The 115,343-nt window shown below is 42.5% G+C and carries 97 protein-coding genes and 1 tRNA gene (2 of these 98 cut by a window edge); 45 read left to right on the top strand and 53 right to left on the bottom strand.

Annotation, left to right across the window (positions count from 1 at the left end; translation table 11 throughout):
* From ACFS6H_RS11935 to ACFS6H_RS11920, 4 genes are all read right to left on the bottom strand, one after another.
* Nucleotides 1-1,400, bottom strand: partial view of a M14 family metallopeptidase gene (locus ACFS6H_RS11935; RefSeq protein ID WP_386098751.1) — the 5' portion only. 331 nt of this gene lie to the left of the window's left edge; 1,400 of the gene's 1,731 nt are visible here — the first part of the coding sequence; the start codon lies at nt 1,398-1,400; its stop codon lies beyond the left edge, outside the window.
* A 41-nt stretch (nt 1,401-1,441) separates the two neighbouring features.
* A complete protein-coding gene (locus ACFS6H_RS11930) occupies nt 1,442-2,074 on the bottom strand; it encodes a hypothetical protein (RefSeq protein WP_386098748.1) in 633 nt (210 codons plus the stop codon).
* A gap of 35 nt (nt 2,075-2,109) precedes the next feature.
* The gene (locus ACFS6H_RS11925; protein ID WP_386098745.1) at nt 2,110-2,610 is read right to left on the bottom strand and encodes a DUF5004 domain-containing protein; all 501 of its coding nucleotides are present in this window, start codon (nt 2,608-2,610) and stop codon (nt 2,110-2,112) included.
* A gap of 397 nt (nt 2,611-3,007) precedes the next feature.
* Nucleotides 3,008-4,186: an acetyl-CoA C-acyltransferase gene (locus tag ACFS6H_RS11920; RefSeq protein ID WP_386098742.1), complete on the bottom strand. Its 1,179-nt coding sequence runs from the start codon at nt 4,184-4,186 to the stop codon at nt 3,008-3,010.
* Nucleotides 4,187-4,551: 365 nt separating this feature from the next.
* On the opposite strand from ACFS6H_RS11920, the gene ACFS6H_RS11915 reads away from it, so the two are divergent.
* Entirely contained in the window at nt 4,552-5,601 is a 1,050-nt protein-coding gene (locus ACFS6H_RS11915) for a quinone-dependent dihydroorotate dehydrogenase (RefSeq protein WP_386098739.1), read from the top strand.
* Nucleotides 5,602-5,758: 157 nt separating this feature from the next.
* On the opposite strand, the gene ACFS6H_RS11910 is transcribed toward ACFS6H_RS11915, so the two are convergent.
* Nucleotides 5,759-6,751: a hypothetical protein gene (locus tag ACFS6H_RS11910; RefSeq protein ID WP_386098736.1), complete on the bottom strand. Its 993-nt coding sequence runs from the start codon at nt 6,749-6,751 to the stop codon at nt 5,759-5,761.
* Between the two features lie 306 nt (nt 6,752-7,057).
* Between ACFS6H_RS11910 and holA the strand changes: the two genes are divergently transcribed.
* The 4 genes from holA (at nt 7,058) to ACFS6H_RS11890 (ending at nt 11,514) form a co-directional block, all read left to right on the top strand.
* A complete protein-coding gene (gene holA, locus ACFS6H_RS11905) occupies nt 7,058-8,056 on the top strand; it encodes a DNA polymerase III subunit delta (protein ID WP_386098733.1) in 999 nt (332 codons plus the stop codon).
* Between the two features lie 68 nt (nt 8,057-8,124).
* Entirely contained in the window at nt 8,125-9,381 is a 1,257-nt protein-coding gene (locus ACFS6H_RS11900) for an ABC transporter permease (RefSeq protein WP_386098730.1), read from the top strand.
* A 276-nt stretch (nt 9,382-9,657) separates the two neighbouring features.
* Nucleotides 9,658-10,707 (top strand): tRNA (adenosine(37)-N6)-threonylcarbamoyltransferase complex transferase subunit TsaD, encoded by a 1,050-nt coding sequence (gene tsaD, locus ACFS6H_RS11895; protein ID WP_386098727.1) that lies wholly within the window; start codon nt 9,658-9,660, stop codon nt 10,705-10,707.
* Between the two features lie 72 nt (nt 10,708-10,779).
* Nucleotides 10,780-11,514 (top strand): tRNA1(Val) (adenine(37)-N6)-methyltransferase, encoded by a 735-nt coding sequence (locus ACFS6H_RS11890; protein ID WP_386098724.1) that lies wholly within the window; start codon nt 10,780-10,782, stop codon nt 11,512-11,514.
* Nucleotides 11,515-11,637: 123 nt separating this feature from the next.
* On the opposite strand, the gene ACFS6H_RS11885 is transcribed toward ACFS6H_RS11890, so the two are convergent.
* Nucleotides 11,638-12,846, bottom strand: a complete 1,209-nt coding sequence (locus tag ACFS6H_RS11885; protein ID WP_386098721.1) for an NAD(P)-dependent oxidoreductase — start codon at nt 12,844-12,846, stop codon at nt 11,638-11,640.
* 299 nt (nt 12,847-13,145) lie between these two features.
* Between ACFS6H_RS11885 and ACFS6H_RS11880 the strand changes: the two genes are divergently transcribed.
* A tRNA-Leu gene (locus ACFS6H_RS11880) sits at nt 13,146-13,227 on the top strand.
* Nucleotides 13,228-13,376: 149 nt separating this feature from the next.
* On the opposite strand, the gene ACFS6H_RS11875 is transcribed toward ACFS6H_RS11880, so the two are convergent.
* Nucleotides 13,377-14,468 carry a ligand-binding sensor domain-containing protein gene (locus ACFS6H_RS11875; protein WP_386098718.1) on the bottom strand — a complete coding sequence of 364 codons (1,092 nt, stop codon included), beginning with the start codon at nt 14,466-14,468 and terminating at the stop codon, nt 13,377-13,379.
* A 306-nt stretch (nt 14,469-14,774) separates the two neighbouring features.
* On the opposite strand from ACFS6H_RS11875, the gene ACFS6H_RS11870 reads away from it, so the two are divergent.
* Nucleotides 14,775-15,320, top strand: a complete 546-nt coding sequence (locus ACFS6H_RS11870) for a hypothetical protein (RefSeq protein WP_386098715.1) — start codon at nt 14,775-14,777, stop codon at nt 15,318-15,320.
* A gap of 45 nt (nt 15,321-15,365) precedes the next feature.
* Here ACFS6H_RS11870 and ACFS6H_RS11865 read toward each other — a convergent pair whose 3' ends face one another.
* Nucleotides 15,366-16,217 (bottom strand): SH3 domain-containing protein, encoded by an 852-nt coding sequence (locus ACFS6H_RS11865; RefSeq protein WP_386098712.1) that lies wholly within the window; start codon nt 16,215-16,217, stop codon nt 15,366-15,368.
* Between the two features lie 328 nt (nt 16,218-16,545).
* On the opposite strand from ACFS6H_RS11865, the gene ACFS6H_RS11860 reads away from it, so the two are divergent.
* A complete protein-coding gene (locus ACFS6H_RS11860; protein WP_386098709.1) occupies nt 16,546-18,738 on the top strand; it encodes an ATP-binding protein in 2,193 nt (730 codons plus the stop codon).
* Between the two features lie 22 nt (nt 18,739-18,760).
* A complete protein-coding gene (locus tag ACFS6H_RS11855; protein ID WP_386098707.1) occupies nt 18,761-19,321 on the top strand; it encodes a biliverdin-producing heme oxygenase in 561 nt (186 codons plus the stop codon).
* A gap of 132 nt (nt 19,322-19,453) precedes the next feature.
* Here the strand turns inward: ACFS6H_RS11855 and ACFS6H_RS11850 are convergent, their stop codons facing one another.
* From ACFS6H_RS11850 to ACFS6H_RS11805, 10 genes are all read right to left on the bottom strand, one after another.
* Nucleotides 19,454-20,725 (bottom strand): efflux RND transporter periplasmic adaptor subunit, encoded by a 1,272-nt coding sequence (locus ACFS6H_RS11850; protein WP_386098704.1) that lies wholly within the window; start codon nt 20,723-20,725, stop codon nt 19,454-19,456.
* A 5-nt stretch (nt 20,726-20,730) separates the two neighbouring features.
* Nucleotides 20,731-25,188, bottom strand: coding sequence for a CusA/CzcA family heavy metal efflux RND transporter (locus tag ACFS6H_RS11845; protein ID WP_386098701.1), 4,458 nt, complete (start codon nt 25,186-25,188; stop codon nt 20,731-20,733).
* A 229-nt stretch (nt 25,189-25,417) separates the two neighbouring features.
* Nucleotides 25,418-25,744: a DUF6660 family protein gene (locus tag ACFS6H_RS11840; protein WP_386098698.1), complete on the bottom strand. Its 327-nt coding sequence runs from the start codon at nt 25,742-25,744 to the stop codon at nt 25,418-25,420.
* Between the two features lie 353 nt (nt 25,745-26,097).
* Nucleotides 26,098-26,394, bottom strand: coding sequence for a hypothetical protein (locus ACFS6H_RS11835; protein ID WP_386098695.1), 297 nt, complete (start codon nt 26,392-26,394; stop codon nt 26,098-26,100).
* A 161-nt stretch (nt 26,395-26,555) separates the two neighbouring features.
* Entirely contained in the window at nt 26,556-27,110 is a 555-nt protein-coding gene (locus ACFS6H_RS11830; protein WP_386098692.1) for an REP-associated tyrosine transposase, read from the bottom strand.
* 600 nt (nt 27,111-27,710) lie between these two features.
* Nucleotides 27,711-27,986: a YrhB domain-containing protein gene (locus tag ACFS6H_RS11825; RefSeq protein WP_386098689.1), complete on the bottom strand. Its 276-nt coding sequence runs from the start codon at nt 27,984-27,986 to the stop codon at nt 27,711-27,713.
* A 6-nt stretch (nt 27,987-27,992) separates the two neighbouring features.
* The gene (locus ACFS6H_RS11820; protein WP_386098686.1) at nt 27,993-32,591 is read right to left on the bottom strand and encodes a LamG-like jellyroll fold domain-containing protein; all 4,599 of its coding nucleotides are present in this window, start codon (nt 32,589-32,591) and stop codon (nt 27,993-27,995) included.
* Nucleotides 32,588-33,211: a hypothetical protein gene (locus tag ACFS6H_RS11815; protein ID WP_386098683.1), complete on the bottom strand. Its 624-nt coding sequence runs from the start codon at nt 33,209-33,211 to the stop codon at nt 32,588-32,590. Before ACFS6H_RS11815 ends, ACFS6H_RS11820 begins: the two co-directional genes overlap by 4 nt.
* A gap of 211 nt (nt 33,212-33,422) precedes the next feature.
* Nucleotides 33,423-33,914 carry a CinA family protein gene (locus ACFS6H_RS11810; RefSeq protein ID WP_386098680.1) on the bottom strand — a complete coding sequence of 164 codons (492 nt, stop codon included), beginning with the start codon at nt 33,912-33,914 and terminating at the stop codon, nt 33,423-33,425.
* An 18-nt stretch (nt 33,915-33,932) separates the two neighbouring features.
* Nucleotides 33,933-34,643, bottom strand: coding sequence for a DUF421 domain-containing protein (locus tag ACFS6H_RS11805; protein ID WP_386098677.1), 711 nt, complete (start codon nt 34,641-34,643; stop codon nt 33,933-33,935).
* A 131-nt stretch (nt 34,644-34,774) separates the two neighbouring features.
* On the opposite strand from ACFS6H_RS11805, the gene ACFS6H_RS11800 reads away from it, so the two are divergent.
* A complete protein-coding gene (locus tag ACFS6H_RS11800) occupies nt 34,775-36,679 on the top strand; it encodes a glycoside hydrolase family 2 protein (RefSeq protein ID WP_386098674.1) in 1,905 nt (634 codons plus the stop codon).
* A gap of 6 nt (nt 36,680-36,685) precedes the next feature.
* Here the strand turns inward: ACFS6H_RS11800 and ACFS6H_RS11795 are convergent, their stop codons facing one another.
* The 3 genes from ACFS6H_RS11795 to ACFS6H_RS11785 form a co-directional block, all read right to left on the bottom strand.
* A complete protein-coding gene (locus ACFS6H_RS11795) occupies nt 36,686-37,012 on the bottom strand; it encodes a DMT family transporter (protein ID WP_386098671.1) in 327 nt (108 codons plus the stop codon).
* Between the two features lie 68 nt (nt 37,013-37,080).
* Complete coding sequence (locus ACFS6H_RS11790; RefSeq protein ID WP_386098668.1) at nt 37,081-37,644, bottom strand: Crp/Fnr family transcriptional regulator; 564 nt, start codon at nt 37,642-37,644, stop codon at nt 37,081-37,083.
* 104 nt (nt 37,645-37,748) lie between these two features.
* Nucleotides 37,749-38,180, bottom strand: coding sequence for an SWIB/MDM2 domain-containing protein (locus tag ACFS6H_RS11785; protein ID WP_386098665.1), 432 nt, complete (start codon nt 38,178-38,180; stop codon nt 37,749-37,751).
* 682 nt (nt 38,181-38,862) lie between these two features.
* Between ACFS6H_RS11785 and ACFS6H_RS11780 the strand changes: the two genes are divergently transcribed.
* Nucleotides 38,863-39,966: a peptidoglycan DD-metalloendopeptidase family protein gene (locus tag ACFS6H_RS11780; RefSeq protein WP_386098662.1), complete on the top strand. Its 1,104-nt coding sequence runs from the start codon at nt 38,863-38,865 to the stop codon at nt 39,964-39,966.
* A 98-nt stretch (nt 39,967-40,064) separates the two neighbouring features.
* Here the strand turns inward: ACFS6H_RS11780 and ACFS6H_RS11775 are convergent, their stop codons facing one another.
* Entirely contained in the window at nt 40,065-40,550 is a 486-nt protein-coding gene (locus ACFS6H_RS11775) for a hypothetical protein (protein WP_386098659.1), read from the bottom strand.
* Between the two features lie 357 nt (nt 40,551-40,907).
* Between ACFS6H_RS11775 and ACFS6H_RS11770 the strand changes: the two genes are divergently transcribed.
* Together ACFS6H_RS11770 and ACFS6H_RS11765 are read left to right on the top strand one after the other, a co-directional pair.
* Nucleotides 40,908-41,594, top strand: coding sequence for a response regulator (locus ACFS6H_RS11770; RefSeq protein ID WP_386098656.1), 687 nt, complete (start codon nt 40,908-40,910; stop codon nt 41,592-41,594).
* Between the two features lie 152 nt (nt 41,595-41,746).
* Entirely contained in the window at nt 41,747-42,055 is a 309-nt protein-coding gene (locus ACFS6H_RS11765; RefSeq protein WP_386098653.1) for a hypothetical protein, read from the top strand.
* Between the two features lie 38 nt (nt 42,056-42,093).
* Here ACFS6H_RS11765 and ACFS6H_RS11760 read toward each other — a convergent pair whose 3' ends face one another.
* From ACFS6H_RS11760 to ACFS6H_RS11750, 3 genes are read right to left on the bottom strand one after another with little or no spacing between them, the layout of a single operon-like run.
* Nucleotides 42,094-43,395 (bottom strand): TlpA family protein disulfide reductase, encoded by a 1,302-nt coding sequence (locus ACFS6H_RS11760; RefSeq protein ID WP_386098650.1) that lies wholly within the window; start codon nt 43,393-43,395, stop codon nt 42,094-42,096.
* A 1-nt stretch (nt 43,396) separates the two neighbouring features.
* On the bottom strand, nt 43,397-44,776 hold the full coding sequence (locus tag ACFS6H_RS11755; protein WP_386098647.1) for a RagB/SusD family nutrient uptake outer membrane protein: 1,380 nt from the start codon (nt 44,774-44,776) through the stop codon (nt 43,397-43,399).
* An 11-nt stretch (nt 44,777-44,787) separates the two neighbouring features.
* Nucleotides 44,788-47,778, bottom strand: a complete 2,991-nt coding sequence (locus ACFS6H_RS11750; protein WP_386098644.1) for a SusC/RagA family TonB-linked outer membrane protein — start codon at nt 47,776-47,778, stop codon at nt 44,788-44,790.
* A 636-nt stretch (nt 47,779-48,414) separates the two neighbouring features.
* Here ACFS6H_RS11750 and ACFS6H_RS11745 point away from each other — a divergent pair.
* Nucleotides 48,415-48,774: a hypothetical protein gene (locus ACFS6H_RS11745; RefSeq protein WP_386098641.1), complete on the top strand. Its 360-nt coding sequence runs from the start codon at nt 48,415-48,417 to the stop codon at nt 48,772-48,774.
* 108 nt (nt 48,775-48,882) lie between these two features.
* Here ACFS6H_RS11745 and ACFS6H_RS11740 read toward each other — a convergent pair whose 3' ends face one another.
* The 3 genes from ACFS6H_RS11740 to ACFS6H_RS11730 form a co-directional block, all read right to left on the bottom strand.
* Complete coding sequence (locus ACFS6H_RS11740) at nt 48,883-50,091, bottom strand: hypothetical protein (protein WP_386098638.1); 1,209 nt, start codon at nt 50,089-50,091, stop codon at nt 48,883-48,885.
* Between the two features lie 74 nt (nt 50,092-50,165).
* Nucleotides 50,166-50,426, bottom strand: a complete 261-nt coding sequence (locus ACFS6H_RS11735; RefSeq protein ID WP_386098635.1) for a hypothetical protein — start codon at nt 50,424-50,426, stop codon at nt 50,166-50,168.
* 389 nt (nt 50,427-50,815) lie between these two features.
* A complete protein-coding gene (locus ACFS6H_RS11730; protein ID WP_386098632.1) occupies nt 50,816-51,460 on the bottom strand; it encodes a TetR/AcrR family transcriptional regulator in 645 nt (214 codons plus the stop codon).
* A 112-nt stretch (nt 51,461-51,572) separates the two neighbouring features.
* Between ACFS6H_RS11730 and ACFS6H_RS11725 the strand changes: the two genes are divergently transcribed.
* Nucleotides 51,573-52,892 (top strand): serine hydrolase domain-containing protein, encoded by a 1,320-nt coding sequence (locus tag ACFS6H_RS11725; protein WP_386098629.1) that lies wholly within the window; start codon nt 51,573-51,575, stop codon nt 52,890-52,892.
* A gap of 39 nt (nt 52,893-52,931) precedes the next feature.
* On the opposite strand, the gene dgt is transcribed toward ACFS6H_RS11725, so the two are convergent.
* The 8 genes from dgt to ACFS6H_RS11685 all read right to left on the bottom strand — a co-directional run bounded on the left by dgt (nt 52,932) and on the right by ACFS6H_RS11685 (nt 59,597).
* Nucleotides 52,932-54,290 carry a dGTP triphosphohydrolase gene (dgt, locus tag ACFS6H_RS11720; protein WP_386098626.1) on the bottom strand — a complete coding sequence of 453 codons (1,359 nt, stop codon included), beginning with the start codon at nt 54,288-54,290 and terminating at the stop codon, nt 52,932-52,934.
* Between the two features lie 114 nt (nt 54,291-54,404).
* Nucleotides 54,405-54,959 (bottom strand): hypothetical protein, encoded by a 555-nt coding sequence (locus ACFS6H_RS11715; protein ID WP_386098623.1) that lies wholly within the window; start codon nt 54,957-54,959, stop codon nt 54,405-54,407.
* A 66-nt stretch (nt 54,960-55,025) separates the two neighbouring features.
* Complete coding sequence (locus tag ACFS6H_RS11710; protein ID WP_386098620.1) at nt 55,026-56,099, bottom strand: type I restriction endonuclease; 1,074 nt, start codon at nt 56,097-56,099, stop codon at nt 55,026-55,028.
* A gap of 92 nt (nt 56,100-56,191) precedes the next feature.
* The gene (locus ACFS6H_RS11705; protein WP_386098617.1) at nt 56,192-56,404 is read right to left on the bottom strand and encodes a hypothetical protein; all 213 of its coding nucleotides are present in this window, start codon (nt 56,402-56,404) and stop codon (nt 56,192-56,194) included.
* Nucleotides 56,405-56,466: 62 nt separating this feature from the next.
* Nucleotides 56,467-56,709, bottom strand: coding sequence for a hypothetical protein (locus ACFS6H_RS11700; RefSeq protein ID WP_386098614.1), 243 nt, complete (start codon nt 56,707-56,709; stop codon nt 56,467-56,469).
* Between the two features lie 312 nt (nt 56,710-57,021).
* Complete coding sequence (locus tag ACFS6H_RS11695) at nt 57,022-57,687, bottom strand: response regulator (RefSeq protein WP_386098611.1); 666 nt, start codon at nt 57,685-57,687, stop codon at nt 57,022-57,024.
* Nucleotides 57,688-57,691: 4 nt separating this feature from the next.
* Nucleotides 57,692-59,335 (bottom strand): tetratricopeptide repeat-containing sensor histidine kinase, encoded by a 1,644-nt coding sequence (locus tag ACFS6H_RS11690; RefSeq protein ID WP_386098608.1) that lies wholly within the window; start codon nt 59,333-59,335, stop codon nt 57,692-57,694.
* 97 nt (nt 59,336-59,432) lie between these two features.
* Nucleotides 59,433-59,597, bottom strand: coding sequence for a hypothetical protein (locus ACFS6H_RS11685; RefSeq protein WP_386098605.1), 165 nt, complete (start codon nt 59,595-59,597; stop codon nt 59,433-59,435).
* Between the two features lie 359 nt (nt 59,598-59,956).
* Between ACFS6H_RS11685 and ACFS6H_RS11680 the strand changes: the two genes are divergently transcribed.
* From ACFS6H_RS11680 to ACFS6H_RS11650, 7 genes are all read left to right on the top strand, one after another.
* Nucleotides 59,957-60,874 carry a hypothetical protein gene (locus ACFS6H_RS11680; RefSeq protein ID WP_386098602.1) on the top strand — a complete coding sequence of 306 codons (918 nt, stop codon included), beginning with the start codon at nt 59,957-59,959 and terminating at the stop codon, nt 60,872-60,874.
* Nucleotides 60,875-60,943: 69 nt separating this feature from the next.
* A complete protein-coding gene (locus ACFS6H_RS11675) occupies nt 60,944-61,471 on the top strand; it encodes a thermonuclease family protein (protein ID WP_386098599.1) in 528 nt (175 codons plus the stop codon).
* 89 nt (nt 61,472-61,560) lie between these two features.
* Nucleotides 61,561-61,833: an HNH endonuclease gene (locus tag ACFS6H_RS11670; RefSeq protein ID WP_386098596.1), complete on the top strand. Its 273-nt coding sequence runs from the start codon at nt 61,561-61,563 to the stop codon at nt 61,831-61,833.
* A gap of 21 nt (nt 61,834-61,854) precedes the next feature.
* The gene (locus ACFS6H_RS11665; protein WP_386098593.1) at nt 61,855-62,421 is read left to right on the top strand and encodes a hypothetical protein; all 567 of its coding nucleotides are present in this window, start codon (nt 61,855-61,857) and stop codon (nt 62,419-62,421) included.
* Nucleotides 62,418-63,404, top strand: coding sequence for a DUF4407 domain-containing protein (locus ACFS6H_RS11660; protein WP_386098590.1), 987 nt, complete (start codon nt 62,418-62,420; stop codon nt 63,402-63,404). The genes ACFS6H_RS11665 and ACFS6H_RS11660 overlap by 4 nt, the downstream gene beginning before the upstream one ends.
* A 20-nt stretch (nt 63,405-63,424) precedes the next feature.
* On the top strand, nt 63,425-64,504 hold the full coding sequence (locus ACFS6H_RS11655; RefSeq protein ID WP_386098587.1) for a hypothetical protein: 1,080 nt from the start codon (nt 63,425-63,427) through the stop codon (nt 64,502-64,504).
* A 37-nt stretch (nt 64,505-64,541) separates the two neighbouring features.
* Complete coding sequence (locus ACFS6H_RS11650; RefSeq protein WP_386098584.1) at nt 64,542-64,883, top strand: DUF3157 family protein; 342 nt, start codon at nt 64,542-64,544, stop codon at nt 64,881-64,883.
* A 104-nt stretch (nt 64,884-64,987) separates the two neighbouring features.
* On the opposite strand, the gene ACFS6H_RS11645 is transcribed toward ACFS6H_RS11650, so the two are convergent.
* The 3 genes from ACFS6H_RS11645 to ACFS6H_RS11635 all read right to left on the bottom strand — a co-directional run bounded on the left by ACFS6H_RS11645 (nt 64,988) and on the right by ACFS6H_RS11635 (nt 68,208).
* Nucleotides 64,988-65,461, bottom strand: a complete 474-nt coding sequence (locus tag ACFS6H_RS11645; protein ID WP_386098581.1) for a GAF domain-containing protein — start codon at nt 65,459-65,461, stop codon at nt 64,988-64,990.
* Between the two features lie 498 nt (nt 65,462-65,959).
* Nucleotides 65,960-67,216, bottom strand: a complete 1,257-nt coding sequence (locus tag ACFS6H_RS11640; RefSeq protein ID WP_386098578.1) for a hypothetical protein — start codon at nt 67,214-67,216, stop codon at nt 65,960-65,962.
* Nucleotides 67,217-67,350: 134 nt separating this feature from the next.
* Nucleotides 67,351-68,208 carry a helix-turn-helix transcriptional regulator gene (locus ACFS6H_RS11635; protein ID WP_386098575.1) on the bottom strand — a complete coding sequence of 286 codons (858 nt, stop codon included), beginning with the start codon at nt 68,206-68,208 and terminating at the stop codon, nt 67,351-67,353.
* 160 nt (nt 68,209-68,368) lie between these two features.
* On the opposite strand from ACFS6H_RS11635, the gene ACFS6H_RS11630 reads away from it, so the two are divergent.
* Nucleotides 68,369-68,878 carry a hypothetical protein gene (locus tag ACFS6H_RS11630; RefSeq protein WP_386098572.1) on the top strand — a complete coding sequence of 170 codons (510 nt, stop codon included), beginning with the start codon at nt 68,369-68,371 and terminating at the stop codon, nt 68,876-68,878.
* A 22-nt stretch (nt 68,879-68,900) separates the two neighbouring features.
* On the opposite strand, the gene ACFS6H_RS11625 is transcribed toward ACFS6H_RS11630, so the two are convergent.
* Entirely contained in the window at nt 68,901-69,272 is a 372-nt protein-coding gene (locus tag ACFS6H_RS11625) for a winged helix-turn-helix transcriptional regulator (protein ID WP_386098569.1), read from the bottom strand.
* A gap of 160 nt (nt 69,273-69,432) precedes the next feature.
* Here ACFS6H_RS11625 and ACFS6H_RS11620 point away from each other — a divergent pair, with 160 nt between their 5' ends.
* From ACFS6H_RS11620 to ACFS6H_RS11610, 3 genes are all read left to right on the top strand, one after another.
* Nucleotides 69,433-70,416, top strand: coding sequence for a DsbA family protein (locus ACFS6H_RS11620; RefSeq protein ID WP_386098566.1), 984 nt, complete (start codon nt 69,433-69,435; stop codon nt 70,414-70,416).
* Nucleotides 70,417-70,668: 252 nt separating this feature from the next.
* Nucleotides 70,669-70,950: an RNA recognition motif domain-containing protein gene (locus tag ACFS6H_RS11615; RefSeq protein WP_386098563.1), complete on the top strand. Its 282-nt coding sequence runs from the start codon at nt 70,669-70,671 to the stop codon at nt 70,948-70,950.
* Nucleotides 70,951-70,963: 13 nt separating this feature from the next.
* Entirely contained in the window at nt 70,964-71,260 is a 297-nt protein-coding gene (locus tag ACFS6H_RS11610; RefSeq protein WP_386098560.1) for a hypothetical protein, read from the top strand.
* A 19-nt stretch (nt 71,261-71,279) separates the two neighbouring features.
* On the opposite strand, the gene ACFS6H_RS11605 is transcribed toward ACFS6H_RS11610, so the two are convergent.
* Complete coding sequence (locus ACFS6H_RS11605) at nt 71,280-71,552, bottom strand: hypothetical protein (RefSeq protein WP_386098557.1); 273 nt, start codon at nt 71,550-71,552, stop codon at nt 71,280-71,282.
* Between the two features lie 319 nt (nt 71,553-71,871).
* Between ACFS6H_RS11605 and ACFS6H_RS11600 the strand changes: the two genes are divergently transcribed.
* From ACFS6H_RS11600 to tpx, 3 genes are all read left to right on the top strand, one after another.
* Nucleotides 71,872-72,063, top strand: coding sequence for a CsbD family protein (locus tag ACFS6H_RS11600; RefSeq protein WP_386098554.1), 192 nt, complete (start codon nt 71,872-71,874; stop codon nt 72,061-72,063).
* Nucleotides 72,064-72,283: 220 nt separating this feature from the next.
* Nucleotides 72,284-72,868 (top strand): YceI family protein, encoded by a 585-nt coding sequence (locus ACFS6H_RS11595; RefSeq protein WP_386098550.1) that lies wholly within the window; start codon nt 72,284-72,286, stop codon nt 72,866-72,868.
* A 155-nt stretch (nt 72,869-73,023) separates the two neighbouring features.
* Nucleotides 73,024-73,521 (top strand): thiol peroxidase, encoded by a 498-nt coding sequence (tpx, locus tag ACFS6H_RS11590; protein ID WP_386098547.1) that lies wholly within the window; start codon nt 73,024-73,026, stop codon nt 73,519-73,521.
* Between the two features lie 132 nt (nt 73,522-73,653).
* On the opposite strand, the gene ACFS6H_RS11585 is transcribed toward tpx, so the two are convergent.
* The 3 genes from ACFS6H_RS11585 to ACFS6H_RS11575 form a co-directional block, all read right to left on the bottom strand.
* Nucleotides 73,654-74,790 (bottom strand): hypothetical protein, encoded by a 1,137-nt coding sequence (locus tag ACFS6H_RS11585; protein ID WP_386098544.1) that lies wholly within the window; start codon nt 74,788-74,790, stop codon nt 73,654-73,656.
* Nucleotides 74,791-75,023: 233 nt separating this feature from the next.
* On the bottom strand, nt 75,024-75,815 hold the full coding sequence (locus ACFS6H_RS11580) for an alpha/beta hydrolase (RefSeq protein ID WP_386098541.1): 792 nt from the start codon (nt 75,813-75,815) through the stop codon (nt 75,024-75,026).
* A gap of 114 nt (nt 75,816-75,929) precedes the next feature.
* The gene (locus ACFS6H_RS11575) at nt 75,930-76,337 is read right to left on the bottom strand and encodes a hypothetical protein (protein WP_386098538.1); all 408 of its coding nucleotides are present in this window, start codon (nt 76,335-76,337) and stop codon (nt 75,930-75,932) included.
* 540 nt (nt 76,338-76,877) lie between these two features.
* Between ACFS6H_RS11575 and ACFS6H_RS11570 the strand changes: the two genes are divergently transcribed.
* From ACFS6H_RS11570 to ACFS6H_RS11560, 3 genes are all read left to right on the top strand, one after another.
* Entirely contained in the window at nt 76,878-77,447 is a 570-nt protein-coding gene (locus ACFS6H_RS11570; protein WP_386098535.1) for a DsbA family protein, read from the top strand.
* Between the two features lie 233 nt (nt 77,448-77,680).
* Entirely contained in the window at nt 77,681-78,481 is an 801-nt protein-coding gene (locus ACFS6H_RS11565) for an alpha/beta hydrolase (protein ID WP_386098532.1), read from the top strand.
* 40 nt (nt 78,482-78,521) lie between these two features.
* Complete coding sequence (locus ACFS6H_RS11560) at nt 78,522-80,480, top strand: hypothetical protein (protein WP_386098530.1); 1,959 nt, start codon at nt 78,522-78,524, stop codon at nt 80,478-80,480.
* Here the strand turns inward: ACFS6H_RS11560 and ACFS6H_RS11555 are convergent.
* A complete protein-coding gene (locus ACFS6H_RS11555; protein WP_386098528.1) occupies nt 80,475-81,422 on the bottom strand; it encodes a hydrogen peroxide-inducible genes activator in 948 nt (315 codons plus the stop codon). The genes ACFS6H_RS11560 and ACFS6H_RS11555 overlap by 6 nt on opposite strands.
* A 216-nt stretch (nt 81,423-81,638) precedes the next feature.
* Between ACFS6H_RS11555 and katG the strand changes: the two genes are divergently transcribed.
* Entirely contained in the window at nt 81,639-83,927 is a 2,289-nt protein-coding gene (gene katG, locus ACFS6H_RS11550) for a catalase/peroxidase HPI (RefSeq protein WP_386098526.1), read from the top strand.
* A 210-nt stretch (nt 83,928-84,137) separates the two neighbouring features.
* Here katG and ACFS6H_RS11545 read toward each other — a convergent pair whose 3' ends face one another.
* Nucleotides 84,138-85,049, bottom strand: coding sequence for a S66 peptidase family protein (locus ACFS6H_RS11545; RefSeq protein WP_386098523.1), 912 nt, complete (start codon nt 85,047-85,049; stop codon nt 84,138-84,140).
* Between the two features lie 342 nt (nt 85,050-85,391).
* Between ACFS6H_RS11545 and ACFS6H_RS11540 the strand changes: the two genes are divergently transcribed.
* Both ACFS6H_RS11540 and ACFS6H_RS11535 read left to right on the top strand, forming a co-directional pair.
* Nucleotides 85,392-85,607: a hypothetical protein gene (locus ACFS6H_RS11540; protein ID WP_386098520.1), complete on the top strand. Its 216-nt coding sequence runs from the start codon at nt 85,392-85,394 to the stop codon at nt 85,605-85,607.
* Nucleotides 85,608-85,627: 20 nt separating this feature from the next.
* A complete protein-coding gene (locus ACFS6H_RS11535) occupies nt 85,628-87,085 on the top strand; it encodes a DUF692 domain-containing protein (RefSeq protein ID WP_386098517.1) in 1,458 nt (485 codons plus the stop codon).
* Nucleotides 87,086-87,093: 8 nt separating this feature from the next.
* Here ACFS6H_RS11535 and ACFS6H_RS11530 read toward each other — a convergent pair whose 3' ends face one another.
* Entirely contained in the window at nt 87,094-88,122 is a 1,029-nt protein-coding gene (locus ACFS6H_RS11530) for a S66 peptidase family protein (protein WP_386098514.1), read from the bottom strand.
* A gap of 266 nt (nt 88,123-88,388) precedes the next feature.
* Between ACFS6H_RS11530 and metG the strand changes: the two genes are divergently transcribed.
* The 9 genes from metG to ACFS6H_RS11485 all read left to right on the top strand — a co-directional run bounded on the left by metG (nt 88,389) and on the right by ACFS6H_RS11485 (nt 106,963).
* Nucleotides 88,389-90,506: a methionine--tRNA ligase gene (gene metG, locus ACFS6H_RS11525; protein WP_386098511.1), complete on the top strand. Its 2,118-nt coding sequence runs from the start codon at nt 88,389-88,391 to the stop codon at nt 90,504-90,506.
* A gap of 255 nt (nt 90,507-90,761) precedes the next feature.
* Nucleotides 90,762-94,547 (top strand): hypothetical protein, encoded by a 3,786-nt coding sequence (locus ACFS6H_RS11520; RefSeq protein WP_386098508.1) that lies wholly within the window; start codon nt 90,762-90,764, stop codon nt 94,545-94,547.
* Between the two features lie 216 nt (nt 94,548-94,763).
* A complete protein-coding gene (locus tag ACFS6H_RS11515; protein WP_386098505.1) occupies nt 94,764-95,513 on the top strand; it encodes a DeoR/GlpR family DNA-binding transcription regulator in 750 nt (249 codons plus the stop codon).
* Nucleotides 95,514-95,662: 149 nt separating this feature from the next.
* On the top strand, nt 95,663-98,809 hold the full coding sequence (locus ACFS6H_RS11510; RefSeq protein WP_386098502.1) for a SusC/RagA family TonB-linked outer membrane protein: 3,147 nt from the start codon (nt 95,663-95,665) through the stop codon (nt 98,807-98,809).
* An 18-nt stretch (nt 98,810-98,827) separates the two neighbouring features.
* Nucleotides 98,828-100,480, top strand: coding sequence for a SusD/RagB family nutrient-binding outer membrane lipoprotein (locus ACFS6H_RS11505; protein ID WP_386098499.1), 1,653 nt, complete (start codon nt 98,828-98,830; stop codon nt 100,478-100,480).
* Nucleotides 100,481-100,498: 18 nt separating this feature from the next.
* A complete protein-coding gene (locus tag ACFS6H_RS11500; protein ID WP_386098496.1) occupies nt 100,499-101,284 on the top strand; it encodes a hypothetical protein in 786 nt (261 codons plus the stop codon).
* Between the two features lie 187 nt (nt 101,285-101,471).
* On the top strand, nt 101,472-103,889 hold the full coding sequence (locus ACFS6H_RS11495; RefSeq protein WP_386098493.1) for a S9 family peptidase: 2,418 nt from the start codon (nt 101,472-101,474) through the stop codon (nt 103,887-103,889).
* Between the two features lie 217 nt (nt 103,890-104,106).
* Nucleotides 104,107-106,035 (top strand): TlpA family protein disulfide reductase, encoded by a 1,929-nt coding sequence (locus tag ACFS6H_RS11490; protein ID WP_386098490.1) that lies wholly within the window; start codon nt 104,107-104,109, stop codon nt 106,033-106,035.
* 157 nt (nt 106,036-106,192) lie between these two features.
* A complete protein-coding gene (locus tag ACFS6H_RS11485) occupies nt 106,193-106,963 on the top strand; it encodes a hypothetical protein (protein WP_386098487.1) in 771 nt (256 codons plus the stop codon).
* 5 nt (nt 106,964-106,968) lie between these two features.
* Here the strand turns inward: ACFS6H_RS11485 and ACFS6H_RS11480 are convergent, their stop codons facing one another.
* The 3 genes from ACFS6H_RS11480 to ACFS6H_RS11470 form a co-directional block, all read right to left on the bottom strand.
* Nucleotides 106,969-107,931, bottom strand: coding sequence for a bifunctional riboflavin kinase/FAD synthetase (locus ACFS6H_RS11480; protein WP_386098484.1), 963 nt, complete (start codon nt 107,929-107,931; stop codon nt 106,969-106,971).
* 243 nt (nt 107,932-108,174) lie between these two features.
* Complete coding sequence (locus ACFS6H_RS11475) at nt 108,175-108,825, bottom strand: LolA family protein (RefSeq protein WP_386098481.1); 651 nt, start codon at nt 108,823-108,825, stop codon at nt 108,175-108,177.
* A gap of 113 nt (nt 108,826-108,938) precedes the next feature.
* Complete coding sequence (locus ACFS6H_RS11470) at nt 108,939-111,629, bottom strand: DNA translocase FtsK (RefSeq protein WP_386098478.1); 2,691 nt, start codon at nt 111,627-111,629, stop codon at nt 108,939-108,941.
* Between the two features lie 212 nt (nt 111,630-111,841).
* On the opposite strand from ACFS6H_RS11470, the gene ACFS6H_RS11465 reads away from it, so the two are divergent.
* Nucleotides 111,842-113,794: a sensor histidine kinase gene (locus tag ACFS6H_RS11465; protein ID WP_386098475.1), complete on the top strand. Its 1,953-nt coding sequence runs from the start codon at nt 111,842-111,844 to the stop codon at nt 113,792-113,794.
* Here ACFS6H_RS11465 and ACFS6H_RS11460 read toward each other — a convergent pair.
* From ACFS6H_RS11460 to ACFS6H_RS11450, 3 genes are all read right to left on the bottom strand, one after another.
* A complete protein-coding gene (locus ACFS6H_RS11460; RefSeq protein WP_386098472.1) occupies nt 113,771-114,178 on the bottom strand; it encodes a DUF423 domain-containing protein in 408 nt (135 codons plus the stop codon). The two genes, ACFS6H_RS11465 and ACFS6H_RS11460, sit on opposite strands and share 24 nt — an antisense overlap.
* On the bottom strand, nt 114,171-114,680 hold the full coding sequence (locus tag ACFS6H_RS11455; protein WP_386098469.1) for a shikimate kinase: 510 nt from the start codon (nt 114,678-114,680) through the stop codon (nt 114,171-114,173). The genes ACFS6H_RS11460 and ACFS6H_RS11455 overlap by 8 nt, the downstream gene beginning before the upstream one ends.
* A gap of 121 nt (nt 114,681-114,801) precedes the next feature.
* A protein-coding gene (locus ACFS6H_RS11450; RefSeq protein WP_386098466.1) for an acyl-CoA dehydrogenase family protein crosses the window boundary here: on the bottom strand, nt 114,802-115,343 show its final stretch. 643 nt of this gene lie beyond the right edge of the window; 542 of the gene's 1,185 nt are visible here — the last part of the coding sequence; its start codon lies off the right edge, out of view; the stop codon is at nt 114,802-114,804.

Here is a 115,343-nt window from a genome sequence, read left to right as displayed (position 1 = left end):
AATTGCATTGCTTTTGTATTTATACTCACTTCTACATTAGTGTTCACATGATGTGCTTCATAAGCTGTGGCAGACCCGGTATATTTCTCCACGCGGTACACCTGTACATTGATCAATGTATCTTTTGTCAACCGGCGCATCTGCACTTTATTTACCTGTAACAATTCCACCACCTTCCACCAGCCCTGGGGGATAATATAGGCGGTTGGCTTTTCTACTTCTTTTACCACTTTAAACTCATTATAATGCGGTATTTGTTTGGTAAAGGGTTTTGTACGGTCATAGTACAAACGCGGCAGCCCCGAAACACCGCTGGGCTTATACCCGCTTTCAAACCCTTTAAAGGTAATGGTCTGCACCATGGTGGTATCATGCTGAAAAGCGATAGGGAACTGTGCCTGTTTTTTTACGGCTTCTTTTGCTTCTGCACGCAAGGTTTTAATTTTCTCGCTGTTTGTAGCGGTAAAAGCTATAAAGCTTTGCATTAAAGCATAGGTAGCGGCCACACGCTGTTTATATGGCTTTAACATATGGGTTTCCGGCATAAAGGAGAAGGTTTGCCATAGTGCCGCATAACCGGTGCTGTAACGGGGACTATCCCAGAATCCCTTCCAGCCTTCCTCAACTTTACGGTTACTCCAATGATTGACATAAGGTACCAGGTCAAAACCTTTTTCCTGCATCATCGTATATAAAGCCGGTTGAAATGTTGTTTGCAGAAAGGTTCCCATGGCCCCGCCCAGTTTATTATGTTGCGTAGGTAATAGGGTTATAATATGCTGGTAATCGGCACCATTGCTTACATGGTTATCTACAAATACATCCGCATCCAGCTCATGGAATATCTGAGCAAAACTGCGGGCTTCCTTACTGTCGTTTTTAATAAAATCGCGGTTCAGGTCCAGGTTTTGTGAGTTGCCCCTGCTGCCAAAAGCATCGGGCCCTTCCTGGTCCACACGGTAATTTTCACCCCGGTTTAAACAGCCGCCTATATTGTATACAGGAATAATGGCCAGCACAATATTAGCGGGTAGTTTATACTTGTTGGTTACAATATCTCTTACCAGTAACATGCTGGCATCAATACCATCGGGTTCGCCGGGGTGGATGCCATTGTTTACAAAGACAATACGTTTGTTGGCCTGTTTTATTTTTTTAATATCGGTAATACCGTCATTACTTACCAGCACCAGGTGCAGGGGTAAACCAGCATCGGTATCACCTTTTTGTATCACGGTTACTTTAGTAGATTGTTTATCCAGTTTTTTCCACCAGTCAATTATCTCAAAATAAGTAGGCGTACTATTACCATTTGATTGTTCAAAAACAGTAGTGATGGTTTGCGCGGTAATAACACCATAAAAGCATAGTGTTATAAGCAGGAGGAGGGACTTTTTCATGTGACGCAAGTTCACAAATACAATTAACTAAACAAAATATTTTACCGTTGTGCTTCCTGTCGTTTTAATAGTTCGAGTCGTGCCAAATTCAGAATAAAATAAACACAGTAATCTGTTCCGGTTTTATACCATTGTCCATAACCCGAGTAAAATGGATATTCCGATCCTACACTATACAAATGCCGTAAATATAACTTCCCTTTTGCCTTGGTTTTTTGTATACTGGTAGATTTCACTACTTTCCCTGTCTCTTTATAAATTCTTTTTGCCTCCTCTTCTACCAGCTTAAAATCCTCAGGACTGCTTCCTACAATTCCCAGGATCATATAGGTTAAGGTTTTTCTGTCAGTTTTCTTTTTATTCAACATTACATTCGATTCCAAAATATAAACTTCAACCCTATCCGTTTTAATCAAAAAAGGGTTAAAATTTTTGTAATATCCCCGCATATAAAAATTCACGGTATCGCGATGAGGATACAATGTATCTAATACAAAATCGTCATCATTAAATATTTTGACAAAAAAACTGTCCGGATTATTACTAAATGGAGAAAAACGGGAATACTTCTCTACTGTTGAACGGTATTCATTAACAGGGGTATTAAAGTTTAACACCTGTGCAATTGATAACTGTACCAATAAGCAGTGTAAAGCCAGCAAAATGTATTTCATATTACCAGGTTAATCCCTCAACAATAATTATACATTTATTGCTTTGTAAACGTGGTGGTGAAAGTATATTCTACCCCATCACCGTAACCTGAAAATTTTATTTTCATCACCAGTTTGGTAGCGGAAATAGAAACAATCTCCCGGGTACCGTCTCCTTCCAGCGATAGAATTTTATTATCCACCGATAAGGACCAGTTGCGGGTTACCGATTGAGGATCATCGGCATCACATTTAGCGGGTCCTTCATCCTCTGTCACTTTCATATCGGTGTTAAACATTAAGGTATTATCTTTTTCACAGGCGCTCATTACAGGGAAAACATCGGTTTCTTTTGTGCCGTCACCATTATAATCTATCTGCGGGCTTACCGTATTAGCCGACATTTTCCAGGTACCGATCAACAGCTCAGCTGTATTGGCAGGATTGGAAGGGGTAATGGGTTCTTCCTCATTTGCCTCTTCCGAAAAACCGGCTTCTTTCTGGCAGGAAGTAAATAGTACCGCAGCGAATAAGATCAACAGGAAATATTTGTTCATGGTTATTTTTTTATAATCAGCAACAGGTATGAAAGTACAAAAATTATGCTAAGTGTTGAGCTAAAGGTTAATTGTTAATCGTTAAAGGGTATTCGTTAATAGTTATACGCCGTTTTCTATCGCAGAAGTACGCATAGCAATAAAGAGAAGTTCATGCTAATCTATCATTGCTAATTGTCAACTGTCCATTGTCAATTCTTCCCTGCTCAACAGCGAACCGAACCCTGAGGAGTGCGACGCAACTACAGCCGATAAGCGTGGTACAGCCGGCTACAAAAAATAATACCGCCAACTTCTTCCTGTTAACAATGAACCATTAACTATTAACCCTTTTACAAGCAAAAAGCCCCGTCAGGTATATTACTCAACGGGGCTTTTGCATGTTATAATTAATAAATTACGCCAGGTTCTCAATAATGCCTGCAATACCTTGTCCGCCACCAACACAGGCTGTTACCATACCGTATTTTTTATTCAGCCTTTTCATATCCTGTAATACCTGTATGGTAAGTTTGGCGCCGGTACACCCCAGCGGATGGCCCAGGGCAATAGCGCCGCCGTTAATATTCACCCTTTCTTTGTCCAGGCCTACTTCGCGTATCACCGCAAGGGCCTGCGAAGCAAAGGCTTCGTTCAGTTCTATCAGGTCAATATCTGCCAGGTTCATGTTTACCTGTTTCAGTACTTTAGGAATAGCCGCTACAGGACCAATACCCATGATGCGTGGCGGCACGCCGGCCGATGCACAGGCTACCAGGCGGCCAATTGGTTTTACCCCTAACTCTTTCACCATTCTTTCGCCCATCACAATTACAAATGCGGCACCATCCGATGTTTGAGAGGAGTTACCGGCAGTTACTACCCCACCCGCAGCAAAAGCTGGCTTTAGTTTAGCCAGGGCTTCCAGCGAGGTATCGGCACGCGGACCTTCGTCGGTATCCACTACATAGGTTTTTGTTTGCTTTTTGCCTTTTTCATTTACATATACCTGCTCTACATGAATGGGCAAAATACCATCTTTAAAATAACCGTTCTGTATGGCGTTAATGGCTTTCTGGTGCGACTGGTACGAAAACTCATCCTGGTCCTCACGGCTTACATTATACTCTTTAGCCACCGCCTCTGCGGTAAGGCCCATGCTCAGGTAATAATCAGGATCGTCCTTGGCTATTTCATAAGAGGGTACGGTTTTCCAACCCGCAGTGGGAACTAAACTCATGCTTTCAGTACCACCGGCAATAATACAATCGGCCATACCCATACGGATTTTTGCCGTAGCCATAGCAATGGTCTCCAGTCCCGAAGCGCAATAGCGGTTCACCGTTACACCCGGCACATCAAAATTTAATGCCCTGGCCGAAATAATACGGCCAAACTGTAAGCCCTGTTCGGCCTCCGGTACGGCATTGCCCACAATCACATCATCCACCTGCGATGCCTGTAACTGTGGCACGGTAGCCATCAGGCCTTTGATCACTTCCACGGCCAGGTCATCGGGCCGGTAAAACCTGAAACCACCACGTTTTGATTTTGCTACTGCCGTTCTGTAACCGGCAACTATATAAGCTTCCTGCATATGAATAAGTTTTAAGTTCTGAGTTATAAGTTACAGGTTGTTCACACCTGTAACATTTTTATGGGCCCGGCTGCATTACTACTATCATCACCTGTTGCGTCGCACCCTTGTACTGCATCAATGCTATTGGCCAAAATGCAGTACTCCGTATTTTAATCGGGGTGCATCAATGCTATTGGGCATTGTGCTGAGCCTGTCTCCGTAATAATAACAACCGCAACAGTAAATAGTTGTTTATGCAACCTTCTATACCAAAAGTACAATTTTTATGATGTAGAAAAAAACTTTTTGTGTTGCCATTGTGTTGCGGTTCCTTTGCGCAATATTTAACTCACCGGCAGCAAAAAACCGGTCATTATACGAGCATGTACAACTTTTTCCGCAATATTTTATTCAATCTTCCTGCCGAAACAGCACACTATTTTTCTATGAACAGCCTGCGCCTGGCCTGTCATGTACCGCCTGTACGTAAGCTGTTAAAAAACAAATTTACTGTTACTGACAAACGCCTGGAAGTAAAGGAATGGGGCCTTACTTTCAGCAACCCGGTAGGCCTGGCCGCAGGTTTTGATAAAAATGCCCGCTATTTACGGGAGCTGGAATGCCTGGGTTTTGGCTTTGTGGAAATAGGTACGGTTACCCCGCTGGCACAGGCCGGTAATCCCAAACCCCGTTTGTTCCGGTTGCCCAAATCAAAAGCCCTTATTAACCGTATGGGTTTTAATAACGATGGGGTTGCTGTAGTAAAACAAAGACTGCAACAATGGCGTAACAGCAATAAGAACACTTCTCTGATCATTGGTGGTAATATTGGTAAAAACAAGGTAACCCCTAATGAAGATGCCTGGAAGGACTACGAGATCTGTTTTAAAGAACTGCACCCCTATGTAGACTATTTCGTGGTAAATGTAAGCAGCCCCAATACCCCGGGACTGCGGGAGTTACAGGAAAAAGAATCTTTAGGCAAAATATTACGCCACCTGCAAATGATCAATAATGGTAAGGCTTATGCCAAACCCATTTTATTAAAAATTGCACCTGACCTTACGATGAGCCAGGTAGACGATGTGCTGGACCTTGCCCGTGAAATACAACTGGACGGACTGGTAGTATCCAACACCACCATTGCCCGTGAACCTTTGGATGACAGCGAACAAACACAACAAACAGCCAAAGAGGGCGGTGGCCTGAGCGGCCTGCCGGTAAAAGAAAAGAATACCGCTTTATTACAATACATTCATTCAAAAACCGGCGGCAGCATTCCCGTTATAGGCTCCGGGGGTATTTACACCGCCGAAGATGCCCTGGAAAAACAGAAAGCAGGGGCCGGCCTGGTACAGGTTTGGACCGGCTTTATTTACGAAGGACCCGGTATTGCAAAGAACATCTGCCAGGGGATTTTAGCAAAATCATAGTTAATCGTTAATCGTTTTCAGTTAATGGTCAACAGGCCATTATTTATGAATGATTATCCGGCTATTAACTATGAACTATTAACCATTAACTAAATAAAAAAAAAGCCGCTCTGAAAAATTCAGAACGGCCTTGTTGCAGGAGTAGTATGCAACAGTTTTAACCGAATAAACCACCTTTTTTCAATGTTTTGATGCTTTCGCCTATTTTAAATCCGTTGTGATATACTTCAATTTTATAGTCTCCTCTCTGGAATGATTCCTGACGGATAGGGAAGGTAACAGGTTTACGTGTACCCTGCTCATACTCGATAGGTACTTTAGTAGTAAACGGACGGTCACCATCCATACGGGTTTGTAAAGAACCAGAGTTTAATTCGCTGTTAGATACTACTTTACCATCAGGTGCAGTAACAATTACGTACAGATCAGCAGGGCCTGAAGTAGCGATCCTGTTCTCTACATTAAATGATACATTTAACTTGTCTACCCTTTTTGCAGTAGAAGTAGTTTTCTCTTTACCATTTCTTTTTTCATTGATTGGCGTAATGGCCATGCCCGAAGCGCTGAAAGTAGAACCTACGTCCACTGTTGATGCCAGGGCATCTTTTTCAGTAACGGTTGTCTGCAGGTTTTGCTCTAACACTTGTTTTTCGCCGGTAAGCTGGGTGTTATTAGCAGTTAACACCTGGTTTTCGCCGGTAAGTTTAGCTACCTGCGACTCTAAAGCGGCAATCTGTCCGTTCAATTCGCTTACAAGAGCCCTTGCTTTTTTAAGGTCGGCAGCGGTAATATTATTACTGTTACGCAGCCTGTTTAACTCAGCAAGATTTGCTTCAATTTTCTTTTTCATTTCGGCATTCTCGCCCTGTAACTGGTTGTTGGAACCGGTTATCTGATCCAGTCTTGCCTCAGCGTCTTTATACAGCGAGTCTAAAGCTTCTTTCTGTGACAAGTAGTTGGCTGATTCCGTTTGTGCGATCTCCACCTTATTATTTTCGTTGTTTTTGTCGTACAAGAAATAACCCCAGGTACCTAAAAGGCCGGCAGCCAAAACGCCAATTAAAATGTTCTTGTTTTTGTTGCCCGCTGGTCTGTTATTCGGGTTTTGCTCATACTGTGGAGTAGCTGAAGGATAGTTCGTGTTTGCCATATAAAAAGTTTTAATTTAAAAAATTTTTGCAGCTGTTACGCTACATAAAAAATTGATTAAGAGGTGACATTCTTTTTGCTTTACAACATACTACTATTTATTTTTTGCGTAGTATTTAATTGAAAATAAAGCTTTTATTTATGTTTTTGTTAACCTTCACAAATACTGCTTTACTTAAAACTTGCTCACCAAAAGAACTTCGCTGCACCCAGTTCCGAAAACCGTGCCAATCTCAGCAAAAAATAGTTGACAATTTTTAATATTCTTTTACCCGGTAAAAGCTCAATGCCTGTATCTTAGCAAATTATGTCGGTAGAAAATATTATTGCTGCGTGGAAAAAGAAGGAATTTAAGCCGCTTTACTGGCTGGAAGGGGAAGAGGAATACTATATTGACAAGGCCATACAATATGCCGAACACGAGATTTTACCCGAAAGCGAGGCTTCTTTCAATTTAACTATTTTTTATGGCCGTGATGCCAGCTGGACCGATGTGGTAAATGCCTGCCGCCGCTATCCCATGTTTGCCGAAAGACAGGTAGTGCTGCTAAAGGAAGCCCAGTTTATGAAAGATATTGAAAAACTGGAGCCTTATTTTGAAACGCCCCTGACTTCTACCATACTGGTAATTGCCTATAAGGACAAGAAAGTAGACAGCCGCACCAAGTTTGCCAAAATGCTTAAGTCAAAAGCCGTGATGGTGACCACTAAAAAAATGTACGATAACCAGTTACCTGACTGGGTGCAACAAATGGTTACCTCGAAAGGCCTCACTATTGCTGCCAAGGCCAATGCCTTACTGGTAGATCATATAGGGAATGACCTGAGCCGGCTGGAAAAGGAAATTGATAAGATAACAGTTAACCTGCAGGGACGTAAAAGCATTTCGGAGGATGATATTGAGAACTATGTAGGCGTTAATAAGGAGTTCAACACTTTTGAGCTGCAGGCAGCCATTGGCAGCCGCAATATGGCTAAGGCCATCCGTATTATTCAATACTTTGAGGCCAACCCCAAAGCAGCGCCTATACAACTCATACTCCCCTCCCTGTACAGTTTTTTCAGCAAGGTATTTATGATATTCGGCGCACCGGGCAATGACGAAAAAGCCATTGCTTCGGCCATTGGTGTTAATCCCTTTTTTATGAAGGATTATATGCAGGCCTCCAAACTATACCAGTACCAGGGTGTGGAAAGAGCTTTGTTATTGTTACACCAGTACAATTTAAAAAGTGTAGGCGTTAACAGTTCGGGAGCCACCGATGCCGCCCTGTTAAAGGAAATGGTATACAAAATGCTTGGATAGGCCCCTTAACGGCCGGCTTTAATTACAGGCGGCAAAATTTACTCACTGGTATTAATTAACTTTGGTGCATGCTCAGACGTACGTTTGAAATAGTTGCCGGCAGTTTCCGGATGGCCATTTTAGAACTTTGGAAAAATAAGTTGCGTACTTTTTTATCCCTGTTCGGCATTACCATTGGCATCTTCTGTATCATTGGTGTACTGGCCGTGGTAAACAGCCTGCAGCGTAATATTGAGAACGAGATACAATCCCTGGGCAGCAATACCATTTATGTGGATAAATGGGATTATAGCGCCGGTGGCGATGGCCAATACCCCTGGTGGAAATTCGTGAACCGCCCTGTTCCTAAATTTGAAGAAGTTAAACTGATACAGGAACGTACCAGCTCGGCCAAGTACACCGCTTTTTGCCTGCAGACCACGGGTACGGTTGACTACAAAGGCAGTTCCCTTAATAATGTAAAACAATATGGCATTTCGGAGGAGTTTGAAAAAATACAACCCCTGGAAATTGCCCATGGCCGTTTTATTTCCGATGCCGAGTTTAACAGTGGCAGCCAGGCCGTTGTGGTGGGTAACGAGATAGCCGAAAAATTATTTGGCGATGCGGAACTGGCCGTTAACAAACAGGTGGTGGTACGCGGTAAAAAAGCCAGCATTTGCGGCGTTATAAAAAAAAGAGGCAAACAGATGATCGGTGGCTGGGATTTTGACCAGAGTATACTGATCACTTATAAATATGCCCGTACCATGATGAACGAGCTAAAGGCCGATCCGGTTATCATGGTACAGGGTAAGGACAACCTGAGCAGTAAAGCTTTAAAGGATGATCTGTTTGGTACCATGCGGGCCATCCGTAAAATAAACCCCACACAGGAACCTGATTTTGCCCTGAACGATGTAAACGATTTCACCGACGCCATCGGTGGTCTATTTGTAGGCTTAAATATTGGCGGTGCGGTTATCGGCGGCATTAGTTTAATAGTAGGCTTGTTTGGCGTGGCCAATATCATGTTTGTAACGGTAAGGGAACGTACTGCACAAATAGGGCTAAAAAAAGCCATTGGCGCAAAGAAAAATATGATCCTTACCGAATTCCTGCTTGAGTCGGCATTCCTGTGCATTATCGGCGGGCTGATCGGCTTATCCCTCGTATACGTTTTATCACTGATACTCTCCGGCGCACTCGATTTCCCCGTGTTCATTTCTGTAAGTAATATGATCTGGACCTTTATTATTTGCGTAGCCGTTGGCGTTATTGCCGGCATTGTTCCTGCCTCCCAGGCCGCCCGTATGGACCCTGTTGTGGCCATCCGCAGTAAATAAATTGTTGTAAATTTGCCGCTTCCATTCAGTTGACAGTTGACAGTTGACAGTTGACAGTTGACAGTTGACAGTTGACAGTTGACAGTTGACAGTTGACAATGGACAATGGACAATGGACAATCGACAATCGACAATCGACAATCGACAATCGACAATCGACAATGGACAATGGACAATCGACAATCGACAATGGACAATGGACAATCGACAATCGACAATGGACAATGAACTATGAACCATGAACTATGATCTATTATCTATGAACCATCAACTACAATGAATAAAACAACAACCATATTAGCGATAGAATCGAGTTGTGATGAAACCTCGGCGGGTGTTTGCCGAGATGGGAAAATTTTATCCAACCGCATTGCCACACAAAAAGTGCATGAGCAATATGGTGGTGTAGTGCCCGAACTGGCAAGCCGTGCCCATATACAAAATATTGTGCCGGTGGTAGAACTGGCCTTACAGGAAGCTGGTGTTACCCTTGCTGAAATTGATGCCGTGGCTTTTACCAAGGCGCCGGGTTTAATAGGTTCGTTATTAGTGGGCAGCCAGTTTGCCAAATCACTGGCCCTGGCTTTAAACAAACCTTTACTGGCCGTACACCATATGCAGGCCCATGTGCTGGCCAACCTGATCGACGATCCTAAACCCACCTTTCCCTTTTTATGTTTAACGGTGAGTGGCGGACATACACAGATCGTATTGTGCGAAAGCACTTCACAAATGAAAGTGATAGGTGAAACCATTGATGATGCCGCAGGTGAAGCCTTTGATAAGGCAGCCAAATTACTGGGACTACCCTACCCCGGTGGACCATTGATTGATAAATATGCCAAAGAAGGCGATCCTTTAAAGTTCAATTTTGCCGAGCCCCGCATACAGGGACTTGATTTCAGTTTTAGCGGTGTGAAGACCTCTATCCTGTATTTTTTGCAGAACGCCGGAAAAAGTCATATGTATAAACCGGAGTTCTTGGCTACCGAAGAAGAAAAAAATAAATTTATACAGGATAACCTGGCCGACCTCTGTGCATCCATACAGCACCGGATAGTGAGTATATTGATGAGCAAATTAAAAAAAGCGGCCGTTGAAACCGGCATCCGCCATATTTGTATTGCCGGTGGTGTATCGGCCAACAGTGGCTTGCGTACGGCCTTACAGGAAGCCGGCAAAAAACATGGCTGGAAAACCTATATCCCCGATTTCCAGTATTGTACCGATAATGCCGGCATGATCGCTATTACGGCTTATTATAAATACCTGGCCGGTGATTTTGATACACTGTCGGTAGAAACTACAGCAAGAGCAGAATGGTAGAGAACAATGTGCTGATGTGCTGATGTGATAATAAGGCATTCATAATTCATAACTCATAATTCATCACTCCGTTTGCCTAACAATTATTTCCAGTTCAAACAATTTAAGGTACAGCAGGACCAATGTGCCATGAAAGTGACCACGGATGGTTGTTTATTCGGCGCATGGGTGGCAAAACTGGTTACGCAACATTTTTCCGATGCGGAATCAATTGTGGATATAGGTGCAGGCACCGGGCTTTTAAGTTTAATGCTGGCGCAGGAAACAAATGCGGCTATACAGGCCATTGAAGTTGATCCCGCGGCGGCAGGACAGGCCGTTGATAATTTTCGTAATTCTCCCTGGAACGAAAGATTAACGGTGATTGCCACGGATATAAAACAATTGCCGGTTACCGGCTTTGATATTATTATCAGCAACCCGCCTTTTTACGAAAACGATTTACGGTCAGGAGCCGGCAATAAGAACCTGGCGCATCATGATGCAGGTTTATTACTACACGAGTTGGTGGCTATTATCAGACAACAACTGAATACCGGTGGATCATTCTTTTTACTGCTACCTTATAAAAGGGAGGAAGAAGTATTGAAACTAATACAACAGCAACACCTGTACACCACGCAAATAACCAGGGTTAAACAGTCCGACTCCCATTCTTTTTTCCGAACCATGATCATGGGCACACATGCTGCAAACAACCTGTTACTTACACAAAATGAAATGAGCATCCGCGACAGTAATAATAACTATACGGATACTTTTATGGCCTTATTGCAGCCTTATTATTTGTATTATAAGGGAAGCTGAATGCTGAAAGCGGAAAGCATAAAGCTATATACTCATTTACAAACGATGCATAAAGTTACTGCAGTACAAGAGTGCGACGCAACAGAAGCTGAATAGTGATACTATAGCCGGCTAACAAAAAAATTAAGTTATTATACCTTTCGCATAATCGGACAGGTAGTCGTACGGCAATGTCAATTGCCCGGCATGTGTAATAGTGGCCCTGTCCAGTAAAGGAGAAGAGCCTTTTAACACATCTTCCAGTACAAACTTGATCAGTTGTTCGCCAAAATAACGGGAAGCATCACGGGGCAGCTCATTAGGCAGGTTGCCTACAGCCATTATATCAATGGTATCGGCAGTATAAGGCGCTACCTTCTCCAGTGTTTTTTTATCAATACCATATACGGGATCTTCAATGGTCTGGTCGCCTACATTAATAGGTACTGAACCATCGGCATCGTCGGTTATATCGGCAATGGTTTGTATGATAAAATCTTCAGCTGCTACATCCGTTTTTTCGAACAGGCGAGGGATGGTTTTATCCCAGTACACGCCGTTCATGAGAATATCGGTTTGCGCGGCATAGGGTAAGAATTTACAGGTGAATTGTTCCGGGTTTTCGTGAAACTGCTCACGGCTATAGGTTCCGGTTTCCTTGTGTTTATACAGGTCGGCTCCTTTTAACTGGGTATACACGGGATAAGCAAAACGACGTCTTAAATAATCATCCGGCTCTACTTCATGAATGCCCATCAGGTTCATTACTTCAATAATACCATGTGCCACACGTCCTGATCCGGTTACGGCAATCTTTACATTGGGTAAACGCAGGCCGAAATAAGTATGTATCAGTTCCCTGAAGCTGCGTTGTTTGTACACTCTCTCCAACTGGTATAACCCGGTTCGGTTGCCATAGGCCATAATACCATTATGCGCCCCTACCACCCCGGCAAAAAAGCCAAAGCCAATGATACGCTGGCCATCCTCATGCTCCAGGCATTCGTAATCAATCAGTGTAATATTTTTTTCCAGGATAGCCTGTAACAGTTTCTGGTTATAAGGTTGCTTTTTACGTGTATGGGAGAAAAAAAGGTAGGTTTTATTGGGGATCAGTTGCTGTACCGGTACTTCTTTTATACCCAGTAAGATATCGGCTTCTGCTACCGAATCTTTCACTTCCACACCAGCAGCGGTATATTCTTTATCACTAAAACACCGTGTGGGCGAACTTTCGGCTATTACTTTTACCTGGGGCAGATTTTTATGTATCCATTTACATTGAGCCGGTGTTAAAGCTACCCTGTTATCGGCCGGTGATTTTCCCTCCCTGATGAGTCCTATGATCTTCATATTTGTAAATTTGCAAGCGTAAATAAACTATCATTCAACAACTATCCCGGTAAATTGTTATGGTTACCAGGATAATCCTACAAATTTACGATAACCCGGCCGGTTAACAGGTATAAAACCACCGGTTGATCATAAAATAATACAGCTCATGCAGGCATTGAAAAAAATATGGAGAACGATCCGCAACATACTGTTCCCGCCCAGGAAATGCTGTAAATAGGCCGGCGGAGATATTTTTTACGGCGCTTGCTGATAATTAACCGGAAATATGTAATATTGCAGCCCAATTCGCAGGTGCTGCCCAGGTGGCGGAATTGGTAGACGCAGCAGACTCAAAATCTGCCGCCGCAAGGTGTGCTGGTTCGATTCCAGTCCTGGGCACAGAGAGTCCTTGTAAACGAAAGTTTACAAGGATTTTTTAGTTTAAGCCAGTTGCTTTTGGGTGAACTATTGGCGAACACAAATTTTTTATTACAGGAATCACCATCTCCATGGCTAGCTGTTAACAGGCCGCTGTTGTGCTGTCGTCTTTATTTTTCAAACATCTTTTCAAATGATTCTCCATTAAATTTATAAACGCCAGCATTATGACTTCCAAGCCAGAGAACTCCTTTGTTGTCTTTGAAGATTGTAAAAAGCAGTACATCAGTTGCTCCATCTCTGACAGGGTAATGAATAAGCTCTTTCCCATTGTATTTCCACACTCCGTTATCATAAGTCGCCATCCACAAGTTGCCTTCCTTATCTTCGGTTATGGATAGAAAAAATGGAAATTCTTTTTTATTTCGTTCATCCAGATAACCAATTCCGTCTTCTTTTTGGAAATTTATATTAATACTACTATCCGGTTTTAAGTTGTACCGAAAACGAGTGTTATTTATCCAAAACTCCCCTTCTTTATCCTCAAAAATGGCCCGCGTACCAAAATCGCCACCTTCCGGAGTTGTTTGTAATTGTTCTTCATAATGCCAACTCAGTGTTTTGCCATCAAATCGGCATATACCAAGACTTGCTGTTCCAAACCACATAATACCTTTACGATCTTTGTAGATGGTATAAAGCCCATAGGGTCTTACACTCGTATTCTTGTTCTTGCTTTTAAATTCAGCCTCTTGCGGTGATTGTGGAAGTTTTAGAAAATGCAAATATTTTCCATCAAACCGATAGGGCCCATTACTACCAGCGCCCATTCTGAACCACAAATCATCCGGGTTTAAAACCCACTCATTCGTAAAGTATCCGGGGGGTGCAACCTGCAAAGTTTTGAAAGTTCGACCATCAAATTTACTGACACCCCGCTCGGTTTCAATAAAAATATTGCCCGCTGCATCCTCTTGAAAACCGCGTATGGCATTACTTACCAATCCATCTTTTACGGTCATTTGTTTTATTTGCTGACCGTTATAAAAGAATATACCATTCTCTTTACTTCCGAACCAGTAATTGCTGCTTTTGTCTTGATAAATAGCCCAGATCGTTTTGTCAAGATCCGGAACCATTATGCCAATTTCAACAGTCTCGCCTTGTCGTGTTTGTGAATTATTTTGTCCCTCGCATGAATTAAAGGTTAAGAAAAAAATGGTGAGTAAGATGTTGTATAGTGTCATTTGTACGCTATTCATTTTTTTAAAAGTTGCCAGTTTACTGTTGCTGCGCTACAATGACGCAAAACTCGTGTAGAGGTGCAATAAAATTACGCAAATATCTCAAGTGCAGGTTGTACCGGCTTGAATGTTTACCATTTTACTACTTTATTGAAATGGCCAGGTGTAAGGATGTAAAATGAAAGATAATTACCAGACCCTGCCCGGGTTAGTAACCAATATTTAAAGCGTAAGCAATACTACCTATACAAATGAATGCCAGTGCTCATTCAGCTAGCTTATTCGCCATTTTAATTTTGTTACAACTAAACCAATCATTGTGTTATGAACAAATATTTAGCAGTAATCATTGTATTCATCATCTTAACATCCTGCAGCAGCAAGGACAAAAAGGATATGTTGGGAGGTGGTCATAAAGACAATACTTATTTTAAGCTTACGGTAAACGGAGTACAAAGAGAACTTGAAAATATTCATTACGCCCGTACCGGTACGAATATTCACCTGGCTACCTGGGGCAAAAACGGTTTCCCTAATTTAAATGTCACGTTAACTGCTAATGCAGAAAATGATTTTCGGGGCAGTTATCCTTATTACTGGGACCTTTCTGCCGGCACTTCCATCATCCTGTATGGGCTGGGGCCTTCTGACGGATATGAAAGTCATTGGTGGGATTGTCCTATTGACGCCCCCTTACTGATCTTATCGCCGGGGGATATAAAAATTGAAAATATTGAACATACAGGCGCTGATGAATTTATTACCGGCTCTTTTGCAACAGAACAATACCAGCCACAGGGCAACTGCCCCTATGCAGAAGTGAAGACCATAAAAATATCAGCACAATTCAGGTTGAAACGGGCACAATAACCAGCCAGGTCTTTCTTTTGAAAGACCTGTTTTATTATAGCCGAACTACCTGCAATAACTACGATCTACATATTGTTTATTGCCGTTTGAATTAATGAAATAACATCCGCCCCGGGGGCCCGTGTAGTATTTTCTGCGGGGCGCCGCATTCGCCGCTCTCATGGCACGCTCTTCTTCTGCCGCCGCCTTTTTTAATTGTGCGGTATAGGCAGCAGTAGGCGTAAAGTCATAATACCGGCCTCTTTGCAGTGTCATGCTGTCTTCCTTCGAAGGCTCCAGCTCTTCCCAATCAATGGCAATATCGTCTCTCAATACATAACCGCTGTGGCCGCCAAAATCTATTTGCACCCAGTCTTCCTTATCCTCCACCTCATAGGCTCTTATATAACTAAGCCTGTGTATTTTACCTATACCAGGAGATTTTGCCTCAGGCCTGCTACGCACCATTAATGTATCACCGCTGACCCATGCGAAATCAGCTTTTAATTTGGCAAAAAATTCTTTTTCTTCAGCCGCTTTTTTCCGGGCCAGTTCTTTCTGGTCCATCTCTTCCTTAAGGGCTTTAAATGCTTTCATTTCGTCGCGGTAATAGTGCACCGGGAAGCTGGCATTTTCCATTTCTATTTTTTGACAATATCCTTCGATTTCTTTATAGGAATCACCACTCATATGGTTAAATGAAAGTCTGTACAGATCCGGCAATCTGTTTAGTTCGTGTTGGGCCAAGGAAATAAATCCCAATAATTTGGGACCAAACTCCGTTTCCGGTACTCTTAACATAGTGATCTCTTTACCATCAACGGTTTTCTTTTTGAGCCATTTTGTAAAATCGGTTGTTTGTGTCCGGGCCGCAACGGTAAGCAGCAGCGGCAAAAGAACGGTGATGAAGGTTTTCATATGATATATTGAAGCGCCCAAAATAAACATTTACTATGGATTTTGCAAGTGAAGGCGGCGCTGCTTAAAGCATTTCCACAACCCATATTAGCCCTGCCTTATCCTGTTAACATTTAATTATTTCCTCTTAGCTGTCGCGGGAAATTGCGGCATTTAGTGGAAAACTATAATCAGCTAGTATCCCTTCTTTTCGTAAGTTGCACTGGTAATATTATTTGGATTATGTTATTATAATTACCATTCCCTATTGGCATTTGTTTTTCGTTGTCACTAAGCCCTTTCGTTATTTACAATAACGTTATAATCCTTAACCAGACTAACAATTTATATGAATTTCCAAGATTGTCATGAAGAACAAATCCATATACCTGCCCATATCCAAAGTTACGGCTACCTGATAGGCCTGGATGTATCGGACAGGACCATACGTTTTTTTAGCGAGAACATTCCGCAGCTTTTCAACGTAGAGAAGGATTTACTCGGAAAAAGTTTCGAGGATGAATTAACAGGCTTTCAGCTGATAACGGCATCTTTTATCTATCAGAACCTGGCATCGAACCTGAAGGAAGCCAATAAAAATCTTGATAAGATCACTATCGGGCAAACAGATTACCACCTCACCATTTACCTGTACCGTGGGACTATCTATATTGAACTGGAAGAGTATATAAAAAAACAAATTCCCCGCAACCTCTTATACCAGGGAGCCAAGGAAGTACAATCGGCAAAAACCGAAGAAGAAATATGGTCGGCGCTGGTAAAGAATATTTATGAAATCACTTACTACGACCGGGTGATGATCTATAAATTCCTGAATGATGGCTCAGGGAAAGTGATAGCAGAAAGAAAGAAACCGGAAATGGAATCCTACCTCAACCTCTATTACCCGGAGAGTGATATACCACAGCAGGCCAGGGCCCTATACCAGGTAAACTATAAACGTATTTTCAGCAATATACATGCAAAGCCTGTTCCGGTTATCAGTAAAATGTCGGCAGTAGACCTTACCCATTCAACCGTAAGAGCTATGTCGCCTATCCACGGTGTTTACATTAAAAATTCCGGGGCCTCTTCCAGTTTCAGCACCTCCATCATTGTTGATAACAAACTCTGGGGATTGGTAACCTGCCATAGCGTTGCCCCCAAACATATTGACCTGTTTAACCGTATCCAGGCTGAAATATGTACCATTATTGCAGCCAATGCTTATTTTTCTTTAAAATCACGCATGATCATAGCGAATGAGACCTTGTATATGCATAAGGCCACCGCTTTAAAAGCTAATCTTTCTGCGCATGATAATTTAAAAGATTCATTATTTAATAACCTGGATAATATCCTGGATATTTCGCAGGCAGATGGATTTGCCGTAGTAACCGAAGGAGAAATAAAAGCAACCGGGAATACTCCTGCTATTCCTGCTATTCGTCACATTGCAGATTGGACAAAAACAAATTTACACGGTTCACTCTGGGCTTCCAATACTTTTTATATAGACCATCATGCATCCCTTCCCGGCATTGACGGATCCTGCTGCGGACTGGCGGCCTGTTATGTGGGCAAACAAAAAAACACCCTTTTATTATGGTTCCGGCAGGAGTTCAAAGAACATATTACCTGGGCCGGAAATCCTGAGAAAAAGGTTGACAGTATACAGTTTTATGACCAGAAGATCAGGGCTATTTCTCCCAGGGCCTCCTTCCAGGTATTTTCGGAAGAGATCCGTAATAAATCCATGTATTGGTCAAAAAAGGATCTGCTGGAGTTCAGCAAAATTCATGATGTAGTATTAGAAACCCAGCAATTGCAGTTTGACAAACTGAAGGAGCTCAATAACGAACTGCTAAAACTGAACAATGACCTGGATGCTTTTTCACATACTATTTCACATGATTTAGCAACACCACTTTCGGTTATCCGGTTAAATGTACAACTCCTTGACCGCGATGCCGAATCTGCCTGGCAGAAAAATAAAATCAGCAGCATCCTGGCCGAGATCGATAATATGTCTGCCATGATGAAAAATGTACTGGAACTGAGCAGGGTTAAACACAGTTCTTACCAGCTGGAAGAAATACCCACCTGCGAAATCATTGAAAAGATATGTTCCGATGCAAAGTTTTCATACGACACCAATACAAATATTATTATTGCATCCACCCCGGCTATTTTAGGCGAACGGACCCTGGTATACCAGGTTTTTCAAAACCTGATCACCAATGCTGTCAAATATTCTTCTCAAAAAGCAGCCCCGCAGGTGCATATCAGCGGCCAAACCGATGAGGCGCATGTGGTATATCGCATCTCGGATAATGGTATAGGCATACCGCCTGCTGAAAAAGAAAATGTATTCAAAATATTTACCCGCCTGGGAAATGCAACTGAGTTTTCGGGCACCGGCGTAGGCTTAAATATTGCCTATCGTATTATGGATAAACTGGGAGGCAGCATCGGCTTTGAAAGCGAACTAAACGAAGGCACTACTTTTACCCTCCGTTTTAAAAAACCATCTATCAACTGATCGACCCTATACAATAAATTACATGGACACAACTCTTTTATCCCTTTATTTAAAAACCGCGACACAATCCCTTCATGACCGTGTAGAAGAAAAAATGAACGCTAAAAAAATTTTCACCCCCTTTTATACAGTAGAGGATTATAAACAACTTATCTGGCAGAATTATTTATTTTTTTCTCATTTTGAAGAAGCCGTATTCAACAGCTTTTCTCCTCCGCTGAGGACAGCCCTCCAGCTTCCCCTGCGAAAAAAACTCCCCTACCTTGTAGCAGACCTGGAAGTATTAGGGTTAACAGCATCTGGTACCGCGTCCTATACCGATACCTGCAGTGAGGCAACAGCCATGGGCATACTATATGTAATGGAAGGTTCCACCTTAGGGGGAAATGTGATAAAAAAAAGGCTCACTTCACTACCTGCCTTTACGGATATATATTTCAACTTTTTCGGTTGTTATCAAGAAAACACAGGGCCTTTCTGGACACAGTTCAAAGAAGTACTGGACACCCGTTTTACCACCGATCAATATGAGGAGGTATACCGGGGTGCAGTAAAAGCTTACGATTACATGGCCGCTCACTGATACATTAAATACGTTATTATTGTACGACGATATATAAAAGCCTGTCACTTGACAGGCTTTTATATATTTCACTTCATTGAGCGGTGTCATTTCTAGGGCCACCACATAATGAATATTTCCGCCGGCTATGTATTAATGTTCATGTCCACCGGCATTACTTAATTTGGCATTGACAAAAAAAGCTCCCTTCACTACTATGCCCGCACCCTTGGGTATATCTTTTACAAAGGTAATAGCGGTATACCCCATATCCGAAACCCCTTTCAGTACTTCTATTTTTTCAAAATTCGTCCCTTCTTCCTGTTGCTTTTGTCCTTCCCCCTTTTTATGTTCATGACCTTCCTCTCCTTCTTTATGATCATCCGCTTTTTTATCCGTAACCACGAAAATATAATACCTGCCATCCGCATTCACAATAGCATCATTCGGCACTGCTGGAGTTGTTACATTATTCAGGCTAACAATACCGGTAATATTCATACCGTCTATCAACCCGTTTTTATTGCCGTTTACTTTACAATGTACCGCTATTGTTTTGCTGTCATTTTCAAAGGAAGAGCCGATGCTGAAAACAGTAGCATCGTATTCAGTAGTGGGATTATTGGTCAAAGTAAAATGTATGGTCTGCCCCACTTTTACCTGTGGCAGGTCTTTTTCAAAAACCTGCAGGTCCAGGTGCAGGGAACTGTTATCTACTATCTCAATTACAGGGGAGGACACATCCACATAACTGCCTATTTTGGCAAATACATTACTCACCGTACCACTTAACGGGCTTGCCACTACTAATGCCGTTTTTAGATTACTATTGGATATAGTATGGGGATTGATACCCATCAGTTGTATCTGTTGCTGTAAAGAAGCTTTACGGGTACGCAGACTGTTCAATTCTGCCGTAGCAGTTTGCAGGTTCTTACCGGCGCCGGCGTTACCTTCATTTAAAGCCTGCTGGCGTTGCAGCTCCTGTTCGGCAAAAGTTATTTTACTGCCGATTGTCAGGTACTCTTCCTGGAACTGGATAAACTGCGGATTAGCAATAGTGGCAATGACCTGTCCTTTTTTAACATAATCACCAATTTGCACATTCAATGTTTTTACCACACCGCCATATAAGGAAGTGGCATTGGCCTTATTATTATTCGGCACTTTCAACATTCCATTGGCACGGATAGTTGCCGTAAGCTCTTTATGCTCTACCACCGCCATTTGTATACCCACTGTCTTTATCTGCTCCTGCGTCAACGTAACAATAACAGGTTCAGCCGCACCATTATTTTCTTTTGCGCCTGCCGTTTCTTCCTGTTCCTTAAGTTTCTCCTTTTTCTTATCCGTACAGGCAGCAAACAACAAAGCGACTGCAAGTATAGAGATGACGATATGTATCTTATTTATAGAAAGTCTCATACAATTTACTGGTTAATAAATGAATAAATAGTAATAACCGATTGGTTCAACTGCTGGATACTTTTCAGGTAACCCAATTGTATATCAGTGGCTGTTTGCAGGGCATACAGGTATTCCACATACCCGATATCACCGGTTTTATAGCCTAACTGTGCTGCGGCAATAATTTCCCCGGCATTAGGCAATGCCTGGTCACGGAAATAATTGTACTGCTCTATATCCTGCCGGTATTGCACCAGTGCATTTTGCATTTGTGTTGACAGCAACTGCTGTTGCTGTTGTGCATTGGCGGTTGCGGCCTGTTTTTTATACTCCAGTGACTTTATCCTGGCTTTGGTAGCCCCAAAGGTTAAGGGAATGGCAATGCCAATGTTCACAGAGCTAAACCGGTTACCCGCATTGAAAAACTTTTCTGTACCATTTACATTCTGAAAGCCAATCAGTGACTGGTTCACATAACCCAGCGTAAAGTCAGGCAGGCCCTGGGCCTTCTCCACCCTTTTGGTTTCTTCTGCAATCAGGGCATCCTGGTATAACAATTGAATCGCGGGATGATTTACCACTGCTGCACTATCTATTAACTGTTTTACCTGCAGCGGCTGAAACACTTCCTCCACAACACTAAATCCATCCCTGGTATTCATCACCGTTTGCAGGTTAGCATAGGCATTGGCCAGGTAAACGTTGTTTTGCCGTAGCAGTAAACTTATCTCCCCTTTTTTTGCCGCCGCTGTACTGATATCTACCTTTTTGGTATCACCGGTTTTATACCGCAGTTCAGCGATCCTGATAAAATCCCGGTACAGGCTATCCAGTTGTTCTAACTGTTTTTGGTTATGCCTGAAATATTGTACCTGGTAATAGTAGGTACGCACCTGCTGTTTCAGTTCCAGTACGGTAAGTGCCTGTTGCAATTGCCGGCCTTTTATTTCCGCACCGATCAATTCCCGCCTCGCTCCAAACAACGAAGGGAGGGGTATGGTCTGGGCAACCTGGAAGGACTGGTCAAACTTAACACTGTTATACTGACCCAGCTGTGCATTGAGATCCAGTTTAGGCAATTCGCCTACTGTCTTTCTTAAAGCTTCACCGGCTTTTATTTCCAGCTCACGGGCTTTTATACTGCCATTATTGTTAATTGCTACTTGTATTGCTTCGTCCACAGACAAAGACCTCGCTTCCTGCGCCATGCTATTCATCCCCGTTAATAAAAACAAGAGTAGAAGTGTAGTTATAATAGGTTTCACTTTGGATCCAGGTTTAAATGAAATTTTTGAATTAAAGATGATATATAAAAGAGGTAACACAAACAACGTCAGAAACGTGGCTGTCATCAAACCACCGATCACTACAGTTGCCAGGGGCTTTTGTACTTCCGCACCGGCGCTGGTACTTAAAGCCATGGGTAAAAATCCAAGGCTTGCCACAGTAGCTGTCATCAATACCGGCCTTAAGCGGATACGTGTTCCTTCCATCACAATCTTCTCTATCCATTTTTTCTCAGCATCCTTTTGCTTATTGCTTGTTGTTGTTTCTTCATTGTCCACTGTCAATTGTCCACTGTCAATTGTTAACTGTCCATTGTCAATTGCCCCTTCCTTCCTCAACTGGTTAAAAGTCCCGATCAATACAATGCCATTCAACACCGCCACGCCAAACAAGGCAATAAAGCCAATGCCGGCACTGATACTGAAAGGCATACCACGGAGTAATAAAGCCAGTATACCGCCAATAGCACTCATGGGAATAGCGGTAAAGATCAAAGCCGCCTGTTTTACTGAACGGAAAGTAAAATACAGTAACACAAAAATCAGCAGCAGTGAAACCGGCACTGCTATCATCAGCCGGTTACTTGCTTCTTTGAGGTTTTCAAACTGGCCACCATAAGTAAAATAATAACCCGGTGGCAGCTTAACCGAATTGTTCAGCTTTTGCTGTATATCTTCCACCACGCTTTGCACATCACGTCCCGAAACATTAAAGCCTATCACGATCCTTCTTTTTCCCGCTTCGCGGCTGATCTGTGCCGGACCTAATTTATAATCAATGGTTGCCACTTGTGATAAAGGTATCTGGTTACCGGTGGCGGTAGGTATCATAAGTGTACTTACATCTTCAATACTGCCGCGGTGGGCACTGTCCAGGCGCACTACCAGGTCAAACCGTCTTTCATTTTCAAACACCACCCCGGCAGCCTTGCCGGCAAAGGCCGTACTCACCACATCATTCACTTCCTGTACATTTAAACCGTAGTTGGCCAGGCGGGTACGGTCATACTCCACGTTGATCTGTGGCAGACCACTTACTCTTTCCACCTGCGGGGCCGTAGCCCCTTCTACTGTTTGTATTACCTTACTTACCCGGTTGGCATAGACGGAAAGTGAATCGAGGTTTTCTCCAAAAATCTTCACGGCTACATCCTGGCGGATACCCGTCATCAGTTCATTAAAACGCATCTGGATGGGCTGGTTTTTCTCAAAGAAAACACCGGGTATGGCTTCCAGCTTTTCACTGATGGCATCGGCCAGCTCATCATAGGTCCTGCCACTCTTCCATTCACGCTTAGGTTTCAATATGATCATCAGGTCGGAAGCCTCCGGCGGCATAGGATCGGTGGGTACTTCAGCAGCGCCGGTTTTACCCACCACCATCTTCACTTCTTCAAACTCTTTGATCATACGTGAAGCCTGCATAGAGGTTTCAATACTCTGACTTAAGGAGCTGCCCTGTGGCAGGATACAGTGAAAGGCAAAATCACCTTCCTGCAATTGCGGTATAAATTCCCCGCCCATATTTTTAAACAACAGAAGGCAGCCCGCCAATACGGCAACCGTTATGCCCACCAGCCAGTATTTTATTTTGATAGCTCTTTGCAGGAGTGGCCGGTACAGGTTTTGGAATCGTTCCATCATCCTGTCAGAAAAATTCTTTTTATGCACTGCTTTTTTGGACAGGAACAAAGCGCACATCATGGGTATATAGGTCAGTGATAAGATAAGCGCCCCCAGGATGGCAAAGCCCACCGTTTGTGCCATGGGGCGGAACATCTTGCCTTCTACACCTACCAGGGTTAAAATGGGTATATACACAATCAGGATGATGATCTCTCCAAAAGCTGCGCTGCTGCGGATTTTAGAAGCAGAGGTAAATACTTCCTGGTCCATTTCGGGTTGAGTGAGTCTTTGGGTGGATTTACGCAGCCCCAAATGATGCAACGTAGCTTCCACAATGATCACGGCACCGTCCACGATCAGGCCAAAGTCTATCGCTCCCAGGCTCATCAGGTTGGCACTCACGCCAAACACATTCATCAGGCCCAGGGCAAATAACATAGCCAGGGGAATGGCCGATGCAACGATCAAACCTGCTCTTAGATTCCCCAGGAACAGTACCAGTACAAAGATCACGATCAGGGCTCCTTCAACCAGGTTCTTCTGTACGGTATTGATCGCCCTGTCAACCAAATCGGTGCGGTCTAAATAAGGTTCTATCACTACATCATCAGGCAAGGATCTCTGAATAACCGGTAGTTTAGCCTTGATCCTGTTCACCACTTCATTACTGTTCTCCCCCTTTAACATCATCACCACGCCACCTACCGCATCCACTTCACCGTTATAGGTCATAGCGCCATAACGCACAGCATACCCAAAACGCACATCGGCCACATCCTTGATAAAAATGGGTACACTGCCGGTGGTATTTTTAACGCTGATATTTTTTACATCTTCCAGGGAAGTAACCAGGCCAATCCCGCGAATAAAATAAGCGTTAGGCTTTTTATCAATATACGCCCCGCCGGTATTCTGGTTATTCTTCTCCAGGGCGGTAAATATTTCGGTCACGCTAACGCCCATGGCTTTTAGGCGGTTGGGATTGACCGCTACTTCATACTGTTTCAGCTCGCCGCCAAAACTGTTTACCTCGGCAATGCCCGGGGTACCATATAACTGGCGGGCCACTATCCAGTCCTGCATGGTACGCAGTTCCTTGGCATCATACTTTCCTTCACTGCCTTTTTTAGGGTGGATAATATACTGGTATACTTCACCCAGTCCCGTACTTACAGGGGCCAGTTCCGGCCTTCCTATACCCTGCGGAATCTTCTCCTCCGCCTCTTTTAATTTTTCATTAATGAGCTGCCGGGCAAAATAAATATCTACTTCATCTTTAAATACCACGGTGATCACCGAGAGGCCAAACCTCGAAATACTGCGGGTCTCTTCCAGGTCGGGAATATTGGCAATACTCTGTTCAATGGGAAAAGTTACCAGTTGCTCCACTTCCTGTCCCGCCAGTGTGGGACAAACCGTAATGATCTGCACCTGGTTATTGGTAATATCAGGCACGGCATCAATGGGCAGGCGGGTGGCGCTCCAGATGCCCCAGACCACCAGCAGCAGGGTCATTACCCCCACTACCAGCTTATGCCGGATGCTGAATAATATAATTTTATCTAACACGGATTCTTGTTTAATTTTTATAAATAGCCTGAGTGGTGGCTACGGGGTAACCACCATGCGGTTAGCAACGGCCATAAAACGCATGGAGTAACCGGCATCATTAATACCGGGCACTGCTGTATAAGTTTGGTACGACAAAAGCATAAGCCAATGACTACGATTTAGCAGAATAACCTGCATAGCCGGACATAACCATCATTGGCCCTAACATGCAATTGTACAGTAAAAATTAAACGGTGAATTTGGGTGGGTTCCAGATATTGCCATCATAGCGGGAGATAAAGGAGCAATCCTTTAAGGTGATGGTCTGGGCCGCAAACTGTAATTTAGGTTGTTTCAGTTCGGGCATTTTAAAATCAAAAGAGGTAATGCTGGCGCTGCAGCAGTTACAATAACAGGAGGGACTGCAGCCGTCATCGCTGTCCCTGTCATGATCATGGGTTTGGGTAGTCATCACCGTTGCCGCATCATCATAACACTGGTTTTTGGCATCGCTGCAGGGCAGCAGGGCCAGCACCATCAGGTAAAAGGTCCATATAGCGAGAATTGACCGCATGTGCAGCAAAGATAGAAAACTTTTATACAAGTAGTAATGATAAAGTTTTGTTATACCGGCTGTAGTGCTACTATCAACTTTACCTGCCACGCTCGCTTCTACGTTCGGTCCGCTATTCGGCTTTAACACCCCTACTATTTATTCAATCAAATTTTAATATGAGAATTATTTAATAGGGGTAATAGGTTATTACAAAATTTTATAGCAAATCGAAAAACTTCTTATTACTGATAAAAGGAAACTTAATCCTGATATAATCAGGGCAGGAATGTTCGTCATGAGTCTCCCTCCGGAAGACTCGCGACAGATGATATAACGTTTCCTATTTTTAAAACTCTACCGATAACCGGGAATTAAATATAATCTCCTTCATTGAGGTACTCTAATATTGCATTTTTAATGTTTTCATAGTGCAAGCTTTTAACTATAATATCAGGGGGCACTAACACCTTATTTTCAGAAAGAACAAAGGAACTTAGTTTGTTGTTAAGATAATTAACAGTCCAAACATTCATGCCTATACTCTCATTACTGTTAACAAATAACTTAATATTCATGAAAGAATTTTCCAACTCTTCTTCATCAAACTCTACAACTGCGGACTCTGTCCACACTGAAAAATTTCCTTTATTAAAACTTATTATTTCCATTTACTTTTTTGCTTTATTTCCATAAACTTTAGCTATCCTTTTAATAACTTCATCTTGATTATGTTTATTAGAATACCCACGCTATTCGTAGTCTCTTCAAAGAAGAATCACTACAAAGAAAAGAAAGTTGTCATTCGTTTGCAACGAATGACAGAACTAAATCACAAAAAAATTACATCCAATAAACCTGACTTTCTACCTAAATAATAATCTTTAGCACTGCTATATAGATAATCCTGCGCCTTTTCTACTATTCCAGCCTCAACAGGATTTTGATGTATATAATTCAATTTCTGAAAACAAAAAGCAGTACTATACAGCTCAATAGGGTGGTTATCCTGTCGCCAAAACTGGTATTCACTATTCCGGCTGTTACCCTTGCCGGCTTCACTAAAAACTGGCAGCATCCAGTCCTTCCGGCTTTCCTGTTTATTTTCGCTGATCGCTTTAACAAGCTGTTTGGCTGTAAATTTCTTGAAATCGCAGAGCAGGTCACTTAAATTACTATTATTTGCAGCCAGTATTAAATGAATATGATTGCTCATAACACACCAGGCATATAACTTTAATCCTTTTTCTGCCTCGCAAAATTTTATACTATCCAGCAATATATCCCGGTATTGTTTCCTTGTAAAAACATCCACCCATTCTACAACGGCAAATGTTATAAAATGTATGGCTGACTGGTTTCGTATTTTATAGCCGCCGACGCTCATGGTGTATCCTGAATTTACATCTTTTTAATCAAAACTGCTGCACGTTATTCAACAATAAAAAAGCGTATGTAAAAAACATACGCTTTTATTTAATTATAGTTTTAATAACTTTTTAATATATCATATTCTTACAAACCATAGTTAAAGGCTTGGCTTTTGCAAAGCCGATGCTTTGTTAAAAACAAAGCATAACTTTCCTATTTTTTTAGAACACTACGAACAACCGGGGTCTGGGCTGCCTTTTTCCCCACCTTCTAAATCTATATATCTTATAACATCATTTTCAGCAAAAGCATAGGGGCTATTCCAAGGATAAGATTTTGCTAATGGGTCGACCGCTAAGAACCTTCCGGTTCTACTATCCTGTCCTCTAAACTTAAAGTCATTATAATTCCCAATCCCCGCCCACTCATTCACCTTCTCTTGTCCATTGAAACCAAACACCTACACGCTACGCAACTTTAAAACACTTGCAAAGACCTCACAGCTCTATACCAATACTACACAAATTTAATAGACTATTATTTCAAATGCAAGCATCACAGGAGCAAAAGCCAGGCTTAAAGCCTGGCTTTTGCTCCTGTGATGCTTTCGCTCAAATTACTTCAATTCCCCATTTTCATAGAGTAAGAGATAATATTCTATCGGATGCGCTGTCCCTGTTTCTTTTACGTTTCCAAAATAATCTACAATAATTGGAGCGTTACCCAATAGCATATGGGAAGTATCTTGAGTTTCAATATATTTTTTGGAGTCGTATAAAAAGACCCAGTAATTATTCTTCTCAATAACATCCGTTATTATAAATTCGTCATTTGTAGGAGGTTTCCCTACTTTCTTTAAAACAATATTTTTAGCATCTTCTATATTAATCATAATAAATTATTTTGTAGGCAAGAAGCCAAAATTTTGATATTTAGATAAATCGGCTGCTTTCCCTGTTTGCCCATCAACAAAATTAATTTTCCCTTTCTGATTGACTACATTGAATACATGCCCAACTTGACCAGTTCCTCTATTCCCAAAAACAATGCCCATTTGCCCCGGCTTGTTAACCTTTGATTTTACTTGGTCAATAGTAAGCCCCAAGGTAAACTTCTGTCCATATTCCTTTTCCAAAATAGTAAGGCTTTTAGGTTCAGAATTAAGGGCAGAAGAATTTGTGCCTTTTAAATACAGGTCAGTTGCAATGGCACAATTAACACAATTCTTATTTCCTCCAACTTGGTTTATATTTTTAAGGTTAAACGTTGAGTTATCGGTGGCTTGATTCGCCGTAGAGTTACTATTCCCTAAAGTTGGGGAGCCTGGGGTTTCGGGTTTACTTGGTTTGGGACTATTGTTTTTAGTACTTAAATTTTGTAAATTTTTTATCCCGGTTCTGGCGTTGTTTAGTATAGGTTTTGTTACCACACCTGTGGCTCCTCTTGTAAGATAATTTGAGGTATAATCAACTGCATCAATTCCATTTTCCGCAACTATGGTTAAACCCTTCACCATATTTGCAAATTTTATTTCCCCATCACTCGGCCTCGCTTGGTACCAGTCTTTTACACTCTTTGCATATGCGTCTTTTACTTCCGCTGGCACGGCATAAGGCCCCCATTTATCGAATAACACTTGACCTCCAGGTGTAACAACTCTAACCCTCTCCAAGCCATCTAAGTCAATAGAAGATATAGGTTCGTTCTCTGCAAAAGCATAAACACTGTTCCATGGATATTCTTTTTCTAACGGGTCAACCGATAAAAACTTAGCTAACCTTGGGTCATATATCCTAAACCCATAATCCTGCTGGTTACCCTCACCTTTTACCTCGTTATCATTTTCCTTTCCATTGAACCCATACCGGTACCGGCCCTCGTTTACCAATGGCATGGCTGTGCTGGGGGTAAAATTACTACCGCTATAAGCCGTATTCAGCACAACATCATAACCATTTCCGCTCATATCGGTAAGACCCGTACTCTCCCCGTCATTGATGGGCCAGTAGGCTGCCAGGTCGGTTTGTGGTGCGGATACGGTACTGTTCATATTGGCCATGATCTCGGCCTGCGTACGCACACGTCCCCATACCCGCACTTCATCAAACTGCCCGTTCATGACACCATAGTAACCCGAACCCACCATATTGCTGGCATATACATCCGTCTTCCAGGATGTAAGCCCTGTTTTTACCAGTACACCGTTCACATACAGGTACGGTGTTTTGTCATTATACACCACGGCAATATGGGTCCAGCCGTTCACAGCGCCCTCCCAGGATAGCAAACAAGGCATATAGCTAGCTGCATGCTCATATACACTCACCCCATTGGTTCCCACACTAATACCTACACCTGCGGCATCTGTACTAAGATCAATAGCGGAACCACTCAGGGCATCAATTACATATTTCTGACCACCGACCCCTGCCAGACCTGTCGGACTTTCCGGGTCTATTTCATGCGTAGTAGCTGGATTCACCCATAGTTCTATGGTAAAATTATTATGTGCCGCTGCAATGGCCCTGGAGGTTGCTTCGTCATAACCATTTAAAGTTCCGGCATAAGGAATGGTTGCTCCCGTAGGTGTTTCCTCCGGCGCTACCGGTCCGGGGAATACCCTGCCTGGTAACTGCATACCAAAAGGCGCATAGTCGGCAGCATTCACCACATCGGCTATATAATAATCAACCGTGCCATCGCTGCTTACATCCACAGCCAGCTTTTTATCACTGATCACCGCCAGCACATTCCCCAGGTGGTTGCTTAATTCAAAGAACTTGTTTCCTCTTTCAAAGTTAAGCGATAAAGTGCTTCCCGGTGCTTCTGTAATGGTCATGTCCACATCCTTGTTCCAGATGCCGATCCTGCTGCTGCCATAGAGGTGATGTTCGGTCAATTTCAGCCCGGGTGCAGGCGTTTCCTCCGGCCCGTTACCGGTGTAGATGGCCATCACATTCCCAGACGCGTCCCGTACATACTGGGTATACTTACCACTTGTCTCGCCAAATTTCTTCACCCATTTACTCACCCTGTTGCCGGCCACATCATAACCATAGCGAATGGTTTCCACATTATTGTTGGCTGTCTGGGTTTTGGTGATCTTTACTATTTTGCCATATACATTCCAGCTAATATCCGTAATATTTTCTGCTATATCAGCGGTCAGGTTGCCTATCGCATCATAGCTGTAGTTATCATCGGGCTGGTTATCTATATCTGTCAGGTAACTGCTGCTGCCAATGGCATCCTGTACATGACGCAGTTTATTATTTGCCAGGCGCTGGTTCACATCCTTATTATACTGGTAGGTCAGCTGGTCCATCACCACCGGCTTGCCGGCTGAAGGATTACCATTACGCAGGTAGGTCAGTATATTACCATTGCCGTCATAACTGATCTCCTCCTTATAGTCATTGGTTTTTGTAATACCGGACCAGCCATTGCTTACATTATAGCCCTGCCACATATCCATTTTCACCAGGCGGTTCAACTGGTCGTACTGGTAATTATATAATTTGGTGTCGCCCAGTTTAGGAATACCTACTACCATGGAAGATATATTACCATTATACAAAGACCGGTATTCCGTACCCATATAAGCCGAGTGGCCGGGGAATACACCCTGTACCGCTGCGCCGATGGGCTGGTACTCGCCATTATAATAATTCAGGGAGAAACGGAAAGCATCGCGGCCCACATACCGGTTAGCTCCGCCATCTACCAGGGCATTGGCATCACTATCCAGCAGGGTATCGCTATTCACCCCTTTTAACCAGCCCTGTAAGGTATAGGCATAATCGATGCCCTGCACCTGTTCCTGGCCTAATACAGTCCTGGCCAGCGGACCGTGTTTATAGTATTGATAAAACGCTTCATGTTCTTCCAGGTGAGTATTACCAATCATCAGTTTATGGTTGCTGGTATACACATCGGTAATGCGGTTCTCAGCATCATATTCATAACGGTGGTATAATTGGTCTCTTTGTCCAGGTTGGTAATGCACCTGGTTTACTTTTCCGCTGATCAGGTCATATTTATAGGTCATTACCTTGAAACGATTATCACCATTGGCCGCCATAATACCGGTGCGGTAATCCTGTTGCAGGGTGTCTACATTACCGTGTATATCGTAACAGTAAACGGTAGCCTGGTCATATTCACTATATACCGGTGAACCAACCCCTCTGAGAGAATAAGGCAGGTAGTCGTACACACGGGTATAACTCACCCTGTTTCTCAGGGTGTACCTTTTTTGTCTTATAGGAATAGGAATTGCTAATACTCCTGAATTAACAGGATTATCATAGAAGGTAGCTGTTACCTGTTCAGCCACACATGTTTTTCCACCTGCAGTATAATAATAACGCAACCAATCGTTCAGGGCAACCGGATCCCTGGCTATAGCCTGCGTCATTGCTGTTGTCTGCTGTTTTTGCCCAACTTCTGTAATGCGCCCTAAAAAGTCATACTGGGTATAGCTGTATTTACCTTCTGCTAATTGTTTCGCATTACGGCTTACTGTCAGCCTGCCCAGCCTGTCGTACCAAAATTCACTATATCCTCCATCAGGGCTTTTTTGCGACACTACCTGGTTCAGACTATTATACCGGTAGGTTGTAGCCAAAGTATGCGTGGGCACTTTGCGTAGTCCGGCTGCCCTTTTCACTTTTACATCATTCAGCCAGCCCAGGTCGCGGTTAGGATGAACCCCCTCCGGTGGTACGGTTTTCACCAGGTTACCCGCCTGGTCATAATAATATAAGGTATAGTGATACTCACTTACCGGGTGCGTAACGGTAAATACTTCCCGGTTAGCTGCTTCCAGGCATTTTTGCTGGTAAGCTTCTGCAAAAGCATTTTTCAACGAATCAGTATATAAACGGTACAGCTCTGTCGCCCGTACAATAGCAATATTGGTAGAGTCGGCACAGGGATCGCCCTGGTTAAATACAGATGGCTCATTGGCGGCCTTCTTACCACATAAAAGGAGTGTAGATACGGATTTTACAGGAGGTTGATAACTGCAGATATCCAGTTCACGGTAACATCGCTCAACAAAAAACCTTTTTATTTCCCTAAATATAAATTCCGTCGCATTTCTCCTGTTAAAGAAATTCGTAAACGCATCATCCTCCCTTAATGGTTCAAAATCAAAAATATCTTTCGGAACATTTAAACCCCCATTATACGAACCAAAAGGAGCTATCTGGAAGTTTTGTCCAAGTAGTTTTTCCCTGGCAGACAAACTTGCCGCGGTAGGCGCTTCTTTGTAAGTTCCGGACCAACCGATCCTGCCGGTTCCGTTCAATTCATTATTCACCCTGGCCAACTGGTTAATAATCGAATCGAAGTTCCTTGCAAATAAAGAGTCCAACGCAAACATATCGATACTTCTTAAACGAGGCAGCTCAAATGATAGGGAATCAAAACTATGCCGGCCGGTATTCCTGGCAATGATCATCAGGAAGTTCAGATTCGGGAAATTGATATTCATCTTCGGGAATATCTCGTTAAAGCTTTTACCGGTAGTATCGCTATCTGTTTGATATATTCCTTCAATTGGCCATTAATATACTCACGCACCCTCGCCTGTTTTAAACGATTGATTTCGTAAGTATTTACATCAACACGGATATCCCTGAAATCCCTGAAAAAAGGCGAATTGCTCCTGCGCTCAAAATAGGTTACCCGCAACGGAAGTAATCCCGCGAGGGTAAGATCGGAGCTGGCTGTAATATGATGCTGGGAAATATTCTGGTAGTTAAATGGTGTATCAACTCCGGACCTGTAATTCCAGTTATAGTTAATATACCCATTAGTAAACTTAACTAATTGACGTGTATCGACTGCGCGGCTTTTGATAATACTGATCCTGGGTAAAGCCGGCTTTTTTACCTTCAAAAGGGATGAATCAATTTTGACAGGAAAATGTTTTAACGGATTTTCAAACAGGGATGAATCTACAAGCTGTAAATAACGCTTATAGTAGCTAAGAGCAGAGTCTTTAGCGTAGCGGGGTAACGAATCTGCAGCAGACTGTTGGGCAGCAAGTTGCAGATTGACACATACAATAATTAACAAGCTGGTGGTAAGCTTGGTAAAAATCCGGTTCAACTGGTTCGGTTTAAATTCTTAGGCTATCATGCACGGTATCGGGTGGTCGGGCGTGAAGATAGGAATTCTATATTTACGAAAAGTTTCTTAAAATAATTTTTATAAAAAAATTACGCTGCTTAAATATATTTTTATTTATACTAATTGATAAAAATCATATAGTGTTAATATACTTAGTACATATTCTATATAAAGATATAATTAATACGTACTACAACCCCGGTACCAGCAAAGCATGTAACTCAAACAATGCCGACTCAGCATAAAAATGTTGCGCATCGATAGGATTGGTGTGCGGATATAGTTCGGTCTTTTTTGTAAACAGTATCTTATTGTGATGATAGATGGTACAAAAAGCAAATTGTTTAAAGTTGGATTCCGGTACCTGGGTAGCATAACCGGTTGTGGCTATGGCCCATGTTGAATCAAAAAGCCTGGCCACATTACGGGCCATCTGCTCCGTGATGGATTCAGATACACAGTTCTTTACTGCGGCCTCTGAAGCATCAATATCCAGCAGCCTTACCTTTTCATCAATTGTATAAGTGGTAATGCCGCCTTTAAAAACAGCTGAAGCCGCTGTAATAGAGGACAGGGCCAGCTGTAAAAACCCGGCAGTCACACTTTCTGCTACGGCAATACTTTCTTTACGTTCATGTAAAACATCGCCAATTTCTTTTATGATCGATTCCTGGAAGTTCATACAATTTTACATTTAATCCTAAGTCACTCTTTTTTTATTACAGGCAAGTACCCATTCCTTTGTGTCGCATATTTTACAAACAACCAAATCGCCAGGATGCTTTTCTTCTGTAAAGCCACAGGAACTACAGGAGTAATGCCCTTGTTTTGAAAATGTAGTCACCTTCTGTTTCAGCATAGCCGGCATAATAGGCAGTCCGTAACGTACATCTTTATCCTCGTAATAAAACACACTGATCTCTCCTGATATTTCTTCAATAGCAATTTCTATTTGTCCTAATTGCGATACTCCTTTTAATCTTAACTCCGAAAACAACTCCTGTGTACCCAGGGCCTCGGCCTTGAAATTATTAATAGCAAACCTGCCTTCCTTTATTAAACACATAGATTTACCTTCCATTATATTTTCAAAACCCTGGTGCCTCCCTATCAGGTAAGTGATCAACCGGTATACAGTAATAATTACAATGAATACCACAAACGAGGTAACCACACCTATTTCTTTATATATCATCGGATCACCGGCAGCAGAACCAAAACTGATAATAACCACCAGTTCAAAAATGGATAACTGTTTTACCCCCCGCTTTCCTAAAATTCTTAAAGCCAGTATAATGGCTATGATCATAATAAAACTGCGTAAGGCTATTTCCCAAAGGAAAGTCCAGTCCTCATCACCCACCAACAACTCTTTCCAGCTAATACCTAAACATATTACCTGCAACATCATAAAGCTGTTTTAATAAGTATACATCCAAAAAGCAAGCCAATGCAACACACCTTCACAACTTTGTTTGCCTGGTGCATAAAACGGCAACCGGCGGCAGGCAGATATATCAAAAAACTAGTGTATTTTCAGGTATGAAAAAACAATGCTTTGCCATAACATCCATCCTGTTATTATGCACCTGTTTTACCACTGTTCATGCCCAGCCCGTGCAGGGTTTACAACCAAAGCTGGCAACCGGGTGGAGTGCAAACGTGAATCCCGTTAACCCCTTGCCGGAATATCCCCGGCCACAACTCACGCGTAAAAACAACTGGAAAAACCTGAACGGACCCTGGCAATATACCATCCTGCCAAAAGCCGGCGCTAATACTATACCCTTATCCTTCCAGGGTAATATAACAGTTCCCTTTGCTGTTGAATCCTATCTCAGCGGTGTAGGCAAAACAGTAGGCAAAGACAGTATACTCTGGTACCAGCGTGTTATTGATATACCTGCCGGACTACGAAAACAAAAAACCCTTCTCCATTTTGGTGCCGTGGACTGGTCAGCAAAAATTTATGTAAACGGAATAGCCGTAGGTGAACATGAAGGCGGTTATGATCCCTTTACCATCGACATTTCCAAAGCCTTACAAAAAGGAAATAAACAAACCATCAGCGTACTGGTATGGGACCCCAGCGATAGCGGCCCCCAGCCCACCGGCAAACAGGTTGCTAAACCACACGGCATCTGGTACACCCCTGTTACCGGCATCTGGCAAACCGTATGGCTGGAGCATGTGCCGGAAACCTATATTATCTCCACCAGACAAACCCCGGATATTGATAAACAACAGGTTCATATTAGCGTTAACACACATGGCCTCCAGGCCGGCGATCTTATAAAACTCACGGCATGGGACGGTCAGCAACAGGTAGCAACCGGTTCTATAACAGCAGGCAATGATATTATACTGGATATTCCTGCCGCTAAACTATGGTCGCCGCAAACACCATTTTTGTACGACCTGAAAGTATCTGTAATACGAAAAGGAAAAGTTATAGATGAGACCGGTACTTATTTTGGCATGCGTAAAATATCAATGGCTAAAGACGGAAACGGTATACAACGCATGCAACTGAATAACCGTTTTCTTTTCCAGTATGGCCCATTAGACCAGGGCTGGTGGCCGGACGGTTTATATACAGCTCCCACTGACGAAGCATTACAGTTTGATATTGCCAAAACAAAAGAAATGGGCTTTAACCTGATACGCAAACATGTAAAGGTAGAGCCTGCCCGGTGGTATTATCATTGTGATAAACTGGGTATACTGGTATGGCAGGATATGCCCAGTGGCGACAGGGGCGGTAATGACTGGCTGCAGAACCTGAGGATAAAAATGCCGGGCAATGAACAGGTAGATAAGCATCACTTATTGCAGGCGCTCTTACCAGGACTGGTATTTGATAAAACCCGCACTCCTGAATCGGAAGCCATTTACCGTAAAGAATGGCAGGCCATTATGGATGGTTTATATAATTTCCCCTCCATTGTTTCCTGGGTTCCTTTTAATGAAGGCTGGGGACAGTTTAAAACAAAAGAAATCATTGACCGGACCATGAAACACGATCCGTCCAGGCTGGTGAACGGCATCAGTGGCGGTAATTTTTTTATGGGTGTGAGCCCTATTATAGACCTGCATTATTATCCCGGCCCGGCTATGCCCGATCCGGCGGTTTACGGCAATAAACAAATACTCATTCTTGGTGAGTTTGGCGGCCTTGGCTTGCCGGTAAAAGGCCATACCTGGCTGGAAGAAGGTAACTGGGGCTACCAGTCCTTCACCACACAGGCACAACTGCTGGACAGATATACACAGCTTGTGCAATCGCTTCATGAACTGATACAATCAGGTTTATCTGCCGCCGTGTATACCCAGACCACCGATGTAGAGGTTGAAACCAACGGCATTTTTACCTATGACCGTAAAGTATTAAAAATGCCCATGGAAAAACTTCAGGCCATACACGCACCATTGTATAAGATAGAATAGAAAGAATTAATGCGCTACCGCTTTTAAACCGATAATAGAACCGATCAGCGTGATGATAAAAAAGATGCGCCAGAAATTAGCAGGATCCTTAAATACAAAAATACCTACCAATACGGTACCCACTGCCCCTATACCGGTCCATACGGCATAGGCCGTACCGATAGGAAGGGTTTGTGTGGCTTTTATTAAAAGCCCCATGCTAATGGCCAGGCAAACCAGGAAACCGGCATACCATCCGTAAGCAGATGCGCCTGTTACTTCTTTTGCTTTACCCAGGCAGGCGGCAAAGCCTACTTCAAACAAACCCGCAATAATCAAGATGATCCAGTTCATACCCTTTTTATTTAGGGCAAAGGTGGATCAGCGGGAGGAAATATTATTTTACAAATGATAAAAACAGGTTACCGTATCTCGGCCCTGATGCGGCTAAGGCTTACCTGTGTAATACCCAGGTAAGAGGCAATATATCCCAACTGTACCCTTTGTAGCAGGTCGGGACTTTCATCCAGTAAGGTCCTATACCTTTCGCTAGCAGTTTTAAACTGTAAGCCGATCAGCCTCTCTTCCGTTTTAATGAGTTCTTTCTCTGCAAACTTGCGGCCCCAGTTGGCAATAGCTATATCCCCTTCAAATAATGTTTGTAAACTGGCTGCCTGCAATTCATACAGTTCGCAATCCTCCAGCAGCTCTATATCCTCGTAACCTTTTTGCCCGGCAACATAACTTTTCATAGATACTATCGTATCACCCTCTTTACCAAACCAGAAAGTTATTTCATTCTCTTCCTGGTAAGCATATCCCCTGGCTATACCTTTTTTTATAAAAAATATTTTGTGCTCTATCTTATCAGCGTGTAATAAAATATAACCCTTAGGATAATGTACTTCCGTTATACAGTCTTCCAGCTTTTGTAATGAAGCCGGTGGCAAGGGGTAAATATTGTCCAGTATCTGTTTGATGGTCATCAGTAATGAATGTATTAAGCTGTATCATTTTACAAGGCAGCAGATAAAAAAAGGGATACATAAGTACCCCTTAAAACTATGATCTTGTAATTAAATTACAACTATTATTTTACGTTAGCGCTAACAACTTTTGCTAAGTCAAACATAGAGATCTGGCCTTTGCCACCAAATAATGGTTTCAATTTGTCATCGGCATTGATCATTCTTTTGTTTTTGCTATCCTGTAAACCTTGCTTTTTAATGTAGTCCCATATTTTTTTAACGATATCAGGACGAGAAGCAGGTTTGCTTCCAATTACAGCAGCTAATTCTGCGCTTGGTGTTAACGGAGCTAAGAATGCAGCATTTGGTTTACGTGCTGATTTCTTTTTAGCTGCTTTTTTAGGAGCCGCTTTTTTAGCTGCCTTCTTTGGCGCTGCTTTTTTAGGAGCTGCTTTCTTCGGTGCTGCTTTTTTAGGAGCCGCTTTCTTTACTGCTTTTTTAGGAGCTGCTTTTTTAGCTGCCTTCTTTGGCGCAGCTTTTTTTGAAGTTGCCATTGTAGAATTTTTGGGTTAGTAATATTAATTTGACATTAAAGTTATATAAAAACATTATTTAAAAAACAAGGTGTTTATTTAGTTTTTTCCCTCTGCCCCTTAAGAGCATGCTATAGCCCGTTTTTTATGCCCTTCCCGGGGGAAAACACCCGTTTTCCGAGGGAAAAAGCAGGTTTGAGAGGCAAAAATGGGGATTCATGGTGGAAAAAATCACCCGCAAAAAAAGCTGTTCCCCCTCGTATATGCACAAAAAACAGCCCCTCAGCATCATAAAAACAGTAATAATATTATACAGGTAACACCGGTTTGCGTGAGGGATAGGGAGGGCGGCGACGCAGGAGCCGGTGCGAAACGCAGTGCAGCACGGAACCCCGGGATAGCCCGGCCCGCAGCTGCTGTATAAAATAAACCGGGTGAGGTACGAACCGTATACAGCCTTGCCGGCAGCAAGGGACACGCCCATAATAAAACAATTTTTAACCAGGGGCTGTCAGCTGTATCACTTTATGCAACATCAGTCCACCGCCCGGCTGCAACCTTTGCCCTGAACACCCATCTATGCTGCAACAAAGGGTTTCCGCCTAAGCGGTGCAGCCCTTCAGCTATAGTAACTACTATCCACAGCTACTGTATCAAAATATCAACCTGTTAACCTTTGGCCGGTTCTTTGCATATTATACATATGCGTTATACTGTATTCATTATTTGTACGGTACTTCTATCAACAGCCTGCAATATCCGCAAGGCCATTCATCCTACTGCCCGGGAAAAATATGAACGCAGTTACAAAGGCCCCGACTCATTATTACAAACATGGAAACAGGCATACGATGCCGCACTGCAACAACCGGTAAACATAGAACTACCCCTGGTAGTAACTGCCAGGTTGCATGATAGTATACCACATGCATTAGCTTACCGGTTTGCGGTTAACCAGGGACAGGTACTTATAACGGAATTGGATAGAACCGATGATTCCACCCTGTTGTTTGCAGAATTATTACGTTATAAAAAAGATGATCCGTCAAAAACCAATATACTGCAGGAAATAGAAAGTACTGCTACCCTGCTGGAAATGCCGGTAACAGAAAACGATACCATAACCATTATCCTGCAGCCGGGCATCAACAACCGGTCTTTATTCAGGTTCCGTATTTATGCACAACCAGGTTATGCGTTCCCCGTAGCAGGCAGGGTCAATACGGCTATCACCAGTTTCTGGGGAGCGGACAGGGATGGCGGCGGCCGCAAACACGAAGGTGTTGATATTGTGGCCGGGAGAGGAACACCGCTGCTGGCAGTGATGGATGGGCGCATTACCTCCACCGGCGACCGTGGCCTGGGAGGCAAACAGGTTTGGCTGCGGGATGCTGTTTTTAAAAAATCGGTGTATTATGCTCACCTGGACAGTATTGCCGCCCGTGACGGACAAGCCATAAAAAGAGGCGATACACTGGGCTTTGTAGGCAATACCGGCAACGCCATTACCACCATACCTCATTTACATTTTGGGGTATATGGCAATAACGGCGCTACGGACCCTTACCTTTTTATAAAACAATTGCCGGTCCCCTCCTTCCACGATAGTATTTTAATACGTAAGGGAATAACACGCAATAATAAAAATGAATTAAGGGCAGGCCCTTCCACAAAACATGCTTTATTGCAAACGGTTGGAAAGAATGAAAGCCTCACCATACTGGGAAAGCTCAGCAACTGGTATTATGTAAAAAAAGGAGCAGTGAGCGGCTTTATACTACAATCCAACATAAAGCCGGTATCATAACCGGCTGTTGTCATAAACTGTTTTATTCAGAAGAATAATAAATAATGAGGGGTAGCGATCAATATGAGAACCGGCCATATCACCCCATGATAGACAACTTATACATACAGGTATTCTACATTTGAAATAACAGGCTTGCTGCAATAATGGCTGGCATAATTAGCCCAGAACCGCAGCCACATAATATCCGCAGCAATATGATCTTCTTTGGAGGGCATCACGTTACGTAAACGTCCGTCAATACCTATAGCCGTATGATTGCCGGGTTTACAATCAGGATAGGTAGCAAAATAAAGATCGTAGGCATAATTAATAGTAGAAAGATGTTCTTTGGTTAAAGGGGTGATATCTCTGTCGTTTTTAAACAGGCCTGTTTCTTCATTATAAAACAGTTCGGTTAAATGAAGTCTTTCAATAGCCTCAAACCAGTTTTCATTCACTACCCTCCTGCAATTATGAAAATCCGTGGTTTCGCCTAAAAAGGGAGCATATTTATTAATGGTATGCTCCACCCCAAATTTAATAGCATTTTCCCGTGAGTCTGCAGTAATAAAAGTCTGCAACTGGCCAATTTTAATTGTCATGATACTGAGTTGTAAAAGTTAAAACAATAAGCGCAACATTTAATACAGATAAGGAGTGTATATATAGTTAGCAAGCTTCGTACCAATTGACTTTACAACTATTACAATTAACATAAATAAATTATAGTTTCTATCTCAAGGTTGCAACTTTAATGAATGCAAATATTTCAACCTAAGAGTAAACACTAAAACTATGCGTGTATAACCGTATATCTGGTTAACACGATAGGTTTTATGAAAATAATGGCATTATTTAGTTATGCATAAACACATTAACCATTGGTATTTTATTATGTGGCAGATTCGTTATACCGGTACAACCCTGTATAATAAAATACCGAGCTTCCGGATAACACTATGCAAACACCAATTAAAATGCTGCTGGCCGATAACCAGTATCAATACCGCCAGGCAATACTGGGTTTATTACACAACGCCTCCTATATACATTATTGCGGTGAAGCTTTTGACGGGGAGGAGTTGATAGAGATGACAGGCTGTACCAGGCCCGACCTGGTGATCGTAAATTTAGAGTTACCCTTATTAAGCGGCATAGAAGCTACCCGCATACTACGTAACCTTTATCCTGATTTAAAGATATTGGGGCTTACTGACTCCAGCCGTCAGGAACTGATCATACAAATGATGCAGGCCGGCGCCAATGGTTATATCATAAAAAATGCAGAGACCGTTGAGCTTAAAAAAGCGATTGATACCGTAATGAACAACCAGCCTTATTTCTGCAACAACACTACTTTACTATTAGCTGCCATGCTGTCCCGTGGCATCTTTAATACATTTACCACAACAAAATTGCCCGTTGATTTTTTTGCAGTGCATGAAAAAGAAATTTTACAGCTGATATGCCTGCAATACTCTTCCAAGCAAATTGCGCACAAGATAGGACTGGCCCACAGAAGCGTAGAAAAATACCGCCACGCCCTTATGCAGAAAACCGGCTCCCAGAATATGGCAGGCCTGGTATTATTTGCATTGCGCTATGGCATTGCACCGCCGGAAGTTTTACCAGGTAAACAGGATTGACTTTAGCCAGGGCACTATTGTATATTGGGTGTAACGGTTCTTTTACCCGGCCGTTGCCAACAGGCCCAGCCGAAAACCTGTATAAAAGAGTAGGCAGCATTTTAACCATTAAAGTTTTTGCTGTTTTTTGAATTATAAAAGCAGTATACCATATGCTTAAAACTAAAACAGTATTTGCGATCCTGGCCATTGCGGTGGCCGCCAGTTCATTTGCGTTCACTAACTATAAAAAAGCTCCGGTAACAGAACCTGAGCTGCACTGGTACTTTGTCAACGCATCCGGTTATATTACCGGTGAAGTATTGGATGATCAGAAACACCGCAAATCGGATATTATTGATCTGACTGGTTGTGAAGACAATGCAGGAATTGATTGTGCCCGGGGTTATGATACAGAGCAAACGATCAACATGCCCGCACCACCGGTTCCTTCCGGACTTCAAAAGATTCTAAAATATTAATAAATAAAGGTGGTACTAAGCACCACCTTTATTTTGTATTACAGTGCATCTTTTAAAACCAGTGTCGGCAATAACATTTCCTTCTTTTGCAACTCCATACCATATTTTTTTAAAGCTTTATTCAGTTCCGGCAAGGACAGGCTTTCAACCGCCTCACCCGGCAAACAGATATCAATAAAAAAATCAGCCTGGATCGTATTAACGAAGGGAATACCGTATTGTTCCCGCATAAATCCTTTCAACAACCCGGGAAATTCCTTAAACTTCACATGCCGTAAACACCTTAAACTATCCTGTACATCGCCATACTCTGATGACCTGGTCAAATTCCAGCTTACCTTACCGCCCTTCGTATATAACATATCCATACTACCGGTTTGTACCAATGCAATCACTTTATGCTTTCTTTTTTCCACCACAGCGCGGATAGGAAAATACCGGTTCAGGTCCTGTCGCATAAACTCAAACTTTTGTGGCGTTTTTTCCTTTGGTATTACCAATGTATAATAATACGCGTATTTCCTCTCCCATTCCCGCAGGTTTTCATCGCTTGGAGGCATACAAACCCCGTAAGGATCAGCAACTTCTACCACGGTTCTTCCGGGTTCGCTAAAATCTTCTCCTTCTGTTTCAGAATAAGCCTGCATATATAATTGTTCAACAGAAACATTCCTTGTCTCAATCAAATCAATTCGTGCCATTGTAACGCTATCATAGGAATAAGCGCTGCCTGTTTTATTTAAACCCAGGTAAGAAAACTGCCGCAAGAGGGGATAATACATTGTATCTACCAGGCTATTGACTCTTACCCAACCCGACTCATAGGTTGCCAGGTCCACTGTTTTATTTCGTAAATACCGGGCAATTGTACTATCCGTCGTTGTCTCTCCACCTGTTGAAGACAAAAAACGCAGATCCTGATCCAGCCATACATGCATGGGTAACCCCAAAGGCCTGAAAAGTTTTTGTAAGAGTGTATCGCCGGTAATAAAGGGCACAGCGGGTATCTTTATTTTACTCCGCTTTTTAAAAAAGCGGCGGGTAGAATCAGCACGCTGTGTATTTACCATAATGATCTGTATATCCTTGCCCCATTTTTTCTGCAGCTCATCAATTTTAGGAAAAGCCAGTATACAGCCCATACAACCGGTACTCCAAAAATCAAGTATCACCAGTTTCTTATCCAGCGTTGCAATATTTAAAGTAGCAGCATCGTGGTTTATCAATTCATTAAACACTACGGGCGGCATCATCTCTCCTTTTTGTAAGGGCTGTGCGTTTGCAACGGCCACTTTTATAAAAAGACATAATAAAAGCTGTTGTACATATATTGTTTTCATATCAATATCCAGGGTTTTGTTTTAAATGTGGATTACGGTCCATATCTGTTTGCGGAATCGGTAATAAAGCAGCATAGGGTTTCCATTGGGGCTTTTCGGCTATCAGCACGGCATCAATTGTACCGGTACGTTTGAGATCAAACCAGCGCTGCCCCCATTCACAAAAAAACTCCCGCCTTCGCTCCTGCATTAACAGGTTCATCATACTTAACTGGCCGGACGGCAATATATCCGTCAGTCCGGCCCTTCTCCTGATCCTGTTGATATCTGCAGCTGCCGCTTCTGGCTTATTCAGCGCTATATTAGCTTCTGCCCGCAACAGGTATTGCTCGGCTAAACGTAATACCTGAATATTTTCCGTTAAGACAGCGTTGGTACGCTCCTTATATTTATAAGGATAATAATAAGCGGTACCAGCCACCGTATTTCTCTTTGTCCAATTAGCCAGCCGCTGATCAGTTGGTTCAAATAGCTGTAATAGTTTATCACGCAAACGATAGGTGGGCATTATGGTTGCCGAAGCCGGTATAAAGGCAGTCCCTTCCGCTGTATTACTGTTTTGCCGCGCCATTAACCAGATACCTTCACTGCTGGCCGGTACAAAAACATTATTCAGGTTACTCACCAGGTTATACTGCCCGGAATCAATTACAGCCGTTGCCTCGTTAATAGCATCAGGCCATTGTTTACGGTAAACATATACCCTGGCCAGTAAGGCCCTGGCTGCATATTTGTTAGGGCGTAATTTGCCTGCTGACGGATAATTAACCGGCAGCAGTTCTTTTGCCTGTAAAAGATCACGGGTTATTTGTGTGTAAACAGCCGTATCCCTGCTACGGGGCAATACCGCATTTACCGCATAATCTGTACTTGTAACCAGGGGAATATCGCCAAATAAATTAACCAGGTAAAACAACAGCAAGGAACGAAATAACAATGCTTCGCCTGTAAGTTGTGCTTTTACAGTTGCTGATAAACCGGTGGACCGGGTAAGCCCTTCTAAAATACTATTTACAGCATATAGGTTACGATAAGCCGGCGTCCAAAAATTTATATTCACAATATTATTATTGGCCAGCAAGCTGTTTTGCGCAAATGGATCTGCGTTAGTATTGGTTGTTGAGTTGATAATGTCATCGGCCAATAAACCGCCATATACACTTAACCCGCCATTGGCCAGCCACAGAGGACCAAAAACGGATTGCGCATATACCCCTGTCATGGCCGCAGTAGCCGTAAGGTCATTATTAAATACCTTATTACTTTCCAGTAATACCGGTGAACGGTCAGGCTCTACCCATTTTTTGCAGGAACTTAACCCTAATAACAAAATAATGATCATCGGCCCTGCATACCTGTTCAAATAAAATAACTGTTTCATGATGCCGTGTTTTAAAATTGAAGTTGTATACCCAAACTAATTGTTCTTAAAGGCGGCAGGGCATACAGGTTTTGATTTTCAGGATCAGCTCCTTTGTAGCGGGTAATGGTAAACAGGTTTTGTGCCTGTACAGTTAACTGCAACTGCTGTATACCAGCCCTTTTTAGTAAAATACCAGGCAGGCTATAAGCTAGGGCCAGGTTTTTGATGCGTATAAAAGAGGCATCGCTGTATATACCATCCGATTCAGCCAGCCATGACTGGGCGGGAGTAAAACCTTCACTGGTTACCAGCGGCACAAAACGTTGTATAGTACTGATATCACCGGGTTGCTGCCACCTGTTTAAAACTATTGCGGGTTGGTTCAGGTAAAAATAACCGGGTATAAAAGCCGATTGGGTAGCCAGGTAATTACGCCCCGGTTGTTTCCTGAATTCGGCGAACAAATCCAATGTCAGCCCTTTCCAGCTAAGTGTATTACGGATACCACCATACCAGTCCGGTTCTGTATTTACCAGCTTTATTTTATCGGCATTATCCATAATACCGTTACGGTCCACATCTGTAAACCGGTAAATCCCTTTCTCCGGATCAACCCCAAGGTATTGATACGTTTTCTGTACCGATAAGGGTTGCCCTACTACATATACGTTACTGTAGCTGCTATTGCCCAGGTTATCAAAAGCCACTAATTTATTACGGGGTATACTCAGATTAACAGAAGTAGACCATTGCAGGTGTTTTCGTTGTATATTCCTGGTTTGTAATACCAGCTCCCATCCCCGGTTTGTAATAACAGCCGGCATATTACGCAATACACCTGTAAAGCCGGTAATAACAGGCAGTGCATAATTACCCAACTGGTTATCGCTACGATGTAAAAAATAAGCGGTGTTGAACAGCAGGTGGTTTTGTAAAAAAGCCAGTTCGAGTGCCAGCTCCCATTTTTTATTACGCTCCCAGGCAAAAGCGGGGTTATACAATGCACCCGGCATCAATGCTCCGGCACCCTGGTAAAGTAGGGAGGTATTAGTCCAGGTATCCAGGTAACGGTAATCACCTAACTGGTCATTACCTGTAATGCCATAGGAAGCGCGCCATTTACCCAAGCTTAAAAAAGGCAGATGGTCTTTTATCCATTTCCATTCCGAAAAAATATGCGCCATTCCTACCGCACCAAAGTTGGAAAACCGTTGTGCAGGTCCAAAACGGCTACTGCCGTCCCTCCTGCCCGTAAGGTTCAATACCCAGGTATTGCGATAGTTAAGATTAACACGGCCAAACATGGCTGCATACTTGTATTGGGTATAAGTATTACTGGCGGTTAGCTGTCCCGCTGCACTCCAGGACTCCAGCATCAGGTCGCTGCTATAGTTATTGGCATTCAGGGTATTGGTTTCTTGTACTCTTTCCTGCAGGGTAGCGCCGGCCAGCACCTGTAGTGTTAGCCCGGATACGGTATGGATATATTCCAACTGTGGCTCTGTCTGCAGGTTACGCATATGTGCGTTTACAAAAACCGAAGATGCCAATGCAGACAAGGCAGGGTCTATCGAGGCCTTGGGTAGTAACCGGCTTTCGTTGCCATATTGTAGCTGCACACCCTGGTTTAAAGTAAAGCGCAGGTTTTTAAAAAAGTTATAACCAATGCTCAGGTTAAACATGGCATTACTAAAACGTCCATCATAAACGCGCAACTGCAGCGCAAGCGGGTTGGTAATACCACCTCCAAAGGATGCCAGCGAAGCATTGCCCATCCGCCAGTTCAGATTACCCTCATCATCATACAGGCGCAGGTGTGGTGGCAGGTTAATATAGGCTGTCAGGTCGTTAGACAACATATTACTTTTGTTATAACTATACCCGACAATCAAACCCAGCAACCATCTTTTATCAGCGCTGTGATGTTGCAGGCTGCTATGCAGGGACAACCGTTTATTACCCTGCCTGCTATCGAGCATACCCGTTTCATGATTATACCCCAGCCCGATAGTAAAACGGGTAAGTGCCGTACCACCGGATACCGATAACTGCAGATCGTTATACCTTGTAGTACCTCCTGTAAACATTTTTTTAAAATCAGTATAATGGGTGGTATCCCATAACAACAGGTCGGGGGCATTGACAGTAGTAGGCGTAATCGTATCATTGGCAAACGCTTCGCGTCGCATGGCCAGGTATTGTGTCGTGTTTAACATATTCATACTACGGGTAACCCTGCTAAAGCCCGTCCGGTAACCCGTATGTATATTCATTTTCCCGGCACTACCTTTTTTGGTAGTAATGAGTATTACGCCGCTGGCGCCACGGCTGCCATAAATGGCCGTTGCATCGGCATCCTTGAGCACTTCGATACTTTCAATATCAGCCGGATTGATCATATTTAAAGGACTTAATCCGCCATTAGCTGCAATAAGATTATATTGGTTCAGGCTACTGTTGCCATTACCAAAGGGTACGCCATCAATAATAAACAAAGGTTCACTACCCTGGATAAGGGAATTTTGTCCTCTTATTTGTATACGAAAAGTTCCACCGGGTATACCGCTGTTTTGGGTAACCACTAACCCTGGCACCCTGCCTGCGAGTGCGGCCAGGGGATTACTCACCGGCTGATTACTTAGTTCAGTTGCAGTTACCCGGCCTACATTCCCTGTATTTAAACGGCGGGTAGTATGGCCATAGGCTATTACCACTGTTTCATCCAGCTCGGTGATCAATGGTTGCAACTCTACGCTTATATTGCCTTCCGGGTTATTTTGAACATACATCGTAGTATAGCCAACAGCGCTGATACGCAGGCTATCTGTAATAGAGATATTGGTAATAATAAAACGGCCGCTGCTATTGGTTTGCATTTGTTGCCTGGTACGCAGCAGGGTTACCGTGGCATGGGCAACAGGCTGCCCCTGGGTATTGTGTACATACCCGTTAATGGTGTGCTGCTGGCACAGGGCTATCAATGGACAAAGCCATGCCAGCAAACAAATTAAAGGTTTCATTTGCAGTGTCAGTTAAATGGTTTGGAATCAGGTTCCGTAAATGATGGGAGATAAATTTGTTTGCCTCCGGCCGGAGCAAAACGGGGGATGCCTGCCAGTATTTCATAATAGGACATGCCGGGGGCCGGGTATAACGGATGCTGACCATAAAACTACACCCCGGTTACCGGTCAGAACCAACCACCGTGTATAGTATAACCGGTATTGTTACCGGGGGCAGTTTAAGGCGGGAGTATACACTCCCGTAATCCGCATTAACCATTAAGCCATCGGCCTGCGGAAGTCATGTACCGCAGCCTACTACATATAGATCATGCCGCCAGATATGATTATATCGGATTCTTAGGATTTATGAACTTCTTTTATGTTTCCGGGAAGGAAGAAGAAAGATCGTCGGAATGCGGGTGTTCTTTCAATATAATAAGACTACCTTAAACCGACTAATTTCTTCAAAATTAATGGCAAGAGTATTTAACTACAGGGAAAAGATGACAGAAATAGAGGGTTTTCCCTGTTTTTCGGCAACTTAAAAAAATGTAGGTTTATTATACTGACACGTACACAGGCAGGGTTCTACGCCTTACAAAAATGATATTATAACTTTTACAGAATATTCATCCTTAAAATTTATCAATTATGTTAACAAGACTTTTTTTAACGTGCCTGGTGACCCTTTTTTCACTAAGCACCTTCTCTGCTCATCGAACACAAGGCAATCTGATAAACAGTACAGAAAATAAGGCCGGGAATGCTGGAAAACTCTCTTTATATACCCGCATAGTGCCCAGCGCCGAGTGTGGTAGCACAGAAAATATTTTTATTTATTTAGAAAATTCTTCTGTGGAACTTGCACCAGGTGTACCGGTATGGGGTGGCAACCCAAGTAATCCACAACCTGTTGCCTGGGCCATGGTATTCTCCAACTGGGGAAGTAATAGCGGTACAGCTTATCTGATTTTAAACGGGTATGTTCATTCTTCATTTATACCTTGTTAGTATTACACTCACAAAAAAGGGTACAATAAACCTTGTCGTATCATTATATCCTATAGAACGTTTACACTATAGGATATAATGATACTGTTAATATAAGCTAACCAGCCTCTACCGCCTGGTAGCGGAACGGATGTATTGATAAAGGCGGGCTGCATCGCCGGTTTTAATGGTTAAAGGCTTTCCTGTTGACTTTGATATAATTACTGCATCTTTGAACGGCTCAACAAACACGATGGCATTTGTATTAATGGTCGTAACATCATCAGTCCCTTTGAAAATAATTCTTTGATTTGTTACATTCAACAAACCTCTTCCTTTTGATACGTCTATAATTTTTTTATCAGTAGATACGCTATAAGACCCTAACCGGTAAGAAAAACCCTTAGTGATCTTTACCCTGTAGGATCCTCCGCCATAACTTACCCTGCTGGTGACTGATTTTTTCTCCAGCAACTCGCAATCAGCCAGCTTGTAAATGCAGCGTTCATTCTTCTTAAGCAAAAAATCCGGATCTAATCCCTGGAAATAACCATTATCCAACTCCCAGTTAGTGATATAATAATCATACTCCTGCCTTATTTTTTCCTTTGTGTTAAAGTCAACTACCTGTAATGTATTACTGTAGTTTATTATTTCATTTATTCCGTCAGGAGATAAGGCTTCATTATCTTTCACTTTAGTAAAAATAAAGTTTTCAACTTTGTGCACATTTATTTTTTTTACAATTTCCTGTCCGTCCTGTTCCGGAAAAATACTCTTATAAAATTCGAGGTATTGGGGCCCTAAGGTCCCAACATTATCTGCATTGATATTCCTGTCGTACCTGTCAATGATACGCAACCGGATAAATTCGGCGTCCTTTGCACTCCACGCATTTCTGGTATTTAATAACAGGGTAATTTTTTTCGGATTGGTATGCGGAAAACTTTTCAACGTACTTTCCAAAGCATAAGAAACACTGATAGCCCGGCGCCAGCTTTTAAACCAGTTACCTAACCCGTTTTTTTTACTTGCAGGGACAGCTAAAACTCCCGTATCACCCCGGGGATTTATCAACACGGTTGTCTTTTCAGCAGTCATATCCGAATCTGCATTAGACCCACCTGTTCCCAAAACAACAGGCTGGTCATCATTCATACTGACCGTACCCGCTTTTTTCTTTTTAATAAAAAGGCCGGTTACCGGTGGCAATAACAACAGCCCTACTACCAGGGTAAATACTGCAAGCGCTATATCACCAGCAGAAAAGCCTGCTATTGACAACAGGCATATAAAAATGCCTGCTATCCAGCGAACAATAAAAAACACGTTTTTCATGAACAGATTTTAAACAAGATAAACCGGGCATGATCCCGGCAAAACTTATATGTGTACAGATAATGGCAAAAAACTTAAACCATCCAAACAGATTTTGCTGTAACCCCGGATTCTTTATAATATGGCAGCTTGCCGGGATAAATGATCATCCCTGCCCTTCGCCCTCCAGGTTTACTTCTATAATGTGATTTAACCCTTGTTCCCTTTTTAGTGGTATAACTTTTTACACGAACTGTTTTGGCTTTAGAAGATTTTCGTTTTTGTGCATGCGCCGTATGCGTAAACAGGAAACAGGTAATAGTGAAGATGATTAATAAAAGGATACTCTTTTTCATATTAATTGATATTGGTTAATACAATTGATTGAACAGAAAATCAGGAAAATCACCGTACAATACTTATGATCTTTACTGCGTAACCATTCATCAATTGTAAAGAGTAAACATAATAATAAATTTTTGCAGTTGCAAGTAGCGCTGTAAAATGATATAAAACATTGCACGCAAAACCGCGTGTAAAGATCATTCAGCTGTTAAAACAGGATCAGCTTTTCACGATTGGCCGATCCCATGATTTGTTGCCGCCTCCTGGTTAAATTACAGGGCCGGTTATTTATTTTTCCGCGTTAGGGATGGAAGCGGCATCCTTTTGCCTGTGTCCCGACAAAGCAGCAAGGGGCAAAAGATATAGCGGACAGCCCGGCCGCAGGCAACGCCCCGCCTGATCACAAAATTTTATTCTGCCGATCGGCATACACCAGGTCCATAAGATTTTCCAATGCATCCTTTATCTCCCTCTTGCCCTCCGTGGAAGTCAGATTGATGCCGCAAAAAGTCTGACCATTTATATTGGTATACATATTAAGATAGTAGATACCCGAAATCAATATAGCCATGACAGCGCGGTACCGGGTGGCATCTTCTTTAAAGAAAGGATCGGTAATATGACTAAACAATACTTCACCACTGGCTTCGCGGTCATCGGCCAGTTTTTTTAATGACCGGCGCTTTTCGGCCAAACCCCACAATAATATCTTCTGTAATTCCTTGTGCTGTGCCACATAATCAAACTGCTGCGTCAGCATTTGCCTGGACAGGGCCAGGCCCCCATCTGGAATAGAGGCGGGAATATCGTCACTGCCAATATTACTCCAGAAATCCTGCGAACGGATATAGGCGTCCACCAACTGATCCGTACCGCCGAAGTATTTGTAGATAAGTTTTTTATCCAACCCGGCCCTAGCGGCAATATCATTGACCTTCAGGGCCGTATACCCTTTAGTACGCAGGAGCCGGCCAACGGCATCTAAGAGTTGCTGCTTGCTTTTGTCCTTATTTCTTTCGCGGGGTTTGGTTACTTTTTTTTGCACGGCAGAATGATTGATAATACACACAAAGGTAATTAATATTTTTTAAGTCACTATTTGGTGACTTATTTTTACCTTTGCACATTAACCGTACAAATTAAAGATATACCCGAGCATGAAAAGATCAGTGTGTATAGTATTGTTATGGATCGTATTTTCCTTTACCGGAAAAGTTTTTGGCCAGCATAAACCGGATGAGTATTTTGAACATCTGCAACACCACCGGAAATTTATGGGCAGCGCTGCTATCTCCTTTAACGACAGTATTATTTACACCAAATCGGTGGGTTATGCTGACGCCGGCACTAAAAAACCTCTTTCTGCAGATACCCGTTTCCGGATCGGCTCCATCACCAAAACATTTACCGCCGTATTGATATTACAGGCAATTGAAGAAAAGAAACTGGCACTGGATGATAAATTGGGTTACTACTACCCTTCTGTAAAAAATGCGGCCGCCATTACCATTGAGCAGTTATTAAAACACCGCAGCGGTATAGTTAATTTTACCGAACTTGACAGTACCTACAAATGGGAGGAAGGATACCATAACCGGGAGGAGTTCCTGGCTTATATCAGTGACCGGAAAAGCGATTTTGAACCGGGAACAGCATATGCCTACAGTAATACCAATTATGTTTTGCTGGCTTTTATACTGGAACAGGTGTATCAACTTCCTTTTGACCTTATACTCGAGAAAAAGATATGTCAGCCCCTTGGATTGAAAAACACTTATTACAGTTTTGAAACGGATACGGCCAGGAATGAAGCGATATCCTATAATATACAGGACCGGTATATCCGGAACACCAGGGTTAATTTTTCCAATCACCCCGGTGGTGGTGGTATGGTATCAACTGCCGCAGAAGTGAACATTTTTCTCAGCGCCCTTTTTAACGGCAAACTGATCAGCCCCCAAAGCCTGGAAACCATGTTACCTGTTAATAGGGGTGCATATGGAATGGGGATTCAGAAACTGGACTTCAGCAGTCCAAACGGATATGAACATAGCGGCAGGATAGAAAACTATATTTCGGAGTACTGGTATTTTCCCAAAGAGAAGCTGGGCATTGTAACCCTGGCCAATGCCATTAATATAAATATATCGGAGATCAACCTGGTGTTATTACAATATACCTATGGCACCAAACCCGAATTACCCGATTTTAACAGGATACCGGGATTTACCGACACGGCGTTCAGCAAACTGAAGGGGACTTATTTTGACAGAAGTGGTAAGGTATCTGTTACCATTTCATCGGACAGCAGGCAACTGATACTTCAAAAGTCCACTACACGCCAGGACTGGATACCCTTTGAGCATAAAGGAGCTGCAAATTTTGAATATGACAATATAAGCCTGCGCTTTTTTCCTGAAAGAAAAGAAGTAGTAATAGCACAGAACGGCATTACAGAAGTATACAGCAAAGAATAGCAGGCTACTTGCGCATCAGGACGGCTTACCCAACCGGGTTTAAATTTTCATACCAATTTCAATCCCCTTTATCCTTTTGTAAAGGTCGGTAGCATAGTTATCGGTCATGCCCGAAATATAATCCACCACGCCCAGCACACGCTTGTACGGCGTATCACCTTCGTAGTTAAAAGCCGGGGGTAATAACTTGATGGCTTTATCATCGGATTTTTCACGGCTGCCCTTGTGTGTTAAAATGGGCGGAATAAAATGCGACAGCAGTTCATACATTACATTATAACCGGCATTTTCAATTTCCACTACGTTGCGGTTGTTGTATATATTTTTAACGGAGAATTCAACGATCCCGTTCAATGCCCCGGTTTCTTCATTAATAACATCCAGCAGTGATTTTGTAAACCTGCCGTTTAAAAACTCCTCAATATTATTTTCGTACACTTCTTTTGTACGCATGGTGAGTGCACTGATAGACTTAGCCCGTAAATAGGAGATCTTTGCGTTTTTATCGGTAATGCCGTTTAATGTAGTTTCTATTTTATGCCTATCATCAAACTGCAGCACCAGGTTTTTTAAAGTTTCCAGGCACTCAGTATGCTCTACAATACCCAGGCGGTGCGCATCTTCAAAGTCAATAATATGATAACAGATATCATCCGCTGCCTCTACCAGCCAGACAAAAGGATGCCGCTGGTATATTAAAGGATTATCACCAAGCTTCACCATCCGGGTTTCCTCCGCCACATCCCTAAAGGTTTCTTTCTCAGCCTGGAAAAAACCAAATTTCTTCCGGTGAATAAAACTTTTGTCTTTGGCTACAGATTCACATGGATATTTTGCAATAGCTGACAAGGTAGAATAAGTGAGTAATAAGCCGCCTTCTGACTTACCGTTTTGCTGCTGGGTAAGTACTCTTATGGCATTGGCATTCCCTTCAAAGTTTACCAGGTCATTCCATTCCTCGTTGGAGAACTGGGGCCTTATACCGTGTGCGTCCTTTTTAAAATAACTGGCGATAGCATCTTCGCCGGAATGTCCAAATGCAGGATTACCGATATCGTGGCATAAACTGGCTGAAGCAATAACATCATTCAGGCTGTAGCGATAAAAATCGCGGCTCTCCTCTGACAGGTCGTTTTTAAACCTGTTGTAAATTACCTGGCCCACTAAGCTACCCAATGAACGTCCTACCGAAGCTACTTCCAGGGAATGGGTTAGCCGGTTATGTACAAATACACTTCCCGGCAGGGGGAACACCTGTGTTTTATTCTGTAATCTTCTGAATGCCGAAGAAAAAATGATCCTGTCAAAATCACGCTGAAATTCGCTTCTCGGATCAGCCGATACACTGATACTTTTTTTCCCCGTTCTTTTATAGCTATATAACTTGTTTAAATCCATTTCTCGTTTATAAAAAACGAAGATAGTTAAAGATATAATTAATATAATCTTCATAAAACATGACGATCATACCTGCTATTCCATGCAGAGGCATTTCCCGGTGATATATATTGGCTACTGCCGGGGCCATTTACGCAGCCAGTCTTTTGATACGTTAGCAATATCCAATTGTAAGGGATCCGCACCTTTTAACAGGGAAAATATCACGCTGTCCTGTTTGAAAAGTTCAAACTGTTCATAACTCAGATCAAATAATGATTGCAGGTTTACCTTGGTTAAGGCTTCTATCGTATCCACCCTGTCATCACTGTAAATTTTATAAAATTGTACACGCAGGATATCCTGTAATTCACTTTGCCTGAATTTAAAGAAATCACCTTCTTTCACTTTAAATACTCTTTTCAGCGCTATAAAATCAGCATACTCCGCCTCGTTAATGTGATGGTCCTCCAGGATATACCAGGCATAAGCGACCAGCATGTCCAAGGCTTCTATTTTTAAGCTCTCCACAACCCCTATATGATTTGCCTGCAGGATTTGTTTCAGGTCCGTAGGTGCATTCCACCCATTTACCAGCAGGGCTATAATGCTTTTAACCGCATCACTGTATTCCTGACGAACAGGTGATAGCTGACTAAAAGCAACAAAATGTGGCGAAAGTTTGTACATCGTGTGTTTTCAGCGACCGGGTCCCGTAAAATAACTTTTCCTGGTTACCGGTTCGTTTATGTGAGCTTATTCGTAGTTTTTTATCGTAGCCAATAATTCAGCTTTGTGCATATAAATATCATCGAGCGAGTTGAGCAGTTTTTTCTCACCATTATCTTTACCCTGATGAAACAGTTCCAGGTATTTGTTAGCAGAATTAAAATGCAGCCTGCATAATGGTTTGCGGTTATTATCATCCAGCAGGATACCAAAATAAGATTGGGTATCCCGGAATGCGATCCTGCCGGCAGGTATAATTTCCCTCAAAATAGCTTTTACAATCTGCGAGCCCTCTATTTCTTCCGCAGAAGTCACGACTCTCGGTCCATCTGTATTGTCATCAATTGCCGTTGTCTGCTGTTCCTCTTTGGAAGGGAGCGTATCATTAATGCTCAAAGCATTTTTTAACCGGAAATTAATGGATTCGTTGATGGAGTTAGAAAGTGCCTTACGTGTATACTCTTTAAACGTGGCCAGGCGTGAGGCGGTAAGGGTTTTATCAAAGAAACGGTTTACCAGCAGTCGTACAAAATCGTCCGTAGGCTCCTGCAGCTCTTTTTCAAATTCGCTTCTAATGGCTTTGATGTATTTTAACGCTTCTGCCGAATCCAGGATGTTTTCCAGGTTATAACCTTTACGGGTAAAGTTTTCCAATATCTTCAGGCTGGCATCTTTTAAGTTAGAAAGATCGAGTGTAAAGAATGGTTTTTCATCCATGATATTCGGTCTCTCGAGATCGGCATAGAAATTATAAATATGCCCATTGGTCAGCACCCCAAACCTCGACTTGGATACATGGTAATAACGGTGTAGCTGGGAATTATGTGCATCTGCATTTTCTTTCCAGTGTTTACACTCGATGATTAAGATAGGCTCATCCCCTTTTTTGATCACGTAATCAACCTTCTCCCCTTTCTTGGTACCAATATCACAAATGAATTCCGGAATTACTTCCGTAGGGTTAAAGATATCATAACCCAGTATCTGGATGAAGGGCATCACAAAAGCATTTTTCGTTGCTTCTTCCGTATTGATCTGGCCTTTCAGGGCATCCACTCTTTGGTGCAATTGCTCCAGTTTTAGTTTTAAATCAGACTCCATAATAATTTTAACAGCAAAATGATGGATAAATAGTAATAGAAAGGCCCGTGAGTATCATAACCTCATTCAGTAAACAATTGGTGCCGGAATGATTATTTCTCCCAACCGCAAAGTGTTTTACCTTTTTCCCGGGCTTCATCAATAGTGGCTTCACGGACCTGGTAGCCACAGTTTTTTAATCCGCGGCAGTCCTGCCGGTAATGATAGCGCCGCGCGGCAGTACTATCACAGAGGTATACCACCGTGGAGGCTGTATTACAGGCAATACTGCCGGAAAGCAGGAATAATAAGAGGACAGACTTCATTCAATTGTTACATATTGATAAGCAGTTATAAATTGAATGATGTTCTCCGGTAGCAACAGGCTTTATATATTTTTAATAACCAGCAAAAGCAGCAACATGGTCATCCCCATTATAACCGGGAGTATCACCAGGCAACCCGCCGATGTTTTATTGTATATTTTATTATAAGCCGCTTTCTTAGGATCAGTAAGCCAGCCCCAACCTTTAGGCGCCTTCCACCCCATGGAATGCCGCAGGTATCGCTTGACCGAAGTCCTCGCTGCCAGCCTTTTATTAAAAGAGGGTTTCCTGTATCCGAATTTCATACAACACCGTTTATTGGGTATGACAATCTCCGGAACAGTACTTACAGCCATTAACCTGGCTGAAATGTTTTTTAGCTTCCGTTACAGCCGTACGGCAGTGACTATGTATTCCCAGATCAAGCACGTTAGCTGGCTGAGGCCGGTAGACGCAATCATGCGTGTGCACTTCATGATCTCCATTGGCCTGTGCCTTTTTGTTGACATAATACCTTTTTGACATCTTTATTAATTTTAGTTGATGCCTTAAAAGTAGAACAGGTGTTCAGACTTATTTTACGGAAAACCGGAAAGCAGTCTTCTAATAACCCTAAATTATAAAATCCCCATTTTAATACAATGTGCAATGAGTTGTTCATTTGTCGTAAAATCAAGCGCTTCCTTAATATACTTTAGTCGCTTTTCAATACTGCTCAAGCCCGCAGCGGGTATATTATGCTCTTTCAGGTAATCTGCTATCTCCTGCTGTTTCTTTCCCGACACCATCAGGGACAATATAGTAATATCATATGTTGTAAAGTCATGCGCTTTTTTTTGCCTGGCCTGTTCGGCTACAAATGCCGGAATATAGGACTGGTTATCTTTAATACTGTTAATGGCTTTCATCAATTCCCTGGCATCCCCCCGGGCTTTACGTACATACCCGTCAATATGCAGCTGTTTAAACAACCTTTGTACCAATGCAGGTTTGGTTTCTGCAGAGAATACCAGGATCTTAATATCCGGCTGCAGTTTGCGCACGGCTTCGATCAGGGCTTCACCGTTGTCAATTTGTTGTTGACGATAATCCTTCTCAAAATAAAGATCCGTGATCAGCAGGTCATAGGAGTCATTTGCCTCTATTGCTTTTTTAATTTTTAATAAAGCATCATCGCAATAGTAAACATAATCCGGGTTGACGACACCCAGCTCTTCCAGTGTTTTTTGCACAGAAATATTGGCACTCTCGTGATCTTCGGCAATTAGTATTTTTTGAATCATTTAATTAAGCAATTGGAATAAACATATGGATTGTTAAACCGGCTGATGCCGATTGGCCAAAACTAAGATGCCCTCCAATACTTTTAATACGGTTTTCCGTACTGGTAAGACCATTACCATAATTAAAGCCCTGGGGCAGGCCTACTCCGTCATCCGTATACCGTATTTCAAGCTGTTTTTCCTGCTGCATAAACCTAATACCGACATTTTGTGCAGCGCTATGTTTTTTCATATTCACCATTAACTCCTGCAGGATATGTTTAAGCTCATTCCGGGCTTTTGCCGACACCCGGCTCCATAATGCAGGTGTATTGCCTGCAATGGATACGGCGGTATTGTCAGCACTAAAAGAGCTAAGCAGGCTGGCGATCTCCTCATGGTAATCCTGCGAAACGGTTACCGCCGGTTCATAAGAAATATCCCTGGAGCGATCGTAAAGCGTTTCCAGGTCATCCAGCAGCTGGTCTTTTTGTATTTGCGGGTGATGCTCAATTTTTGTGATGATACTATATAATCCATTCGCTACTACATCGTGAACCTTTTGTGATGTTTTAAATTGCTGCTCCCGGATAGCCTGCTGTTTACGTTTTCTGTACCACCAGAATGCGATCACCGCCAGTACAAGCGCCCCAGCAAAACTCACCTGTTGAATAATAAGGTCTAATTTCTTTTCGGCATTTTCCTTCTGCAGGCCCAGGTTCTCGTTTTTATGCTTTTCCGATTCGTAACGTATCAACGCAAACTGGTTTTTGGCATTGTTACGGCTTGCCTGTAAACTATCATTCAGGAAATGGTAGCGCTCAAAGTATTGCTTCATAGCGGCGGCGGCGCTTAAGGGGATCAGCTTCTGTAATGCTTCCAGTTCATCATCGGGACTGTTGAGCTGTTTAGCAATAGCCAGCATTTTACCGGCATATACCAAGGCCGAGTCTGGCTTTGAGGCCGCATAATAATCTGCCAGCCGGGCATAACTGGTATTCAACCCCCATTGATCCTCTTCCCGTTCCCGTATAAGAAGTGCCTCCTTCATCTCCCGGTCTGCAGGATAGGCGGCATCTTTTAACCAACCGGTATAAGCCCTGTTGGTGATAATTCTTGCATACTCTTTGGGGTTGGTAACCGTATCATTTAATATAGCATGATAGATAGCCAATGCCTCGTCGTACTGTTTCAGCTTTTGATAAGCCACGGCTTTGCCATTGAGCGTGATCCACCGGAATGGCTTATCTTCTATGAGTTTCAAAGCCTTATCATAATAAGTGATAGCAACTTCATAGTTCTTCATATTCAGGTTTGCATTGGCCAGCTGGTTATAACAGGACAGCAGCACATGATGATCTCTTTCATCATTTTCATCCATCAGTTTCAGTGCCTGCAACAGGTTTTCCTGGCTACCCAGGTTGTCGCCGGCATATGCCTGAATGATAGCCATATAAGTATAAGCCATGGCCACTTGTAAACTATCGGTTGATCTGCTGGCAGAACGATTGAAGTAATAAAAAGCCGAATCATTCCCTTCATTAAAAAGTGATTCTCCTTTTTTATAGTCTTCTGCTATGATAATAGGATCTACTTTATGTATCTTGCCGCAGGATAAGATATATAAGGCCAGACCAGCTACCAGCAGGCAGGATAATAAATTTCTCACAACAATTATTTGTCTTAAAAATAATACATTTGGCAGATTGTAGATAAAAAATAAGGCAAGAACAGATCTTGCCTTATTAAACATTGCTTAGTTAATACTAAGGTTTGGGAGGTTTGATGGGAGGAGTAGGAGGAATATGTCCTGTTTCTCCACCGGTATCATCATCACCCATGACGATGATGGTAGTTTCATCATTATTATTGTTTGTATCACATTGTCCTGCAAAAAAGGACAGCCAAAATGCTAATATCAACGATATCATTTTTTTAAGTTTTTAATTATGAATGGATACTGCTGCCGGCGAACAGGCCGGTGCAGGAGATAGTGGGTAAGCAGCGCTACTTACCTGTTGCGGGAAGTGGGAGTGGTACTGATTGCGGAAGCTTTTAAAGAGGCTTCCCATCCTTTTTTCAACGACCGTTTTCAATACCGTTGCGAAACCGGCCCTGTACAGTGCAACTCTTAGCAAAGGAGTTTTAACCGATTCGCAAAACGAAGATAGAAGGGGGTAATACGTTGATTAGCAAACGATTCCGATAATTCCGGCAATTCCGAATAGATTCCGATTATGCCGGAGCAATTCCGATAATTCCGGCTCTTGTACTTAAAATTTTTATAGCAATGTCTTCAGTTTACGCAAAACAAGTTCTACAAGAATATAAAACTAAAAGAGCGTCAAGCGCTCTTTCACCTGCATTAGTCCATCCGACCCCAGCCAAACTGAGAGACGAATGCCTGCTTGTTTTTAAAGAAAGATTTAAAAGAAAAGATGAGCATATATTAAGGTTTTTCTTTGGCCCTACTGATGACATTACTCAATATCCAAAACTCATTGACAAATGTGATATTGATCGTTTTAGACCTCTTGTCAATATTTTACGAAACCCGGAAAGAAAAACTGATGATATTAATATTGAACTACTTGCCTGGCTGATTAATTTTGAACCCAGGCCTTTTGATGTTTTCAATAGCCCTTTGTCAAAAGATTTTACAAATACGGAGACTAATCCATCAAATGAAGAGCAACCGGACAAAATTCCACCCAAAGAAAAAGAAGGAGGGAAAGTTCCTCCCATACCACCGGAGCCTGAACATACTGTATACAGCTCCCCCAAAAAGCATTCTTTAAAAAAGATTGGAATTTATACGAGCATTCTGATTTTTGTTATCACCGGTATATATATAATATACAACAGCAATAAATCTACATCCGATACACCCATGGTTATGGGAAAAACCCTGAACGGCCCCGAAGCCTGTATGTACTGGACAGGCGATCATTATGAACAGGTATCCTGTCAGGATAAAAAAGACGGCTTAGTCATTGCACTGGACAGTTTTAAACTGCAGCATTTCCGGAAGATTACCCGGCCGGATACGATCACACAAAATCATGTAGGGAGGGTATGGTATATAAAAAACGGTGGCGACATTGAATTTTATACAGCTGATGGCATGCATCCTGTAGAGATTAAAAAAAGACTGAAACCCGCCACAGCCTATATCATTGACAAGTATATTCTTTCCCGCACAAATTAATCCCGGCTTTACGGTTTTCCCTCACCTCCGCTCCCGGGGCATGTATACTTTGTGCAAAAGACATTACATATGCTCCCCAGCCGTATTATTATTTTGCTGTTTATACTGGCAGCCTGCATTCATTTTTTCGGAAGAAAAGAAAAACCACCTGCACCTGGTTTTAAATACGGAGCCAATATCCCATCCTACCAAACAACTTATAAAGTAGTACGGATCAAAGACGGTGACACTTTTGTTTTACTGGCCGGCCGGCAAGAACTGGTCGTCAGACTGGCCCATATTGACTGCCCGGAGAAAAAACAACCCTTCAGTCAGCAGGCAAAACAATTTGCATCCGATCTCTGCTTTGGCAAGTATGTGACCATACTGCATCAAGATGTATACGATCGTAATAAAAGACTGATCGCAGAGATCCTGCTTGATGACGGCAGAAATGTAAATATGGAATTAGTTAAAAACGGGCTTGCCTGGCATTATAAAAAATATTCTGACAACGCTGTATATGCCGCATTGGAAATTACGGCAAGAGAAGAAGGTGTGGGTATATGGTCCGGCACAGAGCCGGTGGCCCCCTGGTTATGGAGAAAAAAAAGATAACACAGGCTATTCCGGTTTCCCGTAAAAACAAAGCCTATCCGCTTTATATCTTGGCTGCAGATTTTAGCACACCATATATAAAGACAACCATGACAGACAAGGTATACTACGGAGAAAAACTTTTTGATCCGAAATGGATCGCCAAGCGCAAACGTATTTTACAACGCGACAGTAATCAATGTACCATTTGTGGTAAGAACGAAGGGAGACTGCATGTTCACCACAAACAGTACCATATCATCAAGCGCTTACACAAACATGTGGACCCCTGGGATTATCATGACAACCTCCTAACTACTTTATGCGAAAGTTGTCATAGCAGAGGACACTACCGTTATAAAATACCAATAAAATATATTTAATCACCGCCATAAACTAACACAATGGGCTTTTTTGACATATTCAAAACTAAAAAGCCGGAAGTCATTGAACTACCGGCCGTAAAGACAGAACTTCCTGAGATAAAGGAAGAAGATTTTATAGACAATTCCGACCCTACCGGAGAAAACGGACTGCATTCACTCGAATACGGCTCCAAACTGCCTATCGATATCATTTATGGTTTTTTAAAAGAAGACTATGAAAACAAAGCTTATACCGATGCGCTGACCAACCCCGATAAATCTTATAAGGAGTCGAATATAGCGATCATCCGCAGCAGCCTGGAGATAAAGTTCAAGCAGGTTTTTCTAAAGTATGAGGATATGTTAAGGGAGATTGATTTTCATATTCACTCCCGGGGACAGGCCGGGTTAACGGATGTGGTAGAGTTATTAAGATCAAAAAAAATAACCTACGAGAAACATGTGGAGGAGTTAAACCGTATGAAAGAAGACCTTGAAAATGAAGCCTTATATATGACCGGCTTATTTAAGTCTTACGAGGTAGGCTTTACCCGCGGACTGGCATCCCTTTCCTTACACAGTTTAAAAATAGATACTACATTATGAAAAACTGGTGGATAAAAACCGCGTGCTTACTAACAGGCTGGAATTACCAGATCCTCAGAACCTGTACGGAAGCCAGCAGAAAGCAATTAAAAAAATATGCTTCTGCCATATTGATATTAATTATTCTGTGGGCTTTTATCGGCTATTCATTTGCCGAAAGGTATGTAAATGCTCCCTGGTGGGCCTGTCTTATTGTGTCCGTAATCTTTGTTGTCATCATTGTACAAATAGAACGGCAGATCATTTTAACGATCGGTAAAAACAGGGGGCTGGCCATTTTCCGTTTTATCATCGCTTTTATCATGGCCATACTCGGATCAGCAATACTGGATCAAACCATTTTTAAAGATGATATAGAAAAAAAGATGGTACAGATAGTAGACCGCCAGGTAAATGAACAATTACCCAACCGGCTCACTATTATTGACAAAAAATTACAGGAATTACAAACGGAAATAGATTCACTGGATAAAAAAAACCTGGAGTTATACGAAGAGATATCCAAACGTCCTACCATCACCACCGTTTCTACCAGTGTAACCCATTCAAAGGTGAAACAGGCGGACGGCAGTATCATTACCCTGCCACAGCGAACAGTTTCTACTACCCCTATATCCAATCCAAAAGCCAAGGAGGCCGAGATCAACAATAATCACCTGGAAGAATTACGTAAGCAAAAAGAAGAATACTCGCTGAAGAAAATACAAACGGAGGGATCACTGAGGGAGGAATTAAAATCAAAACAAGGGTTTCTGGAAGAGTTAAATGCTATTCTTGAAATTTTGATCGAGAAGCCGATCGCACTGGTTTTTTATTCGATTCTCTTCGTGTTTTTAATGTCGCTTGAACTGTTTGTGGTGGTTAGTAAAGTAGGGGATGAAAAATCGGATTACGACCTGATTGTAGGCCACCAGCTGGAACAAAAGAAACTAACATTAAACCACCTGAAAACCAAAGAACAACCGCCTAACGCTTTTTCTTAACCTATCATCAATCTTTCAATATGGAATGGAAATACAGACCGGATTTCAAAGCTTTTCCCGGTATTAAATTATCCTATGGCAAAAAAGGTATTAGTACCAATATCGTTTTACCGCAGGCCTCGCCGGCAGAAGAATTAAAACGCCGGCAGGAAAAACTATCCCACCAACTGCACAAGCCTTATGAAGCTCAGCACGAAATTAAAAGTGCGGCTATAGACAAGCTGACTTCCGCCAGTTTACAGGATTTTAAAAACTTACTCTTACAGGCTTCAGCATCACATGTAGATACCGGTCAGCTGTTAAACCAGGCCCGGCAATTATATACAAACAAACATAAAAAGCTGAGCAGGCTCCAGCATGTCCTGTTAAAGCGTTTCTTTAAAAAACGTATTGCTCGGCTCGAAGCCGAAACCTCATCCCTTACTGAAGAGATGAATGAATTGACCGAACAACTTCAGTTATCTGTGATTAACCTGGAAATTGACAGTGAGGATATTTACTTTGACCTGTATAAAAATCTCCGGGAAGCATTTTTGTTATTGAAACAATCGCATAAAAAATGGGACCTTACCAGTTCTAAACGTACGAACCGGGTAGCAGAAAGAACAGCAGCCGACTCGACCATTACCCGGTCTGAAATAGAACTACTGGAAAAATCTTTGCCCATCATACAGACCCCCACCCCATCCTTTTGCCTGCACAATATAAATGGCGGTGATATGTATATATTCCCGGCCTTCATGATCATTTATGAATCAAAAGATGACTTTGCGCTGATTGATTACACTGATATTAAAATAAGTTATCGCATCCAGAAATTTATTGAAGACGAAGCCGTACCCAAGGATTCACATATAGCAGGTTATACCTGGTATAAAGTAAATAAGGATGGTTCCCGCGACCGGCGTTTTTCTGATAACTACCAGATACCCATTGCCGAATATGGTGAAATAAGTATTCGTTCCAATAATGGTGTAAACGAACTGTTCAGTTTTAGTAACAAAGAGTATGCGGTTTTATTTTACAAGGCTATGCACGACTATATAGATAGTCTTACTACGGCCAGGAACATGCTGGCAAGCTTTCAGCAACATACCTGATATTATTATCTACGCAATCATACTTAAATCAACAAAAATGAGAAAAAACCTTGTTGCCGTTTTCTTACTGCTCTCTTCTGCCATCGCCTGCGGGCAAAAGAAGATTGATACAGTTACCTTATCAAATGGTAAAACCATTGTCATATACGACAATAAGACCTGGGCCTATACCAATAATAAGCCAAAGCTCCTCTCCAAAGAGCTTACAGACACGCCAAGGACAAACGGCACAAATAATTCCGGAACCAATAATCATTCTGGCGGCAAAAGCAGTAGCAGCAGTAAATCAGGTTACTCATCCACCTGCGGGGCTCCTACCAAAAAAGGCGGCGCCTGCCAGCGTAAGGTATCCGGGGGAGGAAGATGCTGGCAACATTAAGAGCAGTAAGTCCCGGGATAGAAAAAGGCTGTTGCCGGAACCCATATTCCGGCAACAGCCTTGTATTGTTTGTGCTACTTTATAATTTAATGATACACTTTGCCTTAAAATAACAGCAGGTCTACAATCTGCTGTAAGAACTTTTCGTCTTCGGTATCAAAGCTGTCATAGGTATCGCTGTCCACATCCAGCACAGCTACTACCTCACCGTTGCGGATAACCGGTATCACAATCTCCGATTTCGATAAGCTACTGCAGGCAATATGCCCGGGGAACTTTTCAACATCGGGTACGATCAGGGTTTTGGCCTGTGCCCAACTACTACCACATACGCCCCTGCCCTTTTTTATACGGGTGCACGCTACCGGTCCCTGGAAAGGCGCCAGCACCAGCTCATCACCTTTTACCAGGTAAAAACCAACCCAAAACCAGCCGAACTGTTCTTTCAGGGCGGCCACCGTATTGGCCAGGTTAGCGATCAGATCAGGCTCACCCTGTAACAAGGCTGCTATCTGCGGTATTAATGTTTCATATTGCGTGGTTTTATTGCCGGAGGCAATGGTAAGATCTTCTGCCATTTTGCAAAGATAAAGCAGCGTTTTAATATCAGCTAAAATGTATTCCCCTGTTGGCTCCCGGGTCAGGTGATACAGGTAAGATAGAAAAACACAATAAATACCCAAAGAGCCTATAAACCCTTTACGCTATAAAAAATACCCATGTACAATATCATACACGGGTATAGCAGACCGTCCAAGAAACCTGTACCAGCAATTTATTATTTATATGACCCATAGCCTGTTCACTGCATTGAACAGCAGGCCTGGAGGCTTCTTAATATCCGGCAAATATCATCATACCATTGCATGGCGGAAAGAGGAAAAAGATGGTATTTACATCAGAAAAACACCCTGTACCCGGAGAAAACAGCAGCGCATGGACAGGAATATACCGGGTTGGTTTATACCTAACGTATTATCATTGACTGATATAGAACAATTCTTGCATTGATCTAAAAAGAAGGCACTACATAACCTTCCTTAAACAAAAGTGCCGGATCCGTAGCAGTGCCGGGGTTAGTGAACAGGAATTACCAGTTTATTGACCCATAATTGCTCCCTGTCAAAATACTCCATAAACCGATCTATCATGAACGAACGGTTAATTCCAGTTACCGCATGATATACCTGCTTACCATTGATGATCACTGTAACCGGAAGCTGAAGATTAACCATAGCCGGCGACAGGTAGATGGTAACTGTATCTACCTGTGAGGTATTGATGGTAAAAGTATTATTCAGGTAAACAGCATGAACCTGCCCCGTTTTCTCACCATAAAGGTATCGTCTCTCCTCACCATCGGCACTGAAGGTTACAACAGAATCTGTCTGATGGTATAGGGAAGGTGGCCGATTGGTGTTTACGCTCACCTGTATCCAGTCGATGCCAGTAAATAGTTCGTAGTTGTAGGTTTTATGATAGTTGATAGTGGCCGGGAATGGATTCCTGCTCCTTCTTTTCATATCACTGAACATCAAGGGCAGTACATCCTGCTGGTATGACCTGTAGTTATGCTTTTTTTCAGGTAACAACCAAAATCGCCAGTCAGCACCAAGTGTGGCAGCATAAGCGGCCTTCGTTAAAATACTACGCGGTTCCGTCAGTTCATCTTTTTCGGCCACAAACGAAAAGAGTGGCCTGCTTTTATAATTGGGAAATTGTGGCGCACTCACAATGGGTGCATTAATAGGATAGAAACAGGCAAACGCTGCAGGAACAAGATTGGCTGCTAAATAAACCGTTTTACCACCATCCGAAAAACCGGCAAGGAACACTTTATTATCATCAATATTAAATACTTTTTTTACCGCGGTGATCATTTGCTGAAGATGTAAATAACCATAGTTTCCATAGATGGCCAGCTTACTTTCTAAAACGGGGAATATTTCAATAATGTTCTGTTCATCCAGGTAGTCAAGAGTGGGATTATCTTTTATTATTTCCTTTGGGTAACCGGAGGGTATTGTACTACGTGATAGCCATCCTCCTTTATAATAGATAAGCAAGGTAGTTTTTACAGCCGGGTTATAGTTTTTGGGAATATACACCAGGTATGGTACGGTGTAGTTAGTATCGAGCTGTACTATATATTCACATATAATGCCTGTTTTGGCAGGAACAGGGTATTTAGCCCAGTTTGATAGCTGGCTATATAGTGCTGAATCCGTTACCTGTTTATCAGCACCCAATTTATGCACCTCATCTATATAAAAGTTTGATTGCAGGCCATATTGTTTCGGATTCAGCTGTTTCTTTAAAGCAACTGAATCCATTGCCAAAAAAGATTTCCACCGGCTCTGCGCATTCAGTGTTAGCACGCAAACAACCAGTATATTAAACAGAAGGAAAGAATATCTCATCGTTTTTAGGCGTAAAATTAATGAGCGGCAATCCTAAAAAATTGTATTTATACGACATTCTTCGTATCATAAAAAAACCAGACTGTGCCGTTTTCTCCCACCAGGGTACAGTGTTCAAAAAATTGTCTTGGCGACAAACTGGTAAACCGTTTGAAGGTTTTTGTGAGGGAAGCCTGGTCAAAATAACCACTTTCGTAAGCCAGCTGGGTTAGATTTTGATCTCTTTTCAACACCGCCTTTTGCTGCATAATATAACGAAAGCGTGAAATAACCCGGAAGATCTCTGGCGTCATGGCCAGTTCTTTTTGAAATAAGCGGTTGAGATTACGCGGGCTCATAAAAGCCTTCGCCGCAACAGCCTGTATGGTTTCCTGTTCCGTAACATTGCCTAATAACTCCACTGCCGTATACAAATGTTCAAAATCTTTTTCCCGGTATTGTGCAGCAAGAAAAGTTTCGAGTATAGTAATTTTATCATTGATGTCAGCAGCAGCAAAGCATTGACCGCTCATATCTTCCCATTGGTGAGCGTTGGCCGGTAAAAACGGCTGTACATCTTCTTTAGCCAGCACATGATAATCTTCCCGGATAAAATGGTTCAGACCCAGCGGATAAAAAACAATACCAATTTTATCCAGCCGGCCTTCTTGTTTTACGGTTTTGATACTTTGCTGGCGGGTCAGCAATTGCAATAAACTATTTCCCTTTCCACATTCAATATTATAAAGGTCATGGTTTTGTTCAATAACAGCATTTTTGTAAAAACTCAGCGTAGAATAAGTATGGGGGAAGAAAGAGTATTTTTTCTCAAAGCCGGCATCATCAGCCTGGTCAAAATAGAAATAAGCAATATGCTTTTTCAGGATATCCCGCTGAGGTTGAAAACTTTGGAAGTTAGAATACATACGTGACAAATACTGTTCATAAATTTAACACCAAATCCAATAACATGTTACATTTTTAAATATTATCCTAGTAAGAAAGACGGGGCACGGTTGATAACATCTAAAAACTTTTGTATATTTATAGCACCATCATTAAAATTTATACAAGCCACTGCAACAAATGGAAAATGAAGTTTCATTTTTAGAAGATATTATTATTCCCCAAAGAAAGAAAAGCAAACAATACAATCTCATTACCGTTTTTGGGCTGTTGTTCCTTTTATATTTTATTTTGTTATTTACGTTCGGTAACCAAATTACAAGGTCCTCTTCGCAGACTATGCCCTTCATCGTTATTATGATGCTGCCGGTTTTGGGCCTGCTTTTCCATATCACCGGCCGAAAAACAGGCTGGATATTGAATACCATTTTTTATACACTTATCATCTCCATCGTATCAGCGAATATAATTTCCAATATTATAATGGCAGAAAAGCTAGGGACTTACATGGCCTTTAACTGGCGAAGCCTGGTACCATTTTTACTCACCCTTACATTAGTGATACTTCTATTATCCAAAACTGTAAGACGATATTTTAATGTAAGCAGTTTACTCCTGGTCATCTGCCTGGGCATTCCCATTGCGCTGGGATTAATATATTTTTTTACGCTGTTAAACAGGATTGAGTAAAAAGGAGGCCGGGTCAGGCTACCTATATTTTCTTTCTTTTATCATAAATGGCCTTACGGTAATCAATACCCCAGTTTGCGATCTCATCAATAATTTTTTCCAGGGTTTTACCAAATTCCGTTACATCATAAGCTACCGTAACCGGTTTGGTATTTAATACCGTACGGGTAACCAGCCTGTTCATTTCCATATCCTGCAACTCTTTGGATAACATTTTGGGTGCAATGCCATCCACCTCCCTCAACAGGTCCATAAAACGCATAGAACCACTTTGAAGTAAGGTGCCCAAAATATGGAATTTCCATTTGCCGGATAATATCTCCATGGTATCCTTAATGGCGGTGATCCTTTTCTTACATGTGAGAGTGGTATTGATACTGGCCTGTTTTTTCATATCGTTCGATTTGATGAACAAAATTACCATATAAAGTTACCAAAGTATAACCAGTTACCAAAAGGTAACCAGTTTCCGATGGGTAACAGGTATCAATTATAAAGTAGCTAACGTATACCTTTGTACAGTAAACAACCCATTCTTTTATAAAGGACTGTTCATGCAGTATAAACTGGTTTTTGCCTTATTAAGCAGCGCTTTTTTAAACAGCTGCGGCGCACAAAAAAATGACTCAACCATGTTAAAAACAAACCCGCTTTTATGTGATCCGGCAGAAGGTTTCTGTGCCATGCCCGATACTAATCAACAAACAGCACAAACAATAGTTAATAAAGAAAAGAGCTTAAAAGTCATTTATTTTACCGACCCCATCTGTTCTTCCTGCTGGGGTATAGAACCACAATTAAGAAAGCTGAAACTGGAATATGGCAACAGTATTACTATTGAATACCGTATGGGCGGCCTGTTACCAGACTGGAGTTATAACAGCGGCGGTATCAGCAAACCTTCTGACGTAGCCCATCACTGGGATGAAGTAAGCCTGTATTATGACATGCCTATTGACGGCGATGTATGGCTGGAAGACCCTCTGCATTCTTCCTACCCGCCTTCGATCGCTTTTAAAGCGGCTACCTTACAGGACCCCGAAAAAGCCATCCTCTTTTTAAGAGCATTAAGGGAACAGGTGTTTTTACAAAAAAAGAACATCACGAAATGGGAACATATTGCAGCCGCAGCAAAAACAGCGGGACTAAACGAAGAGCAGTTAAAAAACGATTTTGATGGAAAAGCTAAAAAACTTTTTGAAGAAGACCTCAGCCTGGCCAGGGAATTGAATGTAAGGGGTTTTCCTACAATGTTTTTTATTGACCAGGCCGGCAAAAAAGAAATTGTATACGGATCCAAACCATATTCCCAGTATGAAGCAGCTATTGTAAAGCTGACTCCCGGCACTACTAAAGAGATATTTCAAAAAGACTGGCAGGCTTTGTTTTCAAAGTATACCTCGTTAACAGCCAACGAGTTCTCCACATTATCCGGAGTATCCAGGAAAGACGCAGAAATACAATTAAATGAACTTTCCGATAAAGGGCTTTTAAGAAAAACCATCACTAAAAACGGATCACTATGGTATCATCCATAAAATGATTTACCACAATCACGAAAATGCTGTATGTAAATTATATACAGCATTTTTGTTTAAATAACCCGGTATAACTCCTTAACACCTGCACAGCTTTAGGCGCTCAAAGAAATAATAACAACCTGGATAAAAAAAGCTTACCTTACATAAGTCAATTTGAGTTTTATAGCGCTTGTAAACAGATTTCCTTCCCTTTTTATTTTACACCTGCATTTTTCTCAAGTATTTCATCAAACTTAATTTAAGATCAACATGAACATTTATGTGGCTAACCTGGGCTATGCTGTCCTGGACAATGATTTAACCAACCTGTTTAATACCTATGGTACGGTAACCTCCGCCAAAATAATTACAGACAAATTTTCGGGCCACAGCAAAGGTTTTGGCTTTGTAGAGATGGCCGATGATGCTGCCGCACATAATGCCATCAGCCAGTTGAACGGCATTATGATGGACGGAAGACCACTAAAAATATCTGAAGCAAAACCCCGGGAAGAAAGGAATAACAAAAACAGTCTTACAAAACGCTGGTAACTCAGAAAGGTATATGAAGATTGATGCCACTTATCTTATGGTTGTTTTTAACAACGAGGCCAGGCGTGTATTCCTGCAGGTAAACAATATTTTTGAAAGTGTAGCCATGCACATCAGCCGGACCAGTGACGAAAACCTGTTTCAACAAACAAAAGCCCGTTATACCGATGAGCTGAAAGAAAGACTGGAGATTATTTTTAAAAACTTAAAAGAATCGCATAGCGATATGCAGGATATGGAACAATTTTCACACAGGGCAAAAGATGCGATCAATTATTACCTGCAACAGTTTTTACAATATGGCAATTAACACAGGCCGGCATCCTGTGTTATCCGATCACATAATTTTTTATCCAGTTTAAAACAGCAATCTCGCTTTTTATATCTTCCGGTAAACGTTCATGCAACTTTTGTTCGATCATCCTTCCCAAACCGGAACTAAATTTCTCCGTATACACAGAACATGCATTAATAATAAAAAGAACCTGGAAGCCATTGTATTTGTCAAAAATTCTCCTGGATGGATCACCCGTATACATACCTGCGCTGGTTTCTACCCATACATATTTTTTACCTGTCAGATCCTGTTTTGAAAAATGCATAATTTAATATTTAACAGTTAGTCTATCCCAAGCTTCATGGCATAAGTTTATTCCTCAACATATAAACCTGTTCTACAATCAGCTATAAAAAGTGGTCACAAGTAAAGAAAGATAAGATGATAATGAAAAGAGAAGAAAAGTAATTATCTGCTCCTGCTAATCCCGACTGGTGGAAAGGTAGGCTTTAATCGGGGTTATTCCTATTTTATAAAAAACAAGGGCATTCCTGGCACGGTTTTCCATTTATTGATAATACACTAGACCGGACTGGTACCGGCCGGTATGAACTTTTATTGTTAATCATCTAAAATATAGCAATATGGAATCGTGGAAACTTAAACTCAAAGGCACCTGGAACGAAGTGAAAGGTAAAGTGAAACAAAAATATGCAGACCTCACAGAAGATGATCTGTTATACGAGGAAGGTAAAGATGATGAACTGTTAGGAAGGATCCAGAAAAAAATTGGAAAAACCAAGGAAGAAGTAAAGGAATGGATCGAAAGTCTATAATACCTGCTTCTTATTTTTCCGGATACTTTATGTTCAAAATTAAAAGCCGCTGTTCTTACAGCGGTTTTTAAGCTTTTATGATACCCTGTATGAAACACTCCATTGACTTATATCAATGGTTTTTCTTGTCCTAAAGCAATGGCCGGCGCCATGGCCGGTAATAACTTTGCCTTTCCAACTTAACGCATAAGTATTCTAAACATACCTAAAAACAAAACAGATGAAAAAAATCTTACTTGCAGCACTTGCATTTGTATCATTGACCGCTTTCGTTACTTTTAACAACACCTGGGAAAATGACGATGCACATTCCCAGATACAATTTACGGTAACCCACTTAGGTGTTAGCGATGTATCGGGCACTTTCAATGATTTTGATGTAACCGTACAATCATCCAAAGCCGATTTCAGTGACGCGGTATTTGAGCTGTCGGCTAAAACGTCCTCTATCAATACCCGTATTGAAGCCAGGGATAACCATTTAAAAAGCGCTGATTTTTTTGATGTGGAAAAGTTCCCTACATTAAACTTTAAAAGTACCGGTATTAAGAAAGCGGGTAAAAATAAATACAAACTGGCAGGTAATCTTACTTTACACGGTGTTACCAAACCCGTTAGCCTGGATCTTACTTACCGTGGTTTGGTAGAAAACCCCATGAGTAAAAAACAAACTGCCGGTTTCCAGATCACCGGTACCATTAAACGTTCTGATTTTAAAGTAGGTGATAAATTCCCCGCAGCTATGGTGAGCGATGAAGTACGCATCAAAGCCGATGGTGAGTTTACACAAACTGAAACCAAATAATTACTTACAGATATTAACTTTATTAAAAAACGCATACCCGGTGTATGCGTTTTTTATTTAAGGCATTCATTTAAAATTAACGTCTTTCTCCTATCATTCTATCGGTCAAACTTCTAACTTTACCTATTCAACATTATTGATATAAAATATATACTATGAGCACAATTACGTTTAAAGGCAATGAAGTACATACATCAGGCAGTTTACCGCAAAATGGTCAGGCTGCACCGGCTTTTGAGTTAACGGCGTCAGACCTGTCAGAAAAATCATTACAGGATTACCAGGGAAAGAAACTGGTGCTGAATATTTTCCCCAGTGTAGATACAGGTGTTTGTGCCGCTTCGGTAAGAAAATTCAATGCAGAAGCCTCCGGCCTGGATAATACCACGGTTTTATGTATTTCCAATGACCTGCCTTTTGCATTGAGCCGTTTTTGTGCTGCTGAGGGATTGAATAACGTGGAAAGTTTATCGGCTTTCAGAAGCAGCTTTGGCAGTGATTATGGCGTAACCCTGACCGACTCGCCTTTAAAAGGTTTATTAAGCCGTGCCGTAGTAACGGTTGATGAGAACGGCAAAGTGTTATATGCTGAACAGGTACCTGAAATTGCGCAGGAGCCGGACTACAGCGCCGCCCTGGCATCATTGAAATAAGTGATTTTTTTACAGTAAAACGGCCACGGAAATATTTATCCGTGGCCGTTTATATTTTATAAGGAAAATGTACAGCGTAAAAACATCGCCCCCGTTAAGGAGCGATGTTACGTTTAATGCTGATCAGTATTTTTAATAACGGGCATTATAATAATCGCTGATGCCACAGGCGGTTTTATAACGCAACTCGTTCATAATGGTGCGGATGATCTCGTCATTGGAAGGCGCAAACTCCGGCCGCTGATTAATTAATTTCTTGTCGTTATCACTTAAAGCTCTTTCATCACCGGTATAGGTAGTAATAGTGGTCATCCAGCGGTAATCACCTGTGAAAGTGTTGCTCCAGATGCGGCGGTTGTGCTGATCCATAATGGAAGCCTGTAACAAACCATCTGCCTGTAATGTACGGGTAGTGGTGGTTATTTTTGCCCTCACGGTAATATACTCGTAGGTAACGGAGTCCTTTTTATGCACGATCTCTTTGGCCACAATTTGTTTGCTTACCTCACGGGTACTGCGCTGATCGCGGTAACGGCCGATATTGATATCACTGAAACGGAGGTCAACGGTATTATCAGCCACTGCATAAGGATCAGCATCGTTGTGGAAAGCCAGGAACTGGCCACGGTTATTTTGCTGTACATAACGCAGCAGGTCATAATCAAAAGCCTGGTAATCGTAACTGAAAGAGCTGTACTGGAAACCATAACGTACCACCGGCCTTATTACCACATGGGTTACGGCATTGGCGTAGGCCTCGTCCATTTTTTGTTTAATAACAATATCATTCGGTTTCAGGCTCAGTGCTTTCTGAAACTCGTAATAAGCGTTCTTATACCCTGTTTTTGTTTGCTGGTTCATCAGGGCATCCCCTCTTTGTTCACGGGCATTACCCGCCTGGTCTTTATAGGTAGTAATAAAGGAGGTATAATCGGTGGGGTTCACCAACTGGTAAGCATCCGGGTATTTTTTAATAGCATTGTATAAACGCTGCAAGCTCTGGTATTCGCTGTAAATTTTTTCGTAGCGAAGATCCGACTGGCTTAACAGTTGCGCATTGATCCTCGTTTCATGATCTTCAATAGCGTACTGGTAAGCATTCAGGATAATATCCTGCAGGGCAACATCATTCGGCTTTTTAGCCAGTTCTTTGGCAGCAAGCGATACAGCCTGTTCGTACTGCCCTTTGGCGTACATTTTTTTGGCAGTTTTGCAGGAGTATAGGGTAGTTACCGCTAAAAGTATGATTAAGTAAAATTTTGCTTTCATACGCGTTCTTTATTGTATGACTGTTTAGGGACTTTAAAAATTACAGGTAATTAACGAATTACAAATCTATTAACATAATGGCATCGGCAAACTAAAGCGGGGCAATTGTTATTAACTTTTATAAACCAGGTTCAGCGGAAAAGGAATTAAAACAGCTGAGCAGCGAAACTGGTGTACAAGTGTGCGACGCAACCGGGCTGCCAGGAGTACCGCAGCCGGGTACAAAAAAAAGCCTACTCATTCTTTAAAATATCGCGGATAAAATTGTGGTATTCATTAAACTTAGGCAGGTTATTATGCCCGCCGCCGTGAATGCGTATGAGGGTAATTTTTTTAGGGCGAATAGCCTGCAGCCGTTCACTATGCCTGATAGGAATTAGCCGGTCCCTGGTACCATGCAGGATATAGGTATGGCAGCTAACGCTGCGTATCCACAGGTCGGTACGCAGGTGGTACCGCAATACATAACGAACAGGCAGCACGGGTAAAAAACGTTCCACCACTTTTTTAAAATTGTAATACGGTGCATCCAGTATAAGGTAACGGGGTTTATTATCGCTGGCAATTTTTGTGGCAAAGCCACTGCCAATGCTGCGGCCGTATACAATAATATGATCTTCGGAATACTGCTCCGCCAGCCTTTCATACACAAACTGCATATCTTCCAGCATCTCTTTTTCGTTACGTTTACCGGTGCTTTTACCAAAACCCCGGTAATCTACCAGCACCACATCATAATTATACCGGTAAAAATCGTTGGCGTATTTAGCCCAGCCTTTAATACTGCGGCTGTTGCCATGAAAATAGAGGATGAGTCCGTTAGGCGCCGGGCGGTAAAAATGCAGCCCATTGATACTAACACCTGGTTCAATATCAAAAAACAGTTCTTTAAAGGGAGTATCGTATTTAAACTGGAAGTCCCTATGCAGTTTTTCGGGTTTAAAAATAAACCTGTCCTGCAAAAAAAATGCAAGCACGGAGAGCGCCACAATGGCCAATAATATATACCAGACTAGGACAGGCAAACAAAAGCGTTTCAGCTAAGATAGGTTATTAGCAGCTGTTTTACTATCAGCTGCTGTTTATGGCATAAAAAAAGCCACGGAAACCCGTGGCTCTGTACTAAAACTTTATACAACTTATTTTATCTTGTTGATAGATAAGTCCTGTACGGTAGAAATGCTTTTACTGATCTCGTAAATGCTTACTGCATTACTTTTACGGTTAACCACTTCAAAGCGCAGGTCATTCTCTTCCACCTCAGCTGTGTTCAACTGGAACTTACGGCTGATATTGGTTCCTTTTACTTTTTCGGTATATAACACTTCACCGGCAGCATCTTTAATTACAATGCTGTACTCAGCTTCCTGCAGGTTATTTAAATCCAGCTTATAAACAGGCTGGTTGTTTAAATTACCGATAAAGGTTAACTGAACTGGTTTTTCTTCGTTGTTGTTGTTTGCTACAGCGGGAGTAGCAAAAGCTACAGTTACTAATGCAATGATTGCAAATGCCAGGGTACGGAAGTTTAATGTTTGTTTTTTCATGACTTTACTTTTAATAATTATAATAAGGGGCTATACTTTACTACGTTTCTGGGTCACAATCGCCGGGCGGCAAGCATTTGTTAGGAAAGATCACCTGTTTTTTACCCTTTACCAGGTGTTATCTTGTTTGATGGTGTAAAAGTAATACGGGAATAGTGGCGATAAAAACCAACTTACGCCTGATTTTTGCGTGTTAAACACATCCTTTTTGGGGCAAAACCCTTGCTGGTGGCGGGTTTTATAAAATATTTTTATAGATGCCCAACCGGAAAGGTTAAAATTATATTAACTAAAAAAAATCCGTTCATCCCGTGAACACATTTCATAATAAACACACAAATCGTTAACTATCAAATACTTGTATCTTTTTAACATTACACTGTACAATATTAGTTTGCTGATGTTAAAAAAAAATTACCTTCACCCGCTCATTAGGTACCCGCTGAAGGTGTTTTTTAAACCAAATGGCTCAAAATTTGTTATTTGAGAGCACCGTGAAGTGTGGCAACACATCAATCATTTAAAAGTTAATTGCATAATATGGCACTTAAGAAGGAAATAGAAGAAATCATTGAGCCAAAAGATATTTTCGTTGGAAGTAAAACTGCCCCTGTAACCCTGATGGAATTTGGCGAATACGAAAGCGAAGAATGCGCTAAAGCCAATGAAGTGGTAAAACAGATCCTTGAGCACTACGATGGTAAAGTAAAATTCAACTTTCGTCACTTTCCCCAAACCCGTATACACCAGCGCAGCCTGAAAGCAGGCGAGGCGGCTATTGCTGCTGCCCAGGAAGGTAAATTCTGGGAAATGCACAATGTATTATTTGAAAACCGCCGTAACCTGGGTACCACCAGTTTAAAGTTACACTCCAAAGAAGCCGGTGTAAAAAGCAAGAACTTTTTAGACAACCTGGTAAATGGTGTGTTTGGCTGGCAGGTTCAGGACGACCTGAAAGAAGGTATTGACCGTGGTGTAAAAGAAATACCTGCGTTTTTCATTAACAACGAACCTTTAAAAGGTAAAGCCACTTATGCCAATATCAGTGCGGCTATTGAGGAGGCATTGAAAAAAACAAAGAAAAAAGCGCCTGCCAAACAACGGGCCTGATAATACTATATTATTATAAAAATCCCGGCCTGTACCAGTGCCGGGATTTTTTTGTTACCAGCTGCAGTGCCGGTGGCATCGTCCCTTGCGTCGCACACTTCAGCTGCAGGAATACTATTGGGCTTTTTCATTCCGTACCGGCTGTACAGCGGGCAAAATCCTTTTCTTTTTCCAAATAAGCCATATAATTCTCAAAACCGTCAGATACCTTTGCACCTAAACCAATTACCGGGATGCGGAAAAAAATAAAGCGCTGGATCATTGTATTGCTGTTCATATATATAGCTATTGGCGCTGTATTGTATTTTGTACAGGAAAAGCTGCTATTTAAACCTGAGGCGCTCCCAGCCAGCCATGTATTTGCATTTAAACAACCTTTTGAGGAAGTGAACCTGGCCGTAAATGCACAAAAGAATATCAATATCATCAAATTCACCGTGGCCGACAGTGTACGCAAAGGCCTGGTATTATATTTTCACGGCAACCGTTCCAACGTAACACATTATGCCGACAGGGCAAACGATTTTACCAATAACGGGTATGAAGTGTGGATGGCCGATTACCCGGGTTTTGGTAAAAGCACGGGTACTATTTCCGAACAAGCTTTGTATGCTGATGCCATGATGCTCTATCAAATGGCCCGGGCACAATTCAGTAAAGACAGTATTATACTATATGGCCGTTCCCTGGGCAGCGGCATTGCCGCCCAACTGGCTTCGGTAAGGGATTGTAAACAGCTGGTATTGGAAACTCCTTATTACAGTATGGACCGTTTGATGAGCAATTACACCCTTATCTATCCTATCAGCTGGATATCCGATTATCACCTGCCCACCCATACCTACTTAAAAGAAGTGATTGCACAGGTTACTGTTTTTCATGGGACCAATGACGGGTTAGTTCCCTATCGTCATGCCAAACAACTGAAAGCCGGTCACCCCAATATACACCTGGTTACTATTGAAAAGGGGGAGCATAATAACCTGAATGATTTTCCGGCATACAAACAAACCTTACAAACCATTTTACAATAAAATACCGCCTCACATTCCACTCACAACCAAACCACCACGCATGCGTTTTATTTTTTCATTACTGTTAACCACTGTTCTGTTTACCATTACTGCCAAATCACAAATTGATACTATACAGTACAATGTTTGGGCCACACAGGTAAGTAAAGAATTCTCCCAGCATATTACCGTTAAAGGAGCTGATCTGCAAAAACTGGCCATTAACAATTTAGGCGAGTATATGAAAAACAGGACCATTTTTGCCGATGGTAATAATGATACTATTTATTATTTCGTAAACGGCTTCCCCCACCCTGCGGGGCACATGATCAATATTCATGATATTGAGGAGCTGACAATCCTGTTTAACCCGATCTTCAGTATCGATAACCGGCGGCCCGATAAACTTACCGTGTTGGTAAAAACCTATACCCCTTCAGAGAAAACACAGGTAGTATTTAATACGCAGGTAAATGGATTAAGACTGGACCTACCTTATGTTTATGGACCCGATAAACAAAAAGGATTTTTTCAGCAGCACTATCTTTCTGTAGCAGGTACAGGCAAAAAAATCATGTATGGTGCCAGTCTTACCTATGCACCAACAGACTACAACCGAAAACAGTACCAGGACGTTGACGATAATAAGACCATTTTCCGGGCCTGGGGAGAATACCATTTCAATCAAAAAAATACACTGGCTCTTTCTGTCACCAATAGTTCGGGCAAAAATAAAGGTCTCGATAGTTTACAAATAGTTCAGCAACACAGGATAAAAACAAACGCTACTTTTTTCAATCTGAATTACCAGGGCAATTTCACCAAACATCTTACCAATAATTTTTCTGCGCAGTACACAGCTTTTAATCAAAAAGCAAATATATCGGGCTACCAGGCATTCATTATGCCCGGTTATACAAGGAGCAATCATTTTATAAACAGCGACACCTCCAAAAGCCGGGTATTAGAGATCGCCAATCATTTACAATATAGTATTAAACTCAAGGACATAAGGTTACAGCCAGGACTCTCGGTTTTGTATTATGATCAGCAATTGAATTATGATAACCACGGGGCTTCCAGTACTATTGAATATAGGCCATCCTACCCTGACAATCCTTATATACTCGCGGCCTCTGCACAGGCCACCTGGTTTGACGTAAAAACAAAATACTTCAACTTTATTCCGAATATCATGATCCACCTGGCAAACAGGGTATTCCTGCAAGGCGGTGTTAACATTCATTCAACTACCGATTTTAACCATACACGGTCAAACTTCTTTATCACCTCTTCTGTTAACCTGGCAAAAATACTGGCCCTGGAAAAAAATATTGACTGGCGTATTTTCGGCACTTACGGTAATAATAATGTTGACGAACTGAAAAGGGAACTGGCATACAAAAGCACTTTTTTTGACAGTCTTAAAACGAAAAGTTTTTATACCGGTACTACGGTAACTTTAAAGAGGACCAATATAATTATCAACTATGCCTTCCAGCAAAACAAACTGGATTATACCGGTTATTTTGTATCCCCGTATAACCCAACCCAGATACTACCGACCGATAAAGTAAAACATTTCACCCATTTACTTACCATTGCGGCACCGTCTTTGACTTATGGTGCATTCACCTTTAATACCAGTATCATAGTTCGCAGCAGTAAAAGAAAAGAAGCAGCAAAAGAATACTACCCCAACATCATTTTTTATATCCCGGCAAGGATCATACAACAAAATGGAGCAGGCTTAAACACCAGGATAGGTTATAAAAAAACAAGTTTGGGCATTGACCTGACCTATCGTAAAACAAATTATACCCAAAAGCTGAGTAATGGCACTGATAACAGGAATGCATACCCCGAATTTCAAAGCAGTTTCTTCATAGCTCATACACTTGACATCCGTAACAAAGCTTTAAACCTGTTTGTAAATATGTACCATGATAAAATAACTTATATCAGTAATACCGATAGTAAAAGATTACTTTATGGAGGCGGGCTGAGGTTAACTTTATAACCCGGCCTCTATCCCAATTACATTACTGGCTTTATTCTTTACAATTTTTTCCGGTATTGTGGCCAGTATCTCGTTTTTCAATACGTCTATCAGGCTCTTTTTTACAAAATTGCGGTGTACCACCAGGCTTACTTCCCGCATGGGAGCAGGCTTTTTAAAATGCCTCACCAGTTGTGTCTGTCTTTGCGGCATATCCAGGGTGGCCAGTTCGGGAATAATGGTAATACCATCATTCATCTCCACCATGCGGCGCAGGGTTTCTATACTGCCCGCCTCGTAATCAAACTGGCTCGATTCCTTACTGATCTTTTGCAGCTCGCATAAATTGGCTATCTGCGAACGGAAACAATGCCCCTCTTCCAGTATCCAGAGTTTATTGGGATCAATATCCTGCGGCAATACATAGGTTTTCTGGTACACTTTGTTTTTACGGGATACATATACCATCAGCTCTTCGTAAAACAATACCAGTTCCTTGATCCCCGGTTCCTGTAACGGCGTTACCAGTATGCCTGCATCTATCTTTCCTTCACGCAAACGGGTAACGATCAGTTCCGTCATCATCTCGTGTACCACCAGTCTCACCTCGGGATATTTTTTGGTAAAGGGTTGCACAAAGAGGGGTAATAAATAAGGAGCCAGGGTAGGAATGATGCCGATCCGCAGTTCGCCGGTCACGGTCCTTTTTTTATGTTGAATATTCTCCAGCAGGTTATTCTTCTGAGCAATGATCATGCGGGCCTGTTCAATAATTTCAATACCCGCTTCGGTAGGCACGACCGGCTGTTTACTGCGGTCAAAGATCTTTACATCCAGCTCTTCTTCCAGTTTTTGTATCTGCATACTCAGGGTAGGCTGGGTTACAAAACAATTTTCGGCCGCGGTAGCAAAATGACGCCAGGTATCCACCGCCACAATATATTCCAGTTGCACAAAGGTCATCTGATAGATTTTAACTATAAAAGTATAAAATTAATCAATTTGATTTATTAAATCCATTGTCACAAATTTGTAATCCAATGAAAAATTGATTATCTTTTGAAGTCTAACAGCATCACTGATAACTGTTCATATAGATATAACCAATCGATCATTTTTAATTCATATTCATAAACTATTTTAAGACGATTGTTCACATTTTAGCAAAACTCATTAACAATGGAAAAAAATCCGAACGACATCAGCAAATGCCCTTTTCACAATGGTACCTTGGGCAAGAAAGTAAATGTGGCAGGCAATGGCACACAAAACCAGGACTGGTGGCCTAACCAGCTGAAAGTAGGTATTCTTCGTCAGAACTCCTCCTTATCAGACCCGATGGATAAGGGCTTTAATTATGCAGAAGCATTTAAAAGTCTTGACCTGGCAGCTTTAAAGAAAGACCTGCATGCATTAATGACCGATTCACAGGATTGGTGGCCCGCCGACTTTGGTCATTATGGCCCTTTATTTATCCGTATGGCCTGGCATAGTGCCGGTACTTACCGTATTGCCGACGGACGTGGCGGTGCAGGCGCCGGTCAGCAACGTTTTGCTCCCTTGAACAGCTGGCCCGATAATGTGAGCCTGGATAAGGCCCGCCGTTTGTTATGGCCCATTAAACAGAAATATGGTAATAAAATATCCTGGGCCGACCTCATGATCCTTACCGGGAATGTAGCCCTGGAATCGATGGGTTTTAAAACCTTTGGTTTTGCAGGTGGCCGTGAAGATGTATGGGAGCCCGAACAGGATGTATACTGGGGTTCGGAAAAAACCTGGCTAGGCGGTGATATCCGTTATGCCAGCGGCTCAGAAGGCGTGGAAAAACCCGGTGGCGTTGTCTCTTCCGATGATGATGCTGACGGACAGATACATACCCGCAACCTGGAAAAACCTTTAGCGGCCGTGCAAATGGGACTTATTTATGTAAACCCCGAAGGGCCTGATGGTAACCCCGACCCTATTGCCGCAGCCCGCGATATACGCGAGACCTTTAAACGTATGGCTATGGACGATGAGGAGACCGTTGCACTGATCGCAGGCGGTCATACTTTTGGTAAAACCCACGGAGCCGCTCCTTCCTCGCATGTAGGCCCCGAACCTGAAGCAGCCGGCATTGAACAACAGGGATTGGGCTGGCATAACAGCTATGGCAGCGGTAAAGGTGGCGATACCATTACCAGCGGACTGGAAGTAACCTGGACCAGCACGCCTACCAAATGGAGCAATAACTTTTTCTGGAATTTATTTGGTTACGAGTGGGAACTGACCAAGAGCCCCGCCGGTGCCCACCAATGGATACCTAAACATGGAGCAGGCGCCAATAGCGTACCTGATGCACATGATAAAGAGAAACGTCATACGCCGAGTATGTTAACCACCGACCTTGCTTTAAGGTTTGACCCGGTTTATGAAAAAATATCCCGGCGTTTTTATGAGAACCCGGATGAATTTGCCGATGCTTTTGCCCGTGCCTGGTTTAAATTAACGCACCGCGATATGGGACCCCGTTCCCGTTATTTGGGCGCTGAAGTACCGGGAGAAGTATTGATATGGCAGGACCCCGTTCCCGCTGTTGACCATGCCCTGGTGAATGAAGCCGATATAAAAGCATTAAAAACAACGGTATCAAATTCCGGTTTATCAGTAGCCGAGTTGGTTTCTACCGCATGGGCTTCCGCTTCTACCTTCCGAGGCTCCGACAAACGCGGCGGCGCCAATGGTGCCCGTATCCGTTTAGCGCCACAAAAATACTGGGCCGCAAACAACCCAACACAATTGTCGAAGGTACTGGACGTGCTTGAAAAAATTCAGCAGGAGTTTAATACTAACCAGGCCGGTGGTAAAAAAATATCCCTGGCCGACCTGATCGTGCTGGCCGGATCGGCTGCTGTAGAAAAAGCGGCCCTGGATGCAGGTGAAGCGGTAACCGTACCCTTTACCCCTGGCAGAACCGATGCCACGCAGGAACAGACCGATGTGGAATCCTTTGCCGTACTGGAGCCTATTGCCGATGGTTTCCGTAATTATTTAAAAACAAAATACAGCGTTCCCACTGAAGCCTTATTAATTGATAAAGCACAATTATTAACCCTGACCGCTCCGGAATTAACAGTACTGGTAGGCGGTATGCGTGCCCTGAATGCCAATTTTGACAATTCGAAACACGGTATATTCACCCAACAGCCGGGTGTACTGACCAATGATTTCTTTGTGAATTTACTGGATATGAATACCAGTTGGAAAGCAACTTCCGATCAAAAGGAAATATTTGAAGGGACCGACCGTAAAACCGGCGAGTTAAAATGGACAGCTACCCGAGCCGACCTTGTATTTGGATCGAACTCCGAGTTAAGAGCCGTAGCCGAAGTGTATGCCAGCGCCGATGCCAAACAAAAATTTGTGAATGACTTTGTTGCTGCCTGGACCAAGGTAATGAACCTGGACCGTTTTGACCTGGTTTAATATCCCGGGGCAGCTTTGTTCTTTCACACAGCCCTCATAACCCAAACTTTTTAGGTTATGGTTTTGTGTAACCGTTCCGCCAGCCGGAACGGTTTTTTTTATGGATATTACCATAAATGGCGGAAGAGGCAGCAGCGCAGAGGTTTTACACAGAGGTATGATTAATACAGTGTTTGCATTACAAATGTTTCCGTCATAGGTTTAGTTTTACTATTCCTCCAGGGTTACTTTTGCTTTGGTTACTTTCAGTTTGTAGCCCACGCCTATTTTTAATGCATAGTTACGTTCGGTATGACTTACCGGGAAATGATAACAAACCGGGTAATCGTATTCGGCTACAATTTCCGCAATGGTTTCATAGATGGTTTTACCGAAAGGACGGGTAGTATCTTTTACATCATCAAACTCTCCGATGATCAGTCCGGCCAGGTGTTTTAACTTGCCGCTGCGTTTTAACTGGTGCATCATACGATCAATACTGTAAATATATTCACCAATATCCTCGATAAACAGGATACGTCCCTTGGTCTTTAGTTCCGAGTCGGTACCAATGCCATGCACCAGCAAGGCCAGGTTACCTCCCACCAACTCGCCAACACCTTCGCCTTGCCTGTTCAGTTCATGTGCATCACAACTATACTTAGCCCACTTGCCTTCCAGGGCATGGCGTAAGGATTGTACATACCGGTTAATATACCCGGCATCATTAAAAGCCGCCGCCATCGGTGAATGCAGGGAGGAAATATAGTAGTTGCTGTAGAGATGGGTATGAAAAAGAGTGATATCGCTGTACCCGATAACCCATTTGGGATTCTTCTTAAACTTTTTAAAATTGATCTTATCAATAAGATGGGTCATGCCATAGCCGCCACGGCCACATAACACTGCCTGCACTTCATCATCGTCCAGCATCTGCTGAAAATCGGCCAGTCTTTCTTCTTCGGTACCGGAGAAATAAGTTTCGGAACTACCTCCAAGGGTTTTACCAACCTTTACTTTATAGCCCCAATCTTCCTGCAACACACGAATACATTCGGCTGCCTTTTCAGCATCCATATAACCTGAAGGACAAACAATGCCAATAGTATCTCCGGAATTTAAGTAAGGCGGCGTTTTTATCATCTGACGAAATATTTTAATCTGGAATAAGGATATAAATATATACATGAATATTGAAACTACCGTGACTTACAGTATGATCTTATCGTAAATACCCGCTTATAAAACTACCAGTTTGTGGTATTGACTTGGGTGAACAAAGCATATACCTTTATTGTACATTAAACCTTATTTACCATTATTCGCTTTGCTCATCCACCTCCGGAGCATTACCTGTAATTAAACAAAACACATATCATATTGCTTTGTCATCAGCTATGACAAAAATTTGCTATCCGGGCAGGCTATTGCCGGCGCTATTGTTCTTTGCGTTAATAAGAGCTTTATTAATTAAACCTTAGTTTTATGATTGAAAATGTAAAAAAACTATCCAAACCGGGTAGTAAAACGATCAGGGTTACTGTACCCGCCAGTGCTGCTTTTAACCTGGAATCGATGAACAAAATTACGGCCGAAGTATTAGGCAAACTGGGATGCCCCGGTTGCCACTCCGGCTTTGATATCCGTTTTGATTTTGAAAGACGGTTTGTCTTTGACGAAAAATTACAATTACGTTTTTAACCCGGTAAATACCAAGAAAAATGAACATTCCCGAATTGGGTGTGGGGATCATTTATTTTTCCGGGTTTGAACAAACCATAGCAGCCAACCCGGATCTTATCCAAGTGATAGAAATTGAACCCCAGACCTTCTGGTACCGTTTAAATAACGGGTTGGCTGCTTATGCTTATGACGAAGCCAGTGTAAACTATTTACAAAGTTTGCAAAAGCCTGTTTTATTTCATGGCGTGGGTTATCCTGTTGCCGGCAGCATTGCACCGGACAATATACACCTGGATTGTTTGCATCAAATGATGGACCGGTTACACCCGGTGACCATGAGCGAACATTTAAGTTTTAATACCCTGGCACTTAACGGAACTAATTATAATACCAACTTTTTATTACCGCCTCTGCAAACGGAAGCCGGTATAACAACTGCCGTAAACGGTATTAAAAACTACAAACAACATTTTGATATTCCCTTTTTGTTTGAAACAGGTGTGAATTACCTGGCACCACAACCATTTGAATTACCCGACGGGTATTTTGTTAATGAAATAGCCGGGCAGGCCAATTGTAATATATTACTGGATGTACATAATATACTGGCCAATGAAAAAAACGGCCGTCAGAAAGTAAAAGATTATGTAAGACAACTTTCGCATGAACGGGTAACACAGATACACCTGGCGGGTGGCTTTTATTTTAATGGTTATTATTTGGATGCGCATTCAGGGCCATCCAGCGACGAAGTACTGGAACTGTTTGAAGCTATCGTAGTTCAGTTACCCAATTTAAAAGTGATCACTTTTGAAATGTTACCGGAGTATATTTCGCTGGTGCCGGCCAGAGATATTACCCTGCAACTGGAAAAGATGAATGCCATCTGGGATAAAAGAGGTAGTAAAAACAGAACCCATAAAGCAGCGCAACAACCGGTCATTGATACGGAACTGCCGGCTGTAAAGGAATGGGAGAATACCCTGGGCTTGCTGGCCATTAAAAGACCGGTTACAACAGGGAGCCCGCTTGCTGCAGCTTTACAGGCGGATAAAGGGTTAACCGTGATACAGGACCTCATTGAAAAATTCAAAGGATCCTTACTGGTAAGTGCTTTAAAACTATCCTGCCGGTATTTAATGCTGAGCATCGGGATGGATGCTTTCAATGCCCTGCTGCGGGATTTCTGGCAAACATCGGTTACAAAATTGTTTGCATCGGATAACGGGATTGATTTTGCGGATTATTTGTTAACACAGGAGACACTCATGGGTAACACAGTATTGAAGGAGTTGATTGTTTACGAAAAAGCATCCCTGCAATCCTTTACCGAAAACAAGACCATCGTGGTGAATATGAGTTATAACCCTTTGACCATGATCAGCCACCTGATTGAAAGAAAGATACCCGTTTTGATGGAGGAGCAGGATTATGAGATTGAAATTACCCCCGACCAGGGTATCAGCGACCAGATAAAGACCGTTTTTCATTCTTAACCCCTACCCTATATTTCTTTCAGACTTACTTCGCTGGCATTAACAATTAAGCGGTGCATAACCCCGCATTTAAGGGCATAGTTATTACGCTGGTGGCCCACGGGAAAATCGAAACAAACAGGATAGTTATATTGTTTTACCTTTTCCAGCACCACATCCTGTAAGGTTTTACCAAATTCATCATCACCCTCCTCTTTCTTTTCTTTAAAGCCGCCAACGATCAGTCCTTTCAGGTTTTCCAGTTTGCCGGAACGCTGCAGGTTCCAGAACATACGATCCATGCTGTACATATATTCACCGGTATCTTCCACAAATAATATTTTATTGTTGGTACGCAGATCCGAAGGAGAAGCGGCCAGTGATTCAATGGTTTTTAGGTTACCGCCTACCAGTACACCGCTTGCCGTACCGGACCTGTTGGCAGGATGAGGGGTAGCTTTATATTGCATGGTAATACCCGATAATGCCTGCTGGATGCTATTGATGGTATCTCTTTGTACCGTATCGGCATTGGCCCATACCGAAGGAAAGCTGTTGCACATTTTGGAATGAATGGAGGCTATACCCATATTACGGTTAATATGACAATGCAGTACCGTGATATCGCTAAAGCCAATGACCCATTTGGGCGATTGTTTAAAAGCTGTCCAGTTCAGCTGATCAACAATACGCACTGCACCATAACCGCCGCGGGCACATAACACCGCTTTTATATTTTTATCGTCCAGCATCTGCTGCAGGTCGTTCTTTCTTTCCTCATCGGTACCACCAAAGGTGAAGTTCCGTTTGCCAATGGTATCACCGATCTTTACGCGGTAGCCCCATAGTTCCAGTACCTGGATGGCCGGTTTAATTTCTTCGAGGGTAATATAACCCGCCGGGGAAGTAATGCCGATAGTATCACCTTTCTTGAGATAAGGAGGAATAATGGGCGCTGTAAGTTCCTCAGTACCGGTACCCACACTCGCGGCCAATGGCGAAACCGCTGCCAGTCCGGCGATGGCTCCTATATTTTGTATAAACCCCTTCCTTTTCATAGGCGGAAGATAACATATTGTTTGGTTTTTGAGCAATGCCCCGAATATGGTACTTTTGCAAACCAATTACGCCCGTTCAGCCTGCTGAAAAAGCACTAATTGGCAAAACAAGGTTTAAATAAATCTGTGCTTTACGCAAACGCCTTTCCGGGTTGTTAATTACCGGGAAACCCTTCGCAGGTAGCTGATCCGTGTTACTGTAGTTAAACGGAGCGTCGCAAGGGACGATGCTGGTAGTAATGCCGCTGATAAAATAATAAAAAATAATGCCGACACAACCGAAAAGATATCTGATCACTTCTGCCCTGCCCTATGCCAATGGTTTAAAACATGTGGGGCACCTGGCGGGCGCTTATATTCCTGCTGATATTTATGTACGTTACCTGCGGGCGCAGGAGCGTGATGTGGTATTTGTATGTGGCAGTGATGAACATGGAACAGCCATTCCCATACAGGCCATGAAGGAGCATACCACGCCACGTGCCATTATTGATAAGTATCATGCCGAGATGAAACAGGATTTTGCCGACCTGGGCATTTCATTTGATATTTACCACCGTACCAGCGAACCCCTGCACCACGAAACTGCACAGGAGTTTTTTACCTACCTGCACGAACGCGGTGAACTGGAAACAAAAGAAACAGAACAGTTTTTTGACGAAGCCACTAAAACTTTTTTAGCGGACCGTTTTATAAAAGGCACCTGCCCCAATTGCGGCAGCGACAGGGCTTTTGGCGACCAGTGTGAGAACTGTGGACGTACCCTGAGCCCCGATGAACTGATAAACCCTGTAAGTACTTTAAGCGGCGAGCCGCCGGTAAAAAAGAAAACCACGCATTGGTACCTGCCCCTGGGCAAACATGAAGATTTTTTAAGAAAGTGGATATTAGAAGACCATAAAGATGACTGGCGTGCTACCGTTGTAGGCCAGTGTAAAGGATGGATAGAAGGCGGCCTGCAATCACGCGCTGTAACCCGCGACCTGGATTGGGGCGTACAGGTACCCCTGCCCGATGCGGAAGGCAAAGTATTATATGTATGGTTTGATGCACCGATAGGTTATATCAGCGCCACCAAACAATGGGCCATTGATAATAATAAGGACTGGCAGCCTTACTGGCAGGATAAGGATACCAAACTGGTGCATTTTATTGGTAAGGATAATATTGTATTCCATTGTATCATATTCCCGATCATGTTACAACTGCATGGCAATATTTTACCGGAGAATGTACCTGCCAACGAGTTTTTGAACCTGGAAGGCGATAAAATGAGCACCAGCAGGAACTGGAAACTGGAGATGCGGGATTATATCAACGATTTTGTGAAACAACCCAATGGCGGTTCGCAATGTGTGGATATGTTACGTTATTACCTTACACAGATTGCGCCCGAGACAAAGGACAGTGAGTTTACCTGGAAAGGTTTCCAGGATGCGGTGAACAGCGAACTGGTAAATATATTCGGCAATTTTGTTAACCGCACTTTTGTACTGATGCATAAGCTGTGCGGCGGTAAAGTACCGCATTTACACAATGAAGTGCTTGACGAGGTTGACGAGCAGATGATCGGTGAGATCAAACTCAGTAAACGATTGGTAGAGACCTATATTGAAGAGTATAAATTCAGGGATGCTTTGTTTGAAGTAATTGACCTGAGCCGTAAGGGCAATCAGTATATGCAGAAAAAAGAGCCATGGATCGTGGCCAAACAACTGGCCGAAAACCCCGGGGCACAAAAAAGCATTGATAACTGTTTACATATCTGCTTACAACTGACGGCTAATTTATCGATACTGATCAACCCGTTTTTACCCAACACGGCGCAGAAGATGTTGCATATGATGAAAGTGGTGGATAAGATGCTGAACTGGTCAAACGCGGGTACCCTTAACCTTTTAAAACCAGGTTACCAGTTAAGAGCGCCTGAATTGCTGTTCCGTAAAATTGAAGAGGCGGAGATCACGGCCCAGGTAGAAAAATTAAAAGCAGGATTGGTGAAAGCGACCACCGCACCGGCACCGGCTGAAACAGCCAGCGCCCCGGCACCTGTAAAAGAAACCATACAGTACGATGATTTTGCCAAACTTGATTTCAGAGTAGGCACTATTATCAGCGCACAGAAAGTACCAAAGGCGGATAAGTTATTGCAGCTGGAAGTGAACCTTGGTTTTGAAGTAAGGACCATTGTATCCGGCATTGCCCTGCATTTTACCCCGGAGGAAATTATAAACAAACAGGTGGTGGTAGTGGCTAATTTAGCCCCCAGGAAAATGAGAGGCATAGAAAGTAACGGCATGATACTGATGGCAGAAAACGCCGATGGGAAACTGCATTTTGTAAACCCTGACGGAATAGTGAATAACGGGGCTACCGTTAATTAATTTATATTGACCTGACCTTTAAGGTTAACAGGAAGCAGGGTAAAATTGCTTTTTGTTAACCTTTTTTTATGCCCGGAGCCTATTGACAAAACATTTACTGATAAAACTTGTTTTTAAAACAAATAAGTAAGAGATTTATATATCGGGCCCTATCGTAGCAAATTCACCAGCTGAGGATTTTTAAGCATTGTTTATAGATTAAATAAGAAAGGTATAGCTACAGGTACACATAAATGGAAGAAACTACTTAAAATTTTGTCCTTCATTATCGGAGGACTTTTGGTGTTATTGATTTCCTTTCACTTCTGGTTCATCAACCACGCCGAAACTTTTATCGAGGACATGGTCTCCTCACAATCCAATGGCAAATTACACCTGAAAGTAAAAAAGTTCAAGTTCAATTGGTTCAGCAAACATATGGAGCTGGAAAATGCCCATTTTTTCTCTACCGATACCGCCACTAATAACACAGCCTACGACCTGGTAGTACAGAAAGTAAAACTTTCGGTAAAAGGGGTATTACCTTTTTTAATTGATAAACAGTTACTGATAGATTCTTTATCGCTGATAAAGCCTGCCATTACCGTTACCCAGTTGCGCAGTAAACAAAGTAGCAGCGATACGGCCAGTACCCCGCTTTCCATTCCCCAGGAAATGGGTAAAGTGTATAACAGTATACAGGAAGCCCTGGATGTGCTGGACGTACGCATGTTTTACATGGAAAATGCCGCTTTTACTTTGCTGAATAATACCAGGCCCAATGAAATACCCCTGCATATTACCAATATCAACCTGCGGCTGAATAATATTTTTGTAAGCGGCAGGGATAGCCTGGCCAGTAAAAAAATACTTTTCAGTGATAACTTAACAGTTACCACCCATAAACAGAATATTCATTTCCCGGATGGACGGCATATTTTAAGCTTCAAGAATTTTGAGCTGGATGTACAGCATAAAATGGTGGAGTTTGACGAATGTACCATTGAGGCAACAGAGAGCGATAATAAGAAAAGTACGTTTGCCGTATTTTTTGAGAAACTGAAACTGACCAACCTGAATTTTGACAGCCTGTATCATAAAGAAATTATCCAGGCCGATTCGGTGTATTGTACCCGGCCCACTTTTAAACTGGATATTACCCTGCCGGGAAATAAAGATTCAGCTACTGCTCCGCAAATAGACAAACTTATCCAGCAGCTTACCGGTGATATTGCCCTCAAGAATGTGATCATCAAAGACGGCTCTTTTGATATCAGGACCGAGCGGAACGGGGTACCCAATACCTTTACCTCGGAGCATAATAATTTTGAGTTAAAAGGACTGAAGATATTACAGCATGCCCCCAAGCCCATTGCCATTGAACAGTTCAATATGGGTATCAGGAATTTTGAGAATTTTTTAAAGGACAGTACCTATAGTATCCAGTTTGACAGCATTTTGTTTTATAATAACCAGATCAATTTAAACAAGTTTGTTTACCATGAATTAAAGAACAATAAGCCCTTAAATACCATTAGTATGGACCGGTTTAGCCTGGATGGCTTATCCTGGGACCACCTGGTATTGGAGCGGGTAGTAAAGGCCGCCAATGTTACCCTGGTTAATCCGGTGATCCAGTATACCCTTCTGCCACAAAAAAAGTATAACAATAACACCATTTACGAAACTTTGGCAGGCTTAGGCAAACAGATGCAGTTACAACAGCTGCATATAAAGAACGGGCAGATAGAAGTTATACTGCCCGATAAAAGTAAGTTTAACCTGTACGGCGCTAATTTTTCTATTTTAGGCGAGAAGTTGGTACAGTCCACGAGAATAGCGGACATACAGGAGGCTTTGCAAACGGTATATTTTACCAGGGGTGTATATAAGAACGGCAATACCAGCATCCAGTTACAGGATATCCGTTTTTCCGGCACCGAGAATAAGTTGCTGGCAAAAACAGTCACTTACCAGGACAAGAGCGGTACCAATATAACAGCGGGTGATGTAAGCATTGATGCTTTTTCATTTGACGAGAAACTGAATAATATTGTCATCAACCAGCTTGGCTGGAGCAATGCCAGGGCCAGTATTATCAGCCATACACCACAACAGCAGCAAGCTATTAACCGCTTTGTTGTGCAGCAGGTAAGGGGTAATAATACACAGTTACACATGGTGAACAAGGGTTCCACTATCAATGCCTACCTGGACAAGATCAGCTGCAGCCGCATCAGCAATACGGGTCAGCAAAGCGGGCTTATCATTAACGGGCTGGTAACAAGCGGTAAAGACCTGTCCCTGTCCACTGCTGCGAATGAATTACGGATCGGCTTTTTTGATATTAAAGACGGGCAGGCTTCCACTGTAAGAGATATCAGTTTTTCCAATATAAGCCCGGACGATTCGCTGCTGGTACGCATACCTGAAATAAAATTAAATCCTGATATTAATGCCATACTGGCCCAAACCACTACGGCAAAAGATATTGTTATTACTGATCCGGTGCTGCGCTACTACCGTAAAAAAGAAAACAATGATGTATCGGTCAATCCCAAAATAAAATTCCCGGCCATCCGGGTGAATAACCTGCTCATCAATAACCCGCAGGTACATTATTACACGGTTACGGAGAATGGTACCACCTCCATTACCTGGCAGGACAGGGAAGCAAAAAGCAGGATACAGTTACAACATATACTGAGTAAGGACGGTCAGACCATAGAAATAGGTAATACTAACCTGGCCGCACAGGGCATAGCCGTGCTGACCGCCAATAAACACCTGCTTAAAAGTGATAACGGCTCTTTTGCCATTGAACTGGATAATACTTTGCTGACCGCTACCGAGACCGGCACCATAGAATGGGAAACACACCTGAAACATTTTACGGCAAATAAATTAGTATTTGACAGCCTGCAGGAAAATAAAACAGGCAGCCTGGTTATCAATAAGGCAAGGCTGAGCAATATTACCATCAAACCCCTGTACCTGTTACGTCCTTATGACCTGATCAGTAATAACGCTGATTTTTCTTTATCGGAAGTGACCGGCAGTTACCAGAATGACCTGAACCGGTTTAACTGGTATAATCTCCGGTACCAGAAAAGCAACAGCAGTTTTACCATTGACTCCTTTGCCTATTCACCTTTAATGAGCAGGGATGAATTTGTTAAACAATTGCAATACCAGGCAGATTACCTGCAGGCAAAAACAAAATCCATCCATATAGGGCCTTTTAACTGGGGACAGTATATAAAGGACAGCAGTTTTAACGTGGGTAGTATTGTGATCAATGACGGGTATATCAGCACTTTCCGCGATAAACGAATTCCCCGGCATGTGGGTGCTGTAAAACCATTACCGGTTGGGCGTTTGAAGAGCATTCCGATAAAACTTGCAGTGGACAGTATTACGCTACAAAATGGCCTGGTACAATACGAGGAGATCAATGAAAAAACCAATTCGGTAGGAAGAATTAATGTAAACCGGCTGAACAGTAAGATCTATAATGCCAGTAATTATGATCATACGGCAACAGACAGTTTATACATATATGCGCATGCCGACCTGGAAGAAGTAATTGCTACGGACCTGTATGTAGCCCAATCGTACAGGGACAGTGCCAGCGGTTTTTATATGACGGTGGATATGGGTGAGGCCGATTTAACAAGTATCAACCCTATTTTGGCATCGCTGGCCTCGGCTAAATTTAAATCGGGTAAGATAGACAGTCTGAAGATGCAGGTAACCGGCAATGATGATTATGCTTATGGCACCATGGATATGAAATATAAAAACATCCGTATCCAGTTATTTAAAAACGGTGATGAGCACAATAAGAATGTACTGACCCGGGTGCTCAGTTTTGTGGCCAATACCTTTGTGATCAAAAAGAACAATAAAAACAGGACGGGTATTGTATTCTTTGAGCGGTTAAAAGACCGGTCTTCGATAAACTATCTGGTAAAAACCACTTTAAACGGGGTGATCAACAGTACCGGGGCGACTTCAAAAAGCAAACAGCGTAAAAAATACAAGCGGGCTTTGAAAAAATGAGGACTTTTTCCTGGTCCTTCACTTTGCCATTTATCCCGGCCGGTTCTCTTCTTATAGCATTATCGTCCATTGATTTATGCGGGTTCCTGCAATCCGTCAATTTGCGAACTTATTCCAACAATTTTGGGCATTTTTTCCACATTTTGCAAAAAATATCGGCTTTTTGCGCTTTTGTGCAGGAATGATTGTATATTGGTGTAACAAAACGACTGTACTTTGTTAAAAAAAGAAAGACAAGCCTACATTTTACACCAGGTAAACCTTCATAATAAGGTATTATCTGCGACACTTTGCAAGGACATTGATGTATCGGAAGATACGATTCGCAGAGACCTGCAAGAACTTTCGGATGAAGGGAAGTTAATTAAGGTGCACGGTGGTGCGCTTTCACATTCCTTTAACGAAGTGCATTTTGCCAGCAACGGTGTTTACTCGCAAACGCATAAAAAAACGATCGCCGCCAAAGCGATCAGTATTATACACAATGGTATGTTCATTCTGACCAGTGGTGGAACAACCATTATTGAACTTGCCCGTTTTTTACCCCCCCAACTGAAAGCGACCTTTATTTCCGGCAGTATTCCCGTTATTCTGGAATACATGCGCCACCCGAACATTGAAGTGATCCTGATCGGTGACCGTTTATCAAAGAACTCGAAGATCACGGTAGGCCCTGAAGCGATTGCCAAAATAAGACAGGTAAAAGCCGACATTTGTTTCTTGGGTATCAATTCCATCGACGTATCACATGGTGTAACGGATAATGACTGGGAAGTGGTGCAATTAAAGAAAGCGATGATCGAATCATCGCAACATGTGGTATGTATGGCCATTGCTGAAAAGATCAATACTTTTCAGCCGATACAGGTTTGCGATATTAGTAAAATAGACACATTAATTACAGAACTCCCTGCTGATGATGCTTTGCTGAAGCCGTATGTTGATGCCGGCATAAAAGTTTTGTAATAGCAATTATTTTACCTAATATACATCTTCTTGCTACCCTATTTAAAGCTTCAATAAGTAATTATTGCAGGTATGTTTTTGCATGCGCTGTATAATTACGGCAACTATTTAAACTGCTTCATTTAATACAGACTAAAACAAAAACAGCTATGAGAAAAGCTCTCCCATTAGTAGCCATGCTACTGCTAATGCTTTTTTTGCTACCCCACTTTTCGTACGGGCAGGAAAAAACAATTAGCGGCAAGGTGCTTGCCGAAGACAAGTCGCCGCTGGCGAATGTGTCGATTCGGGTAAAAGGTACCCGGCGGATCACACAGACCGATGCAGCCGGCGATTTTAAAATTTCAGCCGCACCAGGCGAAACCTTACAGATTTCCTATGTAGGATTTGAATCCCAGGATGTGAAAGTAGGTGCTGACGGCAGCATCAGTATTACCTTAAAAGCCACATCAGGTGACCTGGGTGAGGTAGTGGTAACGGCTATGGATATTAAAAGAAATCCCCGGGAGTTAGGATATTCCGTTCAAAAAGTTAGCGGTGATGATATCGCCGAAACACAAAGGGAAAACTTTTTAAACAGCTTACAGGGACGTGTTGCGGGTCTTACCATCAGCCCGAGTTCGGGTTTAGCAGGTGCCTCTACCTCCATCGTTTTAAGGGGTTTTAACTCCCTCGCACTAAGCAACCAACCTTTATTTGTTATTGATGGTATTGTAATTGATAACCAGACTATAGACGAAAACTCTTACGGCGGCAGCGGTGTAGGAACACCGGACAGAACAGGTTTAACGGCCAATGTTAACCGTAATACAGACTATAATAACCGTATTTCAGATATTAACCCCAACGATATTGAAAGTGTAACTATCTTAAAAGGACCTGAGGCCACCGCTTTATATGGCAGTCAGGCAAGTTCGGGTGCTATCATTATTACTACCCGTAAAGCCAAGAGCAGTAAACTGGCTCTTCAATACGACAATAGCTTCAGGGCATCTAAACTTACCCGTTTCCAGGAAACACTGGATACCTACCAATCCGGTACCAACGGTGTAGCTTCCGGAACCTTCCGTGCATTTGGCCCGGCTTATCCGGCTGGTGCTGAAACATTCAACAATATTGATAACTTCTTTAAAACAGGCTTCGCCCAAACACATAATTTAGGTGCTGACTTTGGTTTTAAAAATTCATTGTTCAGGGTTACCGGTTCATTTTTTGACCAGGATGGTGTAGTACCGAACAACGCCTATAAACGTACTACCTTACGTGTTACCAATACTACCAAATTTGGTAAATTCCTAGACATTACGCCAACCTTTACCTACACCAATACGGATAACAAAAAAGTGTTGGGCAGTTTAGGCGGCTTTATGAACAGCTTACTGGTATGGCCCGCCTTTGATGATATCCGCCGTTTTTCTGATCCTAACGGTTTAAAAGAATCCATATTCCAGGAAAATATTGATAACCCCAATGCAGAGTTTGACAGCCCCTTATTCAATGTTAATTTTAACAAGAACAAGGATATGACCAAACGTTATACCACCAACCTGTCTGTTAATATTAACCCTACCGACTGGATCACCATTTCCGGCCGCTTTGGTTACGAACGATATAATACAGAAGGACACCTGCAATACCATCCCAATTCTTATTTCATTGCCGCTTCTGTAAGAGGACGCCAGGATAATTTCTGGAGAAAATATGAAGGTTATAACCATACCATTACCGGTACAGCCAGGAAAACATTCGGCAATTTTAATTTCCGTTTAATGGTAGGTACCATGTGGCAGGATTATAAAACCTCTATGTTCGCGGTTACCGGCGACCGGTTAGTAGATCCCAACAGAACAGACAGTAACAATACTGATCCTACTTCCAGGGTTCGTCTTTTAAGAAATGCTTTGGGAGAATATAACGTCTCTATCTTCCGCCAGTTTGCCACTTTTGGTGAGTTTGCCACTAACTGGAAGAATATGATCTTCCTTAACTATACGCACCGCTTTGAAGAGGCTTCTACCTTACCCAAACAGAACAGGAAATATAATTACCCGGGTGGTAGTCTGAGCTTTATACTGAGTGATATTTTCCCCGGTATGAAAGAGGGAGGTGTGATCGACTACTTCAAACTGAGAACATCATTGGCTTCAACGGCAAGGATCAACAGTCCTTATTCAACCCAATCAGTGTTCACCAACACTACTTCCAGCGGAGGCGGCTTTAACTATGGTTTTACCAGGGCCAATCCTTTCCTGGAGCCGGAGAAACAAAAAACTTATGAAGTAGGTACAGAATTACGGTTATTCAGGAACCTGATCACCGTTGATGCTGCATATTATAACACCCTGAATGAAGACCAGATCGTTGACGGTAACTTCAGGCTTAGCTATGCAACAGGTTTTGTGTTAAACTCATTGAACGTGGGTGCTACCAGGAACCAGGGCGTGGAAGTAACGCTGACTTCTAATGTGGTTAAGAAAAGAGATTTTGACTGGACCACTACTTTCAACTTTAATAAAATGTGGAACAAAGTGGAGTACCTTCCTGAAAATGTACCGGAATATTATATTGCAGATACCTGGATATTCCAGAATGCAAGGGCCGGTGTAATGAAAGGATATCCCACAACAACCATTACTGCTTATGGTTATTTAAGAAATAACCAGGGCCAGATCCTGATTGATAAAACAAATGGTTTACCCGTTTACGATCCTACCTTTAAAATCCGTGGCGACAGGAACCCTGATTTCACTATAGGCTGGGTTAATGCGCTTCGTTATAAAAACTGGCGTTTGAATTTTGTTTGGGACCTTAAAGTGGGTGGCGACATTTTTAATGCTACCAAAATGTTCCTGACCAACTATGGAAGAAGCCCGGTAACAGCCGACCGTTACACGCCCCGTGTGCTGGAAGGTGTTTTACAGGATGGTTTAGAAAATACAGCCACTCCAACCAAAAACACTATAGTAGTAATACCTGCTTACCAGGATAATTATTATACTTATCAATATATGCCGGAAGAAGCCTTTATTGAAAAAGATGTAAACTGGTTCCGCTTAAGAGATATTACGTTAAGCTATACGTTCCCTGCTAAAATTTCTAACGTTATAAAAGGGATAAAAAATCTTGGATTCTTTATTACCGGTAACGACCTGATTTTATTAACCAACTATACCGGCGGCGATCCCTTATCAAATGGTAATACGGCCGGTGCAAGGGGTGTAGGCTCGTTTGGTTTTGACTGGGGCAAGCTACCCGCTCCGATCAGCTGGAATTTTGGATTAAAAGCATCCTTTTAAACCTTAAAAAATTAACGAATGAAAAAGATATATTCCATTTGCCTGGCAGGTAGTTTACTGGTAGGGTTATTTACCAGTTCCTGCAGCAAGAAAATAGACGACGCCTACCTGAATCCCAACGCGGACGTTAAAAAACCAATAGAGGAATTACTGCCTAATATTATAGCCAATATGACCGCTAACTTTTCTGCCGCAGGCAGTGGTTACGGTACACAAAATGATATACTTTATATTGCCCGTTATGTACAATACTGGGCTACCAATACCACCAACAACCAGTATGACCGGATGGGACCTCAATCGCCCTTTTCCAATACATCAAGTGTAATGGGTGCTGTATGGGCAGCACATTACTTTGGCCAGGGGATGAATATAGAAAAAGTGATTGAATGGGGCACCGAAGAAAAGAAATGGGACTATGTGGGTGTGGTATATGCCATCAGGGCATGGAGCTGGCTTACATTAACCAATCTTCATGGAGAAGTGATTTTACATGATGCTTTTAAAGACCTGCTCACTTTCCGGTACGATCCTCAGTCGGAGGTATATGACAGGGTAAGGGCCGAATGCCATATGGCCCTGGATTATTTAAGCAGAACCGGCGACGGTGTAAGCCAGGCAAACCTTGCCAAAGGAGACGCCTATATGAATAATGGTGATGTTGAGAAATGGAAAAAATTCACCTATGCCGTACTGGCCCGTTCTTTCAATCACCTGACCAACAAATCCACTTATTCTGCCGACTCGGTAATTAAATATTGTAACCTGGCCAATATGACCAGTAACAATGATAACACCACCATGCGTTTTGCACAAACCGGTGTAAGCGCTACGTTCAATTACTTTGCAGCATTCCGTGGTAACTGTAATACACTTCGCCAGACAAGGTTTGCGGCCGAGCTTTTATCGGGCAAAAACCCGGCTTTAACCAACACGGCTACACCAATGGTAGATCCGAGAGCTCCTTACCTGATCAGGGAAAATGCCAATGGTACTTACCTGGGTGGAAGACCAACGAAAGGTGCAGACGGTTTGGTTGCAGCAGATCAGCCGGAAGGATACAATGGTCAGCCTTATACTACCACTACAGCCCCCGCTAATGATGCCGGCAGCAGGTACCTGTTTAAAAACGATGCAAAATTCCCTATTATTACTGCCAGCGAGGTACAGTTCATGAAAGCAGAAGCCTTATACAGAAAAGGGTTAAAAGGTCAGGCACTAGCCGCTTATACCTTAGGTGTAAATCTGAGTTTTGACCTGCTGGTAGCGGATTATGAAGGAAATGTTCCCGCGGCCAGGAGAATGAATGCCACCACGAGGGCAGCTTATTTTGCAGACCCTAATAATATTCCTACCGATGAGAATAATTTAACCTTATCGAAAATCATGTTACAAAAATATATTGCCCTGTTTATTCACGGTGCAATTGAAACATGGGTGGATCTGCGTCGTTACCATTATGCTGTTGACCAGGAAGGAGGCTTCCCCGTGTACAGGAATTTTGCTGTACCGGACAATGCTGATCTGTGGCCAACCAATAACTTCCTGCCGGTTCAAAGATGTTTGCCCCGTGGCGCTTCAGAAGCTTACAACCTGGCAGAGTTTAATAAAATAGGCGGTAACAGACCTGATTATCATACAATAGAACAATGGTTTTCAAAACCTGAATAATCTTTTAAACATCTATCTATGTCTAAAAAAATATTTAATATACAATATATCCTGGCGCTGGTTGCCGCACTCAGTTTCATAGGCTGTGCAAAGGACAATGGTGCGCCAAGAAGGGCAACCGAAAACATGGACCTGGGCAATAAGGCGATGATGCAGGCTTATATTGCCACCGTTAATGCCAGCCGTAACGCTATTTATGTTGACGGAGCCTTAACATCCGGCGCTGTAATAGCATCGGGAGGTGTTTTCCCAACAGCTTCTACGGCATATGCCTTTGCTTTAACAAGCGGGCTGCATACATTCCAGGTTCGCGATACCTTACGTACTGCGACTCAGGTACCTTTAACCTTTCCGGTTGATGTGATGCCTCAAAAAAATTATACGGTCTTTTTATATGATACCATTTCCACCCCCAAGCAAAAAGTTGTTGAAACCAAAATCAACACTACTGATGATGGAATGGCCAGGATAAGGATCGCTAATTTTGTTTACAGTAAAGTAGACCTTCCGGGTATTGATATTTACTCTGCTGTTCAGAAACAAAACATTGCCACCAATGTAAAGATCACTGATGTAACAGAGTTTATCCCATACCCGGCAAATGTAGTGGACACCTTTACTGTCCGGTTAACGGGCACCACTACTGACCTGGTAAATACCGGAACCGGTACTAACCAGTTTATAAGGGTAATACTTACGCCCCGAGCCAAAAGACATTACACTTTTGTATTCAGGGGCAGTTATACCAGCACAGCCAGTACCGCAGCACAAACAAGAATGTTCAGTTCGTTCATAAACTACTAATTCACAATAGTGCTTTAAAACAAAGCTTTTTACAAGAGGTTATCCTTCAGGGTAACCTCTTTTGTTTTTACACTTGATTTCATGTAAATACCCCTGAAGAGGGAAATATCTCATCTTATAAAATATTAAACCAACTGAATTAATTAAATTTAGCACCTTAAATATTTTTCGTCCTTAACTCATCATCATGCGTTATTTAATACTCTTTTTTATTGGAGCACTGCTTAGCTCTTCCCTTACCGCCCAATCCCTCTCCCCGCTTACCGTAGAAAAGATCATGCGGGACCCGAAATGGATGGGTACCCAGCCCGGCACGCCCCAGTGGGATATAAATGGCAGTACCGTTTATTTCACCTGGAACCCGGATAATAATACCAGCGATTCCATCTATTATATTACGGCCGGTAATAAAACACCCGTAAAAGCCACACCGCAGGAGAAAACAAATATTCTTTATGCCAGTGCGGTTACCTATAATACCAAACGTACAGCCTATGTATATGTGAAGGACGGCGATATTTTTTATACCACTTTAAAACCCGCCCGCACTTTACGTATTACCCAGACGGCTGATTGGGAAAGCAATCCCGGCTTTTACTTTAACGATAGCCGCATTGTTTACAGCCGTTCACAAAACCTGTATGCCTGGGATATCAGCACCGGTACTACCGAACAGCTTACCGAAATTAAGACCGAAGGAAGCACTGCACCCGCTGCCGCACCGCCAATGGGCCGTGGCGCAGGAGGTGGTGGTCGTGGTGGCCAGGGAGCCGGCAATCAAAACACCAACAAACAGGACGAATGGTTAAAAAACGACCAGCTGTTTTTGTTTGAAGTATTACGCCAGCGTGATGACAACCGGAAAGAAAGGGAACGTTACAATAAATCAGTGGAACAACCTGCCAAACGCGGCATCCAGTTACAGGGCAAAACCTTACGCGGGCTTAACCTGAGTCCTGACGGGCGGTTTGTTAGTTATATACTCAGCCCGCAACCGGCAGCTAGTTCTGTATCCACCTTTGTACCGGACTATGTTACTGCATCGGGTTATACCACCAATATACCCAGCAGGACCAAAGTGGGCAGTGTACAAACACCTAATGAGTTTTATATTTATGACAGGACGCTGGACACCATTTATAGTTTTTCTACCGACTCCATACCCGGCATCCTGGATGCACCGGATTATGCAAAAGACTACCCTGCCCTGTTTAAGAAAAAGCCGGAAAACAGGAAATTAAACTGGGGCAGCGCCAACTGGTCGCCTGATGGTAAATATGCCACTATACAAATAAGAGCCCTGGATAATAAAGATAAATGGATCATGGGCTGGGATGCCGCCACCAAAAAACTTACCCTGGTAAACCGTGAACGTAACGAAGCCTGGATCGGTGGACCCGGCGGCTGGCGCAGTGGTGGCTGGATAGACCCGGTAACTACCTGGTACCAGTCCGAGGAAAGTGGTTATGCGCATATTTATACTTTCAACTTTAATACCGGTAAAAAGACACAGTTAACCAATGGTAATTACGAAGTACAGGATGCACAACTCTCCAACAACAATCAATACTTCTATATCACCACCAACGAAGTACACCCCGGTGAAAAACATTTTTACCGCCTGCATATTGCTTCCGGTAAAAAAGAACGTATTACCATTATGGAGGGAGCCAATAATGTGACCCTGTCACCAGATGAAAAACAAATTGCCTTTTTATATTCTACCCCCACCCAACCCTGGGAATTATATATACAGGCCAACCAACCCGGCGCCAAACCGCAGCAAATAACTTTTAAAGCAAGATCAGCAGAGTTTAACAGCTACGCCTGGCGCCAGCCCGATGTGATCAGCTTTACTGCTGCCGATGGTGCACAGGTATATGCAAGGGTATACAAGCCGGCTAATCCCCACCCCGGCAAACCGGCCGTATTATTTGTACACGGCGCCGGCTATTTACAAAATGCCCACAAATGGTGGAGCTCCTATTTCCGTGAATACATGTTCAATAACCTGCTGGCTGATGCCGGTTATTATGTAATGGATATTGATTACCGCGGCAGTGCGGGTTATGGCCGCGACTGGCGTACCGGCATCTACCGTCATATGGGAGGCAAAGACCTTTCCGATCATGTTGACGCAGTGAAATACATGACACAGAACTTCGGCGTTAATCCCAAAAATATTGGCATCTATGGTGGTTCATACGGGGGCTTTATCTCTTTAATGGCCTTGTTTACGGAGCCGGAGGTGTTTAAATCGGGTGCGGCTTTACGCCCGGTTACCGACTGGGCCAACTATAACCACGGTTACACTGCCAATATCCTGAACGAGCCTGCACAGGACAGTATTGCTTACAAACGCAGCTCTCCCATTTACTTTGCCGGCGGCCTCAAAGGCAACCTGCTCATGTGCCATGGCGTGGTAGATGATAATGTACACTACCAGGATGTGGTAAAACTATCCCAGAAGCTGATTGAGCTGGGCAAGGATAACTGGGAACTGGCTTCCTACCCCGTAGAAAGCCATGGTTTTGTTGAACCCAGCAGCTGGACCGATGAATATAAACGCATTTTAAAATTATTTGAAACAACTTTAAAAAACTAATCCTAACTTTAGTGGCACCATTTACCTGCCTGTTTAAATTTATATGGAGCCCCGGCTGTATAGCCCTGATTGAACATAGTTGCGACGCTCCATTTAACTGCAGTAATGCTATTGAGCTGACCACTGCCACCACGATTGCCATAAACAAAGTGTATTAATACACTTACAGCCCGTATGAAATAATAAGATATTATTGTTAACATAAACAGTTATAGTCATGTATATTAAAAATGTCCTCCTGGGCGTATTAATAGCAGGCAGCACCGCCAGCTATGCCCAATCCAATTTCACCTACACACCGGAACAGCCCAAAGCCGGTGATACCATTCATATCTCCTACCAGCAAGGCGGCGACCTCACCGGTATACAGTTATTACCCGAAGCTATCGGTTACCAGTTAGGGGCCGGGCAAAAGGTAGTAGAGATACCTTTACGCCGCAGCAATGGCCGTTTGGTAGGTGTAGTACCCACCGACACTGCCAGCAACTTTATCTACTTTGCTTTTACAGCCGATAAAAAATTTGATAATAATTTTAATAAAGGCTTCTATATTCATTTATATAAAGATGGTAAGCCCAAGCAAGGCAGTTATGTAAGCAAATCGTTTTACGACCAATACTATGGCACAACCGTAGGCCTTGAAGCTAATAATGAAGCGGCTTTAAAAGCCTATGAAAAAGAATTTGAATTACACCCCGACAGCAAAAAAGCCAACAACCTTGCCTACCTGCGCATGTTTAACACGGTAAACAAAGCTGAAGGTCCGGCACGCGTACAAAAAGAAATTGAGGACTTATTGAAAACCGGTTTAAAAACCGAAGCCGACTATAATACCCTGACCTCTTTATACGGCCTGGCTAAATTGCCACAACAGGCTAAAATATTCACAGACCTGAAGAAAGAAAAATTCCCCAACGGCCAATGGGTTGCCAGCGATGCCCTGAACAATTTTAACCGTGAGCAGGACCTGGCCAAAAAAGAAAAAATGCTGGCAGATATTACGGCCAAAGCCGAAGTTGACTCAAACTGGGCTTTCTTAAAACCCAACCTGGCTTTTTATAAAGAACGTTTAATACCGCTGTATATTAAAGCAAAAGACTGGGACGGTTTGAAAAAAGTGCTTGAAACCGCTGACGTCAAAGACAATGTAGCCAAAGCCCGTTTATACAACAGCGTGGCCTGGGAAATGCAGAAAGACAGCAGTAACCTGCCCCTGGCTGAAGAACTATCCCGCTTTGCAGTAAATACCACCAAAGCAGAATGGAAAAAACCAACCGTTAAAAAACCGGATTACCTGACCACCAAACAATGGGATGAGCAGCGTAAATCAACTTACGGTATGTTTGCCGACAGTTATGCCATGATCCAATACCGCATGGGTAACTATAAAAAAGGCCTGCCTTATGCCAAAGAAGCAGCCCTGGTTATTGCCGAGGGTAAAAATGTAGATGAAAATGCTACCTATGCTTTACTGGCCGCTAAAGCATTACCTGTTGCCAAGTATAAAAAAGACCTGGAAACATTTGTAAAAGATGGTAAAGCCAATTCAGAAATTAAAGACCTGCTGAAAGAAGCTTATGTAAAAACAAACAAAAGCGAAGCCGGTTATGATGATTATATTACCGCTTTACAAAAAGAGAGCTACCTGAAAATGGTAGAGGAGTTGAAAAAATCTATCCTCAACGAAACAGCCCCTACTTTTGCGTTATACAACCTGGATGGTAAAAAAACAGATATTACCGAGTTAAAAGGTAAAACCGTTATCGTTGATTTCTGGGCTACCTGGTGCGGCCCTTGTATCGCTTCTTTCCCCGGTATGCAAAAAGCGGTGGACAAATACAAAGAAGACCCCAATGTTAAATTCTTATTTGTAAATACCTGGGAGCAGGTAGATGATAAAAAGAAAAACGCCGGTGACTTTATTGAAAAAAACAAATACAGTTTTGATGTACTGTTAGATAATGAAAATAAAGTGGTTACCGATTTTAAAGTAGACGGCATCCCCACCAAATTCATTATTGGTGCTGACGGTAAAGTACGCTTTAAATCAGTAGGATTCAGTGGCAGTGATGACAAATTAGTAGAGGAATTAAGCGTGATGATCGACCTGGCAAAAGAAGCTTCTGCCTCCGGCAAAGCATTCTAATATAAAATGGTGTTTACCAGACAATAAAGCCGGCGCTTGCCGGCTTTATTGTTTATTGACCGCCCGGTTATTTCGTTAAAAAACCAGTTTCCGGTTATAAAATACCCATGAAGTGGGTATAGATGTTATTTTTGCTTTTTAAACTATACAACAATACATGAAAAAATTATTCTCACTGTTACTCATCGCCTCATTATTTTCCTTAACAGGTTGCCTTGAAATTGTAAGGAATATTACCATCAACGAAAACGGTACCGGTTCTTTAGATACTAAAATTGACCTGGGCGAAGTATTTGAAATGGTCAAAGCTATGGGCCAGGAGCAGCAATTAGAGCAGGCAAGGGAAAAACAAATTGATACACTGATACAGGTTAAAGACCTGGCAGCAAAAAATGACAAGCTTACTGCCGAAGAAAAACAATTGTTATCAGCCGGTAATATCCGTATTAATATAAATGTTGACAGTGGCGTTTTTTATACCCAGTCCAACATTCCATTTAAAAACCTTACCGATATTGAAAAGATCAATATTTTATCGCAACGTTTTTTAAATACCACCATGGATAAAGTACTGGACGACGGTAAAGGTGAGGCGGTAGAGGAAGATAAAGAATCTTTATTAGGCGCTACTTTTGACGAGTATTATATCACCACCTATACTAAAAACAGTATTGAGAAAACACTGGATAAGACCAAAGAAAATCCTTTTACGAATGGTAATGATGAAGCAACCAAAGCCATGCAGGAAATGAGCGCTATGGGCATGGAAGTAAAAAATACCATCGTGTATAACTTACCCAGGCCTGCTAAAAAAGTAGAGGGAAAGAATGCCGTTTTATCGGCCGATAAAAAGAAAGTGACCATCACCAGTACTTTCAGCGATATCACGACTGACCCCACTGCCCTGGAATTTAAAATATCATTTTAAGCCGGTTATAAAACAGCCAGGCTATCAAGTTTGTCCTGGTCTATTTGCTGAACCAAATGGGCCAGGCTTTCAAACTTCACTTCGTCACGCAGGTATTTTTTAATGTACACGGTCACATACCGGTCATAGATATCTTCGTTAAATTCAAAGAGATTCACTTCTATTACCCTTTTGGTGCCATTTACCGTAGGCCTGAACCCAATGCTCATCATGCCTTTTAAAGCCGGTGTTTCCGGTAGCTGTGGCACCCCATTGGCCGATACCAGTTCCATTACATCGGCATATACCGCATAAATACCATTGCCCGGCAATATCTTTTCTTCATCTTCTATCGCCAGGTTGGCCGTAGGATAACCCAGCTCACGGCCTAATTTATCGCCATGCACCACTTTACCGGTAAAGAAAAAGTGATAACCCAGCAGTTCATTTGCGGTCTCCGTATCGGCATGTAAAATAGCTTCGCGGATATTGGTGGAGCTGATAGAAATATCGTTGAGTATATGTTTGGGGATTTCTTTCAGTTTATAGCTATAGGTAGCTGCCAGTTTTTCCAGCAGGCGGTAATCGCCTAAACGGTCACGTCCAAAACGGTGATCGTAACCGATGATGATGGTATGCGGGTTGAATTTAGCCACCAGGAAGTCCCTGATATATTCCTCGGCAGACTGGTTTGCAAACATATCGGTAAAAGGTACTACTACCAGGTGGTCGATACCCAGTTTATCCAGTAACAGGATACGTTCGTGTAGGGTATTGATGAGCCGGATGCCTAAAATAGCCGAAGACACCACTTTACGCGGATGCGGGTGAAAAGTAATGATAACGGTCTCACCGTCATTAGCCGCTGCTTCCTGTTTCAGTTTATCGATTATCTGGCGGTGACCCATGTGTACCCCATCAAAAGTACCGATGGTAATGACTGCATTTTTAAACCGGGGTAGCTGATCAATATTATAGTGTACTTGCATAATAATAGGTGCAAAGATAAACGGAAATGAAGATGTTGGAGGGGATTTCGGATTTCAGATTTCAGATTTCAGAATTCAGAATTTAAACACAGCTTTCCGGGAAAAAGGTTTTCCGGCCTGGTGCACAAAGAACGGAACGATGAACGGAGCGTCGCAACGCGGGCTGCTAAGTGTTACTACTGCCGGCAAAACCATAAAAAAAGCCCTCGCTGTTGCAAGGGCCTGTTATAAATAAAGTGTTGATTACCGCAGGTCTACCACTTCTACGCCGGGGTATTTTTTTACATCAAATACAAAAGAAGCGTCCGCGGGATTAACGGTAGTTACCATATTGTTCAGTGTATAGTTGATCTTGTTGCCACCATTCTCCAATATCTTAGTGCTTTGAATGGTTTTTGCATTTTTATCAACCGTTAAGTATACTTTATGGAAAGCTTTGCTTTTATCGGTTGGTGTCAGCTGAATTTCCTGCAGGGTTTTAGCCCCTACTTTTTTCTCACCGTTCAACACGTATAAAAAGTCTTTATCGTAAAAGCTGGTGAATAATTTCTGTGGGGTAAACGCATTGGCATCAGATGACACATTGTTCACCGTAACTTCTTTGGCGCTTTTGTCATAGTTCCAGGTGGTTTTACCATCGCTGTAAATTTCCTGGTCGCCAAACGTTACTTTATACTTGGTGCCTTTCATTAAAAGGGTGCCCGTTTTTTTGCTTTGTACTTTTCCCTTGGCATCTTCTATGGAATATAAAAATCCTACCTGTACCGCTTTATACGTTTTAAACTTAGCGCTTACAGCATCCAATACTTTTTTTGCTTCGGGGTCACTTTTTTGAGCCTGCAAGCCAGTAAAAGCCACAGTTAACAATAGTACGCTCAAATAAAAATTCTTCATTGTTTTTTTATTATTTAGTCTTAAAACGGCCTGCAAATATATAGGCTTTACGCTACTGCAAGACCCGTTTGGAAATAAATTGGTTGCAAATAACCGGTTTTCTTAACATTCTGCTAACCTAACAGATCGAGGTGCTGCTGCAGTTCCATATCCGTTTTAATTAACACTTCCCTGGGCTTACTGCCCTGGTTAGGGCCCACAATGCCGGCTGCTTCCAGCTGATCCATTAAACGCCCGGCCCGGTTATAGCCTAGTTTCATTTTGCGCTGCAATAATGAGGTGCTGCCGCTTTGACTGATCACGATCAGCTTTGCCGCATCCTCAAATAAACTGTCACGATCGCCCAGGTCAAAGTCCTTACCCTCCTGCTCTTTTTCATCCACGTATTCCGGCAGTAAAAATGCCTGCGGGTAGCCTTCCTGGTAACCGATAAAATCGGTTATCTTATCCACTTCCGGCGTATCCACAAAAGCACACTGCAAACGCACAATCTCGCCGTTAAAACTGATCAGCATATCGCCCTTACCGATCAACTGCTCTGCACCACCGGCGTCTAAAATAGTACGGCTATCAATTTTACTGCTCACTTTAAAGGCAATACGTGCCGGGAAGTTCGCCTTAATGGTACCCGTAATAATATTCACCGACGGACGTTGGGTGGCAATGATCAGGTGAATACCCACCGCACGGGCCAGCTGGGCCAAACGGGCGATCGGCATTTCCACTTCCTTGCCTGCTGTCATGATCAGGTCGGCAAACTCATCCACCACCAGCACAATGAACGGCAGGTACTGGTGCCCCTTTTCCGGGTTCAGCTTACGGGCCGCAAATTTGCTGTTATACTCCTTTATATTCCGGCAACCTGCTTCTTTTAACAGGTCGTAACGGTTATCCATTTCAATACACAAGGCATTTAAAGTATTAATTACCTTGCGTGTATCGGTGATGATCGCCTCGTCTTCGTTAGGCAGTTTGGCTAAAAAGTGGTGCTCAATGGTCTTATAAATGCTTAATTCCACCTTTTTAGGGTCAACCAGCACAAACTTCAACTGCGATGGATGTTTTTTATACAATAACGATACCAGTATTGCATTTAAGCCTACCGATTTACCCTGGCCGGTAGCACCTGCCATTAATAAGTGCGGCATGGAAGCCAGGTCCACTATAAAATCAGTATTATCAATACGTTTACCAATAGCAATAGGCAGGGAATGTGCACTGTTCTGGAATTTTTCCGATTCCAGCAGTGTTTTCATGCTCACCACCGTTTTACGGGTATTGGGTACTTCAATACCAATGGTTCCTTTACCCGGTATGGGCGCTATGATACGGATACCCAGGGCAGCAAGGCTAAGGGCAATATCATCTTCCAGGTTACGGATACGGGAGATACGTACACCTGCTGCCGGTACAATTTCGTACAGGGTAACCGTTGGCCCCACTGTAGCGCTGATCTTCTGTATCTCGATAGCATAGTTGCGTAAGGTTGAGATGATCTGGTTTTTATTTTCCTCCAGCTCAGCGGGATCCTGTACAATTTTTTCACTGCCATGTGTTTCCAGCAGGTCGAGCCCGGGGTACTTATAATCTTTCAGGTCAAGTGTAGGCTCATAAGGCGGTAATTTGGCCACCGTTTCCGCCGATTTTATTTCCGGCTCATTTTCCGGCTTTTCTTCTGCATTGGTTTTGATCTCGAGGGTCAATCCCCCATCATTAGGGCCTACCGTTACAATTTTAGAAGGTTTGGATACAGGCGGTATCACTAAAACCGATGGTTTGCTTTGTTGTGTTTCTTCTTCCGGTTCCGGGGCCTCTTCTTCAACAATATCCTCTTCTGTCTCTTCTTCAGGAACAATCTCATCGCGGCTATGTAACATATCTGCCACCACTTCCTTTTCTACAAACATGTCATTCACCGTGAGTGTTGCGGCAGGTTCTTCTTCGGCTTCTTCTTTTTCAACAAGTGTAAAGTCGTAAGAAGGCTTTTCTTCTGCTATTACCGGTTTCACTACAGCTGGCTCACCATCCTCTTTTAATTTATTAGCCCTGGGTTTTATTACCATCGGCTCGGCCACAACAGGTTTTACTACAGGTTGTTTTTCTTCTTCCGGCTCTGTTGCTTCTTCTGTATCATCTTCCTCTGTTGCTTCCGGTGTTGTTACCGGCTTGTTTTTCACCGGCAGGTTAAAGGCAGGATTAAATTGCCAGATGAAATAACCTGCAGCCATTAATAACAAGATAGCGGCTGTACCTATATTACCCAGTATACCAATGAGCCAGTTGCTCATCATACGGCCTACACCACCGCCCCAGGAGAACTCACTGTTACGGAATATAAAAGCCATTGAAACGGAGAGTACCAGCACCCCCAGTGTCACATATTTTAAATTACGCGAAATGGAAAATACTTTCCTGCTGGAAAGCAAATTAATACCCACCACAAAAAAGAAGGTACATACCAGTAAGGAGGCAATACCAAAAGCTTTGTAAATAAAGAAATGGGAAACCAGGGCTCCGATTTTGCCCATCAGGTTGGCCACCGATACCTTATCATCCCACAAAATGCTGCTGCCCCTGAATGCTTCATCCTGGTCCTGCCGCCAGGTGGCGAAATAGGATAATATGGCAATACCTAAAAATATAGCCAATAACAGGAATACCGCCCCCAGTATTTTATGGGTACGTTCGTCCTTTGCCAATGCTTTCAGGTCAATTTGTTCCGTTTTTTCGGGTTTCCAGGTCTTCTTATCCGCAGCAGCGGGGCTCTTTTTTTTCGGCGTCTCTTTTTTCAGCTTATTAGCCATAGTTCACAAAGATAATATAGTTTCATTTTTTACACCCAATATAGGCGGCCGGCTAAAAGTTTATCATTTTCACAACATCCGGGTCACTGTCAAGATAAAGTTTTTTCGGCAAACCCGGGCATATATCCCTGGTATTCAACTGCAGATAGGCGGACCGCCGCCCGTTTTTTTTTCGTAGGTTTGGGCCACCACTAATACCAAAGCTAAAAAGTATGGCTTTCACTACTAACCATTGTTCCAGTATATTATGCCGTAAAGACATACGCATTTTTATTTTCGTTTTTCCGTTTATTTTATCCGGCCATACGGGTTTCAGCCAAAATAAACCTGCCGGTAAACAGGATGATTATGTACAACTGAGCAAGATTAATTTTTACAAGGACATTGCAGCCTATACAAGGGGTATACATATTAAAGACAGCGAACATTTTACTGATACCTTCAACCTGAAGTCGCTGGACAGTGCCGCCATTCCGCCGGTGAGAAATACATTAAAGCAGGTTACCCAGCCCCTGGTGGTTAAGTTTAAGGTGCGGAATGATACTGATACAGCTGCTGCCGTATGGTTCTTCCCCGGCTTTTATTTCTGGCAGATAGATATATACCGGCTGACTGATAACCGACTGGTAGCCGAACCCAAGATATTACCCGCTATTGAGGACAGCATTGGTTACCGTATGCTTGCCCTGGCGCCGCAGGATTCTGCTACTTTCGTTGTTGTATTGACCTGTATTAAAACCCATGTGAACCGGTTTATACCCCGCCTGATAGGCAAATCTTTTATAGAAGCATTTTCAGCCAAACAACACGGGCAAAACAAGACCGGTGAAATTGTTACCTATTTCCTTTGCGGCCTGCTGGCCATGATGGTACTGTATTCTATGGCCAATTATTACCAGGAAGGTAATATTGAATTTCTCTATTATTCAGGCTATGCATTTTTTACCGGACTTATGCTATTTACCAAGGCCGTGTTCACCTTCAGGGCCATTACCGCCGGTTATATTATTGAAGAGTCCTTTGATTTTATTTTACATGCCGTGGGTATAATTTTTTACATGATATTCATGCGCAGTTACCTGAACACAAAAGAACGTTACCCGTTTTTATACAAGCTGTATAACTGGGGCACCTGGATATTGATTGTGGGACTGGTCTTTTACTGTTATATCTTCTATTTTACCGATAATTTCATGGCGCAGTACGGTCTGGAGAATGGCATGAAACTGGCCCTGCTTATTGTAATGCTCATCTTTATTATCTATGCCCGCCGTAACTGGCAGGATAAGCTGATGCGTTATGTATTCTGGGGTAACCTGATGCTGCTGATTTTCTCGCTGATATCCCTTTCTTCCATCGTGATGCAATTACCTTTCAGTAATTCCGTCTTCAAATCATCTGTATTCCAGTATGAAGCAGGGTTGTTCCTGGAACTGGTATTTTTTATGGCGGCACTGAATTATAAAAACAACCGCCGCATTGTGGAGGAGACCAGTGAGAGTGAAAGACTAAAAGCGGAGAACCAGCGTAAAGAGTATGAAAAAGAACTGGCCGTATTAAAGGCCCAGGAAGTAGAACGGCAGCGGATCTCGGCCGATATGCATGATGAACTGGGAGCCGGCATGACCGTTATAAGGCTGATGAGCGAAATGGCCCGTCATAAAATGCAGGAAAATACGCCCGTAGAGATCGATAAAATATCCCAGTCTGCCGATGACGTACTGAATAAGATGAATGCCATTATCTGGAGTATGAACAGTGGTAATGACTCGCTGGATAACATGGTATCCTATATACGTGCTTATGCGCAGGATTATTTTGATAATACCGCCATCCAGCTGCGCTTCCAGGTAATACCGGAGAACATCCCGCATATTGAATTATCGGGTGATAAACGCCGCAATATATTCTTAAGTGTAAAGGAGAGTTTGAATAATATTTTAAAACATGCCCAGGCAACAGAGGTAAACATTAAAGTTACACTGGATACTCACCTGGAAATAACCATTAAAGACAATGGCAAGGGCATTAATATGGATGGTATCCGCCGGTTTGGCAATGGGTTAAACAATATTAAACGCAGGATGGAAGGCATTGGCGGCACTTATGAAATATATGCCAACGACGGTACGGTAACCAGTTTAAGCCTGCCCCTGTTCTGGTGATTTTTTCAGCAGGGCCAGGAAAAGTAATAACCAGCCCGCTATAAAAAACAGGCCACCGACAGGCGTAATGATGCCTAGCTTACCCAGGCCGGTTATATCGTTTGCCTTGAGTATCGTAATCAGGTAAAGAGAGCCGGAAAACAGTAACATACCCAGTAAAAAACAATTACCGGCAGCTTTTAATAATTTGGAAGAGAAGTTTTGCCACAATACACCAATAAATAACAAGGCAAATACATGGTACATCTGGTATTGCACCCCGGTTTGAAAAGCGTTTACCGTTTCGGGTGGTACTAACTCTTTTAAACCATGGGCACCAAAAGCGCCCAGTATTACGCCTAATGCCCCCAGAAGGGCAGCCGTCATTAATAATGATCTATGCATGAAATAAGGTATCTACAAATTTGTCAATGTCGATGCTCTCCTCTTCAATGGTTACCTGGGCCTGCTGGTAATAGATCCTCCTGTCAGCAATCTTTTTCGCAATAAAATTCTTCAGCTGGTCATCGGATAGGTCACGCAATAAAGGACGATGGTCTTTTTCTTTCAGCAGTCTTTCAAAAATGGTCTGGGCGCTGGTATTGATCCATACCACCGTTCCCATTTCTTTCATGTAAACTATATTATTGAAAAAACAAGGCGTACCACCGCCGCAGGCCATGATAAAGGACTCATGACTTTCGGCAATGATATGCAGGGTTTCTTTTTCCAGTAAACGGAATTGCTCCTCTCCCTTCTCCGCAAATATTTCATTAATGCTTTTACCGGCCGAATTCACGATCTGCTCGTCCAGGTCAAAAAACGGAAGACCCATCTTGCGGCTTAACAAACGCCCCCAGTGCGTTTTACCGGTACCCATAAACCCTATTAAGAAAATCTTCATCATTTTTTAAGCAATGAACAGCTTTATTAATTAATAATTAGTAATTAACAATTAATAATAGTTAAGCGTTTAGCTTTCAGCCTTCTGCTTTAAGCTTTCCGCTTTAAGCTTTTTTCTTTCAGCCTTACTTGAATGCATTCAATCCCGTAACATCCATACCCGTAATTAACAGGTGCACATCATGTGTTCCCTCGTAAGTGATCACACTTTCCAGGTTCATCATATGACGCATTACACTGTACTCACCGGTAATACCCATACCGCCCAACATCTGGCGGGCATCGCGGGCAATATTGGTAGCAATTTCGCAGGCATTCCGTTTGGCCATACTCACCTGTTGCGGCGTAACCTTTCCTTCATTCATCAATACTCCCAAACGCCAGTTCAGTAACTGGGCTTTGGTAATTTCGGTCAGCATCTCCGCCAGCTTTTTTTGCTGCAACTGGAAACCACCGATAGGTTTACCAAACTGTATCCTCTCCTTACTGTAACGTAAAGCCGTATCATAACAATCCATGGCGGCACCAACTGCACCCCAGGCAATACCATAACGGGCTTTGGTTAAACAACCCAGGGGGCCTTTTAAGCCCTGTACGTTGGGGAATATATTTTCTTTCGGCACTTTTACATTGTCAAATACCAATTCGCCGGTAGCACTGGCACGCA

The organism is Terrimonas rubra, from assembly GCF_042686025.1.
Classification (GTDB): domain Bacteria; phylum Bacteroidota; class Bacteroidia; order Chitinophagales; family Chitinophagaceae; genus Terrimonas; species Terrimonas rubra.
Note: the sequence above shows the minus strand (reverse complement) of the source record. Positions and strands in the feature narration are given on the sequence as shown.

Excerpts from the sequence above, each read along its gene's own strand:
- holA (WP_386098733.1), top strand. The coding sequence starts at position 7,058 with ATGTCGGTAGAAAATATTATTGCTGCGTGGAAAAAGAAGGAATTTAAG.
- ACFS6H_RS11465 (WP_386098475.1), top strand. The coding sequence starts at position 111,842 with ATGGCTTTCACTACTAACCATTGTTCCAGTATATTATGCCGTAAAGAC.
- ACFS6H_RS11500 (WP_386098496.1), top strand. The coding sequence starts at position 100,499 with ATGTCTAAAAAAATATTTAATATACAATATATCCTGGCGCTGGTTGCC.
- ACFS6H_RS11800 (WP_386098674.1), top strand. The coding sequence starts at position 34,775 with ATGAAAAAACAATGCTTTGCCATAACATCCATCCTGTTATTATGCACC.
- ACFS6H_RS11480 (WP_386098484.1), bottom strand. The coding sequence starts at position 107,931 with ATGCAAGTACACTATAATATTGATCAGCTACCCCGGTTTAAAAATGCA.
- ACFS6H_RS11630 (WP_386098572.1), top strand. The coding sequence starts at position 68,369 with ATGGAAAATGAAGTTTCATTTTTAGAAGATATTATTATTCCCCAAAGA.
- ACFS6H_RS11825 (WP_386098689.1), bottom strand. The coding sequence starts at position 27,986 with ATGATTAATATAGAAGATGCTAAAAATATTGTTTTAAAGAAAGTAGGG.
- ACFS6H_RS11565 (WP_386098532.1), top strand. The coding sequence starts at position 77,681 with ATGCGGAAAAAAATAAAGCGCTGGATCATTGTATTGCTGTTCATATAT.
- ACFS6H_RS11930 (WP_386098748.1), bottom strand. The coding sequence starts at position 2,074 with ATGAAATACATTTTGCTGGCTTTACACTGCTTATTGGTACAGTTATCA.
- ACFS6H_RS11645 (WP_386098581.1), bottom strand. The coding sequence starts at position 65,461 with ATGGCAGAAGATCTTACCATTGCCTCCGGCAATAAAACCACGCAATAT.
- ACFS6H_RS11700 (WP_386098614.1), bottom strand. The coding sequence starts at position 56,709 with ATGAAATTCGGATACAGGAAACCCTCTTTTAATAAAAGGCTGGCAGCG.
- ACFS6H_RS11875 (WP_386098718.1), bottom strand. The coding sequence starts at position 14,468 with ATGAATAGCGTACAAATGACACTATACAACATCTTACTCACCATTTTT.
- ACFS6H_RS11910 (WP_386098736.1), bottom strand. The coding sequence starts at position 6,751 with ATGGCAAACACGAACTATCCTTCAGCTACTCCACAGTATGAGCAAAAC.
- ACFS6H_RS11490 (WP_386098490.1), top strand. The coding sequence starts at position 104,107 with ATGTATATTAAAAATGTCCTCCTGGGCGTATTAATAGCAGGCAGCACC.
- ACFS6H_RS11695 (WP_386098611.1), bottom strand. The coding sequence starts at position 57,687 with ATGATTCAAAAAATACTAATTGCCGAAGATCACGAGAGTGCCAATATT.
- ACFS6H_RS11835 (WP_386098695.1), bottom strand. The coding sequence starts at position 26,394 with ATGGAAATAATAAGTTTTAATAAAGGAAATTTTTCAGTGTGGACAGAG.
- ACFS6H_RS11615 (WP_386098563.1), top strand. The coding sequence starts at position 70,669 with ATGAACATTTATGTGGCTAACCTGGGCTATGCTGTCCTGGACAATGAT.
- ACFS6H_RS11840 (WP_386098698.1), bottom strand. The coding sequence starts at position 25,744 with ATGCGGTCAATTCTCGCTATATGGACCTTTTACCTGATGGTGCTGGCC.
- ACFS6H_RS11475 (WP_386098481.1), bottom strand. The coding sequence starts at position 108,825 with ATGAAGAATTTTTATTTGAGCGTACTATTGTTAACTGTGGCTTTTACT.
- ACFS6H_RS11610 (WP_386098560.1), top strand. The coding sequence starts at position 70,964 with ATGAAGATTGATGCCACTTATCTTATGGTTGTTTTTAACAACGAGGCC.
- ACFS6H_RS11750 (WP_386098644.1), bottom strand. The coding sequence starts at position 47,778 with ATGAAACCTTTAATTTGTTTGCTGGCATGGCTTTGTCCATTGATAGCC.
- ACFS6H_RS11485 (WP_386098487.1), top strand. The coding sequence starts at position 106,193 with ATGAAAAAATTATTCTCACTGTTACTCATCGCCTCATTATTTTCCTTA.
- ACFS6H_RS11920 (WP_386098742.1), bottom strand. The coding sequence starts at position 4,186 with ATGCAGGAAGCTTATATAGTTGCCGGTTACAGAACGGCAGTAGCAAAA.
- ACFS6H_RS11575 (WP_386098538.1), bottom strand. The coding sequence starts at position 76,337 with ATGAAAAAACAAACATTAAACTTCCGTACCCTGGCATTTGCAATCATT.
- ACFS6H_RS11865 (WP_386098712.1), bottom strand. The coding sequence starts at position 16,217 with ATGAAAACCTTCATCACCGTTCTTTTGCCGCTGCTGCTTACCGTTGCG.
- ACFS6H_RS11790 (WP_386098668.1), bottom strand. The coding sequence starts at position 37,644 with ATGACCATCAAACAGATACTGGACAATATTTACCCCTTGCCACCGGCT.
- ACFS6H_RS11870 (WP_386098715.1), top strand. The coding sequence starts at position 14,775 with ATGAACAAATATTTAGCAGTAATCATTGTATTCATCATCTTAACATCC.
- ACFS6H_RS11850 (WP_386098704.1), bottom strand. The coding sequence starts at position 20,725 with ATGAGACTTTCTATAAATAAGATACATATCGTCATCTCTATACTTGCA.
- ACFS6H_RS11860 (WP_386098709.1), top strand. The coding sequence starts at position 16,546 with ATGAATTTCCAAGATTGTCATGAAGAACAAATCCATATACCTGCCCAT.
- ACFS6H_RS11755 (WP_386098647.1), bottom strand. The coding sequence starts at position 44,776 with ATGAAACAGTTATTTTATTTGAACAGGTATGCAGGGCCGATGATCATT.
- ACFS6H_RS11595 (WP_386098550.1), top strand. The coding sequence starts at position 72,284 with ATGAAAAAAATCTTACTTGCAGCACTTGCATTTGTATCATTGACCGCT.
- metG (WP_386098511.1), top strand. The coding sequence starts at position 88,389 with ATGCCGACACAACCGAAAAGATATCTGATCACTTCTGCCCTGCCCTAT.
- ACFS6H_RS11555 (WP_386098528.1), bottom strand. The coding sequence starts at position 81,422 with ATGACCTTTGTGCAACTGGAATATATTGTGGCGGTGGATACCTGGCGT.
- ACFS6H_RS11775 (WP_386098659.1), bottom strand. The coding sequence starts at position 40,550 with ATGACAATTAAAATTGGCCAGTTGCAGACTTTTATTACTGCAGACTCA.
- ACFS6H_RS11710 (WP_386098620.1), bottom strand. The coding sequence starts at position 56,099 with ATGGAGTCTGATTTAAAACTAAAACTGGAGCAATTGCACCAAAGAGTG.
- ACFS6H_RS11600 (WP_386098554.1), top strand. The coding sequence starts at position 71,872 with ATGGAATCGTGGAAACTTAAACTCAAAGGCACCTGGAACGAAGTGAAA.
- ACFS6H_RS11640 (WP_386098578.1), bottom strand. The coding sequence starts at position 67,216 with ATGGATTCAGTTGCTTTAAAGAAACAGCTGAATCCGAAACAATATGGC.
- ACFS6H_RS11735 (WP_386098635.1), bottom strand. The coding sequence starts at position 50,426 with ATGAAAAAGAGTATCCTTTTATTAATCATCTTCACTATTACCTGTTTC.
- ACFS6H_RS11585 (WP_386098544.1), bottom strand. The coding sequence starts at position 74,790 with ATGAAAGCAAAATTTTACTTAATCATACTTTTAGCGGTAACTACCCTA.
- ACFS6H_RS11560 (WP_386098530.1), top strand. The coding sequence starts at position 78,522 with ATGCGTTTTATTTTTTCATTACTGTTAACCACTGTTCTGTTTACCATT.
- ACFS6H_RS11855 (WP_386098707.1), top strand. The coding sequence starts at position 18,761 with ATGGACACAACTCTTTTATCCCTTTATTTAAAAACCGCGACACAATCC.
- ACFS6H_RS11760 (WP_386098650.1), bottom strand. The coding sequence starts at position 43,395 with ATGAAAACAATATATGTACAACAGCTTTTATTATGTCTTTTTATAAAA.
- ACFS6H_RS11810 (WP_386098680.1), bottom strand. The coding sequence starts at position 33,914 with ATGAACTTCCAGGAATCGATCATAAAAGAAATTGGCGATGTTTTACAT.
- ACFS6H_RS11785 (WP_386098665.1), bottom strand. The coding sequence starts at position 38,180 with ATGGCAACTTCAAAAAAAGCTGCGCCAAAGAAGGCAGCTAAAAAAGCA.
- ACFS6H_RS11675 (WP_386098599.1), top strand. The coding sequence starts at position 60,944 with ATGCTCCCCAGCCGTATTATTATTTTGCTGTTTATACTGGCAGCCTGC.
- ACFS6H_RS11670 (WP_386098596.1), top strand. The coding sequence starts at position 61,561 with ATGACAGACAAGGTATACTACGGAGAAAAACTTTTTGATCCGAAATGG.
- ACFS6H_RS11530 (WP_386098514.1), bottom strand. The coding sequence starts at position 88,122 with ATGAAAAGGAAGGGGTTTATACAAAATATAGGAGCCATCGCCGGACTG.
- ACFS6H_RS11625 (WP_386098569.1), bottom strand. The coding sequence starts at position 69,272 with ATGAAAAAACAGGCCAGTATCAATACCACTCTCACATGTAAGAAAAGG.
- ACFS6H_RS11540 (WP_386098520.1), top strand. The coding sequence starts at position 85,392 with ATGATTGAAAATGTAAAAAAACTATCCAAACCGGGTAGTAAAACGATC.
- ACFS6H_RS11885 (WP_386098721.1), bottom strand. The coding sequence starts at position 12,846 with ATGAAGATCATAGGACTCATCAGGGAGGGAAAATCACCGGCCGATAAC.
- ACFS6H_RS11820 (WP_386098686.1), bottom strand. The coding sequence starts at position 32,591 with ATGAATATCAATTTCCCGAATCTGAACTTCCTGATGATCATTGCCAGG.
- ACFS6H_RS11745 (WP_386098641.1), top strand. The coding sequence starts at position 48,415 with ATGTTAACAAGACTTTTTTTAACGTGCCTGGTGACCCTTTTTTCACTA.
- ACFS6H_RS11455 (WP_386098469.1), bottom strand. The coding sequence starts at position 114,680 with ATGATGAAGATTTTCTTAATAGGGTTTATGGGTACCGGTAAAACGCAC.
- ACFS6H_RS11805 (WP_386098677.1), bottom strand. The coding sequence starts at position 34,643 with ATGATGTTGCAGGTAATATGTTTAGGTATTAGCTGGAAAGAGTTGTTG.
- ACFS6H_RS11915 (WP_386098739.1), top strand. The coding sequence starts at position 4,552 with ATGTACAACTTTTTCCGCAATATTTTATTCAATCTTCCTGCCGAAACA.
- ACFS6H_RS11635 (WP_386098575.1), bottom strand. The coding sequence starts at position 68,208 with ATGTATTCTAACTTCCAAAGTTTTCAACCTCAGCGGGATATCCTGAAA.
- ACFS6H_RS11650 (WP_386098584.1), top strand. The coding sequence starts at position 64,542 with ATGAGAAAAAACCTTGTTGCCGTTTTCTTACTGCTCTCTTCTGCCATC.
- ACFS6H_RS11680 (WP_386098602.1), top strand. The coding sequence starts at position 59,957 with ATGTCTTCAGTTTACGCAAAACAAGTTCTACAAGAATATAAAACTAAA.
- ACFS6H_RS11545 (WP_386098523.1), bottom strand. The coding sequence starts at position 85,049 with ATGATAAAAACGCCGCCTTACTTAAATTCCGGAGATACTATTGGCATT.
- ACFS6H_RS11495 (WP_386098493.1), top strand. The coding sequence starts at position 101,472 with ATGCGTTATTTAATACTCTTTTTTATTGGAGCACTGCTTAGCTCTTCC.
- katG (WP_386098526.1), top strand. The coding sequence starts at position 81,639 with ATGGAAAAAAATCCGAACGACATCAGCAAATGCCCTTTTCACAATGGT.
- ACFS6H_RS11900 (WP_386098730.1), top strand. The coding sequence starts at position 8,125 with ATGCTCAGACGTACGTTTGAAATAGTTGCCGGCAGTTTCCGGATGGCC.
- ACFS6H_RS11765 (WP_386098653.1), top strand. The coding sequence starts at position 41,747 with ATGCTTAAAACTAAAACAGTATTTGCGATCCTGGCCATTGCGGTGGCC.
- dgt (WP_386098626.1), bottom strand. The coding sequence starts at position 54,290 with ATGGATTTAAACAAGTTATATAGCTATAAAAGAACGGGGAAAAAAAGT.
- ACFS6H_RS11535 (WP_386098517.1), top strand. The coding sequence starts at position 85,628 with ATGAACATTCCCGAATTGGGTGTGGGGATCATTTATTTTTCCGGGTTT.
- ACFS6H_RS11770 (WP_386098656.1), top strand. The coding sequence starts at position 40,908 with ATGCAAACACCAATTAAAATGCTGCTGGCCGATAACCAGTATCAATAC.
- ACFS6H_RS11715 (WP_386098623.1), bottom strand. The coding sequence starts at position 54,959 with ATGTACAAACTTTCGCCACATTTTGTTGCTTTTAGTCAGCTATCACCT.
- tsaD (WP_386098727.1), top strand. The coding sequence starts at position 9,658 with ATGAATAAAACAACAACCATATTAGCGATAGAATCGAGTTGTGATGAA.
- ACFS6H_RS11740 (WP_386098638.1), bottom strand. The coding sequence starts at position 50,091 with ATGAAAAACGTGTTTTTTATTGTTCGCTGGATAGCAGGCATTTTTATA.
- ACFS6H_RS11570 (WP_386098535.1), top strand. The coding sequence starts at position 76,878 with ATGGCACTTAAGAAGGAAATAGAAGAAATCATTGAGCCAAAAGATATT.
- ACFS6H_RS11830 (WP_386098692.1), bottom strand. The coding sequence starts at position 27,110 with ATGAGCGTCGGCGGCTATAAAATACGAAACCAGTCAGCCATACATTTT.
- ACFS6H_RS11470 (WP_386098478.1), bottom strand. The coding sequence starts at position 111,629 with ATGGCTAATAAGCTGAAAAAAGAGACGCCGAAAAAAAAGAGCCCCGCT.
- ACFS6H_RS11665 (WP_386098593.1), top strand. The coding sequence starts at position 61,855 with ATGGGCTTTTTTGACATATTCAAAACTAAAAAGCCGGAAGTCATTGAA.
- ACFS6H_RS11780 (WP_386098662.1), top strand. The coding sequence starts at position 38,863 with ATGCGTTATACTGTATTCATTATTTGTACGGTACTTCTATCAACAGCC.
- ACFS6H_RS11685 (WP_386098605.1), bottom strand. The coding sequence starts at position 59,597 with ATGATATCGTTGATATTAGCATTTTGGCTGTCCTTTTTTGCAGGACAA.
- ACFS6H_RS11925 (WP_386098745.1), bottom strand. The coding sequence starts at position 2,610 with ATGAACAAATATTTCCTGTTGATCTTATTCGCTGCGGTACTATTTACT.
- ACFS6H_RS11510 (WP_386098502.1), top strand. The coding sequence starts at position 95,663 with ATGAGAAAAGCTCTCCCATTAGTAGCCATGCTACTGCTAATGCTTTTT.
- ACFS6H_RS11660 (WP_386098590.1), top strand. The coding sequence starts at position 62,418 with ATGAAAAACTGGTGGATAAAAACCGCGTGCTTACTAACAGGCTGGAAT.
- ACFS6H_RS11505 (WP_386098499.1), top strand. The coding sequence starts at position 98,828 with ATGAAAAAGATATATTCCATTTGCCTGGCAGGTAGTTTACTGGTAGGG.
- ACFS6H_RS11655 (WP_386098587.1), top strand. The coding sequence starts at position 63,425 with ATGGAATGGAAATACAGACCGGATTTCAAAGCTTTTCCCGGTATTAAA.
- tpx (WP_386098547.1), top strand. The coding sequence starts at position 73,024 with ATGAGCACAATTACGTTTAAAGGCAATGAAGTACATACATCAGGCAGT.
- ACFS6H_RS11605 (WP_386098557.1), bottom strand. The coding sequence starts at position 71,552 with ATGCATTTTTCAAAACAGGATCTGACAGGTAAAAAATATGTATGGGTA.
- ACFS6H_RS11620 (WP_386098566.1), top strand. The coding sequence starts at position 69,433 with ATGCAGTATAAACTGGTTTTTGCCTTATTAAGCAGCGCTTTTTTAAAC.
- ACFS6H_RS11460 (WP_386098472.1), bottom strand. The coding sequence starts at position 114,178 with ATGCATAGATCATTATTAATGACGGCTGCCCTTCTGGGGGCATTAGGC.
- ACFS6H_RS11705 (WP_386098617.1), bottom strand. The coding sequence starts at position 56,404 with ATGAAGTCTGTCCTCTTATTATTCCTGCTTTCCGGCAGTATTGCCTGT.
- ACFS6H_RS11795 (WP_386098671.1), bottom strand. The coding sequence starts at position 37,012 with ATGAACTGGATCATCTTGATTATTGCGGGTTTGTTTGAAGTAGGCTTT.
- ACFS6H_RS11725 (WP_386098629.1), top strand. The coding sequence starts at position 51,573 with ATGAAAAGATCAGTGTGTATAGTATTGTTATGGATCGTATTTTCCTTT.